The 101,150-nt window shown below is 70.1% G+C and carries 90 protein-coding genes (1 of these 90 only partly in view); 46 read left to right on the top strand and 44 right to left on the bottom strand.

The features are described 5' to 3' along the window. Positions 1–511: 511 nt before the first annotated feature. From AB0J90_RS27310 to AB0J90_RS27295, 4 genes are all read right to left on the bottom strand, one after another. Positions 512–1,387: an META domain-containing protein gene (locus AB0J90_RS27310; RefSeq protein ID WP_363600546.1), complete on the bottom strand. Its 876-nt coding sequence runs from the start codon at positions 1,385–1,387 to the stop codon at positions 512–514. A 162-nt stretch (positions 1,388–1,549) separates the two neighbouring features. Continuing rightward, positions 1,550–2,014: an ATP-binding protein gene (locus AB0J90_RS27305; protein WP_363600544.1), complete on the bottom strand. Its 465-nt coding sequence runs from the start codon at positions 2,012–2,014 to the stop codon at positions 1,550–1,552. After that, the gene (locus AB0J90_RS27300) at positions 2,001–2,873 is read right to left on the bottom strand and encodes an MEDS domain-containing protein (protein WP_363600542.1); all 873 of its coding nucleotides are present in this window, start codon (positions 2,871–2,873) and stop codon (positions 2,001–2,003) included. The genes AB0J90_RS27305 and AB0J90_RS27300 overlap by 14 nt, the downstream gene beginning before the upstream one ends. Positions 2,874–3,184: 311 nt before the next feature. Continuing rightward, positions 3,185–4,462: a D-alanyl-D-alanine carboxypeptidase gene (locus AB0J90_RS27295; protein WP_363600540.1), complete on the bottom strand. Its 1,278-nt coding sequence runs from the start codon at positions 4,460–4,462 to the stop codon at positions 3,185–3,187. A 635-nt stretch (positions 4,463–5,097) separates the two neighbouring features. Here AB0J90_RS27295 and AB0J90_RS27290 point away from each other — a divergent pair. The 6 genes from AB0J90_RS27290 to AB0J90_RS27265 all read left to right on the top strand — a co-directional run bounded on the left by AB0J90_RS27290 (position 5,098) and on the right by AB0J90_RS27265 (position 13,419). Next, positions 5,098–5,616 (top strand): hypothetical protein, encoded by a 519-nt coding sequence (locus tag AB0J90_RS27290; RefSeq protein WP_363600538.1) that lies wholly within the window; start codon positions 5,098–5,100, stop codon positions 5,614–5,616. After that, complete coding sequence (locus tag AB0J90_RS27285; protein WP_363600536.1) at positions 5,616–7,046, top strand: hypothetical protein; 1,431 nt, start codon at positions 5,616–5,618, stop codon at positions 7,044–7,046. The genes AB0J90_RS27290 and AB0J90_RS27285 overlap by 1 nt, the downstream gene beginning before the upstream one ends. After that, a complete protein-coding gene (locus tag AB0J90_RS27280) occupies positions 7,043–8,371 on the top strand; it encodes a VWA domain-containing protein (protein WP_363600534.1) in 1,329 nt (442 codons plus the stop codon). The genes AB0J90_RS27285 and AB0J90_RS27280 overlap by 4 nt, the downstream gene beginning before the upstream one ends. A gap of 12 nt (positions 8,372–8,383) precedes the next feature. Further along, positions 8,384–9,502, top strand: coding sequence for an AAA family ATPase (locus AB0J90_RS27275; RefSeq protein WP_363600532.1), 1,119 nt, complete (start codon positions 8,384–8,386; stop codon positions 9,500–9,502). Continuing rightward, positions 9,499–12,369 carry a DUF5682 family protein gene (locus tag AB0J90_RS27270; protein ID WP_363600530.1) on the top strand — a complete coding sequence of 957 codons (2,871 nt, stop codon included), beginning with the start codon at positions 9,499–9,501 and terminating at the stop codon, positions 12,367–12,369. Before AB0J90_RS27275 ends, AB0J90_RS27270 begins: the two co-directional genes overlap by 4 nt. 243 nt (positions 12,370–12,612) lie before the next feature. Beyond that, the gene (locus tag AB0J90_RS27265; protein ID WP_363600528.1) at positions 12,613–13,419 is read left to right on the top strand and encodes an SAM-dependent methyltransferase; all 807 of its coding nucleotides are present in this window, start codon (positions 12,613–12,615) and stop codon (positions 13,417–13,419) included. Positions 13,420–13,449: 30 nt separating this feature from the next. Here AB0J90_RS27265 and AB0J90_RS27260 read toward each other — a convergent pair whose 3' ends face one another. Further along, positions 13,450–14,550 carry a winged helix DNA-binding domain-containing protein gene (locus AB0J90_RS27260; protein WP_363600526.1) on the bottom strand — a complete coding sequence of 367 codons (1,101 nt, stop codon included), beginning with the start codon at positions 14,548–14,550 and terminating at the stop codon, positions 13,450–13,452. Beyond that, positions 14,547–15,119, bottom strand: coding sequence for a DinB family protein (locus AB0J90_RS27255; RefSeq protein WP_363600524.1), 573 nt, complete (start codon positions 15,117–15,119; stop codon positions 14,547–14,549). Before AB0J90_RS27255 ends, AB0J90_RS27260 begins: the two co-directional genes overlap by 4 nt. Positions 15,120–15,240: 121 nt before the next feature. On the opposite strand from AB0J90_RS27255, the gene AB0J90_RS27250 reads away from it, so the two are divergent. The 5 genes from AB0J90_RS27250 to AB0J90_RS27230 all read left to right on the top strand — a co-directional run bounded on the left by AB0J90_RS27250 (position 15,241) and on the right by AB0J90_RS27230 (position 20,302). Next, entirely contained in the window at positions 15,241–16,308 is a 1,068-nt protein-coding gene (locus AB0J90_RS27250; RefSeq protein ID WP_363600522.1) for a YafY family protein, read from the top strand. Positions 16,309–16,395: 87 nt separating this feature from the next. Continuing rightward, entirely contained in the window at positions 16,396–17,412 is a 1,017-nt protein-coding gene (locus AB0J90_RS27245) for an ABC transporter substrate-binding protein (protein WP_363600520.1), read from the top strand. Then, the gene (locus AB0J90_RS27240; RefSeq protein ID WP_363600518.1) at positions 17,399–18,454 is read left to right on the top strand and encodes an iron ABC transporter permease; all 1,056 of its coding nucleotides are present in this window, start codon (positions 17,399–17,401) and stop codon (positions 18,452–18,454) included. The genes AB0J90_RS27245 and AB0J90_RS27240 overlap by 14 nt, the downstream gene beginning before the upstream one ends. 4 nt (positions 18,455–18,458) lie before the next feature. Beyond that, positions 18,459–19,532: an iron chelate uptake ABC transporter family permease subunit gene (locus AB0J90_RS27235; RefSeq protein ID WP_363600516.1), complete on the top strand. Its 1,074-nt coding sequence runs from the start codon at positions 18,459–18,461 to the stop codon at positions 19,530–19,532. Then, on the top strand, positions 19,529–20,302 hold the full coding sequence (locus AB0J90_RS27230; RefSeq protein WP_363600514.1) for an ABC transporter ATP-binding protein: 774 nt from the start codon (positions 19,529–19,531) through the stop codon (positions 20,300–20,302). Before AB0J90_RS27235 ends, AB0J90_RS27230 begins: the two co-directional genes overlap by 4 nt. Before the next feature lie 39 nt (positions 20,303–20,341). On the opposite strand, the gene AB0J90_RS27225 is transcribed toward AB0J90_RS27230, so the two are convergent. From AB0J90_RS27225 to AB0J90_RS27210, 4 genes are all read right to left on the bottom strand, one after another. Then, entirely contained in the window at positions 20,342–21,136 is a 795-nt protein-coding gene (locus AB0J90_RS27225; RefSeq protein WP_363600512.1) for an ABC transporter ATP-binding protein, read from the bottom strand. Next, the gene (locus AB0J90_RS27220; protein ID WP_363600572.1) at positions 21,133–22,218 is read right to left on the bottom strand and encodes an iron ABC transporter permease; all 1,086 of its coding nucleotides are present in this window, start codon (positions 22,216–22,218) and stop codon (positions 21,133–21,135) included. Before AB0J90_RS27220 ends, AB0J90_RS27225 begins: the two co-directional genes overlap by 4 nt. Before the next feature lie 2 nt (positions 22,219–22,220). Continuing rightward, on the bottom strand, positions 22,221–23,153 hold the full coding sequence (locus AB0J90_RS27215) for an ABC transporter substrate-binding protein (RefSeq protein WP_363600510.1): 933 nt from the start codon (positions 23,151–23,153) through the stop codon (positions 22,221–22,223). A 411-nt stretch (positions 23,154–23,564) separates the two neighbouring features. Continuing rightward, a complete protein-coding gene (locus tag AB0J90_RS27210; protein ID WP_363600509.1) occupies positions 23,565–25,001 on the bottom strand; it encodes a PLP-dependent aminotransferase family protein in 1,437 nt (478 codons plus the stop codon). A 47-nt stretch (positions 25,002–25,048) separates the two neighbouring features. Between AB0J90_RS27210 and AB0J90_RS27205 the strand changes: the two genes are divergently transcribed. Beyond that, positions 25,049–25,549, top strand: coding sequence for a carboxymuconolactone decarboxylase family protein (locus AB0J90_RS27205; protein WP_363600507.1), 501 nt, complete (start codon positions 25,049–25,051; stop codon positions 25,547–25,549). 73 nt (positions 25,550–25,622) lie between these two features. Beyond that, positions 25,623–26,339, top strand: coding sequence for an isocitrate lyase/phosphoenolpyruvate mutase family protein (locus AB0J90_RS27200; protein ID WP_363600570.1), 717 nt, complete (start codon positions 25,623–25,625; stop codon positions 26,337–26,339). Positions 26,340–26,388: 49 nt separating this feature from the next. Here AB0J90_RS27200 and AB0J90_RS27195 read toward each other — a convergent pair whose 3' ends face one another. After that, the gene (locus AB0J90_RS27195; RefSeq protein WP_363600505.1) at positions 26,389–26,913 is read right to left on the bottom strand and encodes a CGNR zinc finger domain-containing protein; all 525 of its coding nucleotides are present in this window, start codon (positions 26,911–26,913) and stop codon (positions 26,389–26,391) included. A gap of 87 nt (positions 26,914–27,000) precedes the next feature. On the opposite strand from AB0J90_RS27195, the gene AB0J90_RS27190 reads away from it, so the two are divergent. Further along, positions 27,001–27,762 (top strand): pyridoxamine 5'-phosphate oxidase family protein, encoded by a 762-nt coding sequence (locus AB0J90_RS27190; protein ID WP_363600503.1) that lies wholly within the window; start codon positions 27,001–27,003, stop codon positions 27,760–27,762. 63 nt (positions 27,763–27,825) lie between these two features. Here AB0J90_RS27190 and AB0J90_RS27185 read toward each other — a convergent pair whose 3' ends face one another. Together AB0J90_RS27185 and AB0J90_RS27180 are read right to left on the bottom strand one after the other, a co-directional pair. Continuing rightward, positions 27,826–28,470, bottom strand: coding sequence for a nitroreductase family protein (locus AB0J90_RS27185; protein WP_363600568.1), 645 nt, complete (start codon positions 28,468–28,470; stop codon positions 27,826–27,828). A 44-nt stretch (positions 28,471–28,514) separates the two neighbouring features. Next, positions 28,515–28,850 carry a metalloregulator ArsR/SmtB family transcription factor gene (locus tag AB0J90_RS27180; protein ID WP_363600501.1) on the bottom strand — a complete coding sequence of 112 codons (336 nt, stop codon included), beginning with the start codon at positions 28,848–28,850 and terminating at the stop codon, positions 28,515–28,517. A gap of 74 nt (positions 28,851–28,924) precedes the next feature. Between AB0J90_RS27180 and AB0J90_RS27175 the strand changes: the two genes are divergently transcribed. Both AB0J90_RS27175 and AB0J90_RS27170 read left to right on the top strand, forming a co-directional pair. Next, complete coding sequence (locus AB0J90_RS27175; RefSeq protein WP_363600566.1) at positions 28,925–29,296, top strand: ThuA domain-containing protein; 372 nt, start codon at positions 28,925–28,927, stop codon at positions 29,294–29,296. A 65-nt stretch (positions 29,297–29,361) separates the two neighbouring features. After that, complete coding sequence (locus tag AB0J90_RS27170) at positions 29,362–30,453, top strand: aldo/keto reductase (RefSeq protein ID WP_363600499.1); 1,092 nt, start codon at positions 29,362–29,364, stop codon at positions 30,451–30,453. 72 nt (positions 30,454–30,525) lie between these two features. On the opposite strand, the gene AB0J90_RS27165 is transcribed toward AB0J90_RS27170, so the two are convergent. Both AB0J90_RS27165 and AB0J90_RS27160 read right to left on the bottom strand, forming a co-directional pair. Continuing rightward, positions 30,526–31,605, bottom strand: coding sequence for a glycoside hydrolase family 19 protein (locus AB0J90_RS27165; RefSeq protein WP_363600497.1), 1,080 nt, complete (start codon positions 31,603–31,605; stop codon positions 30,526–30,528). Between the two features lie 195 nt (positions 31,606–31,800). Further along, positions 31,801–33,960, bottom strand: coding sequence for a hypothetical protein (locus tag AB0J90_RS27160; RefSeq protein WP_363600495.1), 2,160 nt, complete (start codon positions 33,958–33,960; stop codon positions 31,801–31,803). A 459-nt stretch (positions 33,961–34,419) separates the two neighbouring features. Between AB0J90_RS27160 and AB0J90_RS27155 the strand changes: the two genes are divergently transcribed. Continuing rightward, positions 34,420–35,595 (top strand): hypothetical protein, encoded by a 1,176-nt coding sequence (locus tag AB0J90_RS27155; RefSeq protein WP_363600493.1) that lies wholly within the window; start codon positions 34,420–34,422, stop codon positions 35,593–35,595. A gap of 69 nt (positions 35,596–35,664) precedes the next feature. Here AB0J90_RS27155 and AB0J90_RS27150 read toward each other — a convergent pair whose 3' ends face one another. Further along, positions 35,665–35,994 (bottom strand): hypothetical protein, encoded by a 330-nt coding sequence (locus AB0J90_RS27150; protein ID WP_363600491.1) that lies wholly within the window; start codon positions 35,992–35,994, stop codon positions 35,665–35,667. A 61-nt stretch (positions 35,995–36,055) separates the two neighbouring features. Continuing rightward, positions 36,056–37,123 carry a class I SAM-dependent methyltransferase gene (locus AB0J90_RS27145; protein ID WP_363600489.1) on the bottom strand — a complete coding sequence of 356 codons (1,068 nt, stop codon included), beginning with the start codon at positions 37,121–37,123 and terminating at the stop codon, positions 36,056–36,058. A gap of 248 nt (positions 37,124–37,371) precedes the next feature. Here AB0J90_RS27145 and modA point away from each other — a divergent pair, with 248 nt between their 5' ends. The 9 genes from modA to AB0J90_RS27100 all read left to right on the top strand — a co-directional run bounded on the left by modA (position 37,372) and on the right by AB0J90_RS27100 (position 46,071). Next, entirely contained in the window at positions 37,372–38,172 is an 801-nt protein-coding gene (gene modA, locus AB0J90_RS27140) for a molybdate ABC transporter substrate-binding protein (protein WP_363600487.1), read from the top strand. 28 nt (positions 38,173–38,200) lie between these two features. Further along, on the top strand, positions 38,201–39,028 hold the full coding sequence (locus AB0J90_RS27135) for an ABC transporter permease (RefSeq protein ID WP_363600564.1): 828 nt from the start codon (positions 38,201–38,203) through the stop codon (positions 39,026–39,028). Continuing rightward, on the top strand, positions 39,025–40,149 hold the full coding sequence (locus tag AB0J90_RS27130) for an ABC transporter ATP-binding protein (protein WP_363600485.1): 1,125 nt from the start codon (positions 39,025–39,027) through the stop codon (positions 40,147–40,149). Before AB0J90_RS27135 ends, AB0J90_RS27130 begins: the two co-directional genes overlap by 4 nt. A 40-nt stretch (positions 40,150–40,189) precedes the next feature. Then, positions 40,190–40,765: a molybdopterin-dependent oxidoreductase gene (locus tag AB0J90_RS27125; RefSeq protein ID WP_363600483.1), complete on the top strand. Its 576-nt coding sequence runs from the start codon at positions 40,190–40,192 to the stop codon at positions 40,763–40,765. 121 nt (positions 40,766–40,886) lie between these two features. Then, positions 40,887–41,552, top strand: a complete 666-nt coding sequence (locus AB0J90_RS27120) for an isochorismatase family cysteine hydrolase (RefSeq protein ID WP_363600481.1) — start codon at positions 40,887–40,889, stop codon at positions 41,550–41,552. Positions 41,553–41,678: 126 nt separating this feature from the next. Next, positions 41,679–42,233, top strand: coding sequence for a TetR/AcrR family transcriptional regulator (locus tag AB0J90_RS27115; RefSeq protein WP_363600479.1), 555 nt, complete (start codon positions 41,679–41,681; stop codon positions 42,231–42,233). A 1-nt stretch (position 42,234) separates the two neighbouring features. Then, positions 42,235–44,400: an MMPL family transporter gene (locus tag AB0J90_RS27110; protein ID WP_363600477.1), complete on the top strand. Its 2,166-nt coding sequence runs from the start codon at positions 42,235–42,237 to the stop codon at positions 44,398–44,400. 123 nt (positions 44,401–44,523) lie between these two features. Then, on the top strand, positions 44,524–44,883 hold the full coding sequence (locus AB0J90_RS27105; protein ID WP_363600475.1) for a MerR family transcriptional regulator: 360 nt from the start codon (positions 44,524–44,526) through the stop codon (positions 44,881–44,883). A gap of 63 nt (positions 44,884–44,946) precedes the next feature. Beyond that, positions 44,947–46,071, top strand: a complete 1,125-nt coding sequence (locus AB0J90_RS27100; RefSeq protein ID WP_363600473.1) for a serine hydrolase domain-containing protein — start codon at positions 44,947–44,949, stop codon at positions 46,069–46,071. 1 nt (position 46,072) lies between these two features. Here the strand turns inward: AB0J90_RS27100 and AB0J90_RS27095 are convergent, their stop codons facing one another. The 4 genes from AB0J90_RS27095 to AB0J90_RS27080 form a co-directional block, all read right to left on the bottom strand. Next, entirely contained in the window at positions 46,073–46,435 is a 363-nt protein-coding gene (locus AB0J90_RS27095) for a hypothetical protein (protein ID WP_363600471.1), read from the bottom strand. Continuing rightward, complete coding sequence (locus tag AB0J90_RS27090; RefSeq protein ID WP_363600469.1) at positions 46,432–49,968, bottom strand: tetratricopeptide repeat protein; 3,537 nt, start codon at positions 49,966–49,968, stop codon at positions 46,432–46,434. Before AB0J90_RS27090 ends, AB0J90_RS27095 begins: the two co-directional genes overlap by 4 nt. A 90-nt stretch (positions 49,969–50,058) precedes the next feature. Beyond that, positions 50,059–50,796 (bottom strand): tetratricopeptide repeat protein, encoded by a 738-nt coding sequence (locus AB0J90_RS27085; RefSeq protein WP_363600467.1) that lies wholly within the window; start codon positions 50,794–50,796, stop codon positions 50,059–50,061. A 111-nt stretch (positions 50,797–50,907) separates the two neighbouring features. After that, entirely contained in the window at positions 50,908–51,348 is a 441-nt protein-coding gene (locus AB0J90_RS27080; RefSeq protein WP_363600463.1) for a VOC family protein, read from the bottom strand. Between the two features lie 150 nt (positions 51,349–51,498). On the opposite strand from AB0J90_RS27080, the gene ligD reads away from it, so the two are divergent. The 4 genes from ligD (at position 51,499) to AB0J90_RS27060 (ending at position 56,970) form a co-directional block, all read left to right on the top strand. Further along, positions 51,499–52,440: a non-homologous end-joining DNA ligase gene (gene ligD / locus AB0J90_RS27075; RefSeq protein WP_363600562.1), complete on the top strand. Its 942-nt coding sequence runs from the start codon at positions 51,499–51,501 to the stop codon at positions 52,438–52,440. 148 nt (positions 52,441–52,588) lie between these two features. After that, positions 52,589–53,635, top strand: coding sequence for an alcohol dehydrogenase catalytic domain-containing protein (locus AB0J90_RS27070; protein ID WP_363600461.1), 1,047 nt, complete (start codon positions 52,589–52,591; stop codon positions 53,633–53,635). Between the two features lie 87 nt (positions 53,636–53,722). Further along, complete coding sequence (locus tag AB0J90_RS27065) at positions 53,723–54,424, top strand: CBS domain-containing protein (RefSeq protein WP_363600459.1); 702 nt, start codon at positions 53,723–53,725, stop codon at positions 54,422–54,424. A gap of 164 nt (positions 54,425–54,588) precedes the next feature. Further along, positions 54,589–56,970: a phosphoketolase family protein gene (locus AB0J90_RS27060; protein ID WP_363600457.1), complete on the top strand. Its 2,382-nt coding sequence runs from the start codon at positions 54,589–54,591 to the stop codon at positions 56,968–56,970. On the opposite strand, the gene AB0J90_RS27055 is transcribed toward AB0J90_RS27060, so the two are convergent. Further along, a complete protein-coding gene (locus tag AB0J90_RS27055; RefSeq protein ID WP_363600455.1) occupies positions 56,971–58,470 on the bottom strand; it encodes an FAD-binding oxidoreductase in 1,500 nt (499 codons plus the stop codon). It lies immediately after the preceding gene. 291 nt (positions 58,471–58,761) lie between these two features. On the opposite strand from AB0J90_RS27055, the gene AB0J90_RS27050 reads away from it, so the two are divergent. Together AB0J90_RS27050 and katG are read left to right on the top strand one after the other, a co-directional pair. Beyond that, positions 58,762–59,190, top strand: a complete 429-nt coding sequence (locus AB0J90_RS27050) for a Fur family transcriptional regulator (protein ID WP_363600453.1) — start codon at positions 58,762–58,764, stop codon at positions 59,188–59,190. 23 nt (positions 59,191–59,213) lie between these two features. Further along, a complete protein-coding gene (gene katG / locus AB0J90_RS27045) occupies positions 59,214–61,490 on the top strand; it encodes a catalase/peroxidase HPI (protein ID WP_363600451.1) in 2,277 nt (758 codons plus the stop codon). Between the two features lie 72 nt (positions 61,491–61,562). On the opposite strand, the gene AB0J90_RS27040 is transcribed toward katG, so the two are convergent. After that, positions 61,563–62,597: an ETX/MTX2 family pore-forming toxin gene (locus tag AB0J90_RS27040; protein ID WP_363600449.1), complete on the bottom strand. Its 1,035-nt coding sequence runs from the start codon at positions 62,595–62,597 to the stop codon at positions 61,563–61,565. 43 nt (positions 62,598–62,640) lie between these two features. Here AB0J90_RS27040 and AB0J90_RS27035 point away from each other — a divergent pair, with 43 nt between their 5' ends. Both AB0J90_RS27035 and AB0J90_RS27030 read left to right on the top strand, forming a co-directional pair. Then, positions 62,641–62,790 carry a hypothetical protein gene (locus tag AB0J90_RS27035; protein WP_363600447.1) on the top strand — a complete coding sequence of 50 codons (150 nt, stop codon included), beginning with the start codon at positions 62,641–62,643 and terminating at the stop codon, positions 62,788–62,790. Beyond that, a complete protein-coding gene (locus AB0J90_RS27030) occupies positions 62,787–63,527 on the top strand; it encodes a DUF6518 family protein (protein WP_363600445.1) in 741 nt (246 codons plus the stop codon). Before AB0J90_RS27035 ends, AB0J90_RS27030 begins: the two co-directional genes overlap by 4 nt. A gap of 65 nt (positions 63,528–63,592) precedes the next feature. On the opposite strand, the gene AB0J90_RS27025 is transcribed toward AB0J90_RS27030, so the two are convergent. The 6 genes from AB0J90_RS27025 to AB0J90_RS27000 all read right to left on the bottom strand — a co-directional run bounded on the left by AB0J90_RS27025 (position 63,593) and on the right by AB0J90_RS27000 (position 68,951). Beyond that, complete coding sequence (locus tag AB0J90_RS27025; protein WP_363600443.1) at positions 63,593–64,282, bottom strand: alpha/beta hydrolase; 690 nt, start codon at positions 64,280–64,282, stop codon at positions 63,593–63,595. 114 nt (positions 64,283–64,396) lie between these two features. Then, positions 64,397–65,497: a phosphoribosylaminoimidazolecarboxamide formyltransferase gene (locus AB0J90_RS27020; protein WP_363600441.1), complete on the bottom strand. Its 1,101-nt coding sequence runs from the start codon at positions 65,495–65,497 to the stop codon at positions 64,397–64,399. A 227-nt stretch (positions 65,498–65,724) separates the two neighbouring features. Continuing rightward, the gene (locus tag AB0J90_RS27015) at positions 65,725–66,333 is read right to left on the bottom strand and encodes a class I SAM-dependent methyltransferase (protein ID WP_363600439.1); all 609 of its coding nucleotides are present in this window, start codon (positions 66,331–66,333) and stop codon (positions 65,725–65,727) included. Between the two features lie 67 nt (positions 66,334–66,400). After that, positions 66,401–67,228 (bottom strand): SAM-dependent methyltransferase, encoded by an 828-nt coding sequence (locus AB0J90_RS27010; RefSeq protein ID WP_363600437.1) that lies wholly within the window; start codon positions 67,226–67,228, stop codon positions 66,401–66,403. A gap of 173 nt (positions 67,229–67,401) precedes the next feature. Continuing rightward, on the bottom strand, positions 67,402–68,217 hold the full coding sequence (locus AB0J90_RS27005) for an alpha/beta hydrolase (RefSeq protein ID WP_363600435.1): 816 nt from the start codon (positions 68,215–68,217) through the stop codon (positions 67,402–67,404). A 68-nt stretch (positions 68,218–68,285) separates the two neighbouring features. Then, positions 68,286–68,951, bottom strand: a complete 666-nt coding sequence (locus AB0J90_RS27000) for a DUF4097 family beta strand repeat-containing protein (RefSeq protein ID WP_363600433.1) — start codon at positions 68,949–68,951, stop codon at positions 68,286–68,288. A 239-nt stretch (positions 68,952–69,190) separates the two neighbouring features. Here AB0J90_RS27000 and AB0J90_RS26995 point away from each other — a divergent pair, with 239 nt between their 5' ends. Next, positions 69,191–69,946, top strand: coding sequence for a helix-turn-helix domain-containing protein (locus AB0J90_RS26995; RefSeq protein ID WP_363600431.1), 756 nt, complete (start codon positions 69,191–69,193; stop codon positions 69,944–69,946). A 129-nt stretch (positions 69,947–70,075) separates the two neighbouring features. Here AB0J90_RS26995 and AB0J90_RS26990 read toward each other — a convergent pair whose 3' ends face one another. Next, entirely contained in the window at positions 70,076–70,993 is a 918-nt protein-coding gene (locus AB0J90_RS26990) for a helix-turn-helix transcriptional regulator (protein ID WP_363600429.1), read from the bottom strand. 100 nt (positions 70,994–71,093) lie between these two features. On the opposite strand from AB0J90_RS26990, the gene AB0J90_RS26985 reads away from it, so the two are divergent. The 3 genes from AB0J90_RS26985 to AB0J90_RS26975 all read left to right on the top strand — a co-directional run bounded on the left by AB0J90_RS26985 (position 71,094) and on the right by AB0J90_RS26975 (position 76,243). Further along, on the top strand, positions 71,094–71,987 hold the full coding sequence (locus AB0J90_RS26985; RefSeq protein WP_363600427.1) for an oxidoreductase: 894 nt from the start codon (positions 71,094–71,096) through the stop codon (positions 71,985–71,987). Positions 71,988–72,378: 391 nt separating this feature from the next. Beyond that, positions 72,379–73,095 carry a hypothetical protein gene (locus tag AB0J90_RS26980; RefSeq protein WP_363600425.1) on the top strand — a complete coding sequence of 239 codons (717 nt, stop codon included), beginning with the start codon at positions 72,379–72,381 and terminating at the stop codon, positions 73,093–73,095. Positions 73,096–73,504: 409 nt separating this feature from the next. Continuing rightward, positions 73,505–76,243: an AAA family ATPase gene (locus AB0J90_RS26975; protein ID WP_363600423.1), complete on the top strand. Its 2,739-nt coding sequence runs from the start codon at positions 73,505–73,507 to the stop codon at positions 76,241–76,243. Between the two features lie 103 nt (positions 76,244–76,346). On the opposite strand, the gene AB0J90_RS26970 is transcribed toward AB0J90_RS26975, so the two are convergent. The 4 genes from AB0J90_RS26970 to AB0J90_RS26955 all read right to left on the bottom strand — a co-directional run bounded on the left by AB0J90_RS26970 (position 76,347) and on the right by AB0J90_RS26955 (position 82,615). Beyond that, positions 76,347–79,724, bottom strand: a complete 3,378-nt coding sequence (locus tag AB0J90_RS26970) for a family 16 glycoside hydrolase (RefSeq protein ID WP_363600421.1) — start codon at positions 79,722–79,724, stop codon at positions 76,347–76,349. A 413-nt stretch (positions 79,725–80,137) separates the two neighbouring features. Beyond that, positions 80,138–80,983: a DUF4331 family protein gene (locus tag AB0J90_RS26965; RefSeq protein WP_363600419.1), complete on the bottom strand. Its 846-nt coding sequence runs from the start codon at positions 80,981–80,983 to the stop codon at positions 80,138–80,140. Positions 80,984–81,023: 40 nt separating this feature from the next. Then, on the bottom strand, positions 81,024–81,785 hold the full coding sequence (locus AB0J90_RS26960) for an ABC transporter permease (protein ID WP_363600417.1): 762 nt from the start codon (positions 81,783–81,785) through the stop codon (positions 81,024–81,026). After that, on the bottom strand, positions 81,782–82,615 hold the full coding sequence (locus AB0J90_RS26955) for an ATP-binding cassette domain-containing protein (protein ID WP_363600560.1): 834 nt from the start codon (positions 82,613–82,615) through the stop codon (positions 81,782–81,784). The genes AB0J90_RS26960 and AB0J90_RS26955 overlap by 4 nt, the downstream gene beginning before the upstream one ends. A gap of 238 nt (positions 82,616–82,853) precedes the next feature. On the opposite strand from AB0J90_RS26955, the gene AB0J90_RS26950 reads away from it, so the two are divergent. Further along, positions 82,854–83,396 carry an EXLDI protein gene (locus AB0J90_RS26950; RefSeq protein WP_363600415.1) on the top strand — a complete coding sequence of 181 codons (543 nt, stop codon included), beginning with the start codon at positions 82,854–82,856 and terminating at the stop codon, positions 83,394–83,396. 23 nt (positions 83,397–83,419) lie between these two features. Here the strand turns inward: AB0J90_RS26950 and AB0J90_RS26945 are convergent, their stop codons facing one another. Together AB0J90_RS26945 and AB0J90_RS26940 are read right to left on the bottom strand one after the other, a co-directional pair. Then, positions 83,420–84,310 carry a glycosyltransferase family A protein gene (locus AB0J90_RS26945; RefSeq protein WP_363600413.1) on the bottom strand — a complete coding sequence of 297 codons (891 nt, stop codon included), beginning with the start codon at positions 84,308–84,310 and terminating at the stop codon, positions 83,420–83,422. Positions 84,311–84,521: 211 nt separating this feature from the next. Then, positions 84,522–85,595: a serine/threonine-protein kinase gene (locus tag AB0J90_RS26940; protein WP_363600411.1), complete on the bottom strand. Its 1,074-nt coding sequence runs from the start codon at positions 85,593–85,595 to the stop codon at positions 84,522–84,524. 479 nt (positions 85,596–86,074) lie between these two features. Here AB0J90_RS26940 and AB0J90_RS26935 point away from each other — a divergent pair, with 479 nt between their 5' ends. After that, positions 86,075–86,911 carry an alpha/beta hydrolase gene (locus tag AB0J90_RS26935; protein WP_363600558.1) on the top strand — a complete coding sequence of 279 codons (837 nt, stop codon included), beginning with the start codon at positions 86,075–86,077 and terminating at the stop codon, positions 86,909–86,911. A gap of 52 nt (positions 86,912–86,963) precedes the next feature. Here AB0J90_RS26935 and AB0J90_RS26930 read toward each other — a convergent pair whose 3' ends face one another. Further along, positions 86,964–87,332, bottom strand: coding sequence for a nuclear transport factor 2 family protein (locus AB0J90_RS26930; protein ID WP_363600409.1), 369 nt, complete (start codon positions 87,330–87,332; stop codon positions 86,964–86,966). A gap of 134 nt (positions 87,333–87,466) precedes the next feature. On the opposite strand from AB0J90_RS26930, the gene AB0J90_RS26925 reads away from it, so the two are divergent. The 3 genes from AB0J90_RS26925 to AB0J90_RS26915 all read left to right on the top strand — a co-directional run bounded on the left by AB0J90_RS26925 (position 87,467) and on the right by AB0J90_RS26915 (position 89,372). Then, positions 87,467–88,270 (top strand): helix-turn-helix transcriptional regulator, encoded by an 804-nt coding sequence (locus tag AB0J90_RS26925; protein WP_363600407.1) that lies wholly within the window; start codon positions 87,467–87,469, stop codon positions 88,268–88,270. Between the two features lie 252 nt (positions 88,271–88,522). Further along, entirely contained in the window at positions 88,523–88,753 is a 231-nt protein-coding gene (locus tag AB0J90_RS26920; RefSeq protein WP_363600405.1) for a hypothetical protein, read from the top strand. Then, on the top strand, positions 88,737–89,372 hold the full coding sequence (locus AB0J90_RS26915) for a GyrI-like domain-containing protein (RefSeq protein ID WP_363600403.1): 636 nt from the start codon (positions 88,737–88,739) through the stop codon (positions 89,370–89,372). The genes AB0J90_RS26920 and AB0J90_RS26915 overlap by 17 nt, the downstream gene beginning before the upstream one ends. 127 nt (positions 89,373–89,499) lie before the next feature. Here AB0J90_RS26915 and AB0J90_RS26910 read toward each other — a convergent pair whose 3' ends face one another. The 6 genes from AB0J90_RS26910 to AB0J90_RS26885 all read right to left on the bottom strand — a co-directional run bounded on the left by AB0J90_RS26910 (position 89,500) and on the right by AB0J90_RS26885 (position 97,365). Further along, the gene (locus AB0J90_RS26910; RefSeq protein WP_363600401.1) at positions 89,500–89,913 is read right to left on the bottom strand and encodes a pyridoxamine 5'-phosphate oxidase family protein; all 414 of its coding nucleotides are present in this window, start codon (positions 89,911–89,913) and stop codon (positions 89,500–89,502) included. A 153-nt stretch (positions 89,914–90,066) separates the two neighbouring features. Next, complete coding sequence (locus AB0J90_RS26905) at positions 90,067–91,383, bottom strand: endo-1,4-beta-xylanase (protein ID WP_363600556.1); 1,317 nt, start codon at positions 91,381–91,383, stop codon at positions 90,067–90,069. Between the two features lie 165 nt (positions 91,384–91,548). Continuing rightward, positions 91,549–93,210, bottom strand: a complete 1,662-nt coding sequence (locus AB0J90_RS26900) for a cellulose-binding protein (RefSeq protein WP_363600399.1) — start codon at positions 93,208–93,210, stop codon at positions 91,549–91,551. Between the two features lie 1,142 nt (positions 93,211–94,352). Further along, positions 94,353–95,858 (bottom strand): tripartite tricarboxylate transporter permease, encoded by a 1,506-nt coding sequence (locus AB0J90_RS26895; RefSeq protein ID WP_363600397.1) that lies wholly within the window; start codon positions 95,856–95,858, stop codon positions 94,353–94,355. 21 nt (positions 95,859–95,879) lie between these two features. Next, a complete protein-coding gene (locus AB0J90_RS26890) occupies positions 95,880–96,341 on the bottom strand; it encodes a tripartite tricarboxylate transporter TctB family protein (protein ID WP_363600395.1) in 462 nt (153 codons plus the stop codon). Between the two features lies 1 nt (position 96,342). Further along, entirely contained in the window at positions 96,343–97,365 is a 1,023-nt protein-coding gene (locus tag AB0J90_RS26885; RefSeq protein WP_363600393.1) for a tripartite tricarboxylate transporter substrate-binding protein, read from the bottom strand. A 175-nt stretch (positions 97,366–97,540) separates the two neighbouring features. On the opposite strand from AB0J90_RS26885, the gene AB0J90_RS26880 reads away from it, so the two are divergent. Both AB0J90_RS26880 and AB0J90_RS26875 read left to right on the top strand, forming a co-directional pair. Continuing rightward, a complete protein-coding gene (locus AB0J90_RS26880) occupies positions 97,541–98,224 on the top strand; it encodes a response regulator transcription factor (RefSeq protein WP_363600391.1) in 684 nt (227 codons plus the stop codon). A 6-nt stretch (positions 98,225–98,230) separates the two neighbouring features. After that, the gene (locus AB0J90_RS26875) at positions 98,231–99,712 is read left to right on the top strand and encodes a HAMP domain-containing sensor histidine kinase (protein ID WP_363600389.1); all 1,482 of its coding nucleotides are present in this window, start codon (positions 98,231–98,233) and stop codon (positions 99,710–99,712) included. 35 nt (positions 99,713–99,747) lie between these two features. On the opposite strand, the gene AB0J90_RS26870 is transcribed toward AB0J90_RS26875, so the two are convergent. Then, positions 99,748–100,707 carry a TAXI family TRAP transporter solute-binding subunit gene (locus tag AB0J90_RS26870; protein ID WP_363600387.1) on the bottom strand — a complete coding sequence of 320 codons (960 nt, stop codon included), beginning with the start codon at positions 100,705–100,707 and terminating at the stop codon, positions 99,748–99,750. A 164-nt stretch (positions 100,708–100,871) separates the two neighbouring features. On the opposite strand from AB0J90_RS26870, the gene AB0J90_RS26865 reads away from it, so the two are divergent. Then, a protein-coding gene (locus AB0J90_RS26865; RefSeq protein WP_363600385.1) for a helix-turn-helix domain-containing protein crosses the window boundary here: on the top strand, positions 100,872–101,150 show its 5' portion. The gene runs 84 nt beyond the window's last position; the window shows 279 of its 363 coding nt (coding positions 1–279); it begins with the start codon at positions 100,872–100,874; its stop codon lies beyond the right edge, outside the window.

Below are 101,150 nucleotides of genomic sequence, written 5' to 3'. Positions count from 1 at the left end.
AAAACTGTGAGCAAGCCGGCCGGGGTTAAATCATAATTGGCACTGGCTTATCAAGCACCCTGTTGAGTTCTCAAAGAACAAACACACACCGAACCGCCAACCCCAATCAAGGGGCCCACAACCCGGGGCTTTTCAACTCCCACTTCAACACCCAGCGTTCCCGCCCGGCGCTTTAACTACGCTACCCGGTCGTTTCCGCCGGATCAAATCGAGGTTCCGATCTGATTTGTTGCCACCCGGCCGACCTCGACCGGGCCCGCTCGACGCACACAGCAACCTACACCCTGCGCGTTCGAGAGGATTTAGCGGGCCGTCCTGCTCCCACCGGTGTTTCCCGGCGGTTCCTGTCCGGTGCCCCGCTGACTCCGAAAAAGTTACCGGATGACTGGTTCAGCGCCAAATCGATCATGGCCACTAGATGACGATCAGGATCAAGCGAATCACGACAACTGTCGGATTCGCCGCAATTGACGGAACTGCCAGGCACAACTGCGGTCGGGCGGAGAGACCCTCAGCCGGCGTTCCGTAGCCGCCCCGTCTCCTTGCCTTCGGCATCGAGCAGCACCAGGACGTCGCCATCGAACCCGGCACGCCTCGCCGTCCAGAGCCAGTGGCCGACCGAGACACCGTCGGCACAGAACATCGCAGTGACCATCCTGCCGGTGGTGAGCAGCGTTCCCCCGGCCGCGACGATCCACCGACCGCTCTCCTCGTTGCACCCGTCGGAACCGCGCCACTCACCGTCCGCCGTGAACTCCGCGTACGCCGTCCTGTGCCCCTCGGCGGGCGCCCAGCGACCGACCAGCCCGCGCGGGTCTGCGGGTACCAGCGTTGCGGGTAGCGCGGCGGCCGGCGCGAACGCCCGCCGGGCCTCGTCGGTGACCACCGGCGGGTCCAACACGGAGGCCAACATGTCCGGCCCGGCGGTCGGCGTCGCGCCGGGGACCAGCCGGGCAACCGGCCGGTCCAGCTCGTCAAGGAGTACGGGCAGCCCCCGGTAGTCGAACCTGTACGCGGTCACCCGCCGCAGCCACTCCGGAGTCACCTGACTGGCCAGCTCACAGCCCGGGAGACCCTCGACTGCCGCGGCGGTGGCGACGTAGACGTCCGCGAGGAAGACGCCGTCGGTGTCGGCCCTCCAGGACCCGCCCAGGGTGTCGCAGTCACTGCCGACCAGGTACAGCTCGTTGTGCGCGAGGCGCAGAATCCTGCCCCCGCCGGGGTCGTCGAGGTCGATGATGGTCCAGGAGCCGATGAGCCCCTCCGGCATCGGGGACCGCGACACCTCGACGGTTCCCGGAAACCGCCCCGCGTCGGACTGCCCGTCGCAACCGGCGAGCAACACACCGCACGCGATCAGCATCGTGAGGTAACCCTGACGTACCATCCCGACCTCCGTCCCACCGTCTGCCCCGATGGCGTCGGTACCGGCTCCCGGGCCTGTGGACGGCACGCGGCAGCGGACGGCTCCACCTGCTACTCATAACGGTCGGGCCGGCGAACAGGGATCGGCTCGGCGTCCGGCTACCGGACGCCTGCCCGTACGCGGCTACGCCGAGGCGTCTTCGATGCGGATGACGGCGGTGACCGTGGAGCCGGTCGCCGCGGCGCGCAGGTACAGCCGGTCGCAGAGTTGACGCACGATCCAGAGGCCACGACCGCCGTCGGAGGTCAACGCCACCGGCCGGGTCCCCGCCACGTCCGGATCCACGATGCCGGGCCCCTGGTCGGTGACCTCGCAGTACAACTCGTCGTCTTCGTCCCACAGCCGCAGCCGCCCGGTGCCGCCACCGTGACGGATCGAGTTGGTGGCCAGTTCGGTCGCGACGATGACCAGACCCTCGACACGATCCGACGGCAGACCGAGGTCGGTGGCGTGCGCGGCCACGGCCGCCCTCAACGCGTAGAGGCCGTCGACCGAGAAGGTCTGGTCGAGCGCGACCGTCTCCGGCACCCGCACCGGCGCAGCGGTGACCTGGGAGTCGGCTCTCTCCGAGTTGTCACGCCGGGTCATGAGCCTGCTCTACCCGCAGCTGAAGCGCGTCACGCGCACCGATCAACCCGAACATCGTCGCCACCTGCCCCTCGCAGGTGACGATCATGCGCCGCTCGCGGGGCAGCGTGAGCGCCGCCTGGGCGATCGCGGTCGCCGCGGTCACGTCGATGAACCGCAGCTTGGTCAGGTTGACGTGGATGTCGTCGTCGAGGCGCAACGCCTCGGCGAGGGCCTGCCGGAGCGGATCGAGTCGGCTGTAGTCCAGTTCCCCGGCGATCCGGATACCCGGCGGGCGGTGCTGCCGGCAGATCCGCAGTAGCGCGTCGTCGTGGTATGCCGCCGCGGCGACAACCTTGGAGTGCGCGTCGGCGGCGAAGGCGAGGGTGATCGGATCGAAGGTGTCCCGGTCGTACTGACAGATCGCGGTCAATCGGCCGTCGGCGAACAGTCCGGCCGCCGCCGATTCGAAAGCGAGGAGTTCCTCCACGGCGGCGACGGGCCGGGTGGCCCAGCACATGTCCATGGTCACCCGCAGGTCGGCGTAACCCTCGCGGCCGGCACGCCTCAGCTCGCGGGTGAGGATGCCGACCATTTTCGCCGCGGTCAGCGGTAGATCCATCAACCAGGACTGGTCACTGCCGACCAGGACCAGCTGACCCCGCTCGAACGGGTCCAGCGCGGGCACTCCGCGCAGGGCAAGCTCGCCGAGCATCCGGGCGGGCTGGATCGAGTCGGTGAAACACACCACCTTGCTGCCGCGTTCCAGTCCCTCGGCGACGAACGCGGCGACGATGTCCACCCGCTCGTCCGGGTCGGAGAACGTCAGGCAGGCATGGTCGCCCGCGTCCAGCACGTCCACCGGGACCGCATCAGCCATCCGAAACTCCCGATAATCAACCAACGACGCGGCCAACCGTAGTGCACCCCGCTCGATCCGCACCGCCCGCACCCGGGGCATGACCTCGTGTTCGCAAACGACCGGGACCAGCCCTAACCCCTCGACCCGAGATGTGAGAGGCCTTTTGCTCTCCGGCGGTCGCTTACTGCCAAGTGCCCCATTCAGAGAGTCGAATAGCAGGTCTCTATCATCGGATTCTCCGACAAGTACGACAAGCAGCATCGAAGCGGATGCTCGGCGGTTCTGGGGGGCGAAGTCGGCCGGAGAGCCTTGGCGCTACCGGGTGCCGGCTAGTGCCCGGCCCGGCGGCGGCCGAACCGCCGCCGTACCAGGATCAAGATCAGCAGGCCGCTGAGTACGGCGGCCGGGACCCCCGCGATCAGCGGCCACCGGGTACGGGCGCGCCGGTCGTCGTTGAGCTTGGCCTGCCCGGTTCCGGCGGCCGGGGCCGGACTCCTCCCCCGGGAGTCGAGCTGTCCCCGGGACACGAGCTGGCCGACCTTCGCGCTCGCGGGCAGCCCGAATCCCCAGTCGAGCAGCGCGGCGCCCTGCTGCCAACCGGCGAGCGGAGGCGTCTCGGCGCCGAGCAGGGTGACCAGGAGCGTACGGCCGTCGCGCTCGGCGGCACCGACGAAGCTGTGCCGGGCCAGGTCCGTGTAACCGGTCTTGCCACCCAGCGCACCGGGATATTGGTGCAGCAGTTGGTTGTCGTTCCAGATGGGGTAGCCCTTGGTGTTGTACGCCTTCTGCGCGGGCACCTGCGCCAGTTTTGTCGCCGCGTACCGGCGGAAGTCGCTACGGGCGAAGCAGGCCCGGGCGATCAGTGCCATGTCGTACGCGCTGGTGTATTGGCCGGGACCGTCGAGGCCTGACGGTGTGGCGGCATGTGTCTGGTACGCGCCCAGCTGCCGAGCCTCGGCGTTCATCGCCGCGATACCACCGGCCACTCCACCGGCTCCCCCGCCGAGCCGGGCCAGTACGTTCGCCGCGTCGTTACCCGAGTTGAGCAACAGCCCCAGCCACAGCGTCTCCACCGAGTAGCGGCCGCCGTCGACCAGGCCGACCGCGGAGCTGCCCGGTTCGAAGTCGAGGTCCGACTCGGTGACCTCGACCATCCGCGCCGGGTCCAGGTGTGGCATGACCGCAGCCGCCAGCAGCAGCTTCTGCACACTCGCCGGTACGCCGTACTCGTGCGGCCCGCAGCCACCGAGTACGGCGCCGCTGCTCAGGTCCGCCACCAGCCACGACGTCGCGGTCACCTTCGGCGGAGTCGCCGCGCCCGGCGGGACCACCAGCCCGGCGCTCGCCAACTCGGGTCCGCCGACCGCCGCGCGCGCCGGCTCCAGCGGCGGCACCGCGGGTCGGGTCGGCCGGGCGACCGGCGGGGTCGGCGCGGGACACGGCCGCCGGGGTGTGGCCACCCCCGCCGCGGTCGGCTGGCCCGACGGCGTGACCTGTGCCGCCGCCGCCCGTCGAGTCCCCGCCACTGCCGGCGCACCGGCCGTGACCAGCAGAGGCAGTACGAGTACGGCGCTGGCTGCTCTGAGTACCAGCAACCCCCGGGTCATACTTCGGAGACTAATCGCGGCCTCGGCCATGGTTGGCGGTTTGCGGGCGAACCGAAGAACCCTTCTTGTCGGCCCGGCAGCGCGAGGGCGTAACAGCTCAGGCACGGCCGAATAGCGTTATCGGGCCTCCGGGGAGCAAACGGGGCAGCAACCGGTTCCGGCGGGAGGCACAGCGAAAGGCACGGTGCCGTTAGGGTGATCCGGTGCCTATGGACGACCGGACGTCTGCTCACCAAACGCACTCCCAGCCGAGAGCCGATCGGCGACCCGCTGGACCAGCCCGGACGGCAGGGTCCTGGCCACCTCCGGCTCCGGCGGAATCCGACTCTGGGACGTGGCCACCCGACGCCTGATCGGCGCGCCGGTCACCAACGGAGCGGGCCGGTTCCACGGCATCTGTTCACCCCCGACGGTCGGACGCTGGTCAGCCTCAGCAATTCGTCGATCTTCCTCTGGGACACCGTCCGCTGACCGATCCTTCCGCCGGGGCACCGCCGCTCGGCCCGCCCGGTCCGCTCGTGTTCCTGTCGGACGGGCACGGTAGAACTTCCCGCGTCACAGATCACCTGTCCGCAGGGATGACCGCTGATGTCCGGGCGGAGCTCTGCGGACCGACCGGTGGGAGGTCGAACGTCTTGGACGCCGATGCCGTCGCCCCAGCAGTGGGCGCGGCTGACTGGGAGCGGCGCAGCGTCGTACGGGTGCTGCCCGTCGCGCGGCCCCGCAAGCTCGCGAAGGTGCCCTTCGTCGAGCTGGCTGACGGGGCGCTGCAGGGGGTCGTGTCGAGCGGTTCCGACATCGCCCGGGTGTACGTGTCGGCGATAGCCGCCGGCAGCCACGAGGCCTCCTGCAGTACCAACAACAACCGGCCCTGCGGCGGCGGGGGCGTACGGTGCAACCACATCCGGGCGCTGGTCGACGAGGCCGTCGTGCAGTACGGGATCACGCAGGTGGCCCGCTACCTCCGGGTCGAGCTCGACGAGGGCGACGCCACCGGCGGCGACCTGTTGCGTCGGCTGACCGGGGGCGCCGGCCCGACGGTCGCGGCCCGGGTGTTCAGCCGTTTCCTGGCGCATCTGTCCTATCTGGAGGTTCCGGCCACGACGGAGCCACTGCCCGAGCTGCACTGGTTCCCGTCCGGGGTGGGTAGCTGATGCGGGGCGTACAGCTCGCCGGGCTGACCGGTGGCACGCCGGCCGGCGTGGACGCGGCGTACGGCGTGGTCGCCGGATTCGACGATGCGCTGTTGCAGGGGCTGGGCCGGCTGGATTCGGCGCGTACCTCGGCGCTGGCCGACCTGGCGGGCGCGGTCGCGGCCACGCCGCTCGGTCCCCGGGTGGCGGAGGCCGTCGAGAAGATCACCGCCGGGTCCCTCGGTGACGGTTCCCTCGCGCTGCTGGCCGGTGCCCGGTCCGCACTGATGGGCGCGGTGCACGACGCACTGCTGGCCCAGCTCGACAGCGCGCAGGGGCGCGAACGGCGGCCGTGGCCGGCACCGGCGGTCGCATCGTCGGTCGCCGCCGAGGGCACACCGTCGCCGTCGGCCGACGGCCCGCTGGCCGGGGCCCGCTCCTGGCTGACCGAGGCTGCCATCACCGGTTGGCGTGGGGTCGACGGCGATGCGCTCGCGGCGGGCAGGCAGCTCGTACCGGGATTGCTCGCCATTGCCTCGGGTCGCCGCCTCGCGGTGCTGCTCGACGGCCTGGTGGCCGAGCTGCACGCGGTGTCGCCGATCGCCACGGCCGACCGGGTGCCGGTACGCCGCTGGGGTGACCTGTGGAGCCGCGCGATGCTGCTGGCCCGCCCCGACAACGGCACGGCCGGTACGACGGGCGAGCGGGTCTCCGGGCGGCTGCTGATCCTCGGTGTCGACGTGCACGAGCACCCCACCGCGGTGCAGGCGCAGGTGCACGCCGTCCTCGAACCTGGCGGCGGCGCGCCGAGCCGGCTGGTACGCACCGCCGTCGCGGCCGCGAAGGTCGACACGATCGTCGGGCCGACGCTGTGGCAGCTGCTGCGCGACTACCCGGTGCTGCTCGCCGCCCTCGCGTCCGGTGTCGGCATCGAGGTCACCGACCTCGTCCTGCGCCCCGGAGGCGACCTGCTCTGGCAGGAGGGCGGCAGCCGGCCGGACGCGCCGGCCGACCCGTTCGCGGTGGCCGGGGTGCAGCTCGACGGCGTACTCGCCGACGCCGCACCGCCGCTTCACCGGCATCCGGCGGCCATCGCCGAGCCGGTGTTGCTGGAGGACTACACCACGAGCACCGATCCCGAGGGCACGGTGACCTTCCACGTCGACGGCGCCGCCATCGGTGTGACGGTCGACCGGCTGCCGACCTGCGGTCCGCTCACTCCCGAGCTGGTGGCCGCCTCCTGCGCCTGCATCGGGCTGCTGCGGTGGGACGCCGACCGTTGGCTGGTGCAGCCGCTGGCGATCCGGGCCACGTCGAAACGCAAGTCCACTGTCGTGCAGACCGGTGACTGGGCGATGGGTACGGACGGACCGCGGGCGGCCAAGATGGCGAAGGCCGGCGACGCGGTATCGGTACTGCGTGAGCGGGCGGGACGGTTGCTGCGGCGATGAGCGAGAACGAGACCAACGCGGCCGAGCACCGCCGGCAGGTGCTCTACTGGCGCCTGCTCGCCCGGCTGTTCGATCCGCAGGAGCAGCCGGCGCTGGAGGCGGCGAGCGTCGCCGTCGTCGACGACCTCGGCCTGCCGACCGCGCTGCTGGACCCGAACGTTTCGGTGGACAACGTGGTGCAGCGCCACCCGGAGCTGGCGGCCGAGCTGTCGGGGGTGATGGCGCCCCCGGAGACGGATGCGCCGGACGAACCGGTCGGCCCGGACGAGGTACGCCGTGCCGCCCTCGCCTCGAAGCTGCTGCTCAACGTCTTCGGTACGGGCACCGGCAGCGTGAGCGCGGGACAGCTCGGCCGGTGGCAGTCCGACGCGGGCTGGCTGGAACGGGCACTCGGGCACGAGCCGGGGCAACTGCGTGGGCGGCCCGGTAGCGGCGGGCTCTCGGGTGTGCTCGGCGACCTGGAGGGCGATCTGGTCCGCCGGATGCGGCTACGCGAGGTGCTGGCCGATCCCGCACTCGCCAGCAAACTCACGCCCAGCATGTCGCTGATCGAGCAGTTGCTGCGGGACAAGCACAACCTCTCCGGCGTGGCGCTGGCGAACGCCAAGGCGCTGATCCGCCGGTACGTCGACGAGGTTGCCGAGGTGCTGCGTACCCAGGTCGAGCAGACGAGCGTGGGCACCGTGGACCGGTCGGTGCCGCCGAAGCGGGTGTTCCGCAACCTCGACCTGGACCGCACGATCTGGAAGAACCTGCCGAACTGGAATCCGCAGGACGGTCGGCTCTACGTCGACCGGCTCTTCTACCGGCACACGGCCAGACGTACCACCCCGGCGCGGATGATCGTGGTGGTGGACCAGTCGGGGTCGATGGTCAACTCGATGGTGAACTGCACCATCCTCGCCTCGATCTTCGCCGGGCTGCCCAGGGTGGAGGTGGACCTGATCGCGTACGACACCCGGGCGATCGACCTGACTCCCTGGGTACAGGACCCGTTCGAGGTGCTGCTGCGTACCAAGCTCGGCGGCGGGAACGACGGTCCGGTGGCGCTGGCGATGGCCCGCCCCAAGATCGTCGACCCGCGCAACACCGTGCTGGTCTGGATCTCGGACTTCTACGAGTTCGACCGGTCCCAGCCGCTCTTCGACGGGCTGGAGGCGGTGCACCGCAGCGGCGTGAAGCTCATCCCGGTCGGCTCGGTCAACAGCAGCGGGCACGCCGAGGTGAACCCCTGGTTCCGCCAGCGCTTCAAGGACCTCGGTACGCCGGTGATCTCCGGCCACATCCGCAAGCTCGTCTTCGAACTCAAGAACTTCCTCACCTAGGAGATCGTCACCATGACCACCCCTGAGATGCTGCGCGCCCCCGCAGAGGTCAAGTTCGCCGAGGAACTCGCCTGGCTGGAGTCGGTCGACGACAGCCCCAAGCCGTACTCGTGGCGGCTGAGCCCACGCATGGTGCGGCTGTTCATCCTCGGCTCGGAACGCGCCGACGGGCTCGACCGCGAGATCCCGCAGAAGTGGTTCGGCGACCGCAGCTTGGTCGAACGGAGCATCGTCACGCTCGCCTCCGACCGTGGCCTGCTGCTGATCGGAGACCCCGGCACCGGCAAGAGCTGGCTGGCCGAGCTGCTCGCCGCCGCGATCTGCCGCAACTCGACACTGGTGGTGCAGGGCACCGCCGGCACCACCGAGGACCACATCAAGTACTCGTGGAACGTCTCGATGGTGATCGCCCACGGGCAGTCCCGCGCGTCGATGATCCCCTCCCCGATCATGACCGCGATGGAGCAGGGCGTGATCGGGCGGTTCGAGGAGCTGACCCGTTCCACGAGCGAGGTGCAGGACGCGCTCATCTCGATCCTGTCCGAGAAGTACGTCTCCATCCCGGAGCTGGACGACGACAACATCGTCTTCGCCCGACCGGGCTTCTCGATCATCGCCACGGCCAACAGCCGGGACCGGGGCGTCAACGACCTCTCGTCGGCGCTCAAGCGGCGGTTCAACTTCGTCCGTATCCCGGTCGTCACGAACAAGCGCAGCGAGGCCGAGATCGTCCGGTTCCGCACCACCGAACTGCTCCGGCGGCACGAGATCGAGCTGGACGTACCGCCGACGCTGCTCGACATCCTGTTGCAGTCCTTCGCCGACCTGCGTACCGCGGCGGCGGCCGCGACCAGCGACGACGAGAAGCTGGAGTCGGCGCTGTCCACCGCGGAGCAGATCGGTGTGCTGGAGGACGCGATCCTGCACAGCAACTTCTTCGGCGACCGCACGCTGCGCGCCGAGACCCTCGCCAGTTCCCTGGTCGGGTCGCTGGCCCGGCGCAGCCCGGAAGACCTCGCCATCCTCAACAAGTACCTGCACGGGGTGGTCGAGCCGCGCAGCAAGGAGGCCGGCGGCGAGTGGCCCGCCTTCCTGGAGGGCGGCCGGCAGACCATCGTGACGCTGTCATGACCGTCTTCGGGGCGCTGCGCGAGCAGCTACAGGACGCGGCCGTGGCGTTCGCCGACGGTCCCGACGCCCTCGCCGAGATCCTCGCCGGCCTGGTCGACGACGTCGACCGGGCCCTCGGGGAGGAGTTGGAGATCTTCCCGGTCTGCCACCACTCGCCGTCCTCGGCTCTGGCGATGGTGCGCAGGCTGCGCGAGAAGCAGCCGAAGGTGATCTACCTGGAGCTGTGCGAGGACCTCCAGCCGCTCCTCACCGAGCTGCGCAACTGCCAGCTGCCGGTGGCGCTGCAGGCGTTCGCGAGCGAACTGGACGGGCACCCGCGCAAGTGGGGACCGCTCAGTGTGGTCGCGCCGGTCACCGAGGCGTCCGCCGAATACCAGGCGATCGCGTACGCCTTGGAGACGCCCGGCGTCGAGCTGGTGCTGGTGGACCGCTCCACCGACCACGTCTTCCAGTGGCAGCCGCGTGACGAGCCCCCGCCCGGTGACGCGGACGGGGACGGCGATCCGGAGCCGCACGGCGAGGGGCCACCGGCCCACGGCGAGGAGGTCGACCTGCACGGTGACGCGGTCGGCATCGAGATCGGCGACCTGCGTCCCGGCTTCCGTGAGCTGGAGGAGCACCTGCTGCACCACGGCCGGGTACGGCACTGGTCCGAGTGGTGGGACCAGTACGTCGAGCAGCCGCTGGTGAACGCCGACTATGCCACGTACCGGCAGGTCATGGTGTTGATCGGCAGCCTGTTCCGGCGGCTGCGTCCGGGCGATGCCGCCCGGCTGGACCGGGACGAGGATCGCGAGCGTTACATGTGGACCCGGATGCGCGAGCACCTCGCCGTGTCGGGTGTGGACCGCTCCGACTGCCTGTACGTCTGCGGTGCGTTCCACGCCGCCAGCCGGGTCGAGCAGTTCGGCTCCGCGTCCACGGTGCCGTTCGAGATCACGCCCCGGACCGGCACCACCTGGCTGTACGGCCTGGTCCCGTCCAGCCACTCGGCGATCGAGGCCCAGTTCGGGCTCGCCTCCGGCAGCGTCTCCATCGCCGCCACGACGTTCTCCCGGGCGGTGACACGCAGCGGGGTGAAGACGTTCCGGCTGGCCGGGCAGCAGGACGGCGGCAAGCGCGCGACGCGTACCCGAAAGGCGGCCGCGCGGGGATCCGGCGGCCGCGGTCCGGCCCTGCCGGCCGCCGAGGACCGGCTGTCGGAGTTCCTGTCGCGCCCGCCGGTCGCCGACGGGCTGGACGAGGACGAGTTGCTGGGCTGGTGCGTCGACATCGTGCGGCTGGCCCGGCGCAACGGCTACCTGGCGAGCACGGCCGACGCGATCGCGATCTTCGAGACCTCGATCCTGCTCGCCGGCATGCGCAACCGGGCCCGGCCCACCCCGTACGACTTCGCCGACGCGGCCGTGACCTGCATCGAGAAGGACGTGGTGCCGGGCCGGCGGGACGTACGCCGGCTCTGCGAGATCCTGATGGGCGGCGACCGGATCGGCCGGGTCGGGTACGACGCGCTGCCACCGCTGGCCCGCAACGTGTACGACCGGCTGGCCCCGCTCGGCCTCGAACTGGATCGTCGTACCGTGCAGCGGGCACTGCTCGACATCGCGGCGCGGCCGGAGTTACGGGCCGCCTCCGACCTGCTCTGGGTGCTGCGCGCGCTGCTGCCGCAGCAGACCGTCCGGCCGGTGATGGGCGAGCGGCGGCTCGGCGGCACGTCGATCCAGGAGAGCTGGGACCTGGCGATCGGCCGCGACCAGCGCGCGCTCATCGAACTCGGCTACGAGGGCGTGACCGTCGAGCAGGTGCTGGAGCAGCGGCTGCGCCGGAGGGTGTGGGCCCCGCAGGCGACGGCGGCGGTGGCGCTGCGGGCGGTCGAGGATTCGCTGCTGTACCTGCGCAATCCGCGGTTCACCGACGAACTCGGCGCCCGCGCGGTGCAGTTGCTCGGGGCCGAACGTACGGTCGACGACGCGCCCGAGGTGCTGACCCGGATCCGCCGGCTGCTGGCGTACTACCGCTCCACGCCGGAGGGGCTGCCCGCCTGGTGCGAGAACTTCGGCTCCACCGGGTACGCGCACTACTGCACGCTGCTGCCGACCGCGTTCGTCGACGAGGAGACCGGGGTACGTCAGGTCGCGGCGATGCTCGGGTTCCTGTTCAGCATCGAGAGCCTGGCCCTGGCCCTCGGCTGCGACCGGGCCCAGTTGGAGATCGCGGTGGCACAGTCCCATCCGTCGGCACCGGCGAAGGTCGCACTGCTCTGGGCGGCCCGTTTCCAGCTCGGCTCGCTCACGCTTGCGCAGTTGCGCGAACGGTCCACGGAACTGCTGGAGAATCCGCTGGTCGTACCGGCGTTCCCGCAGTACCTGACCGGTTTCGCCCAGGCGCTCGAACCCGTACCGGCGCTGGCGCCGTTCGTGGTCGAGGTGCTTTCCGGGGCGTTCGGACGGCTGCCCGACCGGGTGCTGCTGCCGTGGCTGCCGACGCTGATCACCACGCTGCGCGAGGAGGCCGGCGAACAGGTGCCGCGGTTAGTCCGCGAGGCGGGCCGGACCTTCCCGGCCGGCCTCGCGGCGCTGGACTCATGGACGCCACCGTGGTCCGGGCCCGCGGCGGCGTCCGGCGATCGCACCGCCGACGCCCCGGGTACGGGTTCCGCCGCCCGCTCGGGCACCGACGGCACCGCTGCGGTGGCCGAGTTGCTGGCCGGGCACCCGGAGTCCTGCGACGCCGTGGCCGGGTTGCTCGGCTGCGACGACCGGTGGCGGTCGGTTGCCGTCCCTGCCGCCGCAGCCGGCGAGGCGGAGCTGTGGGAACTGCTCGTGCGGCATCCGGAGCCGGCCGAGGCGCTCGCGGCGCGACTCTGACGGTCTCGATGCCCTCCGGTACGCCGCACCGGAGGGCATCGACCCGCTACCCGTCGACGGTGACGACCAGTGCCTTCGACCACTCCGGACGGCAGCCGCCGGGCGAGCTGCGCCGGTTCGCCACCGCGGGCATCACCACCCCGTCCGACCGGTGTCCACAATGGTCGGCCGGCACCCATGGGCGTCGGTCGTCCCCTAGGATCGGCACCCCGGGCAGGGCGAGACATTCCGAGAGAAGGATTCATGGCGGAACAGGACCGACCGGCGTCTGGCGATGTCGACCCCACCACGCCGAGTATCGCGCGGGCCTACGATGTCGTGCTCGGCGGCAAGGACAACTTCGCCATCGACCGCGCCATCGTCGGCGAAATGCTCAAGATCGTGCCGCAGCTGCCGGAGGTGGCGGCCTACAACCGGCAGGTCCTCAGCCGAGGGGTCCGCTACCTGGTCGAGGAGGCGGGCATCCGGCAGTTCCTGGACCTGGGCTCCGGGTTGCCGACCCGGGAGAACACCCACCAGGTGGCACAGCGCTCGGCGCCCGAGGCGCGGGTCGTCTACGTCGACAACGACCCGATCGTCCTGGCCCACGGCCGGTCCCTGCTCGTCGAGAACGACAACACCACCGTGGTCACGGCCGATCTGCGGGACCCCGCGGCGGTACTCGCCCATCCCGAGGTGCATCGCCTCATCGACTTCTCCGAGCCGGTCGGCGTCATGCTCGTCGGCATCCTGCACCACCTGCACGACAGCGAGGATCCGCGGGGCGTCGCCAAGGCGTACATGGATGCCGTGCCCTCCGGCAGTCACCTGTTCATGACCAGCTTCTGTGCGTCCTTTCCGGAAGCCGCCGCGCTCGAGCAGACCTACCTCAGCGTGCTCGGCACCGGCCGCTTCCGTACGTCGGAAGAACTTCGGGGTTTCTTCGGTGACCTTGAGATGATCGAGCCGGGACTGGTGTCCCTACCGGAATGGCGACCGGAGACCCCCCTGGACCACGAGCTGTCCGTAGCCGAACGCCTCATGGCCGGGGGCATGGCCCGAAAGCCCTGATCCTCGCGCCGGGAACCGGCGGGGGCCAGCTCAGCGCGGTGGCGTGGCAACCTCCACCCGGTGGTGGTTGTCGTCGGAGAGGAACGAGGCCAACTCCCGCCCCTGCTCGGCCATTGCCTCGCGGTCGGTCCGGGCAAGGTCGCGCAGCGGGGTGACGGTCACGGTGTCGGCCTTGACGTCCCAGGTCGCGGCGACCCGACCGTCGACCAGCACCACCCGTGCTCCGGCGACCGACAGGCCCCGGTGGGCGTCGTCGACGATTCGGCTGCGGTCGTCGTAACCGAGGAGCGCGTTGTCGAACGCCGGCAGGAACCGCACCGGGGCCGGGGTGTCCGGGTCGGGGCGAGGCGCGTCGGGAAGATCCAACAGTTCCCGGCCTCGCTCGTCGCGGAAGGTGACCAGCTCATCGCGTACCGCGGCCACCGCGGCCGGCAGTCCGGCGAGGCCGCACCAGGCACGCAGGTCGGCCGTGGCGGCGGGGCCGAACGCGGCCAGGTAGCGCCGGACCAACGCCTGCCCGACCGGGTCGGAGCCGTCCGGTGCCGGCGGGTCGATCTCGCGCCCCAGCCACGAGGCGAGTGGCAGGTTGCGCACCCCCGCCCTCGTACGCCACAGCCCGCGCGGCGGCAGTTGCACCATCGGGACGAGGGCGGCGACCAGCATCTCGCCCAGCGCGCGCGGTCCGGGCTCCGGCCAGCCCTCGGCGAGTGCCCGCGCGAGTTCGGTCATCGAGCGGGGTTCGCCGTCGGCCAGCACCGCCCGGCCCGCCCGCGCGAGTTCGTCGAGGTCCACCCCGGCGAGTTCCCGGCGGTACACCCCGAGCACCCGTTGGCGCAGCATGGGGTCGTGCCTGGCCCGCCAGGCGAGGACGTCGTCGGCGGTGACGAGGTGCACCGTGCGGCGCATGAGGTGGGTACGCACCACCGCCCGCCCGGTCAGCAGGTCCGAGAGCACCGCCGGGTCGAACCCGCGCAGCCGTGACCAGAGCCCGACGTACGGTTCCTGCGGTTCCTGCGCCTGCAGCCCGCACAGGTGCGCGACGGCGTCGAGGACCGGCAGGTCCGCGCGGTCGATCAGCAACTGTCGGGCGAGCGTCGCCCGGTTGAGCGCCCGGCTGTCGAGAACGCTCATCGGCTCGCGTCGAGCGACTCGCGCAGGATGTCGGCGTGTCCGGCGTGCTGGGCGGTCTCGGCGACGACGTGCATCAGCACCCCGCGTACGCTGCGCACCGCGCCGGGCTCGTGCCACGGCGCCACCGGCAACGGCTGGGTCGCGGACAGGTCGGTTACGGCGACGACGATCTCCTCGCTGCGGGCGGCGACCCGCTCGTAGCGGGCGAGGATCCCGGCCAGGGTGTCGCCGGGCAGCATCCGGAATTCGTCCTGGTGGTCGATCATCCACTGTGGCACCTCGCGTGCGGTACCGGCCGCGAGGTCGGCCAGGGTGACACCGTCGGGCAGGTCGTGGCGCATCGACGACGGGCCCTCGACCACGAAGCGCAGCCACGCTTCCTCGGTGGACGCGACGTGCTTGATCAGTCCGCCCAGGCAGAGCGCGCTGACCGTGGGGCGCTCGCCGGCCTGCTCGTCGGAGAGCCCGTGGACGGTCTTGGTCAGGGCGGATCGCGCGGCCGCGAGCGCGGCGAGCAGGTCGTTCCGCTCGGTGTCGATGGTTGCGCTGGGAGTCGTGGTGGTGGTCATCGCGTACGAGTCCTTCGGTTGTCGGCATTGATTGGCACGTTGTCGGCGCCGGTTGGCACGCGACAACGGTCGCAGGCAAAGCGGACAGGGAGTGGCCGCTTCTCCGGGCAATATGTGATCCATGCCGAAGACCTCAGCGCGACTGCTCTCGCTGCTCTCGCTGCTCCAGGCACGTCGGGACTGGCCGGGGGCGGCGCTGGCCGAGCGGCTGGAGGTGAGTCCGCGGACCGTGCGCCGCGATGTCGACCGGCTGCGTGAACTCGGCTACCCGATAGTGGCCGTCAAGGGCCCCGACGGTGGGTACCGGCTCGATGCCGGCACGAAACTGCCCCCGTTGCTCTTCGACGACGAGCAGGCCGTCGCCCTGGCCATCGCACTCCAGGTCGCCGTCACCACCGGCGCCGGCATCGACGAGGCCGCGGCACGCGCGCTGAACACCGTCCGGCAGGTCATGCCCGCGCGGCCGCGCCACCGGATCGACACCCTCCGGGTCACCGCCGTCGAGGGGCCGACGATCCGACCGGCCACGCAGGTCGACAGCGGCGTACTCATGGCACTGAGTGCCGCCGTGCACGCCCGCGAGGTGCTTCGCTTCGGCTACACCGCCGCGCCGCCAGGCGTCGAAACCGGCGACGGGCAGACGCTGCCGCGCCGGGTGCAGCCGCATCATCTCGTCACCTGGGGCGGACGCTGGTATCTCGTCGCGTGGGATCTCGACCGTGAGGACTGGCGCACCTTCCGCGCCGACCGGATCAGCCCGCGGGTACCGACCGGGCCCCGCTTCACCCCCCGCGAACTGCCCGGAGGTGACGTGGCGACCTTCGTGGTCAACAGGTTCCGGGGCTCCGACGGCTCGGTCGACTGGCCCTGCCGCGGCGAGGTGATCCTCAACCTGCCCGCCGCCAAGGTGTCCCGCTACACCCGTGACGCCGTCGTCGAGGAACTCGACCCGAACCGCTGCCGGCTCGTCCTGGGCTCGTGGTCGTGGCCCGGGCTGGCGGCCACCATCGGCAGGTTCGACGCCGACATCGAGGTGGTCCGCCCGGCCGAACTCAAGGACGCCTTCGCCCACCTGGCCCGCCGCTACGCCAGGGCCGCAACCGAGGGTTCCGGAGGCCGCTCGTACCCGACCGTCACCGGGGAGCGGTCGGCGGGGTGGGAGTCGGATGAGCCTGATCATGCGGACTAGCCAAAACCATCAAGCCTGGTTAGCCTAACCTAACTCTCGGGCCGGCCCTCACGGCTCGGTCCAACCAGACAGAACGGAAACCTCACCATGCGAGCATGGCGACCGATCCTGGCCGTGACGGCGCTGAGCGCCGTGCTCGCCGGGCTGGCCGGCTGCGGCGACGACTCCGACACCGGCGATACCGCCGCCGCTGCCTCCGGCCCCTGGTCGTTCACCGACGGGTCCGGTCAGGTCGTCAAGGCGGACAAGGCCCCGACCCGGATCATCGCCCACGCGGGCGAGGCCGCGGCACTCTTGTCCTTCGGCATCAAGCCCGTCGGTGTCTACTCCGACGAGCCGGTCAAGACCGACCCCAACCTGAAGAACCTCGACCTCACCGGGATCGAGATCCTCGGCGAGGAATGGGGCAAGATCGACGTGGAGAAGGCCGCCGCGCTGCGCCCTGACCTGATCGTCGGCGACTGGTGGCCGGCCGAGAAGGCACACAGCGGCATGGAGGAAGGCGTCGACGAAAAGAGCAAGAAGCTCGCCGAACTGGCCCCCGTCGTCGGCGTCTCGCAAGGCAAGTCGATCGTCGCGCTGGCCGAGGGGTACGAAGACCTCGCCGAGAGCCTCGGCGCGGATGTGGACAGCCCGCAGATCGCGGCGAACAAGAAGCGCTTCGAGGAGGCGGTGGCCAAGTTCAAGGAGGCGACCGCGGGCAAGACCGGCCTGACCGTCGCGGCGATGTCGCCCGCCGACGACAAGGTGTACGTGGCCAACCCCGAGTACGCACCCGAGCTGCTGGACCTGCAGAGCTGGGGCCTGAAGGTGATCAACCCGGCCAGCCCGGACCCGGGCTTCCCGTACTGGGAGAATCTGAGCTGGGAGAACGCGGACAAGTACCAGCCGGACCTGATCCTGTGGGACGGCCGCTCCTTCACCCCTACCGCCAACGCCGAGTGGGGCAAGAAGCAGCCGACCTGGTTCAAGATCAAGGCAGCGAAGGCCGGAGCCGCCGTGTCGTGGCCGGCGTTCTGGCTGCACACGTACGGCGATTTCGCCAACGAGCTGGACAAGCTGACCGAGGCGGTCAAGGCCGCGGATCCGAATGTCGGCAACTAGCCGGTACGCGACTGCGAGCACCCCGGCGCGAGGCGTACGGCGGGCTTCCGCCCTCGGGCCGGGGCTCGCCGTACTCTGCGCGGTCCTCGCCCTCGTCGGGTTCCTGAGCATCACGATGGGCTCACGTGCCATCGGCCTGTCCGAGGTGCTGCACGCGCTGGGCAGTCTGGGCGGCGACGGGTCGATCAGCAGCACGGTCACGCTGGAGATGCGGGTCCCCCGCACCCTGCTCGGCATCCTGGTCGGCGCCGCGCTCGGCGTCGCCGGGGCGATCCTGCAGGGCGTCACCCGCAACCCCCTCGCCGACGCGGGGATCCTGGGCATCAACTCCGGCGCGGCGGCGTTCGTGGTCTTCGCCATCACCGTGCTCGGCGTACGCGGCGTGAACGTCTACGTCTGGTTCGCCTTCGCCGGGGCGATCGCCGCACTCGCGCTGGTGTACGCGATCGCGTCGCTCGGCCGGGAGGGCGCCACCCCGGTCAAGCTGGCGCTGGCGGGTGCGGCCGTCACCGCCGGCCTGGCCTCGGTGACCACCGGAATCGTGATGACGAACGTGGACGCGCTCAACGAGCTGCGGTTCTGGCAGGTGGGCTCGCTCGCCGGCCGGTACACCCCGATCCTGACCGGAGTCGCTCCGTTCCTGCTCCTCGGCCTGGCCGTGTCGCTGGGCTTCGGGCGCATCCTCAACGGACTCGCCCTCGGCGAGGACGTGGCCCGTGGCCTCGGCCAGAACGTCACCCGTACCCGCGCGGCCGCCTTCGCCGTGGTCGCGGTGCTCGCCGGTGCGGCCACCGCCGCCTGCGGGCCGATTGTCTTCGTCGGGCTGGTCGTGCCGCACGTCGCGCGGTTCATCTGCGGTCCCGACTACCGGTGGATCCTGCCGTACTCGATGCTGCTGGCGCCCATCGTGCTGCTCCTCGCCGACGTGCTCGGCCGGGTGGTGGCCGCGCCCGACGAGCTACAGGTCGGTGTGGTCCTCGGGGTGATCGGCGCGCCCGCGTTCGTCACGATCGTGCGCTACGCCCGGCTGTCGGAGGTGTGAACGGATGACAGCGACGACAAACCCGACCGGTACGGCCATCGCCGCACCCGGCGTCGCGGCCGCGCTGCGCCGCAACCGGCAGCGTCGAGCCGGCCGTTCCGTCGTGGTGACCGGCGCCCTGACCGTGACCGTGGCCGCGCTGTTCGTACTGACCATGATGGTGGGCAGCTTCCGGATCGGTGCCGGCGAGGTGATCGCCTCCGTGCTGCACCTGTCCGACAACCCGAGCGTCGACTTCGTGGTACGCGGCCTGCGGCTGCCGACCGCCTCCTCAGCCCTGGCCGTCGGGCTGGCGCTGGGCGCCTCCGGGACCATCTTCCAGCAGGTGCTGCGTAACCCGCTCGCCTCACCGGACTTCGTCGGCATCACCTCCGGTGCCGGGCTCACCGCGGTCACCGGAATCGTGATCTTCCAGGTCAGCGGGCTACTCGTCAGCGGGCTCGCCCTCGGTGGCGCCATCGTCGCGGCCCTGCTGATGTACGTGCTCGCCTGGCGCGACGGTGTCAGCGGCTACCGTTTCATCCTCATCGGCATCGGTGTGGCGGTCTTCTTCGACGGCCTCGTCGGCTACGTACTCAGCCGGGCCCAGCTCTTCGAGGCCCGCCAGGCGATGCACTGGCTGACCGGCTCCGTCGGGCAGGCCAGCACCACGGAACTGCGTCTGCTCCTCGGCGCACTGGTCGTCCTGCTGCCCATCGCACTGATGCTCCAGCGGCCGTTGCAGGCCCTGGAACTCGGCGACGACGCCGCCCGTACGCTGGGCACCCGGACCGAACTCAGCCGCGCCGCCCTGCTCGGCACCGCGGTCGTGCTGGTCGCCCTCGCGGTGGCCGTGGCCGGGCCGATCGCCTTCGTCGCCCTCGTCGCCGGACCGATCGCCAACCGGCTGCTCGGTCCGGCCACCGGTGGCATCCCCGCCGCCGCGCTGGTCGGCGCCGCGCTGCTGCTCAGCGCCGACCTCGTCGCCGTGCACCTGCTGCCGACACCGCTGCCGACCGGCGTGGTGACCGGTGCGGTCGGTGCTCCCTACCTGCTGTGGCTGCTGGCCACCACGAACCGGCAAGGAGCGGGCGGATGACCCGACTGCGCGCCGAGGGTCTGACCCTCGGGTACGACGACCGGACCGTTGTCGACAAGCTCGACGTCACGGTGCTCGACCACAAGATCACCGCGATCGTCGGTGCCAACGCCTGCGGCAAGTCCACCCTGCTGCGCGGCCTGGCCCGGCTGCTGCCATCGCGCGGCGGCTCCGTACTGCTCGACGGCAAGGCCCTCGCCGACATGCGTACCGCCGATGTCGCCAAGGTGCTCGGGCTGCTGCCGCAGACCCCCGTCGCACCCGATGGCATCACCGTCGCCGACCTGGTGTCCCGTGGCCGCTACCCGCATCAGGGCTGGTTCCGGCGGTGGACCGAACAGGACCACGACGCGGTCGCCCGGGCGCTCGACGCCACCGGTACCGCCGACCTGATCGACCGTCCGATCCGGCAGCTCTCCGGCGGCCAACGGCAACGCGTCTGGGTCGCGATGGCCCTGGCCCAGGACACCGACCTGCTGCTGCTGGACGAACCAACCACCTACCTGGACATCAACCACCAGGTCGAACTGCTACGGCTGCTGCGCAAGTTGAACGCCGAGTCCGGCAAGACCATCGTCATCGTCCTGCACGACCTCAACCTCGCCTGCCGCTACAGCGACCACCTGATCGCGATGGCGGACGGCAACATCGTCGCCGAGGGCGCGCCCGGCGACGTGGTCACCGCCGAACTGGTCGAGAAGGTCTTCGGTCTACGTTGCCTCATCGTCGCGGACCCGATCGCCGGCACACCGATGATCGTGCCCGCCTGAACCGGACGCCGGTCGCCGAGGTCGAGGTCCGCCGTACGGCTACCGGGTGCGCACCGGCACGACGATCGGTCCGTGCTCGCCGTCGATGACGCGTACCCGCGCCCGGTAGTGGGCGGCGAGCAGTTCCTCGGTCAGCACCTCCCCCGGCGGGCCGGCCGCCGCCACCCGCCCCGCGTCGAGCAGCACCAGGCGGTCGGCGTACTCACCGGCGACCGAGAGATCGTGCATGGTGGCCAGTACGGTCAGGCCGACCTCGCCGCGCAACCGGTCGACCAGTTCCAGCACGTCCTGCTGGTGGCCGATGTCCAGCGCGCTGGTCGGCTCGTCCAGCAGCAGCAACGGGGCGCCCTGGGTCAGTGCCCGGGCCAGGAAGACCCGCTGCCGCTCACCACCGGAGAGGGTGGTCAACGGCCGGTCGGCGAATCCCACCAGGTCCAGCCGGTGCAACACCTCGGTCACCGCGGCCAGGTCGGCCGCCGACTCGCGACGCAGCGGCGGGATGTACGGCGTGCGGCCGAGCAGCACATAGTCGGAGACCGCCATCCCCGGTGGTACCACCGGGGACTGCGACACGGTCGCCACGACCCGGGCCCGGTCCCGGCGGCGCAGCCGGGCGGTCGGCGTACCGAACAGGGTGATCGACCCGGTCGCCGGAAGCAGGCCGCCGACGGCGCGCAACAGGGTCGACTTGCCCGCGCCGTTCGGCCCGATCACGGTGACCCACTCGCCGGCGGCCACCGTCAGGTCCACGCCGTGCAGGATCTGCGTGCCGTCCAGGGTGACCCGCAGGCCCGCCACCTCGACCGCGGCCGGGCGCGACTGGTCGACGCTCATCCGGTAACCCGCCGGGCGGAACGCAACACGAGGATGAAGAAGGGCGCACCGAGGAACGCGGTGAGCACCCCGATGGGGATCTCCGCGGGCACCGCGACGGTGCGGGCGGCCAGGTCGGCGAGGACCAGGAACGCGCCGCCGAACAGCATCGACAGCGGCAGGATGGCCCGGTAGCTGGCCCCGGCGAGCAGCCGTACCGTGTGCGGCACGATGATGCCGACGAAACCGATGAGCCCGGAGACCGAGACCGCTGCGGCGGTGCCGAGCGAGGCGGCCGCGACCAGCAGATAGCGCGACCGCTCGGGGTGCAGGCCCAGGCCGGCCGCCTCCTCGTCGCCGACGGAGAGCACGTCGAGTTCCCGGCGCAGCAGGAGCACCACGACGGCGGTGATCACGACGTACGGCAGCATCAGGACGACGTCGTGCCAGCCGGCGGTGGCTAGCCGGCCGAGCAACCAGGAGTAGACCTCGCGGATGCTCTCCGCGTGCCGCTGCAGGAGGTACGTCTGGCCGGCGGAGAGGAACGCGGAGACCGCCACGCCGGCCAGGATCAGGGTCGCCGGGCTGCGGTCCCGGCCCCCGGCCGCGCCGAGCAGGTACGTCAGGGCCACCGCGCCGATCGTGCCGACGAAGGCGGCCAGCGGGATGGTCAGCGGGAGTCCCGAGGTGGCGTCGCCGTCCACGCCACCGCCGGTCCCGAGCCGCAGCGCGATCATCGCCGTCACCGCCAGTCCCGCCCCGGCGGCGGCGCCGAGCAGGTACGGGTCGGCGAGCGGGTTGCGGAACACCCCCTGGTAGACGCCGCCGGACAGGGCGAGCGTGCCGCCGACGAGCAGGCCGAGTACGACCCGCGGAAGTCGGAGTTCGACCAGGATGGCCGCCTCGGTCTGGGTCAGGCCGCTGTGCAGGTGTACCCCCGGCACGAGGTTGAGCAGCTCGGCGGCGACACCGAGCGGCGGCAGCCCGACCGGTCCCAGCGCCAGCCCGGTGACCGCCGCGACCAGGACCGCCACGATGCCGGCCACCAACCCGCCGACCCGCAGTGCGGGTCGGCGGACCGGTGTACCGGCCGGAGCCGGCAGCGTCACGCGGGCACCTTGGCGACCGCGTCGACGATCGCGCGTACCAGGTCGACCACGCGCGGGCCCCAGCGCGAGGCGATGTCGTCGTCGAGGGTCACGATCTGGTTGTTCCTGACCGCGGTGACACCGGCCCAGCCGCTGCGTGCCTTGACCGTCTCCGCGCTCTGCTGGCAGCACTTGCTGTCCGCCAGGAAGATCAGGTCCGGGTCGGACTTGACCAGCACCTCGGGCGTCAGTTGCGGGTAGCCGCCCTTGGCACCGTCGGCGTCGGCCGGGTCGGCCACGTTGTCGAGCCCGACCAGGGTGAACAGCGAACCGACGAAGGTCTTGCCGGTGACGGTGTAGTAGGTGGGGTCGAGTTCGTAGTAGTAGCTCAGCTTCGTCGACCGCTGCGGTACGTCCGCGACCAGCTTGGCGATGTCGTCGCGCATCCGCTGGGTCAGGTCGGCCGCCTCGTCCGGGTGGCCGGTCAGCGCACCGAGCTCGGTGATCTGCCGGTAGCTGTCCTCCAGCGTGACCGCGGCCGGCGCGAGGTAGACCGGCACCTTGAGCCGTTCGAGCTGGTCGACGATCTTGTTGGTGTCGAGGGTCAGCACGACCAGGTCCGGTGCCTTGGCGGCGATGGACTCGGCGTTCGGGCTGACGCCGGAAAGATCGCTCTTCGGCGCCTGCGGCGGGTAGTTGGAGTTGTCGTCCACCGCGGTGACCTGGTCACCGGCCCCGACGGCGAAGAGCATCTCGGTGGTGGTCGGCGACAGCGAGACGATCTTCTCGGGTCGCTGCGCGAGCGTGACACCGCCCACGGTGATCGGGAACACCGCGGTGTTCGAACTCGACCCGGCGCTCGGCGCCTCGCCGTCCTCCGCCGCACAGCCGGCGAGAGCCGCAGCCGCGGTGAGCGTCACGGTGAGGATTGCGACGGTACGTCTGATCATGGGTCCTCCTGTCGGTCGAGGATCCAGTGCTTCGCCGACAGGAACACCGCTGATGTCCCGTCCGCGAGACGCCTCTCCTCGGAAGCGTGGTTCGCGACCACACCGCAGGCGACCTGGCTCGTCCCCCGTACGACGAGCGCCGACCGGGCCGGTCCAGCTCGCCATCGCCGAGGTCTTCGCTGCTCGACGATTGCCGTACGGAGGGATCACAGTTGCGGGACAGCGCCGGGGTCACACCGGCTTCGCTGCGGGGTGGTCCGCCAGCACGGTATCGCACTCGCGCCGACACTCCCCGCCATGATCAGGGGCGACCACCGCCGGCCAGCATGGAGGGTGCGGTGATTCGTCCCTTATAACCATAGTTATGCCGAGCTACGGGCGGCATCTTGGCCCGCGCGGTGATTCCCGTTGCTACGGCATCACCCGGCAGAGCGCGTCCAGCGCGCCCGCCCACGCACTGTCCGGAGGAGCCGCATAGTTGACCACCAGCGCATCCTGCTCCGGCAACCGCCAACCGGAGTCGGCCACCTCGTAGCGGAACTGCGCCATCCCCCTGACCGCCAGGCCCCGCGCGGCGGCCGCCTCGACCACCGAGCGCTCCGTCCCGCGCGGTAGTTCGAGCAGCACCTGTAGCCCGGCCGCCACGCCGGTCACCCGGATGCCGGGGGCCCGCTGCGCCAGCGCCGCGACCAGTTGGTCGCGGCGGCGCCGGTAGCGCAACCGCATCGCACGCAGGTGACGGTCGTACGCGCCCGAGGAGATGAACTCCGCGAGCGTCAGCTGCTCCAGCGAACTCGCCCAGTCGATGTGCCCCTTGGCCGCCTCGATCTCCGGGACCAGTTCCTCCGGCAGCACCATCCAGGCGAGCCGCAGCCCCGGCGCCAGCGACTTGCTTGCCGTGCCGAAGTACACCACCCGCTCCGGATCGAGACCCTGTAGCGCGCCGACCGGCTGACGGTCGTACCTGAACTCACCGTCGTAGTCGTCCTCCAGGATCAGGCCGCCGCTGGCACGCGCCCAGTCGACGGCCGCCGCCCGCCGGTCCGGGCGCAACGCGACCCCGGTCGGGTACTGGTGCGCCGGTGTCAGCAGCACCGCGCCGACTCCGGGCAGGCGCGCCAGGTCGTCGGTACGCGCACCGCACTCGTCGACGTAGAGGGGCGGGGTACGCAGGCCGGCGCCGGTCAGCACGTCGCGATAGACGCCGAAGCCGTACGACTCGACGGCCACCGCCCGCACCCGCCGCCCCCGGAGCACCCGCGCCACGAGCGTCAGACCGTGCTGGAAACCGGAGCAGACGACAACCCGCTCCGGTGTGGCGTACACCCCACGGGCCCGTGGCAGATAGTCCGCCAGGGCCGTACGCAGTTCCACCCGACCGAGGGCGTCGCCGTAGCCGAAGGCGTCGTGCGGCGCGGCGGTCAGCGCACGGCGGGCCGCCGCGAGCCACTGCGTACGGGGAAACTCCGCCAGGTTCGGCGAACCCGGCAGCAGGCCGTACGTGGGACGGCCCCGGGTCGGTGTGTCACCGGATGCGGGCGAAGCGGCCCGGCGCGGCGTGGCCCGCCTGGCCACCCGGGTCCCGGAGCCCTGCCGGGCGGTGAGCCAGCCCTCGGCGATGAGTTCGGCGTAGGCGTTGGCGACGGTGTTGCGGGCGACGCCGAGGTCGACCGCGAGCGAGCGGGACGACGGAAGCCGGGTGCCGGCTGCCAGCCGCCCGTTGCGCACGGCCTCCCGCAGGGCGTCGGTGAGCCCGGCGCGCAGTCCGGGTCCGTGCAGCTCCAGCAGCAGGTCGGCGCCGCTCGCGGCGGGCGGGTCCGGCGCCGGATTGGCCCATGAATCCGTCATGAAATTGGACCATACCCCGGCGCCACCTGCGGCATAGCTTGGTCGGCATGACAACAAACGGGGCAATCGACGGCGGGGCCCGCCACCCGGCGCACGCACCGCGCCTGGACTGGGCGAAGCTCGCGCCCGAGGCGTACAAGGCCATGATCCGTCTGGACACGGTCGCACGGCAGGGCGTCGAGCCGACCCTGCTCAACCTGGTCAAGATCCGCGCGTCCCAGCTCAACCACTGCGCCTACTGCCTGGACATGCACAGCAAGGACGCGCTGGCGGCCGGTGAGTCGGCCGAGCGGATCATCCAGCTCGGCGCGTGGACGGAGTCGAAGCACTTCTACACGGCAAGGGAGGTCGCGGCGATCGAGCTGACCGAGGCGATCACCGTACTCACGGACGGTTTCGTGCCGGACGAGGTGTACGCGAGGGCCGCGGACCAGTTCGACGAGACCGAGTTGGCCCGACTCATCGTCGCGATCACGACGATCAACGCGTGGAACCGCTTCGGGGTCTCCACCCGCATGGTCCCCGGTCACTACACACCGGGCGCCTAGCGCGCGGGCCACCCGGCCCGCGTCTGCGTCCGTACCATCGCCCCTGCACATCTCCTCGGGACACGTGAAGAACATGACCGTCTCCACCTTCCGCGCCCTGCACCGGGGACGCGCCGCCGGAAACCCGCTCGTCCTGCCGGGGCCCTGGGACGCGGGCAGCGCCCGGGTCCTCGCCGACGCAGGCTTCCCCGCGCTCGCCACTCCGAGTGCCGGGATAGCCGCTTCGCTCGGTTACGACGACGGCTCCACGCCCGCCGACGAGATGTTCGCCGCGGTGGCGCGGATCGTCCGGGCCGTCGACGTACCCGTGTCCGCCGACCTCGAGGGCGGCTACGGCCTCGCCCCCGGCGAACTGGTCGGGCGGCTCCTGGAGACGGGCGCCGTCGGCTGCAACCTGGAGGACTCGCAGGGGCACAGCACGCTCAAGGACCCGCGGCGGCACGCCGACTGGTTGGCGGAGGTACGGGCGGAGGCGGGTGACGCGCTCTTCGTCAACGCGCGCGTCGACACGTTCCTGGTCGGTACGGGTGACCCGGCCGACGCCGTGGCCCGCGCCCGTCTTTACCTGGCCGCCGGCGCCGACTGCGTGTACCCGCTGCTGGCGCCGCCGGAGGTGCTACCGGCGCTGCGGGAGGGCATCGAGGGCCCCATCAACATGGCTGCCCGACCGGACCGGGAGTCGGTGGCCGAACTGGCGCGGCTGGGCGCGACGCGGATCACCTTCGGTCCGGGGATGCAGCGGTGGGCGATGGGTGCGATCGGCGACCTGGCAGCGGGACTGCACGACTGAAGCCGGCCCTGCCCGCAGGGTGTGACGGCGGTGGCTCCACCGTCGCCGGCTAGACCGTGGGGGTGCGGTGCCGTCGGTAGTGGCGGGCGGCTTTCGTACGGCTGCCGCAGCCGTCCATGGAACACCAGCGCCGGGTCCCGTTGCGTGAGGTGTCGTAGAAGTACAGGACGCAGGCGGGGTGCCCGCAGCGTCGGATCCGGGTGGGTTGCCGTCCCAGCAGGTCGAGGTAGTTGTCGACCGCCCGCCAGGCCGGCAGCCAGTGATCGTCGACGTCGTGGTGTTCCCGCACCGTCGCCTGGTGCAGGGTGTGCCGCAGGACGCCGTGCGCCAGGATGGCGTTGATCTCGCGCTCGGCGGGCTCGCCGGGCTGTTCGAGGATGCCACGCAGGGCCGCGCGGGCCTGGCGCAGCGGCGCCTCGACCGATGCCGGGTCGCCCGGGAGTCGGTGTTCGGTGAGCCACCCGCGCAGCCCGTCGGGCTGGGCGAAGAGGTCGACATCGTGTCCGTGTTCGACCCATTCCGTGTTCACCAGGTCCAGGGCGAGGGGTTCGCCCACCAACGGTCGCTGCACCATGAAGCGAATCTTACCCCCGTTCGCGGTTTGACAGGTGAGACACGGCGATGTATCTTCTAACCATCAAACACCTTCACAAAGGTTAGAATGGGGCCTGTCGATCGGACCGTGGCCACCCTGGGGGCGGGCCGCAACGTCGGAACAGGCCCGGAGGGGTACGCCGTGCCACACCGCTACCTGGAAGAACTGTCGACCGCATCGGTGACCGCCGCGCGCGAGCGCTACGGCAGCCGGGCAGCCATCCAACGCATGGTCGACGGCTGGCACACCGACGCGCTGCTCGACGCCGACACGGCCGCCTTCATCACCGAACGTGACGGCTTCTACCTCGGCACGGTCGGAGAGAACGGCTGGCCCTACCTGCAGTATCGGGGCGGCCCGCCGGGGTTCCTGCAGGTGCTCGACCCGGTGGACGGCCATGGCGTGCTCGGCTGGGCGGACCTGCGCGGCAACCGGCAGTACCTCTCGGTGGGCAACCTCGGTGGCTCACCGCGGGTGTCCCTGCTGCTGATGGACTACGCCCAGCAGCGGCGCCTCAAGATCATCGGCACCGCCCGGGTCGTGGACGTACGCGACGACGCGCCCGCCGACCTGCTGGACAGGCTGGACGTGTACGGGCAGTCCGGCAAGGTCGAACGGCTGATCACCGTCGACGTGCACGGTTACGACTGGAACTGCCCCCAGCACATCACGCCCCGCTACAGCGAGGCCGAGCTAGCCGATGTGCTCGCCCCCGTAAGCGACGAGCTCACCCGCCTTCGCGCGGAGAACCGGGCCCTGCGCGAGCAACTGCACCGCCCCACCGGCGTCCGCCGGTCACCAACGCCAGAAGCCATGGAGCGACCATGAACAAGCCGACCGACACCGCGACCCTCTGACCGCGAGCGCCCGGCTACGCCGGAACCCGGCGTGTCACCAGCGGTCCCAGTGGGCGAACCCCTCGGCGTCGGAGCGGGGGCCGGGCTTGAAATCCGTGCCGAGGGTGTAGGCCACGGGCGTGAGCGCCACCTGCACGACGGTGTCGTAGGGAATGCCGAGCAGATCGGCCATCTCCCGCTCGTAGCTGAGGTGACTCGTGGTCCAGGCGGTGCCGAGCCCGCGTTCCCGTGCGGCCAGCATGAAGCTCCAGAACGCTGGTATCACCGAGCCCCACGCGCCGGCCTGCCCACGGACGCTGGTGAGTTCGGCGCGGGAGTCGACGCGCAGGCACGGGATCAGCAGCAGCGGAACCTCGTGCAGGTGTTCCGCGAGATGTTGCAGGCTTCCCGCGATGCGGTTCCACTGCGTCGAGGCGAAGCTCATCCGACTGAACGCCGGGCCCTCGCCGCCAGACGCGGGCGGCGGGGTCATCAGACCGAGCCGCCAGAGCCGCGCGACGGCGGCACGGGTGTGTGGGTCTTCGACGAACACGAAGTCCCAGCGCTGCCTGTTCCGCCCGCTCGGTGCCTGGACGGCGATGCGCAGACAGTCCTCGACCACCTCGCGGGGCACCGGGCGCCGCAGGTCGAGGCGCTTGCGTACGGCCCGGGTGGTGGTCAGGACCTCGTCGGCGGACAGGCCGAGTCCGCCCGGTCGATCCTGCGGTGCCGGCTCGTGGTCCGTCACGCCGCCACTCCGACGCTTTCCGGAACGCCGAGGTTGACGGCTATCGCCGCGAGCAGTCCGGGGAACCGGTCGTCGATCTCGTCGGCACGCAGTTCGTGGCGGCGGAAACTCCCGTTCGGCGTGACCCGGAGGATGCCGGCCTCGCGCAGCACCTTCAGATGGTGCGAGAGCGTCGACATGCTCACCTCGGACAGCGCCTCGAACTTGCCGCAGACGACGCCACCGGACTGCGCCAACTGTCGTACGACACTCAGGCGCACCGGGTCGGCCAGTGCGCCGAGCATCGTGGCCAGGTCGACCGAGGCGAGGTCCGGGTGGTGCAGGGCTCTCATGGCGCCATGCTAACTTTCATTTCGGGATTTCGGCAATCCTCGAAATCATGGCCTGAGCAGCCCCGCGGAGCCTCATCCGGCGCAGCGAAGTCGAGCACCCGATCACCAGCGGCCCCGGCGATTTCGAGGTGCACGACGAGCGCTACCTGGACCTGGACCTGGTCGACCACCCCGACATCGAGCCCCTCTACGTCCACGAGGAGGGTGGCGCCCTCCACCCCCTCCTCTGGGCCCGCAGCCTCGGGCGCAGCCGGGTGGTCTACGACGCGCTCGGTCACGACATCGCGTCGTACGAGTCCCCGGGGCTCGTCGAACTGATCGGCCGCATCGCATCCTGGCTCCGGCACCGGGATCGAGCCCGGTCGGTGGGGGCGGGCCTGTCGGCGACCAGTACGACACCCGGCCAGGTTTGGACTTGCGGGTCCATTTTTTCCGAGCCATGGTGAGGGTCAGACGGTCCGATCCGGGCCGGTCACGGCTTTGCCGGATGGGCGATATGGGGGATCAAACGATGAACCACTACTACCTGCTGGGCCGCTCCGGGTTGCGGGTCAGCCGGCTCGCACTGGGCACGATGAACTTCGGCACCGGCGGTTTCCACGCCGCGTACGGCAAGACCGAGGCGGAAGCGGAGCCGATCTTCCGGCGGTACGTCGAAGCAGGCGGCAACTTCGTCGACACCGCGGACTTCTACACCGCCGGGGAGAGCGAGCAGATCCTCGGCCGGCTGATCACGAAGGCGGGTAACCGGGACCGGCTCGTGCTGACCAGCAAGTTCACCAACAGCATCGACCCGACCGACCCGAACGCCAGCGGCAACGGCCGCAAACACATCGTCCGGGCGCTGGAGGCATCCCTGCGCCGGCTCGACACCGACTACCTCGACCTCTACCTGCTGCACACCTGGGACCGGATCACCCCCGTCGAGGAGGTCGTGCACACCCTCGACGACCTGGTCCGCGCGGGCAAGATCCGCTATGCCGGCCTGTCGGACGTACCAGCCTGGTACGCCGCCCGGGCACAGAGCTACGCCGAGGCGCACGGCCTCGCCCCGATGATCACGGTGCAGCTGCCGTACTCGCTGAACGCCCGCGGTATCGAGCCGGAATTCGTACCGATGGCGCAGACCCTCGGAATGGGAATCACCGCATGGAGCCCGATCGGCGGCGGCCTGCTCACCGGCAAGTACCGACGGACCACCACGGGCGTGACCGGTGACGGCCGGCTCGGAAGGCCCGGCTACCCGGTGGCGATCTCCGAGCACGACTGGCGGGTCATCGAGGGGCTCGAGAGCGTGGCGGCGGAGCTGGGCCGCCCGATGGCGCAGGTGGCGATCAACTGGGCGGCCACCCAGCCCGCCGTCGCGTCCGTGGTGATCGGCGCGAGCAGCACCGAGCAACTCGACGGCAATCTCGCCGCGCTCGACTTCGAGATCCCCGCCGACGCCCGCCGCCGGCTCGACGAGGCCAGCGCACCGCAGGTGCCGGGGCCGTACTCAATGTTCACCCCGCAGTACCAGTCCTGGATCGTCAGCCCCGGCCTCGGCATCGGCGACAAGCCGGCCACTTACCACCCGCCGGTGTTCAACGGCGCCGTCCAGTAGGCGCTTCTGGCCAAGGAGGACAACAGCGTGCGGGCCCCGTCGTGATGGGACGACGAGGCCCGCGCGCGAGGATCAGCAGTACAGGTTGTTACCGGCGGGAACGCCGAGGATGCCGACGAACTGCTGGTACCTGGTGACGCGGCTCTGCACCTGAGGCGGATTCCCGCCGTTGCATTCGATCGAGCCGTTGATGCTGCGGATGGTCTCGCCGAACCCGGCCCCGTTGACCATCGCGTTGTGCGGGGTCATGGTGCCTGGCCCGTTCTGGGTCATCCAGTACCAGATGCCGGTCTTCCAGGCCACCGCGGCGTCGTTCTGCACCAGCCAGGGGTTGGTCAGCAGGGGCAGCCCGAGGGCGTTTCCGGCGGCGTTGTAGTTGAAGTTCCAGCTCAGCTGGATCGGCCCGCGCCCGTAGTAGGCGGCCTGTCCGGCGGGGCAGCCGTACGGTTGCCCGGCGTCGCAGTAGTGCGGGTAGTTCGCCTGGTTCTGCTCCACGATGTGCACGAGTCCGCCGGTCTCGTGGTAGACGTTCGCCAGGAACGCGGCGGCCTCCTGGCGCTGGACGGTCGCGCTGCCGGTCCGCGCGAACGCCGAGTACGCGCTGAGCGCGGCGACGAGTCCGGAGTACGTGTAGAAGGAATTGCGCCCCGGGAACATCTGGTTGAACTGCGCCTCGGTGACCACGAAACCGCCGGGGTTGGACGGAGGCGGCGTGGTGGGGGGTTGGCCGCCACAGGTGTAGGGCTCCCAGTACCAGGTGCTGACGATGGGGTCGTAGCCCGGGTTCTCGTGCTCGGCGATGTAGTACAGGCCGTTGGTGTACCGCACGATGCTCCCGGCGGGGTACCAGGTGCCGGCGGCCCAGTTCGGGTAGTTGCAGCTTCCCCCCGGTGGCGGCGTGGTGCCACCGTCGCAGGCGCCGAGGTCCTGCCAGACGCCGGTGGTGCCCGGCGGCGCCTCGTTCTGGGTCCACCACTTCGCCTGGTAGTTGCGGCCGTTGCGGGAGGCCTGGTCGCCGCCCCAGTAGACGGTCGAGGCCTGCCACGATGCAACGCAGGCCGCCGCCGACGCCGGGGTGGACGGGATGATCGCCACCAGTCCACCGGCGACGACCAATGCCGCGAGCGTGACCAGGGCGCGCAGTCTCAACATGTGATCACTCCTTCCTGGATGCCATGGCCGATGACCGGGCTATGCATCGACGGGAGTGACTCTAACATCTTCTGTTCACAATCTTTACTATTACCCCCCGTCCTGTTCACCGACCGCACCACAAGCGTCACCTCGACGGCGAACTCGCCGCATGACTCCGTCGGGGGAACGAAGCCATGCGGCGAGCGGGCGCCCCTACTGGTCGCCGGTGCGGAAGGTGGTGGAGCCGCTGCGGTTGCCGGAGTAGACCCGGGCGGACAGCTCGATGACGGCGACGAGTTGGCTGAGGAACGAGGCGGCGGCGGCAAGGTTGCGTCCGGCCGTACGCAGGGCGGTGACGGCCTTCTCGGCGTCGTCGAGTCGCTGTCTGGCGCTGCCGAGGCGGGCGAGGGCCGGAGGCAGGGCGGTGTTCTCCAGCCGGTCGAGCACGGTGCCGAGCCGGGTGATCTCGCTCTGCAGACGGGCGCGCTTGCGGAAACAGGGGTGCTCGGCGGGCAGCGCGGGCGAGCAGACCGTACGGGCCAGTTCCAGTTCCTTCGCGGTGATGGCCCCCTCGGTGCTGGTGATGTCGGTCTGGATCGCGTCCGCCGCGGCCTGCTTGGCGGCCCGCTCGGTGTCGGCGTCGGTAACCGCCTGCTCGGCCTCAGGGAGGCGGTCGGCGACGTCCTGCTGTTTGTGGCCGAGCTGTTCGACGGTGACCCGGCGACCCAGCTGGTAGGGGCTCGCGCCCAGCCCGAGCCACGCGCCGGTCGCGGCCTCCGCGAGCGAGGTGAGGTCGCCGAGGCCCGGGATGGCGCCGCCGGTGGCGAAGACGAACTGGCGTAGCTGGGTCGCCTCGGGCTCCTGGGTCAGCGCCTCCCAGATGTGACCGAGGGCGACCTCCGTGCTGCCCCGCCCACGCAGTACCAGGCCGAACTCGGCCACCGCGGCCCGGGACTGCGGCAGCGGCCACTCGGTGGCACCCTCCCAGATGGTCATGGCGCGGGTGAGCGAGTTGAGGTCGATCGTCCCGCCGCTGATCGTGGACAGGAAGCCGGCCAGGGCGGTGGCGGCCAGCGCCCGGTCGGTGGCGATGTCGGCGCGTACCTGGAAGCTCTGCGGGAGGTTGTCGAAACAGCCGCCGGTCCAGGTGGCCACCCCGCCGGGCGGGAGCAGACCGAGGGCCGCGGTGGCACCCGGCTGCGGTGCGGCGAGCAGCTTGGCCGAGGCCGAGGTGCGCAGCTCGGCCCAGACGCCGGCACCGGAGGTGACGGTGAGCACGGTGGCGTGCGGGTCGCAGGTCGCGGCCGGGTCGGCGACCGCGCCGGTGAGCAGGCCGTTGCCGAGGCTGTTGTCGACCTCGACGCGGTAGCCGACGGTGACGGTGGCGGTCACGCTTCGCGGACGGTCGTCGACGACGGCGGAGAGGGTCACCCCGTACGTGCCGGTGGCCGGGGCGTCGAACCGCCGCTGATTCCCGTTGCCGATCGGCGTGCCGTCGACCGACCAACGGTAGGTGACGCCGGGTTGGGGGTCGGTGACGACGAACCGCCGGGACAGTGGGGCGTTGGCGACCCGCTGCACGGTGAACGCGAGCGCGGCGGTGATCGTGAACGGGATGATCTGGAGTACGCAGGCGAGTTCGCCGGTGGTGCGGCAGACGGAGACCCGGGCCTCGTACTCGCCCGGAGCCAGATTGTCGACGCGTACGTCGGCGCCCGTGACCGTGGCGATCTCGGCCGGGTCGTCTGCCCTGGTCACCGTCCAGTCGAACCGGTCGGCGCCGTTGACCGGGTTGGTGGCACGCAGGTGCACCGTCGAGCCGTCCACGGCGGCGTCGAGGTCCGCGCCCGGGGTCTCGTCCGGGCAGCCGGCGTTGGTGAGCGCGCCGGGTACGGCGGCACACTCGTCGCGGCTGTCGGGCACGTAGTCGCCGTCGCCGTCGTGGCCGACGACCAGAATCCCTGTCGTACGCGGGTACCAGTGTCCGGTGTCGTCGCTGGCGGCGTAGTCGATGACGTAGAACGACTCGCCGGGCAGGTCGAGTGGGATCACCGGTCCCTCGTGGGGGACGAGGCCACCGCCCCAGAAGTCCGGGAGCCAGCGGGTGACCCACAGTGTCGTCCGGTCGAAGGCGACCCTCGGTGAGCAGACCGGGTCGGTCGCGGTGGTCCAGGAGAAGGTCGCCGGTACGGGTGCGTCCGGCTGCCCTGCGGTCCCGCCGACCTGGAAGTCGATGCACTCGCCGGCGTTGCCGGTGGACGGGTACCAATGCCACTCCAGCGCGTCGGCCCGCGCGGGTGTGGGTGCCACCACCACGGTCGTCACGCAGATCAGCGCCGCCACGAGGGCACGGCAGAGCCGCCGCCAGGACATGAGGATCCTCGTTTCTCCGGCACGCGCCTCCCGGGCACGCACCGGCAGCCGCCAGTCGAGTGACGCCGACACTACTGACGGAGATCTCCCGTGCTGTATCGGCGGACCAGGCAGGCGCGACAACCGATCATCGGTCAGCTTGGCGGATCGAGCACGGCCCCGCCCCTGATCGGTCATCCACCTCGACCCGCGCGACGTGCCCCCGCGCCCGCGAACCCGGCGTCCGGCGGCGAACAGGCGAGTGTCCGAACACGAGCCACGGGTCCCCGAATACGAAACCGTGCGGCATGGGCGCGCGGGGACGGCCGTCGATGGTAACCGGGGAGGGAATGGTCGCCGTTTCGACACCTGTCTGTCGGGCTGGGCACCTGGTTGTCTCGGTGGGGACCGACGAGACCAGGAGGGACCACCCTCCATCCCGATCCTCGTGAAGATCCACCTTTTGGGAGTGTCGAGCAGATGAGCGTTTCCCGCAGGACCCTCCTCGGCGGACTGGCCGCGCTGCCGGTGGCAGCCGCCACCGGTACGTCGATCGCCCCCGGCAGCGCCAACGCGGCGGTGATCCTCAACCCGGCGAACTTCACCCTCGTACGCGGCTCGAACAACGCCACGATCGCCGCCCTCGACGCGGCGCTGCCCAACGTCTCGGTGGACACCGTCCTGAACAACCCCAACCGCACCGCGAGTCCTCGGCCCGCCAACATCGCGCCGTACGTGGGAGGCTTCCTCTGGCAGAGCGACGACGCCGGCACGACCGAGTGGTTCCCACAGGGCATCACGACGAGCGCTGACTACCACGACGACGGTCTCTACAACGGCCGCAAGGTCGTCCTGGTCTCCTGGTACGACAAGGGCGACCGTGGTGTCCGGGTGAGCTTCGTCGACATGACCAACCCGAACCAGCCGGTGTACCGGCACGTGCTGCTGGTCGAACCGTACGGCGGCAGCACGGCGCCCAACTTCAAGGCGCTGGTGGACATCCACGCCGGTGGGATCTTCTGGTACGGCGACGCGACGAACAACTACCTCTACATCGTCGACACCCACAAGGGACTGCGGGTCTTCGACCTCAACCACATCTGGGAGGTCACGACCAACAACGACGAGGGGCCGATCGGCAAGCAGGCCAACGGCACCTACATGGCGCACAACTACCGGTACGTGGTGCCGCAGAAGTTCGCCTACAACGCGATCACGTACGTTCCCGCGCTGCCCGTACGTTTCTCGTTCGTCTCCCTCGACCGTACGAGCACTCCCGACAGCATCATCGTCGGGGAGTACAACGAACTCGGTGACGGCACCCGGCTGTACCGGTGGGGCATCGACGCCACCACCCGGGAGCTCAGGCACACCGCAGGCGTCGCCACCGCGACCTGGGCTGCGCAGGTCGACATCATCTCGATGCAGGGCGCGACCAGCATCGGGAACAAGTTCTACATCTCCCGGAGCAGGGGTCAGAACACCGGCGGCGACATGCTGACCTGGGTACCGGGAAGCAACGCCACCATCCATTCCATCCTGCCGCCGGGTCCCGAGGACGTCTCCTACGACCACAACACCGGCCGGCTCTGGTCACTGAGCGAATGGCCGGGTACCCGCCAGGTGTACGCGCTGAACGCCGCCCAGATCAACTGACCGGCCACATCACCGTCCGTGGGCGGTACCGGCACGTCTGCCGGTACCGCCGCCGGTGACGAGCGCGGGTCAGGTGATGGGTAGGGCGGTCGCGACCGGCCAGGCAACCACCAGGGCGCCGGCCGGGATGGTACGCCACCAGGGCATTCCGGTCAGCCACGCTACGCCGGCCACCAGCAGGTACAGCGCCAGCAGCGCCCCGATCAACGGCGTGACGAGCGCGAGGACGATCTCCACCGGTACGCCCGCCACCCGCACCGACTCCGAGTGCAGGCCACGCCCGGCGTACCCGATACCGAACACCCCGGCCACGAGCAGCAGTACGACGAGCAGCAACCCCGACCGCCACAACACCGAACGGGTGTGCACCCGGTCCACGAGCGAGGGCTCGATCGACATGCGCTGCACCGTACCGGTATCGACGGAAAACCCGGCGGGCCTCTGGCGAATCGCGGCCGGGTCAGGCGTCGCGGCGCGTGGCGGTGGCGAAGAACCGGTGCGCTGGGTCGTCGTAGACGGTGAGGTGCCAACCTGTGTGGGCGGTCGAGCGACGCAGCGGTGTTTCGGCGAGCGGCTCGTCGGGTCGCAGTGGGCGGCCGTGACGGGCGGCGAGCGCGGCCCGGCCGGAGGGGTGGAAGAGCACGAGTCGCCCGCCTGGTCTGGTGATCCGGGCGAGTTCCCGCAGGCCGGCTTCGGGGTCGGGCAGGTGGGTCAGCAGACCCGCGGCGAACACCGCGTCGACCGACGCGTCGGCGAAGGGGAGGTTGCGGGCATCGCCGAGGATCAGTTCGGCGGCGGCCCGTCGCGCGTGCCCCCGGGCGGCGGTGAGCATCTGCGGGGTGAGGTCGAGGCCGATGACAATGCCGTACGGGCCGACCGCGTCGCGGAGAGCGGGCAACGCCCGGCCGGTTCCGCAGCCGATGTCGACCACGACACCGCCCGTCAGGAGGTCCGCCTCGGTCACGGCGGCGGCGTACGCGGGCAGGTCGTCGCCGAATTTCGTGTCCCAGGTGGCGGCCCGGGTGGCGAAGAAGGCTCTTGACTCGCTGAGGTACCAGCGGTCGTGCGGGGCGAGGCGATCGCTGAGGTGACGGATCACCGGCCAGGTCGGGTCGTGCAGGTCGATGACGATGTCACACCCGGGACCGCGCCCGCCGTTCGCCGCCGTGCCGACCGGCGGGGTACGGAGCCAGACGACCACGTCCCACTTCCCGGTGGGCGGGCGGGCGAGCCAACCGGATCCGTCGGCGACGGTGACGCTGTCCGGGGTGCTGTCGGCGCGGCGGCTGTCCTGCTCGGCCCCGGGCGTGCCGTCGCCCAGCCGGGTGCAGGGACGTCCGCTGGCCCGCAGCCTGTCGGCGAGGCGGTCGGCGACGACGGCCGCGTGCGCGACGCCGCCGTCGATCACCACCGACACGGCACCCGGGCCGAGCGCGTCGGCGACGTGGTCGAGGACCTCGACCCACCGCCGGCTCTGCTCCTCGGTCAGGGCCTGCCACGCCGGTAGCGACACCGGTTCACCAGCCATGACCTCCATCATGCAGATGCGGCCCACGTAATGAAACAGCAGGTCGAGGATACGGCCCGATTAGCCAATTAATCCTCGCAGTTGCCACGGACTAAGGTATCCAACGTGACGGCGTTTCGGATCGGTGAGGCCGCCGTCGACGAACTCGCGCCCGGACGTCGGATCGGTAGCAATCGCAGTCGTCACATCCACCACGGTCATGGTGGAGAAGCCCACCTGACCGCCGGTAGTAGAGGGAGGACCAGCTCGTGAGAGCACGACGGTTCCGTACCGCCCTGGCCGCGCTCACCGCCCTGGCCGCGTTGGGTCTCACCGGCTGCGGCGAGGACGCAGACACCGCCAGCCCGCAACCGAGCAGCAGCAGTTCCGGCGTCACCGGCACGATCACCGTGTTCGCGGCCGCGTCGCTTACCGAGTCGTTCACCACCATCGGCAAGGACTTCGAGGCCGCGAATCCCGGCGCGAAGGTCACCTTCAGCTTCGCCGGCAGCTCCGCCCTCGCCACCCAGATCAACCAGGGCGCCCCGGCGGACGTGTTCGCCTCCGCCGCCCCGGCGAACATGAAGACCGTCACCGACGCGGGCAACGGCGACGGCACCCCCACCACCTTCGTGAAGAACCAGCTCGTCATCGCCGTGCCGAAGGGCAACCCCAACGGGGTCACCGGGCTGACCGACCTGACCAAGCCGGACGCGAAGGTCGCCCTCTGCGCCGAGCAGGTGCCGTGCGGTGCGGCGGCGAAGAAGGCACTCGACGCCGCCGGTGTGAAACTGACCCCGGTCACCCTGGAACAGGACGTCAAGGGTGCGTTGTCGAAGGTGAAGCTCGGCGAGGTCGACGCCGCCCTGGTCTACCGGACCGACGCGAAGGCCTCCACCGCCGACGTGGACGGAATCGAGTTCCCCGAGTCGGCGGGTGCGATCAACGACTACCCGATCAGTGTGCTGAAGAGCGCACCGAACAAGACCGGCGCGGCGGCGTTCGTCGCGTACGTGCTGTCGGACGCGGGTAAGTCCGTGCTCACCCAGGCCGGCTTCCAGGCACCATAGCCCGGTGCCCCTCGTCGAAGAACCCGACGTGGCGGCGCGGCCATCGCTGGCCGCGCCGCCACCCCGGCGCAGGCGTACGGGACGGATCCCGGTCGCACTGCTCGTGCCCGCCGCCCTCGGGCTGCTGTTCCTGGTCCTGCCCCTGATCGGGCTCCTGGTCCGTACGCCGTGGACCACCCTGCCGCAGCGACTGGCCGAACCCGGCGTGCTGACCGCGCTGCGGCTGTCGTTGCAGACCGCGACCCTCGCCACCCTGCTCTGCCTCGCCTTCGGGGTGCCCCTGGCCTGGCTGCTGGCGAGGATCGAGTTCCCCGGCCGCCGCGTCGTACGCGCGCTCGTCACCGTGCCGCTGGTCCTGCCACCCGTCGTCGGCGGGGTGGCGCTGCTGCTCGTCTTCGGCCGCAAGGGTCTGCTCGGCGGCTGGCTCGACTCCACGTTCGGCATCACCCTGCCGTTCACCACCACCGGCGTCGTGCTCGCCGAGGCGTTCGTCGCCATGCCGTTCCTGATCATCGCCGTCGAGGGCGCGTTACGCGGCGCGGACACCCGGTACGAGGAGGCCGCCGCCACCCTCGGTGCCGGCCGGTGGACCACCTTCACCCACGTCACGCTCCCCCTCGTCGCCCCCGGCATCGCCGCCGGAGCGGTGCTCTGCTGGGCCCGCGCGCTCGGTGAGTTCGGTGCCACGATCACCTTCGCCGGCAACTTCCCCGGCCGCACCCAGACCATGCCGCTGGCCGTCTACCTCGCCCTGGAGACCGACCTGCAATCGGCGATCGTGCTCAGCCTGATCCTGCTCACCGTCTCGGTGACGATCCTGGCCAGCCTCCGCGACCGCTGGATCACCAGCCCATGACCACGCCCGGTCCCGCCAGCCCGACAGCCGCGGCCGATCCCGCGACCACCACCGCCGAGCCGGTGCTCGACGCCCATCTTGTCGTCGACCGGGGCACCTTCCGCCTCGATCTGCACCTGCGGGTGAAGCCCGGCGAGGTGGTCGCCCTACTCGGCCCCAACGGCGCCGGCAAGACCACCGCCCTGCGTACGCTCGCCGGCCTGGCACCGCTCACCGCCGGGCACGTCACGCTCGCCGGCCGGGACCTCGACCGGCCCGACCGCCGGGTCTGGCTGCCCACCGAACGCCGCCCGATCGGCGTGGTCTTCCAGGACTACCTGCTCTTCCCACACCTGAGTGCGCTGGACAACGTCGCGTTCGGACCCCGCCGGCACGGGGTCGACCGTCGCCGGGCACGGGAGCAGGCCGCCGGCTGGCTCGACCGGATGGGCCTGGCCGAACACGCCCGACGCAAGCCCCGGCAGCTCTCCGGCGGACAGGCCCAACGGGTGGCGCTCGCCCGCGCGCTCGCGGTCGACCCGGCACTGCTGCTGCTCGACGAACCGCTCGCCGCGCTGGACGCCCGTACCCGGCTGGACACGCGCGCCGAGCTGCAACGGCACCTCGCCGAGCATGCCGGGGCGACGCTGCTGGTCACCCACGATCCGCTCGACGCCCTGGTGCTCGCCGACCGGCTGATCATCGTCGAGGACGGCCGGATGGTGCAGGACGGCGACGCCGCCACCATCACCGCCCGGCCGCGTACGGACTACGTCGCCCGCCTCGTCGGACTCAACCTCTACCGGGGCCACGCCGACGGGCACACCGTCCTGGTCGGCGACACCTTCCCGCTGGCCATCGCCGACCGGCACGACGGGGAGGTCTTCGTCGCCTTCCCGCCGTCGGCCGTCGCGCTGCACCCGAGCCGTCCCGACGGCAGCCCGCGCAACACCTGGCCGGCCACCATCACCGGCATCCAGCGCCACGGCGACAACCTGCGCATCCAACTCGACGGCCCGATCGGGGTGGCCGCCGACATCACCCCACTCGCCGCGGCCCAGCTTCATCTCGTACCCGGCCAGGGCGTCTGGGCGGCGGTCAAGGCGACCGAAACCCGCGTCTACCCCGCGAGCGCCCCGTGACCGGATAGCCCAACCGCCCGGCCCGACCAGAGGAGTCGCCATGTTCACGACCGTTCCGCGCAGCCGCCGGATCATCGGCCTGGCCATCGCCCTGACCACCGTCGTCGCCCTCGGTGGCGCCGCCGCCCACGCCGCCCCGAGCACCACCTCGGTCGGCGCCGAAACCGCGGGTGTGACCGTGGACCACCGTCGGGCGGTACGCGTCGACGGGGCGGTGGCCCGTCGGCTGCAGCTCACCCATGCCGACCTCGCCCGACTGCCGCAGCAGACGATCACATTGACGTACCAGAGCGGATCCGGCAGCCAGACCCACACGTACACCGGGCCGCTCCTGCTGGACGTGCTCGACCGGGCCCAGCCGCGCTTCGACGCCCAGATCAAGAACCACAAGCTCCGGCATGTCGTCACCGCCACCGGCAGCGACCGGTATCAGGCCGCCTTCGCCTGGGGCGAGATCGACCCCGACTTCGAGGGCAAGACCGTACTCGTCGCCATCACCGAGGACGGACAACCCGCCGCCGACGGACGGCCGCGGGTGGTCGTGCCCGGCGACAAGCACGGCGGACGGTACGTCTCCAGCCTGGTCAGCCTCCACCTGAGCGCACCCCGCCGGTAACCCCCGCTCGTCGGCGGTCGGGGACTCCCCGGGTTCCACGGGACAGGACCCGACCGCCCTCCGCCGAACCGGCGAGACCGGTTCGGCGATCCTGGGCCAACGCCGAGAGCAGGAGGATTCCGTGACCCACGCCGGGCAGAGCCCCGACCCGCATCTGGTGCCGCACTGGGAGTCGGCGGCGCTGGTCACCATCGACATGCAGGTGGACTTCCTGTCCGGCAGCCCGTACGGCCTGGCCGGCACCACCGAGATCGTGCCGAACCTGCGCCGGGTCACCGATGCCTTCCGCGCCGCCCAGCGGCCGATCGTGCACATCGTGCGCCTCTACCAGCCCGACGGCACGGACGCCGACCTGGCCCGGCGTACGCTGCTCGCCGACGGCGCGCGGATCGTCGCACCCGGATCACCCGGCAGCCAACTCGCTCCCGGCCTGCTACCCACGGGTGCACCGCAACTCGACCACGTCCGACTGCTCGGCGGCAAACCCCAGGAACTGAACCCCACCGAGTACGTGATCTTCAAGCCACGATGGGGTGCGTTCTACCGCACACCGCTGGCGGCCCTGCTCGACGACCTGGCTGTCGACACGATCGTCTTCGCCGGCTGCAACCTGCCCAACTGTCCCCGCGCCAGCATCATCGAGGCCAGCGAACGCGACTACCGGATCGTCCTGGCCACCGATGCCGTCTCCCAGGCGAGCCTCCACGGTTTCCGGGAGGTCGCTGGGATCGGCGTACAACTCCTGACCAGCGACGAGATCACCGCCGCACTGCCCGCCGTCCACTAGGGAACGGGCTGCGCCCGCCAGCGCGTCTGAGCGGTCCGCCGAGATGCCCGAGAGGTCACGGCAGGTTACCCTCGCTATTGCCTGACCGATCGGTCAGGCATACTGGCGGGCGGAGGTGATCGAACGGTGACGCGCAACCACACCCGGGAGGACATCCTCGCCGAGGCCGCGCGGCTGTTCTCGCGAGCGGGCTTCAAGGGCACCTCCTTGCACGACATCGCGGTGGCCGTGGGCTGCTCGAAGGCAACCCTGCTCTACCACTTCGCCAGCAAGGACGCGCTGCTCGTCGCGCTCGTCGAACCCGCCGTCCAGGAGTTGCTGGCCCTCGACGACCGGCTTGCCGCGCTCGTCGGCGAAGACGCCCGAACGGCGGCCGTCGACGGCTTCGTCGACCTGGTGCTCCGGTACCGCCCGCAGGTCACCCTCGTCTACGACAGCCTCCAGCTCACCGAGATCCCCCGGTTCCCCGGCATCGACGCGGTGGCCGAACGCCTGGTACGCGCGTTCGCCGGCCACTCCGCCGACCCGGTCGACGACATCGCGGCGCGGGTCGTCCTCAGCGGGATCTGCACCGTCGTCATCGAACACGCCGACTCCGGCGGCATCGACCTCCGAAAAGCACTCACCACGGTGGCCGAGCGGCTGCTTCCATCCCAACCCCGACCTCGACAAGAAAGTTGACATGGCAACCATCCTCTACCGGCTCGGCCGGGCATCGTTCCGGCGCCGCAGGCTCGTCGTCGTGCTCTGGCTCGTCGTGCTCGCCGCGCTGGGCGGCTCGGCTGCCGCGTTCATGGGTGAGACGTCCGACAAGATCTCCATCCCCGGCACCGAGTCGCAACGCGCACTCGACGCACTCGCCCGCGAGTTCCCGGCCGCGTCCGGCGCCACCGGGGCAATCGTGCTGGCCGCACCGGAAGGGCGGCAGCTGACCGACTACCGTGCCGCCGTCGACGACCTGGTCACCGAGGCCGGAAAACTGTCCGGCGTGGTCGGTGCGGTGAGCCCGTTCGACGCGAGGTCGATCTCGGCCGACGGGCGCTACGGGCTGATCCAGGTGCAGTTCACCGAGCGGGCCGACAGCGTCACCGAGGCGCAGCGCACCGCGTACGAGCAGAGCGGCGCCGCCGCGAAGGCCGCCGGACTGCGCGTGGAGCACGGCGGCGAGGTGATGTCCAGCCAGCCGGAGATCGGCAGCACGGAAGGTCTGGGCGTTGTCGTCGCGCTGGTTGTCCTGCTCGTCACGTTCGGCTCGCTCGTCGCCGCCGGCATGACCATGCTGACCGCGCTGATCGGTGTCGGCGCCGGCATGGCCGGCCTGTACGCGCTCAGCGGGGTCGTGTCGCTGACCAGCACCGCCCCGGTCCTCGCCCTGATGCTGGGCCTGGCCGTCGGCATCGACTACGCGCTGTTCATCGGCTCCCGCTACCGGCAGAACCTGCTGGAGGGCCACGAGCCCGACGAGGCGGCCGGTCGCGCCGTCGGCACCGCAGGCTCGGCTGTGGTCTTCGCCGGCGTCACCGTGGTCATCGCCCTCGCCGGCCTGGCCGTGGTCCGCATCCCGTTCCTCACCGCGATGGGCCTCGCTGCCGCCGGCACCGTCGCGGTCGCCGTCCTGGTCGCGATCACCCTGCTGCCCGCTCTGCTCGGCTTCGCCGGTCGCAAGGTGCTCTCCCGCACCCAGCGCCGCGCCGGCAACGCCGCGGCGTACACCGAGGGCTTCGGGTTCCGTTGGGCACGGCTCGTGATCAAGCTGCGCGTACCCGTGATCCTGGTGGCGATCCTCGGCCTCGGCGCCCTCGCGCTGCCCGCGGCCGACATGCGCCTGGGTCTGCCCGACGCGACCGCGGCGCCGGTCGGCACCCCGGCCCGCGACGCCGCCGACCTCACCAAGGAGGGCTTCGGTGCCGGCTTCAACGGCCGCCTGATCCTGGTCGTGTCGAGCGACAGCCCTGCCTCCACCGCGACCGCGGCGCAGCAGGTCACCACCGCGCTGCAGGGTACGAAGAACCTGATCGCGGTCGCGCCGCCGAACCTCAGCCAGGATCAGAGGACCGCCCTGCTCGCAGTCATCCCCAGCACCGGTCCGACCGAGGCGGCCACCGAGACACTGGTGCACGAGGTCCGGGAGAAGGCCCGTACGGTCGACGGCGCCGACATCGCCCTCACCGGCCAGACCGCCATCGGCATCGACGTCTCCGAGAAGCTCTCCGACGCCATGCCCTGGTACCTGCTCCTCGTCGTCGGCCTCTCGGTGCTGCTGCTCATGCTGGTGTTCCGCTCGATCCTGGTGCCGATCAAGGCGGCGCTGGGCTTCCTGCTCACCGTCGGCGCCACCTTCGGCATCACCGTCGCCGTGTTCCAGGAGGGGCACCTGGCCGGTCTGCTCGGTGTCGACACCCCGGGGCCGCTGGTCAGCTTCCTGCCGATCCTGCTCATCGGCATCCTGTTCGGCCTCGCCATGGACTACGAGGTCTTCCTGGTCTCCCGGATGCGCGAAGACTTCGTACACGGAGACACCCCGCGCCAGGCCACCATCAACGGCATGGGCCACGGCGCCCGCGTCGTGACCGCCGCCGCCCTCATCATGACCTCGGTGTTCGCGGGCTTCATCCTGGTCGAGGACCCGGTCATCAAGAGCATGGGCTTCGCGCTGGCACTCGGCGTCGCCATCGACGCCTTCGTCGTCCGGATGACGATCGTGCCCGCGGTCATCTCGCTGCTCGGCCACGCCGCCTGGTGGCTGCCGGCCTGGCTGAACAAGGCCCTGCCGAACGTCGACATCGAGGGCGAGGGCCTGCGCAAGCAGCTCACCGCCGAACCGCAGCGGGAGACCGTGCACGTCTGACCCACTCGTCACAGCAGCACCTGGCACAACGCGGACCGGGGCAGCGAGGACGTACGCCGACAGGCCGTCCCCGCTGCCCCGGCCGCTCACCCGACCTCCCGATCGGCGAGGCATCATCGGAAGATGAAGATCGGCGAGATGACCGCCCGGACGGGGGTCCCGCAGCGACTGCTCCGCTACTACGAGGAGCAGGACCTGATCACGCCTGGCCGCGACGTCAACGGTTACCGGGTCTACTGCGACCTAGGGGTGGAACGCGTCACCCAGATCCGCGCTCTGCTCGCCGCCGGACTGCCGACCCGGATGATCCGGGACCTGCTGCCCTGCCTGCGCGGCCCGGATCCGACCACGCTCGACAGCGTCGACGCGGCATTTCTGGCCGCGCTGCGCCACGAGGCCGCCTCGCTGGGCACCCGGATCGACGACCTGACCGCCCGGCGTACCGCGATCCTCGAGTTCATCGACGTGATCGCCGCCACTTGACCTTCTCACTGATGTGAGGGGTGGACGCTTCTCTTCCCGCAATCGGAAGAGGAGAACACCACCATGAACACGGAGCAGTTCGCCGAGGTCCGCGCCGCACTGGAGCGGAACCTGGGCTCCGGCGCGGAACTCGGCGGGTCGATCACGATCGACATCGACGGCGAGACGGTCGTCGACGTGTGGGGCGGATATCGGGACGAGGCCCGTACCCGGCCCTGGGAAGCCGACACCATCACCAATGTGTGGTCGATCACCAAACAGGTCGTCGCGGTGGCGGTCCTCATCCTCGTCGACCGCGGCCAGTTGGAGCTCGACGCACCGGTGGCCAGGTACTGGCCCGAGTTCGGTGCGAATGGCAAGGGCGGAGTCAAGGTGCGTCACCTGCTGGCGCACGCCTCGGGCGTCTCGGGCCTGGACGCGCCGAGCCGGCTCGAAGACCTGTACGACGCGCCGGCCGCCGCCGACCGGATGGCCGCCCAGGCGCCCTGGTGGGAGCCGGGCACCGCGTCGGGTTACCACCTGTTCAGCCAGGGACACCTGCTCGGTGCGCTGGTCCACCGGGTGACCGGCCGGACGCTGCGCCAGTTCGTCGCGGAGGAGGTCACCGGCCCACTCGGCGCCGACTTCCAACTCGGGGTCGCCGACCGGGATCTGCACCGCGTCGCGGACGTCGTCCCGCCGCCGCCCGCACCGTTCGACCCGGCGGCGTTCGGCACGGACAGCCCGGCGTACCGCACCTTCACCGGCCCGGCCGTGGCGGCCGGGGACGCCAACACGGCTGGCTGGCGGGCGGCCGAGATCGGCGCCGCCAACGGCCACGGCAACGCCCGCTCGGTCGCCCGCATCCTGTCCGCGCTGAGCCTGGGTGGGACGGTCGACGGCGTACGCCTGCTCACCGAGCGCACCGCCGAGCTGATCCTCGCCGAGCAGACCGCCGGCACCGACCTGGTCAACGGGCTGTACCTGCGGTGGGGGCTCGGTTTCGCGCTGAGCGACCCGCGGACGCTGCCGTGGGTGCCGGCCGGCCGGATCGGCTACTGGGGTGGTTGGGGCGGCTCGATGGCGATCGTGGACCTGGACCGGCGTATGACCATCAGCTACGTGATGAACAGGATGGGCGGCGGCATCCTCGGATCCGACCGCGCGCAGGAGTACGTCACCGCCGCCTACCGGGCCGTGGGCGCCTGATTCACTCCGGGGCGTCGAGTCCGGCGGCGTGGGTGGTTTCTTCGATGACGACGTCGACGACGCGCTCGCGTACGCCGCCGTCGACGTCGAGTTGCTCGTGCAGGCGTGCTCGGATGGTGCGGCGTACCAGGTCGGACGTTGGTTTGGGGTTGTCCCGGCGCAGGCCGAGGTAGACCGTCCAGCCGAGGGTGGCCGCGGCGACGACCAGCTGGCCGATCGCGACCGGGTCGGCGTACCGGTCGCGATCCACCGGTTGGCCGCCTGCGGCGATCGCGAGCTCGACCTCGGCCGGGAGGTCGGGGCCATGGGCGGCGGCGAGGCGCTTGGCGACCGTACGCGCGATGGTCCGGGCTTCCTGCGTCATGGCCCCAACTCCTCGGTCAGGTACGCCCGCACCTCGTCGGGCAGTGGTGAACCGGTCAGCTCCCGCCAGTGCCGTTCGAGCGGTGTCATGCCGACCTGTCGGGCCAGCCTGACCAGGTGCTGTGGCAGTTGGCCGGACCCCGGGTCGGGGAACGTGTCGAGCTGCGGCAACGTCCGGATGATCCAGCGTAGCGCCTCTGTCGGCTCGTCCTGACGCTCGGCCAGCGAGGCGAGCGCACCGTACGCCGACGCGACACCGCTGCGGTTTCCGTGCCGCTGGTTGAGCTGGAGCGCCCGGTGGAACCAGTCGGCCGCGTCCCGCAGCCGGCCGGCCGCGAGCGCGACGTTGCCGAAGCCGAGGTACGAGTCCGCGATGCCCTGCCGGTCGTCGAACCGCTCGGCCAGCGCCAGGCTCTCGCCGTACCACTTCTCCGCCCTGTCCCAGTCGCCGCGCAGGCCGGCGACGTTGCCGAGCTGGTGGAGGTTGCCGGCGGCCAGCCTCCGGTCCCCGCGGTCGTTGTTGATGGTGAACGCGCGCAGGTAGCGGCTCTCCGCCTCCGCGAGCCGGCCCTGGCGTTGCGCGACTATGCCGGACTCGTGGAGTGCAGTGGCGAGTCGCGCGGCGTCATCCTCGCCTTCCCGGATGTCGATCGTCATGCCGTACCAGGAGTCGGCCTCGTCCAGGTCGCCCCGGTCGACCGCGATCATCCCGAGGGTGTGGTACGCGACGGCCAGATCCCGCTGGAACCCGTACACCCGGCAGATGTCCACCGCCCGGCGACACCACCGCTCGGCCTCGTCGAGGCGGCCCTGCTGCCGGGTGGTCTGGCTCAGTCCGTGGTACGCCGCCCCGATCGTCGCCGCCTCCAGTTCGGAACGCGGCTGGTCCGGGTGGGCGTCGAGCACACGACGATAGTCCCGCTCCAGCGCATGCGCATCAGCGGCGTCGGTCAGATGGTCGGCACGCCAGTCGCACACGAGCAGGGCCAACACCGAGCGGATCTGGTCGAGCCCGGGCAGCGGCTCCCGCTCCGCCTCGATGGCTTCGCCGATACGCACGCACCAGCCACGGATCTCGGCGGCGTGACCCCGCGAGGTCAGGAAGGCACCGAGCGGTCCGGCAAGCACCAGCGCGTGGCGCCACAGCCGCAGGTCGACCGCGTAGTCGAGCATCGCACCGAGGTTGCGTCGGTGGTGTGGCAGCAGTTCGAGCGCGAAGTCCGCGTCGCCACCGTCGAGCTCGCCCTGCATCCATTCGGCGAAGCGGGCGAAGGCGTTCAGCAGACTGCGTCGCGCCTCCTCTCGTTCGGCCTCGAAAACCCCGCCGCTGTCGGCCCGCCACCGGTCGGCGAGGTACGCCGGCAGCATCGGGTGCATTCCGAAGACACCGTCGCCGAGCGGGGCCAGCAGACCGGCTTCGGCGGCCTCGGCGAGGATGCCGGCCCACAGCGCCTCGGTGTCGTCACGCAGCCGTGACGGCGTCTCGGCCAGCGCGGAGAACATTTTCAGGACGTCGGCGTCGGCCACGCCGTCGAACAGGCTGAGCGCGACCAGCAGCCGTCGGGCCACCGACGAAAGCCGACCACAGCCGTCGCGAACGGCGGCGGGTGGCTCGACCAGCTCCGGACCTCGCCCGCGCAGGCCGGCGAGCAGCTCGCCGGGCGTGGCGGTGACCAGGGACGGCAGAACCAGCCGCATGCTCTGCGGGTGTCCGTCGAGCCACTCCACCAGCCCGGCGACATCCGGTGAGGCTCGCCGCTCGGCCGCGCCCGGATACGACGCGAGGATCTGGTCGGCGTATCGGGCGGCCTCGTCCTGGTTGAGGTGGGGGACGTGGACGCGCTCCACCATGTCGCCGAGCCATGCCTCCTTCGACCGACTGGTGATGATCAGCCCGCCGGAGCCCCTCTTCACCAACGACAGGAACACCCGGAACAACACCTGGTCGCCCAGTTCGCCCCGCCCCGCGGGCCCGGCCGGCTCCGGTGCCGAATGGACCGAATCGAGGGCGTCCCAGATCAGCAGCAACTGCCGACTGCCCAACAGGTCGACAACGGTCCTGCGCTGTGCCTCCGGGGAGAGCTGGGCGAAGTCCTCGCCGACCACCTGCCGGCCGATTGCCGCTACTGCCCCGGAGAGGTCGAACGGACGGCGGCCCGGCTCGAAGGCGTACCAGATCACCTGCGCTGGGCCCCCGACCGCGCCGGTGTCGCGCCACCAACGCCCGTACGCCTTGGCCAGTTCGGTCTTGCCAGCGCCGGCCGTCCCGTGCAGCAGTACCACCCGGTCCCGCCACGTCGCGATCTCCAGGGTGTGGAACAGCACGTCCCGGCCGACGAACGCCTCCGCCGGGTCCAGCGGTTCGGCGCCGGTCGCGCTGACCGGCCGGGCGGCCGTCGTCCGCCGAAGCCCCTCGAAGCGCACGTCGGCGCGGGCGTAGTGCACCGGCACCACCCAGTCCGCCAGCGGCATCGATCCCGCCGGGCTGGGGCGCACCGGCCGGGCGAACAGTCGCTGCCGGCCCGCGTCGACCGCCTCGGCGACCCGGTCGCCGGCGAACAGGCGTTCGTAGAACGCGGCCATGAACTCGGCCATCGCCGCCGCGTACGCCGAATATGCCATCGCGACGACGGCCGTCACGCCCTCGCGCACCAAGCGGGTCGCGACGGTCGCCTCCAGCTGCGTGCCGAGGGCACCGGACTGGCAGGCGTTCAACACCACGACGGATACGCCCGCCCCGGCGAGCAGCGGACCGATCGCCTCGGCCGGGACACGGTGTGGCCCACCGGCCGGGCGCTCGAACACGAGCACACCCTGTACGGCGGCCGAAGCAGGATCACCGTCCGTCCGCACCATGGCCCCGTGCCCGTCGAAGTGGACGATCTGGAACGGCTCGCCGGCCGTAGCCGCCTCGGCCAGCGCCTCGCGGAGCCGGTCGAGGGTCGGCGGGCGCAGGACGACCAGGTCGACCGCGCCGCGTACGGCGTCGAGCTGCTCCAGTAGCGGACGGGACACCATGCGGAAACCGACGTCGTCGGCGCCGCGCGGTCGGGAGACCACCATCAGGACGCGCAGGCGCCGGCCGCCCCCGGCGTACGGCACCGCGTCGGCCGCGGCAGGGGTACGCCGGGTGATCGTGATCCCGTCGAGTGCCATCGCACGATCACGCGCCGGATCCCGCATCAGCTCCCACGGCAGCCCGAGCCACAGGGGGTCCGCCGATTGCACCACGATCTCCAGCGGCAGATCCTCGGCGCGGACGCGGCGGTATAGCCCGCCCGCCGGCTCAGGGCCGAACAACGCCGCGAACAGCAACTCGCCCCAGCCGGCCAGGGCCTCGGTCACCCGTGCACCGCGCTCCGCGTTGCCACCGTAGGGAAGGCGCAGGTAGTCCTCGAGATACCAGCGCAGCTCCTCGAGCGCGTCATCCTCCAGCGGCCACACCAGCCGCTGGGTCACGGTGGCCGCGTCACCGGACGACGAGATGGTGGCCTGCCCGTCCATGTCGATATCGACCGTCAGACGCTCCGTCACCGGCTCTCCCTCGCCCAGGTGCCCGTTACGAAGCTAGCAATCCGATTCCACCTGTCGAGGACGGCGAGCGTGCGTATCCGCGAGTGCGAGCTAGTCCTTGACGACCGAGCCGAAGCCGAACGCCTCGGCGGGCGTCTGGGCCGCGCCGGCCGCGTACTCCCGCGCGAAGTGCTCCTCGCCGAGCGCGTCGACGGCACCGGTACGCGCGGCCGACAGTTCCAGGGCGTCGTCCGGATCTGGCACCTGGCCGATGGCGGCGTAGGCGCTGTCGGTCAGCCCGATCATCCGCGCGGTGAGTGGGTGATCCCCTTCGGCCGAGGCCAGTGCTGCGGCGGCAACACACAGGTACGGGACGAACGAGTCGTATCCCTCGGAGAACACCCGCTCGCGACCAGCCTCGAACAGCTCACGGGCGCGGTCGAGGTTGCCGAGATGCAGCTCGGTGAAGGCCAGGTTGTGGTACTCGGAGTTCACCATCTCCGGCTGTCCCAGCGCCTGGTTGAGTTCGATGTTGGCGAGATAGAGGTCACGGGCCCTCGGGTAGTCGCCGGACACCCGGGCCACGGCGGCGAGCACGTGCCGCGGACGCTCTTCCAACCGCTTGTCGCCGGCCCGTACCGCGACCTCCAGCGCCTCGGTGGCCAGTTCCTCGGCACGACGCAGGTCGTCGCCGCGGATGGCGACGCGTGCCATGGCGTAGAGCCCTTCCACCTCACCGGCCGGCTCACCGGCCGAACGCGCCCGCTCGACCTCGGCCTGTGCCATCCGCAACACCGCGTCGCTGTCGCCGCGACGGAAGGTGGCGCGCACACTGTCCTCGAAACTCATTCGCTGTTGTCCTTCTTTTCCAACCGGTTCGCCTGCTTGCGGGTCGAGCGTCGTCAGCCCCGGTAGAAGCCAGGTCGCTGCCTCGACACGGAACGGCCTCTCCGGCAGCCTTCAGCCGAGCTGTTCGGCGAGTGCGACGATGATGCCCTCGGGGCCGCGGACGTAACAGAGCCGATACTTGTCCTCGTACTGCGCCAGCTCGCCGACGAGTTCGGCGCCGTGGGCGCGCAGGCGGGCGACGACGTCGTCGATGTCCTCGACGGCGAACATGATGCGACGTAGACCCAGCGTGTTCGGCGGCGCGACGCTCGGCTCGGCGCTGATCGCCGTCGGCGTTCGGAACTTGGTCAGCTCGAGCCGGCTGTGGCCGTCCGGGGTCCGCATCATGGCGATGTCGACCCGGACGTCGTCGATGCCGACGACCTGGTCCACCCAACGTCCCTCGACCGGCATCTCGACCTCCACCTCCAGGCCGAGCTCGACGAAGAACGCGACGGCGGCGTCAAGGTCGTCGACGACGATGCCGACATGGTCCATCCGCTGAATCGTCACATGCCGAGCATAGGGGTCATCCTGACCGGCGCCCAGCCGACCCCGGGCCGCCCTGCCCCGGCCCCTTGCCGCAAAGCCACCCCGTGCGGGTGCGTGCTGGACCAAACTCGGTTGGTGGACACGACGGGGCAGCCGACGCTGATCCGGCCGATGCTGGCCAGTGCCGGCGACCTGCCGGCAGAGCCGGGCTGGGCGTACGAGTTCAAGTGGGACGGGGTACGCGCGGTCGCGTACGCCGAGCGTGGTGGGCGACTGCGCCTGTTCTCCCGCAACGACCGGGACATCACCTCGGCGTACCCCGAGATCGCGGTGCTGCCGTCGCTGCTCGGTGGGCGGACCGGGGTGCTGGACGGCGAGTTAGTCACCCTCGACCGGCGCGGTGCGCCGAGCTTCTCGGCACTGCAACGCCGGATGCACGTGCAGGCGCCGAGTGCGTCCCTGATCGCTTCGGCCCCGGTGCGGTATCTGGTGTTCGACCTGCTGCGGCTGGGCCGAACCCGGCTGGTCGACCAGCCGTGGTCGCAGCGCCGGGCAGCGTTGGAGGAACTCGGCCTGGCGGACCAACAGGTGGCGGTTCCCCCGGTGTTCGACCACGATCCGGAGTCGGTGATGGCCACGGCGCGGGAACGCGGGCTCGAAGGGGTCGTCTCGAAACGGGTCGACTCCTCGTACCAGCCCGGCAGGCGGTCGCCGGCCTGGCGCAAGACCGCGCTGATCCAGACGACGGAGGTGGTCGTCGCCGGGTACAAGCCCGGCGCCGGACGACGTGCCGGCCTCGTCGGTTCACTGCTGCTCGGGATCAACGAGCCGGCCGGCCTGGTCTACGTCGGCGGTGTCGGTACGGGTTTCACCGACGCCGTGTTGCAGGACCTCGGCGAGCGTCTGCGTCGGCTGGAGCGGGACCGGGCACCGTTCGCCGCACCGGTACCGTCGGCGGAGGCGAAGAACGCCCGCTGGGTCGAACCGCGCCTGGTCGGTGAGGTGGTCTACCGGACGGTCACGCCGGACGGGCGGCTCCGGCACGCGTCCTGGCGGGGGCTGCGGCCTGACCGGGAGCCGGACGAGGTCAGGCGACCGTCAACCGCCACCTGAGCGCAACGGGCGCCTATGCCCGCCGCCGGTGATGCCGGCCGTGCGGCCGGAACGGCTGGCGGATTTTCGGCGTTCCCGAGCACACCGACACCGCGATTGGGACGATCTGGACGAGTCCCGGCGTCGGCGGGGCGAGGGAGGCACGGTGATGAAGGCACTCGTTTACGGCGGGCCGGGAGAACACAGCTGGACGACGGCACCGGATCCGCAGGTCGCCGACCCTACCGACGCGGTCATCCGGGTCGATACGGTCAGCATCTGCGGGACCGACCTGCACATCCTCGGCGGCGCCGTCCCCGAGGTACAGCCAGGGCGGATCCTCGGCCACGAGGCGGTGGGCACGGTGATGGAGGTCGGTGCCGCCGTGACCACGGTACGTCCCGGTGACCGGGTCCTCGCCTCGTGCATCTCCGCCTGTGGGCGCTGCCGCTACTGCCGCTCGGGCAGCTACGGCCAGTGCACCGGCGGCGGTGGTTGGCTGCTGGGTCACCTGGTGGACGGCGTACAGGCCGAGTACGCCCGGATCCCGTTCGCCGACCTGTCCACGTACCCGCTGCCGGAGGCCGTCACCGACGAGGCCGCCGTCCTGCTCGCCGACATCCTGCCGACCTCGTACGAGGTCGGGGTGCTCAACGGGCAGGTACGGCCGGGCGACACCGTCGTCATCGTCGGAATGGGTCCGATCGGGCTCGCCGCCATCCTGACCGCCCGCCTCTACTCCCCCGCCCACATCATCGCCATCGACAAGGCCGACCGCCGACTTCAGGCCGCCCGGCAGTTCGGCGCGGACATCACGGTGTCCCCCGACGACGATCCGCAGAAGGTGGTGCGGTCGGTCACCGGCGGGCTCGGCGCCGACGTGGTCATGGAGGCGGTCGGGGCACCTGAGGCGTTCGAGCTCTGCACCACCCTGGTGCGACCGGTGGGCCGGGTCGCCAACATCGGCGTGCACGGCACGCCGGCCACCCTGCACCTGGAACAACTCTGGGCGCGCGACGTCACCATCACCACCGGACTGGTCGACACCAAAACCATCCCGGTGCTGCTGGGGATGCTCGCCGGGGGGCAGTTCGACGTGGGCGACCTGGTCACCCACCGGTTTCCGCTCGACGAGATCATGCACGCGTACGACGAATTCTCCCGGCCCGGGCAGAGCGGCGCGCTCAAGGTGGTGTTGAGCCGACGGGACGGCTGATGCCACAGGTCCCTACCGCACCGGTCCTCCGGCCCTGACGGTGTCGGCCCCTGCGCTCGTACGTTGAGCGGAGGAAGGAGATCCGACATGAGGGCATGGCAGATAGGCGACGTGATGACAACGGACGTCGCAACGGTTCGGGAGCAGACCCCGTACCGGGAGATCATCGACGTGGTGACCGGCCGGCGCGTCAGTGCCGTGCCGGTGGTGGACGACTTCGACCGGGTGCTGGGCGTGGTCTCCCAGGCCGACCTGCTGCACAAGGTCGAGCTGGTCGGCGAGCCGCACGAGCGGCGGCTGTTCGAGAGCCGCCGTCGCCACGACGCCCGGGTGAAGGCCGACGCGGCCGTCGCCAGGGACCTGATGACGGCGCCCGCGATCACCGCGTACACCCGCACCCCGGTGGCCGCGGCGGCGAAGCTGATGGACCGCGAGCACGTCAAACGACTCCCGGTGGTCGACGACCTGGGCCGGTTGGTCGGCATCGTGACCCGGGGCGACCTGTTGCGGGTGCACCTGCGCCCGGACGCCGACATCCGGCAGGACGTCGTGCGGGAGGTGCTGCAACGGGTCCTCGCCGTACGGGAGGGGACGGTGCAGGTGACGGTGGACGACGGTGTCGTACGCATGGTCGGTCAGTTGGACCGCCGTACCTCCGTGGAACTCGCCGGACGGCTCGCCGCCCAGGTCAGCGGGGTGGTCGAACTGGCCAACGAGCTGGGCTTCGACTTCGACGACACCGCACTGGTGCTCGGTCCGTGGCCGGCGCATCCGACCGGCATCGCCTGACGGCTCGCCCGGCGGTGGCCGGCCGGCCGCCCCGCTCGCTCGGGACCTACGGCCCTGTCCGGCCCCACCGATCCGGGCCAGCATGGTTGTCGCGGCCGAGGAAGACGTGGTCGTGTCCACTGCACAAGGCGGCATGTGACGGGAGACCTACCAGCATGAGCACCTTGACCGAAGCGGCAGTACAGGGTCCGCTGACCGAAGACGAACTGCGCCGGCTGGACGCGTACTGGCGTGCGGCGAACTACCTGACGGTCGGGCAGATCTACCTGATGGAGAACCCGCTGCTGCGCGAGCCGCTGCGGGCCGAGCAGATCAAGCCACGGCTGCTCGGACACTGGGGCACCAGCCCCGGCCTGAGCCTGATCTACGCGCACGCCAACCGGCAGATCGTGAACCGGGACCTGGACGCCATCTACGTCACGGGACCCGGTCACGGCGGCCCGGCGCTGGTGGCGAACGCCTGGCTGGAGGGCACGTACAGCGAGCGGTATCCGTCGGTGAGCCGCGACGAGGCGGGCATGGCCCGGTTGTTCCGCCAGTTCTCGTTCCCCGGCGGCATCCCCAGTCACGTCGCACCGGAGGTTCCCGGGTCGATCCACGAGGGCGGTGAGCTGGGTTATTCGCTGATGCACGCGTACGGCGCCGCCTTCGACAATCCCGACCTGGTGGTCTTCTGCGTCGTCGGCGACGGTGAGGCCGAGACCGGTCCGCTGGCCGCGAGCTGGCTGTCGAACGTCTTCCTCAACCCGGCCCGGGACGGGGCGGTGCTGCCGATCCTGCACCTCAACGGCTGGAAGATCGCGAACCCGACGGTGCTCGACCGGATCCCCGAGAGCGATCTCGTGTCGATGATGCGCGGCTTCGGCTACGAGCCGCACGTCGTGGCGGGCGACGATCCGGTACGGGTGCACCAGCTGCTCGCGGCGGCGATGGACCGGGCGCTCGACGAGATCCAGGCGATCCAGGCGCACGCCCGGGGCACCGGCGACGGCGACCGCCCCCGCTGGCCGATGATCGTCCTGCGTACGCCGAAGGGCTGGACCGGTCCGCGCGAGGTCGACGGGATCGCGGTCGAGGGCACCTTCCGGGCCCACCAGGTGCCGCTGGCCGGCACCCGGGAGAACCCGGAGCACCTGGCCCAACTGGAGCGGTGGCTGCGCGGCTACCGGCCGGAGGAACTGTTCGACGCCACCGGTGCGCCGGTGGCGGAACTCAGGGCGCTGGCGCCGACGGGGACCCGACGGATGAGCGCGAACCCGCACGCCAACGGCGGTGAGCTGCTGCGGGACCTGGTGCTGCCCGACTTCCGCGAGTACGCCGTGCCGGTCACCACGGCGGGGCAGCCGGTCAGCGAGGCGGCGCGGGTGCTCGGCACCTGGGTACGCGACGTGATCACCGCGAACCCGGACCGGTTCCGGTTGTTCGGTCCCGACGAGGTGGCCTCGAACCGGCTCGGTGCCGCGTTCGAGGTGACCGACCGGGCGTTCACCGCCGCCCGCCACGCCGGCGACGAGCATCTCTCGCCCGACGGCCGGGTCATGGAGGTGCTCTCCGAGCACCTGTGCCAGGGCTGGCTGGAGGGTTACCTGCTCACCGGCCGGCACGGCATCTTCACCAGCTACGAAGCCTTCATCCACGTCGTCGACTCCATGGTCAACCAGCACGCCAAGTGGTTGAAGGTCACCCGCGACATCCCCTGGCGACGCCCCGTCGCCTCGCTCAACTACCTCCTGTCCAGTCACGTCTGGCGCCAGGACCACAACGGCTTCTCGCACCAGGACCCCGGCTTCATCGACCACGTGGTGAACAAGAAGGCCGAGGTCGTACGGGTCTACCTGCCGCCGGACGCCAACACCCTGCTCTCGACGATGGACCACTGCCTGCGCAGTCGGCACTACATCAACGTGGTGATCGCCGGCAAACAGCCGGGACCGAGCTGGCTCACCATGGAACAGGCGGTGTTGCACTGCCAGCGGGGAGTCGGGATCTGGGACTGGGCCAGCAGCGACGAGGGCGCCGAGCCGGACGTGGTGCTCGGCTGCGCGGGCGACGTACCGACCCTGGAGACCCTGGCCGCGGCGGACCTCCTGCGCCAGCACCTACCGGAGCTGAAGGTGCGGGTGGTCAACGTCGTCGACCTGATGCGGCTGCAACCCGAGAGCGAGCACCCGCACGGGTTGCCCGACTCCGAGTTCGACACCATCTTTACCCGGGACAAGCCGATCGTCTTCGCCTACCACGGTTACCCCTGGTTGATCCACCGGCTCACCTACCGCCGTAACAACCACGGCAACCTGCACGTACGGGGTTACAAGGAGGAGGGGACCACCACCACCCCGTTCGACATGGTGATGCTCAACGACCTCGACCGTTTCCACCTCGTCATCGATGTCGTCGACCGGGTTCCCGGCCTCGGCGCCAGAGCCGCCCACCTGCGTCAGGCGATGGTCGACGCGCGGCAGCAGTGCCGCGACCACACCCGCCGGTACGGCGAGGACGACCCCCGGGTGGCGGAGTGGACCTGGCCGGGCCGAGGGAAACCGTAGTCAGCATGACGCGGGTGGGATGCTCTGCTCGTACTGGAAGACGTTGTGCGGGTCGTACTTCGCCTTGATCTTGCGGAGCCGGTCGAAGTTGCCTCTCCAGTAAGCGGTTTCCCATTCCGCCATCCCGATGTTCGGCACGTTGACGTAGGCGCCGTTCACGTAGGGCCGCAGTGCCTGGCTGAACTCCGCGATCCAGGCCTGGGCGATCGGGGTGACGGCGTCGCCGCTGTCCGGCTCGCCCCGAGTGCCCCAGCCGGCGCCGGGTTCGGAATAGAAGAGGGCGTCGCGATGCGGGAATGCCGTACCGCCGGTGGGTTCGCTCGTCTGGGCGCCCGTGCCGAAGGCCTGGGTGAAGAAGTTGCTGTCCTCGGAGGGGGCGTTCTCCATGAACGTACGGATCACGCCGATCGCCTCCTCCGGGAACGGCTCACTGGTGAACTGCGAGAAGAACTTCCAGTTCGCGGGCTCGTCCTCGGTCGGGATCTGGAATCCGGCATAGGTCTCGCCCCAGCCCCCGGTCTGCACGGTGACCTCGGGGTTGCCGATCGACAGCAGCGGTCCCAGCAACTCCCTTGCCGCTGCCTCCGATCCGTCCGCGAGTACCCCGAACAGCAGGATCTGCGATTTGTGGATCTCGAGCTGGGTGCCGAGGCGGTAGTCGGCGAACGGTGCCGTGCGCTGCCAGGTGTCGAAGACCCCGTGCAGGTCGTCGAGGCCTTCCCAGGTCGCCTGCAGGTACGCGACGCTCCGCAGCGGGGTCACCCGGTAGGTGAGCGAGGTGACGATCCCGAAGTTGCCGTTTCCCGCTCCGCGCAATGCCCAGAGCAGGTCCGGATGGTTCTTCAGGTCCACCTCGATCGCCTTCGCCCCGTCGGCGCCCGAAGCGACGACGATCTCCGCCCCTATCAGGTTGTCGCAGGCCATGCCGAGGTAGCGGGTGAGGAAGCCGAACCCGCCGCCGAGGGTCGCACCGGACAGGCCCACGGTTCCCTCCGTTCCGGTGGTCACCGCGAGGTCGTACTGTCCCAGGGTGGTCACCGCCTCCAGCTGATTCAGCCCGGCGCCGACGGTTGCGGTGAGCGCGGCGGTGTCGATCCGCGCCGACTTGAGTTCGCTGACGTCGATCACGATGCCGTTGTCCACGTTCGACCAGCCCTCGAGGCTGTGGCGACCGCTGCGCACCCGCAGCGCGACGTCGTGCTGCCGCGCCCAGGTGAGGGCGTTGACCACGTCCTGGGTCTCCTGCGCGAAGACGATCACCAGCGGATATCGGACGAAGAGTTCATCCCAGCCGAGGCTCGCATTCGCGTACCCGGGGTCCTGGGGACGGACGATGCGGCCGGTCAGCGTCGCGGGCGGGCTTTCCGCGCCAGGGGACCAGCCCGGGCCGTCGTCGGCGATGGCCTGGGTGCCTCCGGTGACGATGCCCGGGAGGACGACCGCCCCGGCGCCGACGGCCGCCGTCGCCTTGAGCAGTTCACGACGAGAAAGGTCGTGCATGGTCCGCATCCTCTCGATCGGGGTACGCGACCATTCGACCAAGGGAATTCTGGTCCTCCCTCTGGCGCGCAAAACAACGCTAATACGGGAGACTTCCTCGCAGATCCGAGAACTCGTACCGGAACCCGGTCGGGTGACGTCGGTATCCACCTGTCCGCGAGAACGCGTACTCGCTGTTGCCGTGACCCCGACCACACCGATCACCCCCGGACGCGGAGCCGCCCAGGGTACGGGTCGGGACATGTCGCGCCAAACTTGAACTGTTCCAGATCAGTGGGCTATGTTCCTCGGGTGACGTCCGACTTCGAGACGCAGCTGCGGGCCGTCTCGTTGCGCGTGACCCGGCCCCGGTTGGCGGTGCTCTCGGCGCTGCGTGACCACCCGCACGTCGACACCGACACGGTGATCGCGCTGGTCCGGGCGGATCATCCCACGGTCTCCCACCAAGCGGTGTACGACGTACTACGTGCACTCACCGACGCCGGCCTGGTCCGGCGCATCCAGCCTGCCGGTGCGACCGCCCGCTACGAGTCCCGCGTCGCGGACAACCACCACCATGTCGTGTGCCGCTCCTGCGGTGCGATCGCCGACATCGACTGCGCTGTCGGCCACTCTCCCTGTCTCACCGCCTCCGACGACCACGGTTTTTTGGTCGACGAGGCGGAGGTCGTCTATTGGGGCACCTGCCCCGACTGCGCGGCCGAACGTAAGACCCAGTGATCCGCCAGCTCGGAAGGAAGCAAATGAGCGACACCCAGAACAACGGTCCCTCGAGTGCGCAGGGCGTGGACCAGGAGGCAGCAGCCGGCTGCCCGGTCGCGCACGACTCGGTGACCGCGCACGGTAGCGAGAGCGAGAACCCGGCGATCGACTCGCCGACCCCGAAGACCGGCGGTCGTCCGCGCACCAACCGGGACTGGTGGCCCAACCAGCTCGACCTCTCGGTGTTGCACGCCCACTCGTCCAAGGGCAACCCGCTGGCGGAGGACTTCAGCTACGCCAAGGAGTTCGAGAAGCTCGACGTCGAGGCCCTCAAGCAGGACATCGTCGAGGTGCTCACCACCTCGCAGGACTGGTGGCCGGCCGACTTCGGCCACTACGGCGGCCTGATGATCCGGATGAGCTGGCACGCCGCCGGCACGTACCGTATCCAGGACGGCCGCGGCGGTGCCGGCGACGGCGGTCAGCGTTTCGCCCCGCTCAACAGCTGGCCCGACAACGCCAACCTCGACAAGGCCCGCCGGCTGCTCTGGCCGGTCAAGCAGAAGTACGGGCAGAAGGTCTCCTGGGCCGACCTGCTCGTACTCGCCGGCAACGTCGCCCTGGAGTCGATGGGGTTCAAGACCTTCGGCTTCGGCTTCGGGCGCGCGGACGTGTGGGAGCCCGAGGAGATCTTCTGGGGTCCCGAGGACGCCTGGCTCGGCGACGAGCGCTACGTCTCCGACGCGGAGATGGCGCAGGACGTCGGCGCGACCGAGATGGGACTCATCTACGTCAACCCCGAGGGACCTCGCGGCAGTGGGGACTTCCGGGCCGCGGCGCACTTCATCCGTGAGACCTTCGGCCGGATGGCGATGAACGACGAGGAGACCGTCGCCCTCATCGCCGGCGGTCACACCTTCGGCAAGACCCACGGTGCCGGCGTGGCCGACGGCCACGTGGGCGCGGAGCCCGAGGGAGCCCCGCTCGAGGCGCAGGGCCTCGGCTGGCTGAGCACCCACGGCAGCGGCAAGGGCAGTGACACGATCACCAGCGGCCTCGAGGTGACCTGGACCGACCGGCCGACGCAGTGGAGCAACCGCTTCTTCGAGATCCTCTTCGGGTACGAGTGGGAACTCGTCAAGAGCCCCGGTGGCGCCAAGCAGTGGGTCGCCAAGGACGCCGAGGCGATCATCCCGGACGCCTACGACCCGACGAAGAAGCACAAGCCGACCATGCTCACGACCGACCTGTCGCTGCGCTTCGACCCGACGTACGAGAAGATCTCGCGCCGTTTCCTGGAGAACCCGGACGAGTTCGCGTTGGCCTTCGCGAAGGCTTGGTACAAGCTGCTGCACCGCGACATGGGTCCGGTCAGCCGCTTCCTCGGACCGTGGGTCGCCGAGCCCCAGCTGTGGCAGGACCCGGTGCCGGCCGTCGACACCGCGCTCGTGGGTGACGCCGACGTTGCCGCGCTCAAGGCGAAGGTCCTGGCGTCCGGCCTGACGACCGCCCAGCTCGTCTCGACCGCCTGGGCCTCCGCCGCGAGCTTCCGGTCCACCGACAAGCGTGGCGGGGCCAACGGTGGTCGGCTGCGTCTCGAACCCCAGCGCAGCTGGGAGGTCAACCAGCCCGAGCAGCTCGCCACGGTCCTGGACACCCTCGAGGGCATCCAGCGGGAGTTCAACGGTGCCGGCGGCGCGCAGATCTCCATCGCCGACCTGATCGTGCTGGCCGGCTCGGCTGCCGTGGAGAAGGCGGCACGTGACGCCGGCACCGAGGTGACCGTGCCGTTCCGTCCGGGCCGTACCGACGCCACCCAGGACCAGACCGACGTCGAGTCCTTCCGGGTCCTCGAGCCGCGCGCCGACGCGTTCCGCAACTACCTGCGTCCCGGCGAGAAGACCCAGCCGGAGGTGCTGCTCATCGACCGTGCCTACATGCTCAGCCTGTCCGCGCCCGAGATGACCGTGCTCCTCGGCGGCCTGCGCTCCCTCGGAGCGAACTTCGGCGGAACCCAGCACGGTGTCCTCACCGACCGGCCCGGCGTGCTCGCCAACGACTTCTTCACCAATCTGCTCTCCCCCGGCACCCGGTGGAAGGCATCCGAGTCCGACGAGCACGTGTACGAGATCCGCGACCTGGCCACCGACGAGGTGAAGTGGACCGCCACCGCGGTCGACCTCATCTTCGGCTCCAACTCCCAGCTGCGAGCCCTCGCGGAGGTCTACGCCAGCGAGGACGCCCGCGACAAGTTCGTGGCCGACTTCGTCGCGGCCTGGACCAAGGTCATGGAGCTCGACCGGTTCGACCTCGTCTGACAGGCACCAACCGACGAGCCCCGGTCGATCGACCGGGGCTCGTCGCGCTGTGACGTCGGCCGGGACCGATCCCTACGCGATCTTGAGCATCGCGGCCCTCGGCTGCGGTGCCGGCGCGAGGGTCGGGGTGCCGTCCAGGTTGAACTGCTTCAGCTTGACCTCCAGGCGCTCGCTGTTGCCACCGGTGAACAGCCCGTCGACTGTGCCCGCGGCGCGTGCGCCGCTGTGGTAGACGTGCTCACCGACCAACTGGTACCCCACCCTGATCCGGCCGGTGGTCACCGCGACCGACGCCTCGATGATGGAGCGCGGCGGCACGATGACCGGCTGTCGCCAGCTGAAGGTCTGGGACCGCTGCGTCGAGCCGTTGTGCGTGTAGCTGTACGAGCCCTCGACGGTGACCTCGACCTTGCCCTCGAAGAGGACCGGGATTCCGGTCTTGAACGTCGTCTTGAGCGTCACCTTGGCGCCGTAGGTGCTCGACCAACCGATGGTCTCCGACTTGGTCTTGTTTCCGCTGATCTCGGTCGACTGCTGCACCGTCGAGTCGTTACGGATCGACAGGAAGTCGAGCTGGTCCAGTGCCGACTCCGTGATGACCGCGTGCTCGGTGTCGTACTGGATGTCGTTCGCCTCGAAACCGACGATGTGGTCGGCCGTCCGGCAGGTCGTCTTGCTGATCCCACTGCCGATGTTGACCGCGGTCACACAGATCGTGGGTTGCGCGGCCGTCGTGGGCAGCACCACGTCGAAGCCGTGTGACGGCCCGTACCCGGCGGGGATGCCGCTCCACGGCAGGTTGGCCGTCAGGGAACGACGGAGCACCCCGTCCATGGTGATGTTCACGGTCAGCGGCGTGGTCGGGGCGTCCTCGTCGGCCGCCCAGCCCCAGACGCGTACGCCGTCGAACGACGGGGTCTGCCGCACGCCCTGGACGGAAAGGTCAGGTGTGGTCGGCGGTGGCGGCGGCTCCTCCGGGCCGTCGCAGGCCGGCGGCGGGTTCGGCCGGTCGCAGTACGGCTCGGCCGCGGCCGGTCCGGCGGCGACGGTCATGCAGCCGGCCACCACCAGCACCGTTGCCAACCCGCGCAGCGACCATCTACGCATCCCGCTGCCGCCCCCGACAACGACCCTTGTCCACCTTCGTCTCATGTGGATAGACCTCCCGATCTCCTCGATGGAAGCCATCACCTTCGAGGCGGTCTCGTCCCGGATGAAAGGCGCCCATGTCCCGGACCGTCGGGACATCCGCTCGACTCGGACCGTCGACCGGTGGCACCATGCGATGATCTGGGCGTGACCGACGTTGCCGAAGACGGTCGTCGCCGCACCCGTACGTCCATCGTCGCGACAGGTGTCGCGGTCCTGCTGGGGCTGCTCGCGTTCGTCGCCGACTCCGTCGAGGGTGTCGTCGGACAGGTCATGGTCGCGCTCGTCAGCAGTGCCTTCGCATGGGGTTCGGCAGCCTTCCTGACCGGCCGTTTCGCTGCGAGCCCCCGGCGTGCCGCCGCCACTGCCACCGGCGTGTTGGTGCTGGCCACGCTGCTCTACTACCTGCTTGTAGTGTTCGTCAGTCGTCGATGGAGCGGCGCCTACCTCGACGACGGCACGTCGGCCGACCTGCAGGGTCTGCGCTCCATCGCCATCATGACCGCGCTCTGGCTGATCGGTGCGGTGGTCGCAGGACCGACGCTCGGTCTGCTCGGCTATCTCGTACGAGTGGGCGGGGTGAAGCGGGCAGCGTTGGCTGCCGGGGTCACGACTGGGTTCCTGTCCGGTGAGGGCTGGCATGCGGTCGCGGTAGTACCACCGTGGCAACTGCTGGCGGTGTCCGACCCGCACCAGACGGAGTTCCTCCTCGGCGTGGTCATCTCGAATCTGGTCAGGATCGTGCTTCCGCTCGTCGTCCTGGCCTGGCTCGTCACGACGCACCGCCTCTGGCGCGAATGGCCCGCGCTGCTCGTCGCGACCGTTTCCGGCGGCGCCCTGAGCGCGCTGCTGTGGCACCTTCTCGACGCCGCCGAGAACAGCATCTGAGGACGGCGCCGCCGGGATTGCATCGCCGGCACAGCGGGAAGACAGCCCGCGGCTTGTTACCGGCGTCAGGCGCGGGTCAGCTCTTCACGCAGCAGTTCCGCCAATTTCGCGGGCTGGGAGAAGAACGGCGAGTGCCCGCTGTCGAGGCGCCGGACGGAACCGCATCGCGCGGCCAACGCCTCCTGCCCTGGCAGTGGAAACGCCGCGTCCTTCGCGCAGACGACGTAGGTGCTGTCGATCTCCCGCCAACCCGCCCGAGTCACCGGCTGGGTCGCCGAAGCCAGCGCCTGGTGTCCGAGCCGCGGCACCATCTCGTCCGCGACGGCGGGCTCGACGTCCTGATAGAGGGTTGTCCGGGGATCGCGTACGTCGAAGTATCCGTCGTCCCCGCGCACGTCCCAGAACGGAGGGAATTCGTGTTCGGTGAAGTCGAAGAGGGACTGACCGGCATCGAGCGGGAGACTGGACAGGTAGACGAGCCGCCGTACGTTGTCCAGCCCGGCCGCGGCTTCCGTGACCGGAATTCCGCCGTACGAGTGTCCGCATACCACCACCGGCCCGGCGATGTCGGCCAGCGTCGCCCGAACCGCCACCACGTCGTCGTGCAGGTCACCCAACCTGGCCGGGTCTGGTCCGGTGCTCGGCAGCACACCCACCCTGACGTCGAGGTCCGCTAGTTCGGCCAGTAGGCGTTCCCAACACCAGGACCCGTGCCAGGCGCCATGGATCAGGACAAGTGTCGCAGTTTGCGCCATTTAAACACCTTATCCGGCTCCTCCGGTCGCATCTCCGATTCCGGGAAAGCGCAGGCTGGCGATGGCGGCGTAGCGAACGGCAGCGTACCCGGGTGCGGTGGTTTGGGCTGGAGGTCAGTGGCGGAACAGGCGAACGCCGGTACGTACGAGGGTGATGCCGTGGCGCTGACACTCGGCGAGCACGTCGGCGGATCGAATGGAATCACCTGGCTCGGCGATGTAGCGGACGCCGTGTCGTTTGGCTTGTTCGACGTTGTCGGCGAATGGGAGTGCGCCGTCGGACACGAATGCCACCTGGTCGAGCTGCCGTAGCCACCCGCTCCGATCGGCGAGGTCGAGGGTTTTGTCCTCGGCGGCGGTCCGGCGGATTTGTTCATTGACGTGATCCTGGATTTTGGTGCTGGGGCCCACGTCGAGTGTGCGAATTCCGGGGTGGCGCCGCATCCACCAGGTGTCGACCTTGGCGCCAGCGAGCTGAGTGCAGTCCACTCGTGACTGTTGGCCAGCTCCGATTCCCAACGTCATCCCATCGCGGAGGTAGGCCACGGAGTTCGATTGGGTGTACCTGACGACGACGAGGCCGAGCAGCAGGTCGTCCACTGCTGATGCGGGTAGCCGCGGGTCGGACAACATGTCGCGGGTCAGTGTGAGGTCGTCTCGGGGTTGGGTGAGCCGCAGGCCGTACACGTCGCGTGTCTCCGTCGATGGTGGCCGGAAGTCCCTGTCAGCCTCCAGCACGAGGAAGCGGCCTCCTTTCTTCGCCGACAGCGTGGTCACGACTCCGGGCTCGTATCCCGGGGCGACGATGCCGTCCGAGACCACCCGGCGCAGCAGATCGGCGAGTTCCCCGTCGACGGTCTCCGACACGGCGACGAAGTCACCGTAGGAGCTTTTCGGGTCCGCGTCTCGTGCGCGGACGTAGGCACTGGTCGACGCCCCGACGGTGGTCGGCTCCAGCCCGTAGGTCCGGGCCATGACGGCGTCGATCGGACCCGCCGCCGCAGCTCCCGCTGGTGAGACGTGTTTGAAGGAAGCCGCGGCGGGCCGGCCGAGGGCGTTCGCGGCCTCACTAACGAGCTGCCAGGCGGCGGCCGCGTCCAGGATATTGATGTAGGACGCGTCGCCGTGAAGGACTCGGAAGGGTTGCCGCATCGGATCGATCGGTGTCGCGGTCGCGGGCCGCTGGTGGGGGTTCAGGCCGTAACGCAGGTTCATGGGTGCCTCCGATCGCAGGACGTCTGCTTCCGGAGGCGCCCAGGCGGACGGCGCCACACTCTCCACGCGGCCGGTTCCCCGGTGGTGCTCCACCCTCGCCAGTAGCGGCCGACGCGCAGTTTACCCGGCCGCGCCGACGACGCATCGAATCCTGCCGGACCGCGCGAGCCCCATGATCTTGAAATCAAGTTAGAAAATCAAGATTTGTACGTCGACGCCGAGTCAGTTCACCGTTCGGTTGCGACTGCCGCGATGACGGCGTGTGGCCGATGGGTCCCCTCGCTGGGCCGCTGGAGGCGCTCCACCTCCGTGAAACCGGCTCGGGCCAGTCGCTCGGAGAACTCGTCGACGGGCCAACGGTAGGCGGTCACGACCTTGTGGTCGAAGGCAGCGACCTCGTCGGCGTCGAAGAAACCAACCACCAACGTTCCCTTCGGGGCAATTGCTCGCCGGAACTCGGCGAGCACGCCGTCGAGGTCTTGCGGCGTGAAATGGATCAGCGAGTACCAGGCCAGGATGCCGGCGACGGAGTGGTCGGCAACGGCGAGACTTTCGAACGAACCGAGCTGGTAGCTACCGCTCGGGTGGGCTGCCTTCGCATGGGCGACGAACTCGGGGACCATGTCGATTCCTGTCGCGTCGACGCCCAGCGAACGGAGGTGATCGGTGATGTGGCCAGGCCCGCAGCCCAGGTCGAGCACGGTGCCCGGTCGGCCCGCCAGGTGTCGCCCGATGAAGTCGAGGTCGTCGGCGTGTACCTGCTGGCTTGTACCGAACAGCTCGATGTATAGCTCGGCGACGGACCCATATGACTGCCGCACCTGTTCCAGGTTCACCGCGTGAGCATATGGACCCTCCGATTGGGCGGAGCAGGCCGGTGCCGGGTGCGGACGCCGGGCGGCTTCAGGGCTTGCGCCCGACCACGCCGTACTGCGGCACCTGCGCAGGCAGCGCGCCGTCCTCGTCGCGATCGGCCCGCCACACCGCACACGACACCAGGCCCGGCTCGACCAGGTCCAGCCGCCGGACGAGCCGCGTGATCTCCGCGCCGCCGCGGGCACAGATCTGCGGAGTGGCGTGCTGGTTGTAGTACGCCATGGCCTCGACGTTTCCTTCGCCACCGAGTTCGACCGTCGGGTGGGTGAGCGCCAGGTAACTGCCGGAGGGTACGGCGTCCAGCAGGCGGTCCACGATGGCCTGCACCTGCCCGTCGTCCTGCACGAAGTTCAGGACGCCCAACAACATGATCGCGATCGGCTGGTCGAAGTCCAGCGTCTGCCGGGCCCGGGACAGGATGGTGTCCGGGTCGCGGACGTCCGCCTCGACGTAGTCGGTCGCGCCCTCGGCGTTGCTGTTCAGCAACGCGCGGGCGTGCACCAGCACCAGCGGATCGTTGTCGACGTAGACGATGCGGGACTCCGGAGCGACCGCTTGGGCGACCTCGTGGGTGTTGTTCGCGGTAGGCAGGCCGGTCCCGATGTCGAGGAACTGTCGGATCCCCGCCTCCCCGGCCAGGAAACGGGCGGCTCGGGCCAGAAAGGCTCGGTCCGCGCGGGCCACGGCATCGATGTGCGGGACCATCTCCCGGATCCGGTCCCCCACCTCCCGGTCGACCTGGTAGTTGTCCTTGCCACCCAGCCAGTAGTCCCAGATCCGGGCGTTGTGGGCGACCGTCGTGTCGATCCCCGACCCGGACCGACCAGCCTCGTGGACGCTACGACTCTGCGGCACGCTCGACTCCTCAAGCAGCGGTTCGGCAGGTGGTGTCTGGCAGCTTAGCGTTCCCGCCCGAACACACCCAGCTCCACCGCGTCCGTCCCGCGCGAGCGACTACGGCCGCTGCGCGATCCGGACGCGGTCGAACTGGACGACGATGGCGACGACAGGCAGTTGTGTGCGGGTCTTCAGCGCCTCCCGTGGTCGAGGGCGGCGATGTCGCGTACGGCCTTGGCGATGGCCGGGAAGTCCTTCTTGAGGATCGCACCGTGGTTGCTGGCGACCTTCGCGCCGATCTGGATGTTCGGGTTGCGGACGGTCACCGTGTCGAGGCTGGTGCGTATCCGCTCCTGCTCGTCACCGCGGCTGCCGAGCGACGTCCCCGAGGCGACCACGTACCGGGTCGGGACCGTGATGTCGTCGAGCACGGGGCCGAGTTCACGCTCGCGGGAGAGTTTGCCGAGTTCGATGTTGCTGTTCGCCATCTGTTCGGGATTCATCCGCGGGGCCAGGCCCGTCGGGCGCAGCAGGGGTAGGAACCAGTTCATCCGCCGGAACATCTTCCGGATCCGTTGTTCCATGGCGTCGTCGAGCCAGTCGTACGGGAAAGCGCCGTCGACCAGGACCGCGCCCAGGGCGCGCTCGGGGTTCCGGTTGGCCCAGTGCGCCGCGACGACCGCACCGTAGGACCAGCCCACCACCACGGCCCGGTCCACGCCCCGGGCCGCAAGAACGGCGTCGACGTCCCGGAGGGCCGCGTCGAAGGAATAGTCGGCCGAGCGCCTCGATCTGCCACGGGCCCGCTCGTCGTAGGTGATGTGCCGCCACCCCGTACCCAGTTCGGCGATGACCCGCCGCCAGTACCCCTGGGTGGCGAACTGGCCGTTGAGGTAGACCACCGGGACACCGGGACCGCCGGTGTCGGTGACGGCCAGGGCCGTGTCGTCGACCGGCATCATGCCGGTCCACTTCGAGCTGTCCGAGGAGGTGCTGTTCTCCGTCATGGTTTCACTCCTGGTCGTGTCGGGCGTCTCGTACGACTTTCAGACCCTTAGGTCCCGGTCCTGCTGTTTCAGAGGCTGCGGGCGGTGATGTCGCCGTGGGCGGTGGTGGCGCGGATGTCGAGTTCGGCGGTGCCGTCGTTCTTGAGGGAGTTGCTGATGCGGCCGTGGTCGGTGCCGGCGTCCAGGGCCGCCGAGACGCCGGCAGCGGCGTCGACCGAGATGTCGCCGGACTGGGTACGGAGCACGACCGTTCCGCGTACGGCCTCGGTGATCCGGATGTCGCCCCTCGCGGTGCTGATCTGCGCGGGGCCGTTGAGCCGTCCGACCTCGACGTCGCCGTCGATCGCGGTGAGGCGCACGCTCGCGGCCTCGTCGATCTTGATCTGGCGGTACGCGCCTTCGAAGACGATGTCACCGAGGCGTCCGACGCCGCGGAGTTCGGCGCTGGCGGTCTTGGCCTCGATCCGGGAGTCGGCAGGTAGCTGGACGGTCACCTCGATGGATCCGGAGGGGCCGACGAGCTGGCTGCCGGAGGTCGAGGCCGTGATCCGCAGGACGCCGTCGGCGTAGGCGACGGTGGTCCGCTCGGCGGTCTTGGCGTCGCGGCTCTTGGTGGGGTCGGCGGGCAGGACCTCGACGGTGGTGTCGGCGCGGTCTGCGGCGATGAACTGAACGCGTCCGGCGGGGATGTCCAGGACGGCGGAGATCGGGGCGGGGGTGTCGAACTTCTGCATGGTGCTCTCCCGTGCTCGTTCGTTTGTTTCTGACATTGGAAACGCTACGTTGCTTTCCATTTCCCGGCAACAGGCTTGTTGCTTCGACCCTCTGTTTGTGCAGGCAGAGGGCTAGAAACTGTTGCAATGATGCTGAGAACAACGCAACGCGGGCCGACCTGTCCATTGCAATGAACTGGAGGTGAACGCTATAGTGCGAGGATCAGGGACCGCCACGAAGGATCACCAGGGAGAACGCGATGCCGGGAGGCAGACTCACCCAGCAGGAACGCCAGCAGATCGCGTTGGGGCTGGCCGACAGCCTCCCGTACGCCGAGATCGCCCGACGCCTCGACCGTCCCACCTCGACGGTCACGCGCGAGGTGATGCGCAACGGCGGGCCCACCGCCTACCGCGCCGACCTGGCCCACCGTGCCACCGAACGCCGGGCTCACCGGCGTCGGCCCGCCTCCTCCCGAGGGGCGGAGTCGGTCACCCTGCCACACGGACGCGACGCCGAGGCCGTGGCCGAGTACGAGGAGACGTTCACCACCGTCCTCATGGCCTCAGGCCTGAACAAGATGGCAGCCAGGGTGCTGACCTGCCTGTACACCACCGACGCGGGCAGCCTCACCGCGTCCGGACTCGCTACGCGACTCCAGGTCAGCCCGGCGTCCATCTCCAAGGCGATCGCCTTCCTGGAGAGCCAGAGCCTGGTACGCCGAGAACGCGACGAACGCCGCCGCGACCGCTACGTCGTCGACGACGAACTCTTCTACCAGGCGACGATCGCCAGCGCCCGAGCCAACGACCAGCTCGTCGAAACCGCACGCCGAGGCGTCGCCATCCTCGGCCCCCACACCCCCGCCGCCACCCGCCTGGAGAACATCGCCCGCTTCCTCGACTTCATCAGCGAAAAGATCACCCAGGCCGCCGAACAGGCCCGCGAAGTCCTCCACACCAAACCCGGAACGACCTCGAACGACACCGCCCCACCAGGTCCAGACCACGGATGAACAGCCGCCCCGCCCGTCAGACCCACGAGACGAAGCCCGCGCCCTGCCACGAAGATGACGGCGGCGGCAACCGTACGCTGGGACGGTGGACACGGTGCCGGCGTTCGGCGCGCAATTGACGGCAGGAACTCACCCTGATCCCGCGACTCGTCGAGGCTCTCGCCGCGGGTTGCCCCGCTCCGACACCGTCCCGACCCGGGTGGCATGCAGGGATGCCAGCAACTGGAGGCGGTCGGCGTCCGCACTGCCCGGTTCGGCGGTGAACACCAGCATCATCGGCCCAGGGTTGCCGGGCAACGGGTACGTGTCCCAGTCCAGGACGATGTCGCCGACCTCGGGGACCCGGAAGGTCTTCGTGCCGCTGACCGATTCCCGCACGTCGTGTCGGGCCCACAGCCGGCGGAAGTCGGCGCTGCGGATGCTCAACTCGCCGACGATCGCGGTGGCGCGCGGGTGGGTGGGGTCGGTGGCGACCGCGGCGCGCATCATGCCGATGTACTCCAGGGCCTGCTGTTCCCAGTCCAGGCACCGCCGCGCGCCGGTCTGCGTGTCGTCGAACATCAGCAGGAGCATGTTGAGCCGGTCGACCGGGTAGGTGTCCGGGTCGCCGAGCAATGCCTGCGCCAGATGGTTCCAGGCGAGCAGGTCGAGGTGCCGGCCGAGCACCAGCGCCGGGGCGCCCATCACGTGCAGCAGCCGCCGGGTGCTGTCCGGCACCCGCTCCGGATCCGGGCGCACCCGGGTAGGCACCGGCCGGCGGGCCGCACGGGCCAGTGTGAACAGGTGCCGGCGCTCCTCCGGATCGAGATCGAGTGCGCGGGCAAGCGCGTCCAGGACCGTGTCTGACGGCCGCACCTCCCGACCCTGTTCCATCCGCTGGTAGTAGTCGGTGCTCAGCCCGGCCAGCAGGGCCAGTTCCTCGCGCCGTAGCCCCGTCACCCTGCGCCGACCGCCCGGCTCCAGGCCCATGTCCTGCGGGCGTAGCCGGCTGCGGCGGGCGCGCAGGAAATCACCCAACTCACGGGCGTACGGATGGATGTCGGCCATGGGGCAAGTGTGCAGCGGTCGGTGGCGGCGAAGGTAGGTCCGCCAGTCCTAGGCAAACCGGTACGACCGGACCGCGTCGCCGCGCCCCTAGCGTCGCCGCATGACCACGAACATCCCTGACCAACACGGCCGGGTGGCCGTCGTGACCGGCGCGAACTCGGGCCTCGGCCTGATCACCGCCACAGAACTGGCCCGCGCCGGAGCCCACGTCGTCCTCGCTGTCCGCGACGGCACGGCCGGCGACGAGGCTGCCCGGAACATCGGCGGTGACGTGGAGGTTCGGAAGCTGGACCTGGCCTCGCTCGCCTCGGTACGCGCCTTCGCCGCCAAGCTGGCCGCCGACCACCCGACCATCGACCTGCTGGTCAACAATGCCGGCGTGGTGCTGCTCGGCAAACGCCGCACCACCGCCGACGGTTTCGAACTGCACCTGGGCACCAACATGCTGGGCCACTTCGCCCTCACCGGGCTGCTGCTCGACAACCTCGCCGCGGCGCGGGCGCCCCGGGTGGTCAACCTCAGCTCGGTCACCCACAAGAACGCCCACCTCGACTTCGACGACCTCATGTCCCGGCGTGACTACAACGCCGCCCGCGCGTACGGCGTTTCCAAGCTCGCCAGCACGGTCTTCGGCCTGGAACTGGACCGCCGGCTGCGGGTCATCGGCTCGCCGGTCGTCAGCGTGCTCGCGCATCCCGGCCTCTCCCGCACCAACCTGACCCCGCGCGCCTGGCAGGACCGCGGTCTACCCGGGCGCATCCTGGCGCATGCGGGCCTGCTGGTCACCCAGCCAGTCGAGCGCGGCGCCCTACCGCAGCTGCACGCCGCGACCGCACCCGCCCTGCGCGGCGGCGAGTTCTTCGGACCGTCCGGTTTCCTGGAGCTGCGCGGCCGGGTCACCGAGGTCCGGCCCAGCACCGAGGCCGCCGATCCGACCGTCGGCAAGCGCCTGTGGTCCGTCGCGGCGAACCTGACCGGGGTCGACTACCTCTGACCGCCCATCCCACGACGCCCACTCCGACCTGGACACCTGACCCGGATCGTCCCGAAGACCGGGCCTCGGCTGACAGAGCCAGGACCACGGCCGGGGTGAGCAGCTTCGAGTCGGCCAGCACGGAAGGTACGCGTCAGACCAACGGCACGTACCAGTGGGCGCCGGTGACCCGGATCCGCGTGGACTGCTTGCGGTCCCACTCCGTACGCACGCCGTACTTGTGCAGCACCGGAAACGCGATCTCGTCCAGTAGCCGCTCCAGGTCGACCTGGTAGCGGGCCTGTTGCTCGCTCTCCGACAGTGCGCGGGTGGCGCACGTCGGGGCGGTCGCGGTTGACTGGCTCGCTAACCTCCACTCGCAGCGATGTCGAAGCCGGAGGGATCAGTCAGCGTGTCACACCCCACCGATCGAATCGGCGCCTCCGAGGCAGGCAGCCCCGAGCACGGCGTGGCCCTGGTCGAGCGGGTCATCGCGTCGGTCTCGGCAAAGCCCGACCACCTGGTCCTGGACCATGCACCGTGGGCGGGCTCCTGGCTGGACGGCCCACCCACCCCGGTGCCGACCGATGTGCTGGCCAGTATGAGGTTCCCCAGCGGCCGACCGCTACCGCCGAGCCTGCGGCGCTGGCTGGCGTACGACACGAGCCTGCTCACCCGCTTCGGCTGGTTCCCGCCGGACGGCAGCCACCGGCTGACGCCGCGTCCACTCGGCGACCTGGCCGCCACCGAGTACGGCGAACCATGGGCCACGCTCTACCGCCCGGTCTCCGCTCGGTTCGGCGAATGTTTCCTGCTGCCCGGAGGTTCCGACTCCCGCCGGGTGTTCGCCGTGACCGAACCCGACGAGACCGGCGAGTACCCGGTGCTCGCCCTGGACGTCGACGACCTGCCGTGTATCGAACTGATGTACCCGGGCTTCGACGCCTACCTGGCCGACACCGCCGGACTCCTCGCAATGCCGAAAGACGGCTACACGGCACTCGCGACCGACCCCACGTACGGACCGCGCATGCGCACCCACGCCCGTCACACCTTCGGCGGCAGGTACGGCTCGACCTTCCCCGAAGCACCATTCGACGACACCGTCTTCGACGACACCGACGCCTGAGCCGACCTCCTCACCCAGCCGGGGGCACCCCCTTCGGCCACGATCCGCAGTCATCCTGTCAGCCGAAGGTGACCGAGGTGGCCCTCGGCAGCCCGCACGCCCGAGCAACCGGCATCGGTCTAGGTATGCCTAGGCCCGCCGAGCACTCGGCTAAGGCCGCCTGGCCGGCGAAGATAGGTAAGCACTTCCGATGTGTCGACACCCTCGTCAACCGACGATTGATCCATCAGCGGTTGACAAGGAGGCAAGCCATGTTGATGCACCCAGACACGATGTTGGTTCTGGCGAACGACCGTCGCCGTGAGTTGATCGCCGAGGCCGACCGAGGGCGCCTGCTCAGCAGCGCCCGCCGGGTCCGCCGGGCCCGTAAGGCCCCGGTCCGCGGACAGCCCACCGGTACCCTGGCCTCGTGCGAACCATCCGCGGCGGTGCCAGCCCGGTGATGATCGGGCGGGAAAGCGAGCTGCGCCGGCTGGCGCAGCTCGCTTCGGCGCGTGAGCCGGCGGTCGCGATCATCGCGGGCGAGCCGGGCATCGGAAAGACCCGACTGGTGCACGAGCTGCTGACAACCGTGCCGGCGGAAACCGTGGTGCTGGTCGGCCAGGCGGAACCCGGCTCGCTGTCCCGCCCGTACGAGGTGCTCCTGGACGCCATCGACGGGCGCCCGGAGATCGACGAGGAGCAGCTCGCGGCCCTCGCGGACCCGCAGCGCAGCCCGGTCGAACGCCTGCACACGGGCCTCGCCATCCTGTCCGACCTGATCGGTGACTCCCCCGCGGTCATCGTCTTCGAAGACCTGCACTGGGCCGACTCGGAGAGCGCGGCGCTGTTCGAGCGGATCGCCGACCAACGCGGGCCGAGGCTGCTCATCGGGACGTACCGGCCGGACGAGGTGACCCGACGTCAGCCGGTCGCCGGCCTGCTGGCCCGGATGGAACGCCGGCACACCGTCACCCACGTACGCCTGGATCGCCTCACCCCCGCGCAGACGGCGGCGTTGCTGGCGGCGGCCACCGGCGCTCCGGCGCCGCTGCGCGCCGCGGCGGCGCTGCACCACCGCACCGGCGGCAACCCGTTCTTCCTGGAGGAGCTGCTGCGCGCGCTGCCCGGGTACGACGTGGAGGCGATGGTCGAGCAACCGCTGCCGTGGAGCCTCGCCGACGTGCTACGCCGGCAGGTCGACGACCTCGACCCGGTCAGCCACCGCATTGTCGAGGCGGCCACCGTGCTCGGCCACCGCATCCCGTTCGACCTGCTCGCCGAGGTGACCGGTGCCGGTGAGGACGAACTCATCACCGTGCTGCGCGACCTGGTCACCCGGGGCGTCCTGGTCGAGTCCGGCGACGACGAGTTCGCGTTCCGGCACGCCCTGGTACGCGAGGCGATCGCCGACCAGATGCTCGGCCGGCAGCGCCGCCGGCTGCACGAAGCGGCGCTCGACGTACTCCTGGGTGGTGGTGCCTCCGACCCGGCGATGGTGGCACACCACGCCCGCGGCGCCGGTCGGTACGACGACATGATCGCCGCGGCCCGCCGCGGCACCGCGCTGTACCTCTCCATCGGCTCCGCCTACCAGGCCCTGCAGTTGGCCGAGATGGGCCTCGACGAGGTGCCCGACGACACCGACCTGCTCGCCTCCGCCGCCCGAGCGGCGTGGCTGGCCGGGCTGCTGGACGACGCCCTGCGGTACGGGCGGCGCTGGCGTGACCTCGCCGGCACCACCACCGACCGGGCCGAGTCGCTGTATCTCCTGGTCCGGATCGCGTGGGAGTCCCGCGAGACCGACGAGATGCGCGCGCTGACCCACGACATCGGAACCCTGATCGCGCAGCTTCCGCCCGGCGCCGACCAGGCGCGGGCGATGGCCGCGATCGCGCAGTCCTCGTACCTGCGCGACGACCTCGACGCCGCGCTGCTCTGGTCCGACCGTGCACTGGCCCTGGCGGACGAGTTCGACCTGCCGGCCGTACGCCTGGCCGCGCTGATCGAGAAGGGCTCGACGCTCACCGAGCGCCCGCAGACCGCCGCCGACGGCCGGAAGATCCTGTCCACCCTCGTCGACGAGGCAGAGGAGGCGGGCGAGTGGGTGCTGGCCGCCCGCGCCCTCAACGCGCTGGTGCACGGCGAGCCGCCCACGTCGCCGGCCGAGCACGCCGAGACCCTGGAACGGATGCGGGTCGACGCCGAGCGGGCCGGCTTCGAGTCCCTCGCGGTGGCCACGTACTTCCAGGGCCGAGCCCGGCTCGCGTTGCGGGCCGGCGACCTGCGGGCCGCGATCGCGGCACTGGAGGAGGGGCGTGAACAGGACCGCAGCTACCGGCGCCGGGGCCGCTGGGCCGACTACCACGGGGTGTTCCTCGCCGGGCTCTACCTGGAGGCGGGTGAGCTGGACCAGGTGGAGCAGCTCGTCACCGACCTGGCGGCGCTGCCCAACAACCCGCCGACCACGATTCCCGGCCTCGCGTTCCACCTCGCCTGTCGTCGCGGCGACCTCCCACTCGCCGAAGCGAGCCTGGAGTCGCTCGTCGCGGCCCTGGCCGGTCAGCCGTGGCGCAGCGGTGAACAGGCCCACGACCTGATCTCCGCCGCGCTGGATATCGGCCTGCCGGCGAACCGGCTCGACCAGATGGCTGTCGCGCTACTCGACGTCGGCGTATGGGACGACTACCGGACCCTCGTCGACGCCCAGCTCGCGGAGGCGCGCGGCCAGCACACCGAAGCGCTGGTCGGCTACCTGTCCATCGCCGAGGCGCACATCCTGGGACCGGCGACCCGGGGCACCGTACGCGTCGCCGCCGCCCGCTGTCTGCTCGCCGCCGACCGGCGTGAGGAGGCCACCGCGCAGGTGGCGGCGGCCGGCTCCCTGCTGGCCGAATGGCGTGGCTGGCGCGTGGCCCAGCTCGCCCAGGTCCTCGCCCAGCTGGGCATGGCGCCGGTCGACGCGGCGCCCGCGGTCACCGGCCCAGCCGCCCTGACTCCCCGCGAGCGGGAAGTGGCGGTGCTGATCAGCGACGGGCTGACGAACACCGAGCTGGCCCGTCGGCTCTACATCTCACCGAAAACCGCCGCCGTCCACGTGTCGAACATCCTGCGCAAGCTGGGCGTCTCGTCCCGTACCGAGGTGGGCGACCTCGTCGGGCGGCACTGACGGCACCAGCACCGACGCGGCCCTCCTCCACCACCGTTGACGGCGTATTCGACGCCGACGAGCGCCGACCCCAGCCGCGGGATCGGCGCTCGTCGGGTGGGAGCTAGGCCGGTTCGATCCAGATGTTGCGGTAGCGGATCGGGTTGCCGTGATCCTGGAGGCGGATCGGGCCCGCCGACGGTCCCTCGGCCGCACCGCCGCCGGTCGGGCCGTTGATCGCGACGTTGTTCTGCACCGTCACGCCGTTCCAGACCACCGTGATACGCGCGTCCTCCGTCTTCGTCGTGCCGTTCCAACGCGCCGCCCGGAACGTGATGTCGTACGTCTGCCACGTCTGGGGCGCGGTCGCGGCGTTCACGTCCGCCGCCTTCTTGGTGTAGATCGCGGCCGCCTCGTCGTTGGCCAATGACGTGTCACCGAACGAGTCGAGCACCTGCAACTCGTAGCGGTCCTGCTGGTAGACGCCGGAGTTGGCGCGTGCCTGACCGGTCACCTCCGGGCCGTACTGCGGGAGCCAGAACTCGACGTGCAACTTGTAGTCGCCGTAGCTCTGCCGCGTACGGATGTCGCCGCCGTTGACCTGCATGCCGCCACCGGTGATGGTCCAGGTGGGGTTGGCTCCGTTGGTGTGCTGCCAGTTGGCGGTCTGCGACCCCGCGGTGCCGTCGAACAGTACGGTCCGGTTGGTGGCCGCCCGGACAGTCCAGTTCTGGCTGGCCGCGCCGGCGTACTCCCAGATGTGTAGCTGCGTGCCGTCGGCGGAGCTGCCGCCGAGCGCGTCGAGCACCTTGCCGGACTGCGGGTTGAGCAGCGAGCCGTTGGTCTGCGGTTGCCAGACCTGGGAGCCGGTGCCGTTGCAGGTCCAGAGCTGCACCTTGGTGCCGTTGACGGTGCCGGCGTTGTCGACGTCGAGGCACTTGCCGAGGTTCTGGTAGGTCGAGCCGACCCGGCTCCACTGCTGGGCCGCGCTGCCGTTGCAGGTCCAGAGCTGGATCTTCGTGCCGTTGGCGGAGCCGGCGTTGTCGATGTCGACGCACTTGCCGCCGATGCCGCTGATCGTGCCGGGCCCGCCGCCACCGCCACCGCCGCCGACCGCGGTCACCGTCAGGTTGTCGAGGTTGACATGGCCGATGTCACCGGCGTCGTACCGGTAGGCGATCGTGTTCGCGCCAGCGTTGAGGGTGACCGGCTCGGACTTGGTCGCCCACGTGTCCCAGTCGCCGGTGTTGGGCAGGCTGGTCTGGCGGATCTTGGTGCCGTTGACGTAGAGACTGACGGTCTTGGCGCCGGTACCGCCGTTGGGCCCGTTGGAGAACCGCAGCACGGCGTTGTGCGCGCCGGCCGCCGCCGCGTTCACGGTGAACGTCGTCGACGCGCCCTGGGTGCCGTAGCCGGCCACGAACCCGCTACCGGTGTAGCCGACGTGGTCGGTCATCGCGACCGCACCGCCCGCGAGCGACGCGTTCTCCGCCTCCAACGTTCCGGTCTGCGGCGGCGGGCCCCCGACGAGAGAGTTCAGCGTGTACCAGGCCTCGGTGCTCCACAGCTCCTGGCCGTTGGTCGCGGTGAACGGGCGGGGCGAGCGCAGGTGCACGACCCGGCCGGGCTGGAGGCCGTTGATCTGCAGGGTGACCTTCTTGCCGTCCGCCGACGGGGTCGCGGAGGTGACCGTCAGGGTCTGTTCGTCGACCTTCGGGCCGCCGTAGGTCGACGTGGGGACGTAGCGCCACTGCTTGACCTTGTACTTGGCGACGAGTTCGGTGAGTGTCGCCGCGGACAGCGGCTGCGTGTAGGTCAGCTCGAACCCGCCGGCCACCGCGCGCATCGAGTGGATGTCGAACGCGTTGCCGCCGTTGGGGGTCAGCTTCTGCAGACCGTAGGTCAGCTTGCCGGCCTGGCCCCAGTTGCCGCCCGCGCCGAGTCCGCCCACGTAGATGGCGCCGTCCGGCCCGATCGACGTACGCAGTACGCCCATCTCCAGACCCTGGGTGTGCCGGAACAGCGCGCCCTGGTACTCGCCGTTGACCTTCTCCAGAAACGCGCGTTGCAGCCCACCGTAGGTGACGTCGCCGATCAGCATCTGCCCGGCGAACGGCCCGGTCGACACCATCACCGGTGTGCTCGGCGAGTTGGCGATCTCGTTCTGCGGCATCCACAGCACCGGCTGGGTGACCGGGTTGCTCTGGAACGGCCCGGGCGGGTTCATGTTGAGGTTGAAGAACCGGTCCTGCTTGATGTGCACCAGCTTCGACGACGGCAGCCAGTCACCCTGGTTGTCGAGCACGAAGATGCCGTTCTCGGGACCCCAACCGATGCCGTTGGGCGTACGCAGGCCACCGGCGACGTAGTGCAGCGCGCCGGTGTTCTTGTCGATCCGGACGGTCGTACCCCGGTTGGGCGCCGGCTGTGGGTTGGTGGTCGCCCCGCCCTGGTTGATCGAGATCGACAGGTTGAGGTAGAAGTAGGGCGCCTGGTAGAGCAGCCCGAACGCGAACTCGTGGAAGTTGCCGCCGAACGGCCACGTGGCCACCTGACGGTAGTTGTCGGTGACCCAGTCGCCGTTGGTGTCGTTGAGTTCGACCAGCCGGTGCTTCTCCGACACGTAGAGCTTGCCGTCGACGTACTTGATGCCCATCGGCTCTTTCAGCCCCTGGGCGATCCTCTGGTACGTGACCTGCGACGGACCCGTGGTGCCGGTCACGTTGGACAGCAGGTAGACCTCGCCGAGCACGTTGTCGGTGCCGCCCCACGTGGTGATCGCGAGCCGCCCGTCGGGGAGCCAGTCCATCGCCGACACCTGCGGCTGGAAGCCCGTCGGTCGCAGGTTGGTCAGCGAGTAGTTGGGGTGGACGCCGGTCAGCGGCAACCCGTCGCCGGGCGCGTCGGTCACGCCCTCGCACTCCTTGCGCCCCGGCGCGGTCACCCGCACCACGCCAGCGTCGGTGCTGAGCACGCTGTTCGGGACAAGGACGAAGGACGAAGACCCGGGCGTACGCCAGTCAAGGGTGATCTGCTGGTCGCCGGCCCGCTCGAAGTGGTCGATCCGCAACGAGTGGTAGCCGGTCGTGAGCGTGACCGTGCCCTCCTTGGGCGGCGTCGCGCCGTGCAGCCCGTCGTGGTCGATCACGAGTTGGTCGTCGATCCGGAGCTCGGACCCGTCGTCACTGCTCAGCCGGAACGTGTAGCTCCCGGCGGTGGCGATGTTGATGTTGCCGATGACCTGGCTGACGAAGTTGTCACTGAACCCGAAGTCGGTGGTGGTGGTCCAGTTGATCGTGGACATTTTCTTGTCCACATTGGGCGTCTGGCCAGGCTTGAGTACGCAGATCTCGCTGAGCGGTACCTGCACGTCGAAGACCCGCAGCGTTACTCCGGGCTCCTGCGGTGGCGGCGCCGCGACCGCGGCACCGGGTGCGATGGCAAGGCTGCCGGCCAACAGGCCGGCAGCGACGAGGACGGCTGACAGGGACCGTGTGCCCATGGTTCCTCCGGGACGGGAGAGGGACGTGACGGACACGGTAGGGGTCTTTCATTCAACTGTCTATATCTATACGTCGATCAATCGGAACTTCTGTCCAATCAAGCAGAAGCAAACTTTCGATTGTCAGAAAGGGTGGGTTCGTCGTCCACCTATCCAAGGGCTCACGCGCGTCGCAGCAGGCGGCCGGATGACCCCGATATCGGTACGGGCGAAAGCACCTTTGGTGACGTCGTCGAGGGCGCCGAGACGGCGTCTTCCCTGCTGTCGTCGAATAGGGTCGGCGTCCAGCGCGCGGCAGCCGGAGCGCAGGGAAACGCGGTCCGGCTTCGTGTCCATGGTCCGCGCCGGACGCATCAGCGGAGGCGGACCGCGGTGGCCATCCGTCACTGCACGCGATCAGTGACGGGCGCAGGCTAGGGGTTGGGCGGGCCGAGGTAGGGGAAGGTCGGCAGCAGGTCGTCGTGCGGCTGCAGGCCGGTCGGCGGGACCTTGCCATGGGTCAGCCACGCAAAGCGGTAGCTGAAGACGTCGTCGGCGAGCCCTCTGCCGTTGGGGTAGGAGGTGGGTTTGGCGCGGTCGTAGCGGAGGATGTCGGGCAGACACTGCAGGGCCGTCTCCCTGGCCTCCTTCGGTGAGTAGCCGCCCTTCTCCAGCAACTGGGACCACGGGCCCAGGTAGTTGGCGACGTCGTCGGCGGGCTGCCGGGAGTTGTACCGGTTCTTCTCGCCCTCGGGGTTGATGAAGGGGTTGATGGTCGGGTTCCCGCCGCGGTCCATCTGCTCCAGCACGCCGTCGCTGCGCCGGCTGATCGAGGCCCACACCCCGACCACCGGGCCGGGGCCGAGCAGATCGCTGGGCACCTCCAGTGCGATGCAGTCGACGTTGTTGCCGGCGAAGTCGTCGTGCCCGGTCCATTTCATTCCGTGCAGGGCGCCCTCGACGTCGGCGAAGAACGGGTCGCTGCGCAGCCCGACGAACAGCCGGATCGGTCCCGGTTCGTCGATGCGGACAGGCCGGGCCGTGCCGTCGAAGCTGACCGGGATGGAATCGGCGATCACCTGTCCGGTCGGCTCGGGCTGGCGAGCATCGGGGCCGGTGGCGTACCAGGCGGTCCCGGTCTGGCTGCCGTTGTCGTACTCGGAGAAGGTGAACGTGAACGCGATGTCGGCGTACGCGTCGCCGTCGGTGTCGCGCGCGATTCGTCCCAGACGACCTGACCGGGCGAACGGCTGCCGCTGCCCGCGAGGGGCAGCGTGCACCGTGCCGGATCAGGACGAGAACGAACGGTCCACCGCCGGGCTACGAAATCCTGCGGCGGTACGTGACCATGGCGAAGGCGTACGCGACGACGAGGATGCCGAGGCACCAGGCGAGGGCGACCCAGATGTCGGTGCCGACCGGCTGTTGCGCGAACAGATCACGGATGGCGTTGACGATCGACGTCACCGGCTGGTTCTCGGCGAAGGCGCGCAGGGGGCCCGGCATGGTGTCGGTGGGCACGAATGCCGAGCTCACGAACGGCAGGAAGACGAGCGGGTACGAGAACGCGCTCGCACCGTCGGCGGATTGCGCGGAGAGACCGGGGATCACGGCGATCCACGTCAGCGACAGGGTGAACAGGATCAGGATGCCGGCGGCCGCGAGCCACGCCAGCACTCCCGCCCCGGAACGGAAGCCGACGAGCAGGGCGACGAGCACGACCACAACCAGCGAGATCAGGTTGGCGACCAGCGAGGTCAGCACGTGCGCCCACAGCACGGACGACCGCGCGATCGGCATGGACTGGAACCGCTCGAAGATACCGCTCTTCATATCCAGGAAGAGTCGGAATGCGGTGTAGGAGATGCCGGACGCGATCGTGATGAGCAGGATGCCGGGCAGCAGGTAGTTCACGTACGAGTCCGACCCTGTGTTGATCGCGCCGCCGAACACGTAGACGAACAGCAGCATGAAGGCGATCGGCATGATCGCGGTCGTGATGATGGTGTCCACGCTGCGGGTGATGTGGCGCAGGGATCGTCCCAGCAGAACGGTGGTGTCGCCGAGGAAGTGGCTGGTCATCGTTGTTCCTTACTCGTCTGTGCCGGTGCCACGGTCATTGCCGGTCCAGCGTCGGCGTCCTTGCCGTCGGCGCTCACGATCGCGAGGAATACGTCCTCGAGGGTCGGCTGCTTCTCGACGTACTCGACCTCGGCGGGCGGAAGCATCCGCTTGAGTTCGGTGAGGGTGCCGTTCACGATGATCCGGCCCTCGTGGAGGATCGCGATCCGGTCGGCGAGTTGTTCGGCCTCGTCCAGATACTGGGTCGTGAGCAGCACCGTCGTACCCTGACCGGCGAGTTCCTTGACGGTGTTCCACACCTCGACGCGGGCTTGTGGGTCGAGCCCGGTCGTCGGCTCGTCGAGGAAGATCACCGGCGGATTCCCGATGAGGCTCATCGCGATGTCGAGGCGGCGTCGCATGCCCCCCGAGTACGTCGACACCTTCCGCGCCGCCGCGTCGGTCAGCGAGAAACGGGCGAGCAGGTCGTCCGCGATCGTGCCCGGCTTCTTGAGGTGCCGCAGCCGGGCAACCAGCACCAGGTTCTCCCGACCGGTGAGGATCTCGTCGACGGCCGCGAACTGCCCGGTGAGGCTGATCGACTCCCGCACGTCCGCCGCCTGCGTGGCGACATCGAAGCCGTTGACGACGGCCGTCCCTATGTCCGCCCTGAGCAGCGTGGACAGGATTTTCACGACCGTGGTCTTGCCCGCCCCGTTGGAGCCGAGCAGGGCGAAGATGGTCCCCCGCGCCACGTCGAAGTCCACACCGCGCAGCACGTGCAACTTCTGGTACGACTTCTCCAGCCCCCGCACCCGGACCGCCGGCGGGGAGGTCGTGGGCGCGTTCATCGGGGCCCCTCCTGGGTGCGCGAGGGCGTCGGTGGAGCCGCCCTTTTCGACATCGGACATGGTCGCCTGCCTCCTTCGTGGAGCCGTTCTCCATCTACCTAGCAATACTGACTACCGGTACACGGTACCACTGAATAGCGGCCAGACAAGCTCCGTTCGGCGGTCGACCGGCCGTGTACGTATGCATGTACGTAGTAGTACACGTATGAGTACACTCCCGTCCAGAGGTGAGAAGCGAATGCCCAACAAAACGATCTACGTCGCCGACGACGACCTACCGCTGCTCCAACGCGCGCAGGAGATAACCGGCGGCAACCTGTCGGCCACGATCGTCGCGGCGCTACGCCGCCTGGTCGACCTCGAGGAGGCCAAGCAGACCGGGTTCGACGAGATCACCGTCAAAGTGGGCGTCGGGCGGGCCTCGGTGAAGCGTTTCCTCGGCATCGCGCTGGGCGAGTGGACCTCGTCGACCGCGGAGGGCGAGGAGACCTACTCGCTGTTCCGTACCAGCAAGGACCGTTTTGCCGTGCACCACTCCCGATCGGAGCTACACACCCCGGTCGGGCCGAACGCGCAGCGCAGCAGGAAATGGTCCACCGGCTGGCGCGGCTGGATCGGTGACTGGTCGCCGGACCAAGCCTGGATGCGTACGCCAGCCCAGGCCACGTTCTCGGTCGTCGACACCGCCGAGGAACTCGAGGCACTGCTTCCGCCGGAACTCCACGCGGTCGCGCTGCAGGTCATCCAGGACGAGCCCGTCGTGGAGGACCTCGACATCTGAACCAGCCGCCTGGCTCAGCCCGGTCAGGGCAACGGCTCCGCCGCCATCGGGTTCTTCCGCGGCGGGGCGGCGGTGTAGGCCGGGTGGGCCCGGTGCAGCGCCCGGAACGGCAGGTAGCAGAGCATGATCAGGCGGGTGGTCAGCCAGGCCCGCCAGTAGCTCGCGCTACCGGCCCGCCCCGAGTGGCTGGCGTAGGAGGCGTCGATCATCCTGAGGTACGCCCAGAAGTCCGCCGGGCGGTTCCGAAAGCGGCGCGCGGAGGTGCCCGCCCGCAGCCCAGCGGCGAAGACCACCCGATGGCCGGCCCGGTGCAGGTGGATGCCGAGGTCGAGGTCCTCGTGGTAGCGGCGATCGTCGCAGAGGTCGGCCCGGACGGCGTGCCAGGCCCGGGCCCGGACCGCCATGTTCGCGCCGAAGAGCCAGTCGAGCCGCCGTCGGCTCGGCAGCAGCGCCCACGCCCGGCGCAGCACCAGGTCCACCGCGTTGAGGGCCACCGGAAAGCGAATGTCGTAATAGGTCACCGGACCGGTAACCGCCGCGACGGTGCCGTCCGCGAAGAGCCCGCGAACCATTTCGACCCAGTACGGCGGCAGCCTGGTGTCCGCGTCGATCCGGCCGATGACGTCACCGGTGGCCGCCGTCAGGCCACGGTCACGCGCGTGCAGCACGCCGAGCCGTGGTTCGGTCAGCAGCACGACCCGATCGGCGTACCGGGCCAGCCGGGCCCGGGTCGCGTCCGTGGAGGCGTTGTCCACCACGATGATCTCGTCGGCCGGCGTCGTCTGCCGGAGAACCGCATCGAGGCATGGCCCGATGGACTCCTCCTCGTTGTGCACCGGCACGACGATCGAGACCCTCGGTGCCCGGTCCAGGCTAGCTGCGGCGCTGTCGGATGGTCGAGCCGCACCGGCCATGGTCCGCTCCCGCCCTCATGGGTCGATGGATCGTCGCGTTGGAAGCGTGCCATGCCCACCCGCGCCGCTGCCACCGTCGTGACGTTCCACGAGGGTCGGCGCGACCGTCGACCAATTCGGCGCGGGTGCCAACGGTCGGACGAGACCTCCGTCTGGGCCGCCGACCTACCCGTTCATCCGGGCCGGATCGCGTCGGCTGCCGCGTACGGCATCAGGCGCGGTGCCGACCCGGGCGGACGGCACGCCGATCGGAACCCGACGATGCCGGCACGGGCCACACGGGATCCGGCCCGTCGCCGGTCGGAGCGAGTCCGCCGCTGTCTCTCGGCGGCGGGAACGACTCGACGACCGCCACGTCGGTCACCTCGTCCAGCGCCGGATCATCGGCCGACACCGACTGTCGGGGCGTCGGGACAGGCGGACGGGAGGGTGACGGCGGGACGTCGATCGGGACGTACACCTGCGTCTGCACCGCCTCGGCCAGCAGCAGTGCCATGGCGACACTCGTCGGCCGGTCGGCCGGATCGGCGCTCAGGCACTGCACGCACAGTTCGGCCACGTCGGCGGGCAGGCCGGCGACCGGCGGCAGCGGATCCGGTGCCCGGTAGACGTGGGACAACGGTCGGCCCGGTTCCGTGTGTACCGGCCACGGGAGCCGCCCGGCCAGGCTGAGATAGAGCACCACGCCGACGGCGTACACGTCGGTGGCCGGGCTGGCGACGACGCCGTCGAGCCGCTCCGGGGCGACGAACGCCGGCGTGCCCACCACCTCTCCCCCGGCTGCCGAGTCACGCTCGCCGACCAGTGCCGCGATGCCGAAGTCGAGGACCTTCACCCCGGCCGGGGTGAGCACGATGTTGGCCGGTTTGACGTCCCGGTGCACGATGCCGCCCAGGTGGGCCGCGGCCAGCGCGGCGCCCGCCTCCGCGCAGACCCGGACCGCGATCCGCCAGTCCAGCGCCCCGGACCGCAGATGCACGGCCAGCGTCTCACCCTCCACCAGTTCCATCACGATGTACGGCGCCTGCTGGCCGTCCGGCAGGGGCACCAGGCCGAAGTCGTGGACGCTGGCGATGTTGGGATGAGCCAGCCGGGCCGCGGCGCGGGCCTCCGTCCGTGCCTGGTCCACGATCGCCCGACCGGCGGCCGGATCGGCGTACGGCAGGGTGATGAGCTTGACCGCGACCGGCCGGTCGAGCACCTCGTCGTGGGCATGCCAGACCTCCGACATGCCCCCTGCCCCGATCCGCTGGTCGAGGCGGTACCGCCCGTCCAACACCGGCATCCCCCGCCCCCGACGCTTTCCCGCCGCCGGTCCGGATCGACGACGGTCGGGAACAGCGCTACCCCCGGTCCGCCCGACGCAAACCGCGACCTTCGGCGTACCGGCCGCTCAGCACGCCGACGTCAGCGGCCCATCCGTGCCATCGGAGTTGCCCGGTAACCGTGTCCGGGCCAGTTCGGGGCCGATCGCCCGCCCTCACGTCACCACCCGCCGTCTACATTGACGGAGATACATATCAGCAGGGCATGAGCCCGGCCGGGATTACCCCGGCCACGGCGGCCCGGCCACACTGGTCGAGGCAGCCCAGAGCGCGTCGACCGGATCGGTGACCATCACACGCACCGGGTACGTCGAGCGCGCCACCCCTCCCCCACACCCCTGGGAGCATCGACATGCCGTCTCAGACCACCCCCGACCCAAGACCCGTCCCGGCCCACCGAGCGCCCGACCGGCGAACCGGCGCACTCGCCCGCCTGGTCATGGTCATGGTCATGGTCGGCGCCGGTATCGGCATCACACCGCCGGCACACGCCGCCGCGAACCCGTACGAGCGGGGCCCGAACCCCACCGTCGCCAGCATCGAAGCGAGTCGGGGCTCGTTCGCCATCGCCCAGGCCACCGTCGCGGCGTCGAGCGTGAGCGGCTTCGGCGGCGGGACCATCTACTACCCCACCAGCACTACCGCCGGCACGTTCGGCGCGATCGCGATCTCCCCCGGCTACACCGCCACGCAGTCCAGCGTGGCCTGGCTCGGCCCCCGCCTCGCTTCCCAGGGCTTCGTGATCATCACGATCAACACGCTCTCGGTCTACGACCAGCCAGCCAGTCGCGGCACCCAGCTGTTGGCGGCCCTCGACTACCTGGTCCGGACCAGCAGCGTACGGACCCGGATCGACGGCAGCCGGCTCGGCGTCATGGGTCACTCGATGGGCGGCGGCGGCAGCCTCTCCGCAGCCAACTCCCGGCCCGCCCTGCAGGCGGCAATCCCGCTCACCGGCTGGCACAGCACCAAGTCCTGGTCCGGCGTACGGGTTCCGACGCTGGTCATCGGCGCGGAGAACGACACCGTCGCCCCGGTGTCCGCGCACTCGGAACCGTTCTACACCAGCCTGCCCGCCACGCTGGACAAGGCGTACCTCGAACTGAACGCGGCCAGCCACTCCGCACCGACGTCGACCAACGTCACCGTCGCGAAGTACAGCATCTCGTGGCTGAAGCGCTTCGTCGACAACGACACCCGCTACGAGCAATTCCTCTGCCCGGCCCCGAGCGGCTCGACCATCCAGGAGTACCGCGACACCTGCCCTCATTCCTGACCGCTCCCGAAGCCGGTCGGGTTCCCCTGGACCGGGGACCCGACCGGCGGGATCACGCGGTCGGGACTCGGTCCAGGAAACCCAGCACCTGGGTCAGCCGTCCGTCGCCGTCGATTGTCACGACGTCGAAGCCCACGATCGGTGGCTCGACGCCTTCCGGCCCGAGTTCCCAGGTGAAGCGGGCTTGGTCGTGGTGGCCGTCGACCGGTCCGGCCAGCCGGAACGTCATCCCGGGGAACTGGCTCTGCACCGCGGCGATCGTGGCGTCGATCGCGTCCCGCCCCTCGGCGATCGCCATCGGGTCGACGTAGCGGCCGTCGGGGGCCCACAGGTCGTCGATGTCTCGGCGCCGCCGCACCGGATCGGTCTCGTTCCAGATCTCGATGTACCGCTGCACCAACTCGTCGAATTTCACAGCCATGGTTTCTCCTCTTCTCTGCGAGCGGGGCAGGGCGGTAGCCGCCCCGAGAAGAGATGATTGCCGCGCCCTGACGCGGTGTCGATTACCTCGCAGGTAATGGTCCGTACCCCGGCACGGTCATTAGGGTCGGTGGCGTGACGATTGCGGCCAGGCCAGGGCGACCAGTCGGGGAGCTGCTGCGCGACTGGCGCCGGAATCGCCGGATGAGTCAGCTCGACCTGTCGATCGAGGCAGGGATCTCGGCCCGGCATCTGAGCTTCGTCGAGACCGGGCGATCCCGGCCGAGCCCGGAACTGATCCTGCGGCTGGCGGAGCAACTGGACATACCGCTCGCGGAGCGCAACACGATGCTGCTCGCCGGGGGCCACGCGCCCGCCTACCCCAGCCACGAGCTGAGCGATCCGGAACTGGCCTCGGTACGCGCCGCCGTACGGCAGATCCTCGACGGACACAGCCCGTACCCCGCAGCGCTCGTCGACCAGCACTGGCACCTCGTCGAAGCCAACCCTGCCGTGGCCCTGTTCACCACGGGTGCCGAGCCCCACCTCCTGGCGCCGCCGATCAACGTGCTGCGGCTCAGCCTGCACCCCGGCGGCATGGCCCCGCGGATCCTCAACCTGCCCGAGTGGCGCGCCCACCTGCTCCACCGGCTGCACCAGCAGGCCGTGGCAACCAACGATCGCACCCTGTACGGACTACACGAGGAGCTTCGCGGCTATCCGGCCGGCGATGGCGAAGCGGCACCGATCGGCGACGCTGTCTCGAGCGTCGTCGTCCCGCTCCGATACCGCCACGACGACCAGGTGCTGTCCTTGTTCAGTACCACCACCCTCTTCGGCACCCCGCTGGACGTCACCGTCTCCCGGCTGGCCATCGAAGCCTTCTTCCCCGCCGACAAGGCGACCACCGAAGCGTTCCACGCCCTCGGCAGGGCATGAACCGCCGCCCGCAGTTGCGCCACCATCGGGCGCCCCTGTACGTCTCACGGCCCGTGGACCGAGATCGGGTTCTCGTCCATCTACTACCTGCTCGCCAGGCTCGAAAAACGCGGGCTCGTCCACGCTCCCGACGCCCCGGCGGCCGCGAAGTCGCGGCGCGTCTTCCATGCCCCTACCGCAGGTCGGCAGCTCGGCGCCCGAGGCGCCTTCGCGCTCATCGCAGCACTGCGGCCTGTCCCGCACCCGCTACTCGTGGGCGTCTCGAACCTGTACCTGCTCTCGCAGCAGGATTATGCGCGGGCGTTGCGCGACCGACTCGCCCACGTCGACGCTCGTATCGCCGCCGTCAAGGAGGCCGAGGCGGCCCAAGTCCCTCTTGCGTTGCCGGCACGCGAGGTCTTCTCCTACTCCCTGAGCCTCTTGGAGGCGGAAAGGTCGTGGCTCGCGGCGCGAGCCCAGGTGCCCGATGACGAACAAGATTGACTTCAAGACGGAGATCGACGCCTACCGCGCGAGACGCGGTCGGTTTTCCGTCGTGGACGTGCCTGACCTGCAGTACCTCATGATCGACGGGCACGGCGATCCCAATACCGGTCGAGCCTTCACCGATGCTGCCGAGGCGCTCTACCCGCTGGCGTACCGGGTGAAGTTCGCCAGCAAGCGAAACCTCGGACGTGACTACGTCGTCATGCCCCTGGAAGGCCTGTGGTGGGCTGACGACATGGACGCGTTCACGGCATCGCGCGACAAGTCCCGATGGGACTGGACTCTAATGATCATGGTCCCCGACTGGATCGACCAGGAGATGTTCGCCGACGCCGCCGGACAGCTCGCCAAGGATCGCCCGCGGCGCCTGCACGAGGTCCGCCTGGGCTGGCTCTCCGAGGGCCGCTGCGTGCAGACACTGCACGTCGGCTCCTACGACGACGAGGCCGACGTGCTGGCGCGGATGCACCACGAGTTCATCCCCGACAACGGTCTCCGGTTGGTCGGTAAGCACCACGAGATCTACCTCAGCGACTCCCGCAAGGTCGCGCCGCAGCGGCTCCGCACCATCCTCAGACAACCGGTCGGCGCGTCAGTCTCCGCGGATCTCCGGTGAGCTGCCTCCGACCGGGCTGCGTCGATGCCGAGGGCGTCGTTGGCCGCGTTACGGATGCGGGTGTGGCGGCCGTCCCGTACCGCGCTCCGGGCCTTCGACCCGTCGGCCGTCGCGGTGTCCCCGCTGGTCAGGCGGAGAAGCGGTTCACCACCTCCGGGTGTACGACGATGCGCACCACTGTGCTGGCAGCCCACTCGTCGCGGAACTTCTGGTGGTTCGGGCTGCTCGTGTCCCAGTATCGGTCGGCGAGACGAGCCGCGAGTTCGGCGCCACCCTCGTCGTGAAGAGTGACGGCGCCCTCCACCGATACCCAGTGTTCGGGCTCGCCAGGTGGAGCCGCGACGACGACGGAAGCGCGTGGGTGCTCGCGGAGACGGTCGAGCTTCGGCGCATCCAGGAGGGAGAACATCTGCACGTCGCCGTCGTCGGTCACCTCGAACCACACCGGGCGCGGCGCGGGCCAGCGGCCACCACGGGGTGCGACGGTGAGGAAGGCGTACAGCGGCCGGGCGAGCAGCGCGAAATCCTCGTCACGAAACACGAGAACCACCTTATGCCTCGCCGCTCGACCGGGCACGGGACTGTCGAGACTGCAACGCGTCAACGTGGAACCCTGCCGCGGCCCACGAGATCGTGTCAGGGGCCGCTGGCCGTGCGCGGGTGCCGTGCACGGCCAGCGGCAGTTCCTTGCGGTTCAGCCGGTGCTGCAGGACCTGATCTGGGGTCGGGCGCTGGAGTTTCCGTTCATCATCGTGGTGAAACCGAACGTGTTGCCGCTGCCGTTGGAACGCACCGTCATCACGCTGCCGCTGCTGTCCCAGCTGAAGCTGCCGCTCCACGTGGTGGAGACCCGCTGCGGCGAGGTGATCGCCACGACCACGGACCAGGTGCTGGCTCCGCTGACCGTGACCGAGGTGTTGTACCGGTCGCCCCAGACCGTGCCCGGTGTGACCGACGCGGTGCAGCTACCCCCGGGGGGCGGCGTGGTGGTTGGTGGCGGCGTGCCCGGCGTTGTCGTCGGCGGCGCGGTGGTGGGGTTGGGAGTCCCGCTGTTGAGTGCGGCGAGCACCGCGTCGTACGCCGCTTTCTTGCCACCGCTGCTGTTGAACAGGAGCGGGCTCTCGCCGGACCGCCACGAGTCCGAATCACGGATACCCCAGACCGTGATGCCCGTGCAACGAGGCACCGCCAGGCAGTCGTTGGTCACATTGCGGTACGCGTCCGAGGGGGCGTTGCGTATGTCCAACTCGGTGATGTGCACGTCCACCCCGAGCGCGGCGAAGCTGGACAGCGTCGTGCGGTAATTGCTCGGATAGTTCGAGCCGCCGGTGAAATGTGACTGCAGCCCCACGCAGTCGATCGGCACACCACGGTTCTTGAAGTCCTGAACCATCCGATAGACGGCCTGGGTCTTCGCGTCGGTCCAATTGTCGGTGTTGTAGTCGTTGTAGCAGAGCTTGGCGCCCGGGTCCGCCGCCCGCGCGGCGCGGAACGCTGCCTCGATCCAGTCGTTGCCCGTGCGCTGCAGGTTAGAGTCACGCCGGGCGCCGCTGGATCCGTCGGCGAACGCCTCGTTCACCACGTCCCACCACGTGACCTGGCCGCGGAAGTGGGTAGCGACCTGCGTGACGTGGTTGAGCATCGCGTTTCGCAGCGCTGTTCCCGACATGCTCTGCATCCAGCCCGGCTGTTGGCTGTGCCAGGCCAGCGTGTGGCCACGCACCTGCATACCGCGCGAGCGGGCGTGCTGCACGATCCGGTCGGCGTTGCCGTAGCTGAACTGGTTCTGGTTCGGCTCGGTCGCGTCGATTTTCATCTCGTTTTCCGGCGTGACCTGGTTGAACTCCCGGTTCAGGATGGTCGTGTACGCCGAGTCGCTCAACTTGCCCGCCGCGACGGCGGTGCCGAAGAACCGCCCGCCACGCTCGGCCGCCGACGCACCCAGGGTTGTGGCCGCCTGCGCCGAGGTGCTCACCACTACCGCGGTTCCGGTGGCGAGGAGCAGACTCATGACGCCCAGCAACAGCCGGGACTGCCGGATTCGTCTCGTCGTCGGGCGGGGACGCGCCTCGACGGTCTGGTTCATCATTCCTGTATGCCTCTCTCTGATGAGCGGGCAGGATTCATCGAGCCGTGCATTGATGCTTGGCAACGCGTGTTCGGGTTGTGGTGGTGGTCAGGGGAGACGGCAGGTGGTGGTGGGCCAGGTCCAGTTGCCGTTGTGTTGGATGGTGAGGCCCCAGTTGTTGCCGTTCCCGTTTGGTCGGGCGGTGAGGGTGCGGGTGGTGTTGTTGTAGGTGGTGGTGACGTTCCAGGTGGTGAGGACCTGGGCGGGGTTGGGGATGGTCATGGTGACGATCCAGTCGTTGGCGCCGGTGACGGCGACGGCGAGGTTGTAGCGGTCGTTCCAGCGTGAGCCCGGGGAAAGGGTGGCGGTGCAGGTGCCACCTGGCGGGGGCGTGGTCGGCGGCGCGGTCGTGGGCGGAGGCGTCGTCGGTGGAGGTGTCGTGGGTGGCGGGGTGGTGGGTGACGGGGTGGTGGGTGACGGGGTGGTGGGTGACGGGGTGGTGGGTGTCGGGGTGGTGGGTCCGTCGGTGAGGGTCGGGGTCTGCCAGTCGCGCCACTCGGCCAGGTTGCCCTGCTTGCGGCTGGAGATCCGGATCGTGCCGGCGGCGTTGCCGGTCTTCAGCAGGTACTTCTGGATGTTCTGCTGCAGCGGGGTCCGCCATTCGGACCGGCTGGCGCAGTGGGTGCCGTCCGATACGTCCGACCAGTAGGTGATGTTCTCCCCCGCCCCGAGTGCTTTGTAGATCTCGGCGCCGGCGAGGGCGGCGTTGCTGCCGGAGCGGGCGGCGAGCCAGTCGATGTGCGGGTTCTCCATGACGAACAGCCCTCGGGGTGCGACGAGGCCGATCATCTGGTGGGTGTCGACCGGCAGTCCGCTGGGGTTGCTGGTGTAGGCGCTGAACGCGTCACCGAGCCAGGGCTGCTCGGTGTAGGCGCTGGACAGCGGTTGGGAGCCGGACTCGCCGGGGATGCCGCGGAAGATCGGGGCGCCGCCGGAGCCGGACTCGATCGGCATGGTCAGCGCGATCCGTTGGTCGAACGCGCCGATCACGAACGCGCCCTTGCCGTAGCGGGAACAGCCGGTCACCCCGGTCGCGTCAGGGCGCAGGATGTTGCCGCCGGACTGTTCGATGACGTCGATGATCCGGGACACTCCCCAGGCCCAGGCCATCAGGATGCCGGTGCTGCTGTTGGCGCCGTAGAGCGTGTAGAAGGCGCCCTGCTTGTTGTTACGAGGGGTGCCCTCCCGGCCGACGGCGAGGGGGTCGTAGTTGATGACCGCGGCCCCGGAATTGCGGATGGTGGCGGTATCGGCGCCGAACCCGCCCAGAACCACGACCGCCGGGAACGGGCCGGTGCCGGACGGCAGTTGGATGCTGGCGGAGAAACTGGCACTGCGTCCCTGTTCCGACACGTTCACCTGGATGCTCGTGTTCGAGACGGTGCCACTCACGGTGGCCGGCTTGGCCGGCTTCTGTCCGTACACGGCCCGCTCGGCCAACTCCCGGGTCTCGGCCCGACGGCATGGCCATTCGGCCTTGGTAGTGATCCGCGTGCCGTCCAGCTTCCGGAACGGGTCGGGCAACCGGGAACTCGACGGCACCGACGTGTTCGGCACCGGACAGTCGGCGCCCTCGTCCTCCACGCTGGAGGCGGCGTGGGCCGGCGTGGTTCGGGCCACGACGGTTACCGCTCCGGTGACGACGAGGGCTGCTACCGCGAACGCGACGACCGCCGGACGTAATCTCGACCGGCGTGCACCGATGGTCATTGGGGCTCTCCTTCCAGGGTTCGCGACGGACGTTGGATCGACCTCGACGGACGCGAGTGGGGCAGCCGCGACCGATCAGGGGGACGGCACGTGCGCGGCTGCGGCGGCGAGGGTCAGGTTCGCGGACGCGCGAGCTGACGGTCCCGCCGGTTCGCGTGTCCATCTCGCCCGAGCCGGGACGGGCTCTGTCGAGCCGGGACGGGCTCTGTCGAGCCGGGACGGGCATGGACCGAACGGCGTCTGGCGGAATCGGTCCTGGTGCGGGCGGGACGGCGCCGCTCAGCCGCCGGTCAGCTTGACGACCGAGGGGTGGCAAGATCGCCACGACAGCGGGCACGGCCGGGACCGGTCCGCCGCCGCGCGGTGCGTGACGCCCAACGCGGCCTCCTTCACAGGGGATGGTCATGGGGTACGGGTGCGACCCGAAGCCGGTTGAGCTGGGCATCGACCTCGAGGCCACCCGTAGGGCGAGAGGTTACGGAAAAGTTTCGTGGGATTCAATCCCATGAATTCCTGCGTTGACCTGGACTTCCATCACAAACCCCCAGGTCAGACATCGATTAGCCGTCGTGCGTCGCCTGAAAATTTTCGGCTGAAGACCTGCAAGTTTGCGGCCCACGAGAGCGCACGCCGACCGACTGGGAGTGGGCGAGCACGTCCGACACGGACATGCCGATGTCGACCTGTCGTCGCCAGACGCTCCCTGAAGAACCAGCATGAGCTGCGAAGACATCGCGATGACCGAGGAGCCTTCGATCTCCTAGACGAGACACCGACCGGTCGACCACAGAAATTCAGGGTCTTGGATATTTCGGAAGAGTTTCGTAACCTAGGCCGCAGACAGCTTGGCACCCCTACGACGACCGGGGCCGGCAGACCCGACGGACGCCCTGAGCCGGTCCGCCACGACCTCTTCGACCCGGAGGAGCAGATGCGCAGAAGATCGACCAGACCTCTGCTGGCCGTTTTTCACCGCGGTCATGGTGGCTCTCGGCGGGGTCTTCCTCGCCGGCGGTACGGCCAGCGCCGAGTCCGACGGCGACCCCCGCGTGATGCCGCCCGGTGACTCCGCCACCGACGCGCTCACCGTGCCCGGCGGCTGCCGGACCGGCCCTCGACAACGCCTTTCCGTGCAACGGCTCCTACTCCTCCTCGGCGAACACGACTTCGCGGCGCCGGTGGATCGTCGGGAGGACGGCGACGACGAGCGCCGCCACGGCCAGGGCCAGGAGCACCGCGGAGATCGGTCGGGTCAGGAAGACCGACGCGTCGCCGCGGGAGATGATCAGCGCCCGCCGCAGGTTCTCCTCCAGCAGGGGTCCGAGGACGAAGCCGAGCAGCAGTGGCGCGGGCTCGCAACCGCACTTGATCAGGACGTAGCCCAGGATCCCGAAGAACGCGATCGCGTAGACGTCGTACGCGTTGAATGCCAGGGAGTAGGTGCCGATCGCCGCGAACAGGATGATCATCGGGAACAGCACCTGGTACGGGATGCGCAGCATGCGTACCCAGAGACCGATCAGCGGCAGGTTCAGTAGGAGGAGCAGCACGTTGCCGATCCACATCGACGCGATCAGGCCCCAGAACAGCGCCGGCTCGTCGGTGAGGACGTTCGGGCCGGGAGTTATGCCGTGGACGATGAACGCGCCGACCATCAGTGCCATCACCGGGTGAGCGGGTAGCCCCAGGGTGAGCAGCGGGATGAACGACGTCTGTGCGGCGGCGTTGTTCGCCGACTCGGGCCCGGCGACACCCTCGATCGCACCACGCCCGAACTCCTGCGGTCGCTTCGAGATCCGCTTCTCGACGGCGTACGAGGTGAACGAGGCAAGCACGTGGCCACCGCCGGGCAGGACGCCGAGCGCCGCGCCGAGACCGGTGCCACGCAGGATCGGGCCGACGATCCGCCGCCGGTCCTCGCGGGTCGGCCAGAGGCTCGTGATCCTGCTGACGACCGCCGTGCGGGTGTGCTCGTTCTCCAGGTTGCGCAGGATCTCGGCCACCCCGAACATGCCGACGGCGACCGAGACGAAGTCGATGCCGCCGTACAGTTCGCGCTGGTCGAGCACGAACCGGGGAGTGCCGGTGTAGATGTCCTGGCCGACCGTGCCGAGCAGGACGCCGAGCGCGATCATCGCCAGCGCCTTGAGTGCCGTGCCACGCGCCAGCGCGATCGACACGATCAGGCCGAGCAACACCAGCGAGAAGTATTCGGCCGGGCCGAACTTCAACGCGACGCGGGCCAACGGTGGGGCCGCGACGGCCAGCGCGACGGTGGCCACCGTACCCGCGATGAAGGACCCGACCGCGGCGGCGGCCAGGGCCGCGCCGGCCCGGCCCTGCCGGGCCATCTCGTGCCCGTCCAGCGCGGTGACCGCCGCCGACGACTCACCGGGCAGGTTGATCAGGATGGCGGTCGTCGAGCCGCCGTACTGTGCGCCGTAGTAGATGCCGGCCAGCATGATCAGCGCCGTGACCGGCTCGAAGCTGAACGTGATCGGCAGCAGCATCGCCACCGTCGCCGTCGGCCCGATGCCGGGCAGGACGCCGACCGCCGTCCCGAGCAGCACACCCACGAAGCAGTAGAGGACGTTCTGAATCAGGAAGGCCGTCGAGAAGCCCAGCGCGAGGTTGTCGAGAAGTTCCATTGCCCCAATCCGGCGGTCGCGTCAGAACCCGAGCCACGGGCCCCAGAGCGGGATCCGCAACTGAAGTCCGACGATGAAGATGAGCGTGCCGGCCAGGGTCAGCCCGGCGGCCACCGCCACGGCCGTGAGCAGCCGTACGCGCGCGCTGGCCAGCGTGGTGAGCAGGGCGGTCACCGCCGACGTCGGTACGAATCCGAGACGCCGGACGGTGAATCCGAAAAACAGGACGGCGAGCACGATGACCGCGACCGCACGCCACGGGATCGACCCGAACGCGACCACCTCACCGGCGACGAGTCCCTTGACGACGATCGCCAGCCCCAGGACGGCCACGGTCGCGCCGACCAGCAGCGGGAAGGCGCCGGGGCCCATCCGCAGTGGGGTGCCCAGCTCGTAGCCGAGCGACCCCACGACGAATGCGCCACCGATCAGGACGAAGACTCCCCCGGCGAGCACATCCGGGAAGGACCGGCGGCGCTCCACCTCAGGAGGCCTTGACCCCGGCGTCGGCGATCACCTTCGCCCAGGTGCCGAGCTGCTCCTCGAGCTTGGTCCGGTGCGCCTGCGGGGTCGCGGCCTCGGCCGGGACCGGCGCGGTGCCGAGCTTGGCCATCTGGTCGATCACCGCTTGATCGGCCAGTGCCACCTTCAGCGCCTCGGACAGCTTCTGTACGACCTCCTGCGGCGTGTCGGCCGGGACGTAGAGACCGTGCCACACGCTGACCTGGAGCTGGGGCAGCCCGGCCTCGGCCGTGGTGGGCAGGTCGGGCAGGCTCCTCACCCGCTCCGGCGTGGTCACCGCGTACGCCTTCACCTCGCCCGCGGAGATCTGGCCGCTGGTGTTGGTCGTCTGGTCGCACATGAAGTCGACCTGGCCGCCGACGAGGTCGGTCAGCGCCGGGCCGGTGCCCTGGTACGGGACCTCCTGGAGCTTGACCCCGGTGGCGCTCTGGAACAGCAGGCCGCACAGATGGGACGCGGCACCGATACCGGCGTTGGCCAGCGTGACCTTGTTGGCATTCGCCTTCACGTGGGTCACGAGGTCCGGCAGCGTCGCGGGCGGGAAGTCCTTCCGGGCGACGACCGTCATCGGCACCTCGGTGACCAGCCCGATCGTCTCGAAGTCCTCCAGCGGCTGGTAGCCCAGGTTCTTGTACAGGGCGGGCGCCGTCGACATACCGATGTGGTGCATGAGCACGGTGTAGCCGTCCGGTTCGGCCCGCGCGACCTCGCCGGCGCCGACCGTACCGCCGGCGCCCTCGACGTTCTGGACAACGATCTTGGCACCGAGCTTCGCGGCCATCGGCTCGGCGATCATGCGGGTGACCGTGTCTGTCGGACCGCCCGCGCTGAACGGCACGACGAACGTGATGTTCTCGTCCGGGTAACCGCTGGCGCCGCCTCCGCCGGTCGCGCCTCCGTCGCCGGAACAGGCGGCGACGAGCGAAACGAGGCCGATCGCGGCGATCATCCGCGTGGCGACCCGGTACCTGTCGGTCGTTTCCATATCGCGCCCTCCTCGTCAGCGCAGGCGCATTCGTCGGCGAGTGCGCGGACCCAGTCTCGGCTGGTAGGGACGCCGATGGTGTCAGAGAAATCCCAAGGAATGCTCCGCATGTCAGAGGAATCCAAAGAAGTCAGGGCTGACACGAGCGTCGATCCGAGGCGTACAATTCGCGGGTATGCGGATCACCGTCATCGAAGATGACGACCGCGTGGCGCGGGGTCTGGTGACCGTCCTTGCCCAGGCGGGCTTCGAGGTCCACCGCATCGCCACCGCCGCGGAGGCAGCGCATGCCGCCCCATCCGACGTGGTCCTCGTCGACCTCGGTCTGCCCGACGGCGACGGACTCGACGTGATCCGCAAGCTGCGCGACCGTCCGGAGACCGCCGTCATCGCCGTGACAGCACGGTCGGAGGAGCACGAGCGGGTCCGTGGCTTGCGCGCCGGCGCCGACGACTACATCGTGAAACCGTTCGGCATCCCGGAGTTGCTGGCCCGGATCGACGCCGTGCTGCGGCGTACCCGGGTGGCTCGTGCGCTGAGCCACCCGGACGGGCCGCTCGTCCTCGGCCCGATGCGGATCGGCGTCGGCACCCGCGAGGTCACCGTCGACGGCACACCCGTGACGCTGACCCGCAAGGAGTTCGACCTGCTCCTGCTGCTGGCCCGCCGGGCGCCGAACGTGGTGAGCCGGGAGGTCATCCTCGACCAGATCTGGGGCGCGACCTGGGAGTCCTCGAGTCGCACCCTGGACACCCACATCGCGGCGTTGCGGCACAAGCTCGGGCTGGCGGTGCTCATCCGTACGATCCACGGGGTCGGCTATCGGCTCCTGGCCGACCAGCCGGAGCTGATCGGCTGACGCGCCGTGCACCGTCGCCTGCTCGCCGTCCTCGTGCCCCTCGCGGTGCTGCTCGTCACGGCGCTCGGTGCGCCGCTCAGCGTCACCGTCGCCGAGCGGGAGATGCAGGAGACGTACGTCGACCGGCTGGGCGACGTCGGCCGGTTCGCGTCGCTGGCCGAGACCGCGCTGTCGAGCGGACGCACCGAGGCGCTCCACCAGGAGCTGGCGCGCTACCACAGGCTGTACGGCATTCCGGTCGCACTGATCGACACGTCGGGCAAGGTGCTGCTCGGACCGGCCGCCGCGTACCAGCAGGCGGCGCACGCCGAGCCGGCGTTGCCCCGGATCGTCACCGCGGCGCTGGCCGGGGCCCGATCCGAACCGTCCGGGAAATGGGCACCGTGGGACGACTCCGCCCTCGTCGTAGCCGAGCCGGTGGGCCGGGACAGCGAGGTCGTCGGTGCCGTCGTGACGATCTCCGACCTGTCGAAGACGCGCGATCGCATCCTCGTACGCTGGGCCCGGCTGGCCGGGCTCGGGCTGTTGCCGCTGATCGCACTGGTGGTCGTCGCCTGGCCGGTTTCGGCGTGGGTGCTGCGGCCGGTACGGAAGCTGGACGCGGCGACCTCGCGGATCTCCGAGGGCGACCTGACGATCCGTGTCGACGCGGAGGCCGGCCCGGTGGAGCTGCGGCGGCTGACGGAGTCGTTCAACACCATGATGGACGCCGTCGAGAACGCGGTGCAGCGGCAGCGGGCATTCGTGTCCGACGCGTCGCACCAGTTGCGCAACCCGTTGACCAGCCTTCGGCTCGCGGTGGAGAGCCTCGAACTGCACCTGCGGCCGGAGGGCGACGGGCGGCAGATGTACGAGGTCGCCGTCGAGGAGCTGAAGGCGATGCAGCGGATGCTGAACTCGCTGCAGGCCAGTGCGCGTATGGAGAGCCTGCGGACGGCGTCACCGGTGGATCTCGACGAGGTGCTGACGACCCGGGTGGACCGGTGGCGGGCGTTGACGGCGACCGCGGGGCAGACCCTGGCGGTCGACGTGCCCCCGGGGCTGCGGCTGCTGGAGCCGCCGGGCGGACTGGGCAGCATTCTGGACGAACTGATCAGCAACGCGTTACGGCTGTCGAACGCGCGGGTGGTGGAGGTGAACGCCCGAGTCGTCCCCGGTGGTGCGGGTGCTGGAAACGGCCACGGCGCCGAGGTCGGAGGAGTGGTCACGATCACTGTCCGTGACGATGGCCAGGGGATCGACGCCTCCGAGTGGGAGCAGGCACTACGGCGGTTCTGGCGGTCGCCTCGGCACCAGAACGTCTCCGGGACCGGCCTGGGGCTGGCGATCTGCGCCGACCTGGTCGGTGGGGCCGGGGGCGAGTTGCGGCTGGAGGAGGGCTTACCGCGTCCGGACGGGTCCGGGCACGGATTCGCCGCGGTGATCGCGTTACCGGTCGTACCGCGGGTCGCGTCGTCGTCCGCTGCCCCGGCTCGATCGCCGAGCTGAGACCCGGCCGCGTTGCCGGCCTGTCGCTGTCTCGGTCAGCGCTTCTGGTCGCGGAACCAGGCGGCCGAGCCCGGGTGGAGCGGGATCGACGCGGTGGAGATTCCGGTACGTACGTTGATCCGCCACGCCTCGGGTACGGCCTCGGCGACGTCGCGGCTTTCGGAAGCGATCGTCCCGGCATGCGTGAAGATCGTGTCGGTGATGGCGTAGACCAGGTCGTCGGGCAGGTCGTTGCGCGCAAGAAGCACGTTCGGTACGGCGACGGTCCGGGTGGCCGGGACGTCGGCGTAGGCGGTCGCGGGAATCGTGGCCGGGGCGTAGGGGCCCGGGTACGCCGTGAAAAGCGCGTCTGCCTGTGCGTCCAGCGGGATCAGCCGGATGGGGTGCCGCTGCGCCAACTCCGTGATGGCGGGTGTCGGGACGCCGGTCAGCGAGAACATCGCGTCGATCTCGCCGTCGCGCAGTGATGCCGCCGATTCGGCCTGGCTGAGGAACCGACCGTCGGCCTTCACCGGGCCAAGTTCCAGGACCCGCAGCGACGTGAACTCGGTGCCCGAGTCGCGGGCGCCGAGGGAGATGCGTTTGCCGTCGAGGTCCCGGAACTCGTCGATCGCCGAACTGGCCATCACCACGAGGTGCAGGTGACTGTCGTAGAGCCGGCATATCGCCGCGAGCCCCTCGGGCGCACTGCCGTCGGTCGTGATCAGTGCGTCCAGGCTCGTCAGTCCGAGGTGCACCTCGCCGGCCCGCAGCATCCGGATGTTGTCGGTGGACGCCCCGCTCGGCACTGTGGTTACCGTGGCGCCCGGCACATGCTCGGAGATTTGTTCGGCCAGCGCACCGCCGATGCGCCGGTAGACCGCCCCCGCCGGCCCGGTGGCCAGTCGCAGGTGGACCTCGTCGATCTCGGGCTGCTCGGAGCAACCGACGAGCAGCCCTCCGGCGGCAAGGAGCATCGCCCTCCGGCTGATCCGTGGCTTGAGGTTCAGCCCCATGCCGTGATGATACGGACGTCGGTCGCCGCCGACATCACGCCTGATCGATCGTCACCGACCTCCTGCACGCAAATCCTGGCCGGAACGCGACCCTGGCGGAACTAGGACGAGCCGCCGGTACGAGCGAACGCACGCGGAGCCGCCTGTTCCACACCGAGCTGGGGATGGGCTTCCAGCGCTGGCGCACCATCCTGCGCATCCACCACGGACTGGTCCATCTCGCCAATGGCCGGTCCGTCACCGACACCGCGGTGGAGTGCGGGTGGTCCGACCCTTCGAGCTGCATCGAGGCGTTCACCGAGGTCGTGGGCCAGACCCCGGCCGATACCAAGCGGATCTGCGCGACGGCCTGGGGTAGCGCCCCGGACCGCACAACGGGTGCGGGTGGAGTTCGAGCGACGCCACGTTGGCGGCTTACCGGCACCGAAGGACAATCCGGCCCA

Origin of the sequence: Micromonospora sp. NPDC049523 (assembly GCF_040676775.1) — a bacterium.
Taxonomy (GTDB): domain Bacteria; phylum Actinomycetota; class Actinomycetes; order Mycobacteriales; family Micromonosporaceae; genus Micromonospora_G.
The sequence above is the reverse complement of the archived record's forward strand: the minus strand, read 5'-3'. Positions and strand labels throughout refer to the sequence as shown.

Coding starts and splice junctions, on each gene's coding strand:
- AB0J90_RS27310 (WP_363600546.1), bottom strand. CDS start 1,387: ATGGTACGTCAGGGTTACCTCACGATGCTGATCGCGTGCGGTGTGTTG.
- AB0J90_RS27305 (WP_363600544.1), bottom strand. CDS start 2,014: ATGACCCGGCGTGACAACTCGGAGAGAGCCGACTCCCAGGTCACCGCT.
- AB0J90_RS27300 (WP_363600542.1), bottom strand. CDS start 2,873: ATGGCTGATGCGGTCCCGGTGGACGTGCTGGACGCGGGCGACCATGCC.
- AB0J90_RS27295 (WP_363600540.1), bottom strand. CDS start 4,462: ATGACCCGGGGGTTGCTGGTACTCAGAGCAGCCAGCGCCGTACTCGTA.
- AB0J90_RS27285 (WP_363600536.1), top strand. CDS start 5,616: ATGCGGGGCGTACAGCTCGCCGGGCTGACCGGTGGCACGCCGGCCGGC.
- AB0J90_RS27280 (WP_363600534.1), top strand. CDS start 7,043: ATGAGCGAGAACGAGACCAACGCGGCCGAGCACCGCCGGCAGGTGCTC.
- AB0J90_RS27275 (WP_363600532.1), top strand. CDS start 8,384: ATGACCACCCCTGAGATGCTGCGCGCCCCCGCAGAGGTCAAGTTCGCC.
- AB0J90_RS27270 (WP_363600530.1), top strand. CDS start 9,499: ATGACCGTCTTCGGGGCGCTGCGCGAGCAGCTACAGGACGCGGCCGTG.
- AB0J90_RS27265 (WP_363600528.1), top strand. CDS start 12,613: ATGGCGGAACAGGACCGACCGGCGTCTGGCGATGTCGACCCCACCACG.
- AB0J90_RS27260 (WP_363600526.1), bottom strand. CDS start 14,550: ATGAGCGTTCTCGACAGCCGGGCGCTCAACCGGGCGACGCTCGCCCGA.
- AB0J90_RS27255 (WP_363600524.1), bottom strand. CDS start 15,119: ATGACCACCACCACGACTCCCAGCGCAACCATCGACACCGAGCGGAAC.
- AB0J90_RS27250 (WP_363600522.1), top strand. CDS start 15,241: ATGCCGAAGACCTCAGCGCGACTGCTCTCGCTGCTCTCGCTGCTCCAG.
- AB0J90_RS27245 (WP_363600520.1), top strand. CDS start 16,396: ATGCGAGCATGGCGACCGATCCTGGCCGTGACGGCGCTGAGCGCCGTG.
- AB0J90_RS27240 (WP_363600518.1), top strand. CDS start 17,399: ATGTCGGCAACTAGCCGGTACGCGACTGCGAGCACCCCGGCGCGAGGC.
- AB0J90_RS27235 (WP_363600516.1), top strand. CDS start 18,459: ATGACAGCGACGACAAACCCGACCGGTACGGCCATCGCCGCACCCGGC.
- AB0J90_RS27230 (WP_363600514.1), top strand. CDS start 19,529: ATGACCCGACTGCGCGCCGAGGGTCTGACCCTCGGGTACGACGACCGG.
- AB0J90_RS27225 (WP_363600512.1), bottom strand. CDS start 21,136: ATGAGCGTCGACCAGTCGCGCCCGGCCGCGGTCGAGGTGGCGGGCCTG.
- AB0J90_RS27215 (WP_363600510.1), bottom strand. CDS start 23,153: ATGATCAGACGTACCGTCGCAATCCTCACCGTGACGCTCACCGCGGCT.
- AB0J90_RS27210 (WP_363600509.1), bottom strand. CDS start 25,001: ATGACGGATTCATGGGCCAATCCGGCGCCGGACCCGCCCGCCGCGAGC.
- AB0J90_RS27205 (WP_363600507.1), top strand. CDS start 25,049: ATGACAACAAACGGGGCAATCGACGGCGGGGCCCGCCACCCGGCGCAC.
- AB0J90_RS27200 (WP_363600570.1), top strand. CDS start 25,623: ATGACCGTCTCCACCTTCCGCGCCCTGCACCGGGGACGCGCCGCCGGA.
- AB0J90_RS27195 (WP_363600505.1), bottom strand. CDS start 26,913: ATGGTGCAGCGACCGTTGGTGGGCGAACCCCTCGCCCTGGACCTGGTG.
- AB0J90_RS27190 (WP_363600503.1), top strand. CDS start 27,001: ATGGGGCCTGTCGATCGGACCGTGGCCACCCTGGGGGCGGGCCGCAAC.
- AB0J90_RS27180 (WP_363600501.1), bottom strand. CDS start 28,850: ATGAGAGCCCTGCACCACCCGGACCTCGCCTCGGTCGACCTGGCCACG.
- AB0J90_RS27170 (WP_363600499.1), top strand. CDS start 29,362: ATGAACCACTACTACCTGCTGGGCCGCTCCGGGTTGCGGGTCAGCCGG.
- AB0J90_RS27165 (WP_363600497.1), bottom strand. CDS start 31,605: ATGTTGAGACTGCGCGCCCTGGTCACGCTCGCGGCATTGGTCGTCGCC.
- AB0J90_RS27160 (WP_363600495.1), bottom strand. CDS start 33,960: ATGTCCTGGCGGCGGCTCTGCCGTGCCCTCGTGGCGGCGCTGATCTGC.
- AB0J90_RS27155 (WP_363600493.1), top strand. CDS start 34,420: ATGAGCGTTTCCCGCAGGACCCTCCTCGGCGGACTGGCCGCGCTGCCG.
- AB0J90_RS27150 (WP_363600491.1), bottom strand. CDS start 35,994: ATGTCGATCGAGCCCTCGCTCGTGGACCGGGTGCACACCCGTTCGGTG.
- AB0J90_RS27145 (WP_363600489.1), bottom strand. CDS start 37,123: ATGGCTGGTGAACCGGTGTCGCTACCGGCGTGGCAGGCCCTGACCGAG.
- AB0J90_RS27130 (WP_363600485.1), top strand. CDS start 39,025: ATGACCACGCCCGGTCCCGCCAGCCCGACAGCCGCGGCCGATCCCGCG.
- AB0J90_RS27125 (WP_363600483.1), top strand. CDS start 40,190: ATGTTCACGACCGTTCCGCGCAGCCGCCGGATCATCGGCCTGGCCATC.
- AB0J90_RS27110 (WP_363600477.1), top strand. CDS start 42,235: ATGGCAACCATCCTCTACCGGCTCGGCCGGGCATCGTTCCGGCGCCGC.
- AB0J90_RS27105 (WP_363600475.1), top strand. CDS start 44,524: ATGAAGATCGGCGAGATGACCGCCCGGACGGGGGTCCCGCAGCGACTG.
- AB0J90_RS27100 (WP_363600473.1), top strand. CDS start 44,947: ATGAACACGGAGCAGTTCGCCGAGGTCCGCGCCGCACTGGAGCGGAAC.
- AB0J90_RS27095 (WP_363600471.1), bottom strand. CDS start 46,435: ATGACGCAGGAAGCCCGGACCATCGCGCGTACGGTCGCCAAGCGCCTC.
- AB0J90_RS27085 (WP_363600467.1), bottom strand. CDS start 50,796: ATGAGTTTCGAGGACAGTGTGCGCGCCACCTTCCGTCGCGGCGACAGC.
- ligD (WP_363600562.1), top strand. CDS start 51,499: ATGCTGGCCAGTGCCGGCGACCTGCCGGCAGAGCCGGGCTGGGCGTAC.
- AB0J90_RS27070 (WP_363600461.1), top strand. CDS start 52,589: ATGAAGGCACTCGTTTACGGCGGGCCGGGAGAACACAGCTGGACGACG.
- AB0J90_RS27065 (WP_363600459.1), top strand. CDS start 53,723: ATGAGGGCATGGCAGATAGGCGACGTGATGACAACGGACGTCGCAACG.
- AB0J90_RS27055 (WP_363600455.1), bottom strand. CDS start 58,470: ATGCACGACCTTTCTCGTCGTGAACTGCTCAAGGCGACGGCGGCCGTC.
- katG (WP_363600451.1), top strand. CDS start 59,214: ATGAGCGACACCCAGAACAACGGTCCCTCGAGTGCGCAGGGCGTGGAC.
- AB0J90_RS27040 (WP_363600449.1), bottom strand. CDS start 62,597: ATGCGTAGATGGTCGCTGCGCGGGTTGGCAACGGTGCTGGTGGTGGCC.
- AB0J90_RS27035 (WP_363600447.1), top strand. CDS start 62,641: ATGTGGATAGACCTCCCGATCTCCTCGATGGAAGCCATCACCTTCGAG.
- AB0J90_RS27025 (WP_363600443.1), bottom strand. CDS start 64,282: ATGGCGCAAACTGCGACACTTGTCCTGATCCATGGCGCCTGGCACGGG.
- AB0J90_RS27020 (WP_363600441.1), bottom strand. CDS start 65,497: ATGAACCTGCGTTACGGCCTGAACCCCCACCAGCGGCCCGCGACCGCG.
- AB0J90_RS27005 (WP_363600435.1), bottom strand. CDS start 68,217: ATGACGGAGAACAGCACCTCCTCGGACAGCTCGAAGTGGACCGGCATG.
- AB0J90_RS27000 (WP_363600433.1), bottom strand. CDS start 68,951: ATGCAGAAGTTCGACACCCCCGCCCCGATCTCCGCCGTCCTGGACATC.
- AB0J90_RS26995 (WP_363600431.1), top strand. CDS start 69,191: ATGCCGGGAGGCAGACTCACCCAGCAGGAACGCCAGCAGATCGCGTTG.
- AB0J90_RS26990 (WP_363600429.1), bottom strand. CDS start 70,993: ATGGCCGACATCCATCCGTACGCCCGTGAGTTGGGTGATTTCCTGCGC.
- AB0J90_RS26985 (WP_363600427.1), top strand. CDS start 71,094: ATGACCACGAACATCCCTGACCAACACGGCCGGGTGGCCGTCGTGACC.
- AB0J90_RS26970 (WP_363600421.1), bottom strand. CDS start 79,724: ATGGGCACACGGTCCCTGTCAGCCGTCCTCGTCGCTGCCGGCCTGTTG.
- AB0J90_RS26960 (WP_363600417.1), bottom strand. CDS start 81,785: ATGACCAGCCACTTCCTCGGCGACACCACCGTTCTGCTGGGACGATCC.
- AB0J90_RS26955 (WP_363600560.1), bottom strand. CDS start 82,615: ATGAACGCGCCCACGACCTCCCCGCCGGCGGTCCGGGTGCGGGGGCTG.
- AB0J90_RS26950 (WP_363600415.1), top strand. CDS start 82,854: ATGCCCAACAAAACGATCTACGTCGCCGACGACGACCTACCGCTGCTC.
- AB0J90_RS26945 (WP_363600413.1), bottom strand. CDS start 84,310: ATGGCCGGTGCGGCTCGACCATCCGACAGCGCCGCAGCTAGCCTGGAC.
- AB0J90_RS26940 (WP_363600411.1), bottom strand. CDS start 85,595: ATGCCGGTGTTGGACGGGCGGTACCGCCTCGACCAGCGGATCGGGGCA.
- AB0J90_RS26935 (WP_363600558.1), top strand. CDS start 86,075: ATGGTCATGGTCATGGTCGGCGCCGGTATCGGCATCACACCGCCGGCA.
- AB0J90_RS26930 (WP_363600409.1), bottom strand. CDS start 87,332: ATGGCTGTGAAATTCGACGAGTTGGTGCAGCGGTACATCGAGATCTGG.
- AB0J90_RS26915 (WP_363600403.1), top strand. CDS start 88,737: ATGACGAACAAGATTGACTTCAAGACGGAGATCGACGCCTACCGCGCG.
- AB0J90_RS26905 (WP_363600556.1), bottom strand. CDS start 91,383: ATGAGTCTGCTCCTCGCCACCGGAACCGCGGTAGTGGTGAGCACCTCG.
- AB0J90_RS26900 (WP_363600399.1), bottom strand. CDS start 93,210: ATGACCATCGGTGCACGCCGGTCGAGATTACGTCCGGCGGTCGTCGCG.
- AB0J90_RS26895 (WP_363600397.1), bottom strand. CDS start 95,858: ATGGAACTTCTCGACAACCTCGCGCTGGGCTTCTCGACGGCCTTCCTG.
- AB0J90_RS26885 (WP_363600393.1), bottom strand. CDS start 97,365: ATGGAAACGACCGACAGGTACCGGGTCGCCACGCGGATGATCGCCGCG.
- AB0J90_RS26880 (WP_363600391.1), top strand. CDS start 97,541: ATGCGGATCACCGTCATCGAAGATGACGACCGCGTGGCGCGGGGTCTG.
- AB0J90_RS26870 (WP_363600387.1), bottom strand. CDS start 100,707: ATGGGGCTGAACCTCAAGCCACGGATCAGCCGGAGGGCGATGCTCCTT.